This window comes from Corallococcus sp. AB011P (genome assembly GCF_003611605.1).
Taxonomy (GTDB): domain Bacteria; phylum Myxococcota; class Myxococcia; order Myxococcales; family Myxococcaceae; genus Corallococcus; species Corallococcus coralloides.
On sequence record NZ_RAVX01000002.1, the window covers coordinates 286,415 to 399,493 of the forward strand.

99 protein-coding genes (1 of these 99 running past the window's edge) are annotated in these 113,079 nt (G+C 70.0%); 53 read left to right on the forward strand and 46 right to left on the reverse strand.

Translation table 11 applies throughout. The annotated features are described in order from the left end of the window. Window positions 1-285 (reverse strand): hypothetical protein, encoded by a 285-nt coding sequence (locus tag D7X30_RS06440; RefSeq protein ID WP_120562576.1) that lies wholly within the window; start codon window positions 283-285, stop codon window positions 1-3. Between the two features lie 150 nt (window positions 286-435). Between D7X30_RS06440 and D7X30_RS06445 the strand changes: the two genes are divergently transcribed. The 3 genes from D7X30_RS06445 to D7X30_RS06455 are packed head-to-tail and all read left to right on the forward strand — an operon-like array spanning window position 436 to window position 5,304. After that, window positions 436-1,809 carry a hypothetical protein gene (locus D7X30_RS06445; protein WP_120561968.1) on the forward strand — a complete coding sequence of 458 codons (1,374 nt, stop codon included), beginning with the start codon at window positions 436-438 and terminating at the stop codon, window positions 1,807-1,809. Beyond that, the gene (locus tag D7X30_RS06450; protein ID WP_120561969.1) at window positions 1,799-3,976 is read left to right on the forward strand and encodes a hypothetical protein; all 2,178 of its coding nucleotides are present in this window, start codon (window positions 1,799-1,801) and stop codon (window positions 3,974-3,976) included. Before D7X30_RS06445 ends, D7X30_RS06450 begins: the two co-directional genes overlap by 11 nt. Continuing rightward, on the forward strand, window positions 3,973-5,304 hold the full coding sequence (locus tag D7X30_RS06455) for a hypothetical protein (protein WP_120561970.1): 1,332 nt from the start codon (window positions 3,973-3,975) through the stop codon (window positions 5,302-5,304). The genes D7X30_RS06450 and D7X30_RS06455 overlap by 4 nt, the downstream gene beginning before the upstream one ends. 54 nt (window positions 5,305-5,358) lie before the next feature. Here D7X30_RS06455 and D7X30_RS06460 read toward each other — a convergent pair whose 3' ends face one another. Next, complete coding sequence (locus tag D7X30_RS06460; RefSeq protein WP_120561971.1) at window positions 5,359-5,826, reverse strand: hypothetical protein; 468 nt, start codon at window positions 5,824-5,826, stop codon at window positions 5,359-5,361. 63 nt (window positions 5,827-5,889) lie between these two features. Then, window positions 5,890-6,996 carry a site-2 protease family protein gene (locus D7X30_RS42665; protein ID WP_304984684.1) on the reverse strand — a complete coding sequence of 369 codons (1,107 nt, stop codon included), beginning with the start codon at window positions 6,994-6,996 and terminating at the stop codon, window positions 5,890-5,892. Window positions 6,997-7,206: 210 nt separating this feature from the next. Between D7X30_RS42665 and D7X30_RS06470 the strand changes: the two genes are divergently transcribed. From D7X30_RS06470 to D7X30_RS06485, 4 genes are all read left to right on the forward strand, one after another. Beyond that, the gene (locus D7X30_RS06470; protein WP_120561973.1) at window positions 7,207-8,769 is read left to right on the forward strand and encodes an acyl-CoA carboxylase subunit beta; all 1,563 of its coding nucleotides are present in this window, start codon (window positions 7,207-7,209) and stop codon (window positions 8,767-8,769) included. A gap of 131 nt (window positions 8,770-8,900) precedes the next feature. Next, a complete protein-coding gene (locus D7X30_RS06475; protein ID WP_120561974.1) occupies window positions 8,901-9,515 on the forward strand; it encodes a hypothetical protein in 615 nt (204 codons plus the stop codon). Window positions 9,516-9,555: 40 nt separating this feature from the next. Then, a complete protein-coding gene (locus D7X30_RS06480) occupies window positions 9,556-11,073 on the forward strand; it encodes an acetyl/propionyl/methylcrotonyl-CoA carboxylase subunit alpha (protein WP_120561975.1) in 1,518 nt (505 codons plus the stop codon). Between the two features lie 41 nt (window positions 11,074-11,114). Beyond that, window positions 11,115-11,354: a hypothetical protein gene (locus tag D7X30_RS06485; RefSeq protein WP_120561976.1), complete on the forward strand. Its 240-nt coding sequence runs from the start codon at window positions 11,115-11,117 to the stop codon at window positions 11,352-11,354. A gap of 21 nt (window positions 11,355-11,375) precedes the next feature. Here D7X30_RS06485 and D7X30_RS06490 read toward each other — a convergent pair whose 3' ends face one another. After that, window positions 11,376-12,155 (reverse strand): TSUP family transporter, encoded by a 780-nt coding sequence (locus D7X30_RS06490; protein WP_199724193.1) that lies wholly within the window; start codon window positions 12,153-12,155, stop codon window positions 11,376-11,378. A 68-nt stretch (window positions 12,156-12,223) separates the two neighbouring features. On the opposite strand from D7X30_RS06490, the gene D7X30_RS06495 reads away from it, so the two are divergent. The 7 genes from D7X30_RS06495 (at window position 12,224) to D7X30_RS06530 (ending at window position 19,608) form a co-directional block, all read left to right on the forward strand. Continuing rightward, entirely contained in the window at window positions 12,224-13,036 is an 813-nt protein-coding gene (locus D7X30_RS06495) for a hypothetical protein (RefSeq protein WP_120562577.1), read from the forward strand. 106 nt (window positions 13,037-13,142) lie between these two features. Continuing rightward, window positions 13,143-15,698, forward strand: coding sequence for a DnaJ domain-containing protein (locus D7X30_RS06500; protein ID WP_120561978.1), 2,556 nt, complete (start codon window positions 13,143-13,145; stop codon window positions 15,696-15,698). A gap of 30 nt (window positions 15,699-15,728) precedes the next feature. Then, on the forward strand, window positions 15,729-16,085 hold the full coding sequence (gene yhbY / locus D7X30_RS06505; RefSeq protein ID WP_120561979.1) for a ribosome assembly RNA-binding protein YhbY: 357 nt from the start codon (window positions 15,729-15,731) through the stop codon (window positions 16,083-16,085). Window positions 16,086-16,218: 133 nt separating this feature from the next. After that, window positions 16,219-16,491 (forward strand): hypothetical protein, encoded by a 273-nt coding sequence (locus D7X30_RS06510; protein ID WP_233591425.1) that lies wholly within the window; start codon window positions 16,219-16,221, stop codon window positions 16,489-16,491. Further along, complete coding sequence (locus D7X30_RS43550; protein WP_120561981.1) at window positions 16,488-17,378, forward strand: hypothetical protein; 891 nt, start codon at window positions 16,488-16,490, stop codon at window positions 17,376-17,378. Before D7X30_RS06510 ends, D7X30_RS43550 begins: the two co-directional genes overlap by 4 nt. A gap of 139 nt (window positions 17,379-17,517) precedes the next feature. Beyond that, window positions 17,518-18,375: a hypothetical protein gene (locus D7X30_RS06520; protein WP_120561982.1), complete on the forward strand. Its 858-nt coding sequence runs from the start codon at window positions 17,518-17,520 to the stop codon at window positions 18,373-18,375. 114 nt (window positions 18,376-18,489) lie between these two features. Next, window positions 18,490-19,608, forward strand: a complete 1,119-nt coding sequence (locus tag D7X30_RS06530; protein WP_233591426.1) for an alpha/beta fold hydrolase — start codon at window positions 18,490-18,492, stop codon at window positions 19,606-19,608. Here D7X30_RS06530 and D7X30_RS06535 read toward each other — a convergent pair. Then, entirely contained in the window at window positions 19,586-20,764 is a 1,179-nt protein-coding gene (locus tag D7X30_RS06535; RefSeq protein ID WP_120561983.1) for a metallophosphoesterase, read from the reverse strand. The two genes, D7X30_RS06530 and D7X30_RS06535, sit on opposite strands and share 23 nt — an antisense overlap. Before the next feature lie 96 nt (window positions 20,765-20,860). Beyond that, window positions 20,861-21,421, reverse strand: coding sequence for a Uma2 family endonuclease (locus D7X30_RS06540; RefSeq protein ID WP_120562579.1), 561 nt, complete (start codon window positions 21,419-21,421; stop codon window positions 20,861-20,863). A 196-nt stretch (window positions 21,422-21,617) separates the two neighbouring features. On the opposite strand from D7X30_RS06540, the gene D7X30_RS06545 reads away from it, so the two are divergent. Then, window positions 21,618-22,640 carry an NADP-dependent oxidoreductase gene (locus tag D7X30_RS06545; RefSeq protein WP_120561984.1) on the forward strand — a complete coding sequence of 341 codons (1,023 nt, stop codon included), beginning with the start codon at window positions 21,618-21,620 and terminating at the stop codon, window positions 22,638-22,640. A gap of 140 nt (window positions 22,641-22,780) precedes the next feature. Next, window positions 22,781-24,895, forward strand: a complete 2,115-nt coding sequence (locus tag D7X30_RS06550) for a catalase (protein WP_120561985.1) — start codon at window positions 22,781-22,783, stop codon at window positions 24,893-24,895. A gap of 21 nt (window positions 24,896-24,916) precedes the next feature. Here D7X30_RS06550 and D7X30_RS06555 read toward each other — a convergent pair whose 3' ends face one another. Both D7X30_RS06555 and D7X30_RS06560 read right to left on the reverse strand, forming a co-directional pair. Beyond that, window positions 24,917-25,630: a S8/S53 family peptidase gene (locus D7X30_RS06555; RefSeq protein ID WP_120562580.1), complete on the reverse strand. Its 714-nt coding sequence runs from the start codon at window positions 25,628-25,630 to the stop codon at window positions 24,917-24,919. Window positions 25,631-25,654: 24 nt separating this feature from the next. Beyond that, on the reverse strand, window positions 25,655-25,849 hold the full coding sequence (locus D7X30_RS06560; protein ID WP_120561986.1) for a hypothetical protein: 195 nt from the start codon (window positions 25,847-25,849) through the stop codon (window positions 25,655-25,657). Between the two features lie 162 nt (window positions 25,850-26,011). Here D7X30_RS06560 and D7X30_RS06565 point away from each other — a divergent pair, with 162 nt between their 5' ends. Further along, complete coding sequence (locus D7X30_RS06565) at window positions 26,012-27,298, forward strand: dicarboxylate/amino acid:cation symporter (RefSeq protein ID WP_120561987.1); 1,287 nt, start codon at window positions 26,012-26,014, stop codon at window positions 27,296-27,298. 3 nt (window positions 27,299-27,301) lie between these two features. Here the strand turns inward: D7X30_RS06565 and D7X30_RS06570 are convergent, their stop codons facing one another. Then, the gene (locus D7X30_RS06570; protein ID WP_233591427.1) at window positions 27,302-28,513 is read right to left on the reverse strand and encodes an SO2930 family diheme c-type cytochrome; all 1,212 of its coding nucleotides are present in this window, start codon (window positions 28,511-28,513) and stop codon (window positions 27,302-27,304) included. A 39-nt stretch (window positions 28,514-28,552) separates the two neighbouring features. Continuing rightward, on the reverse strand, window positions 28,553-30,079 hold the full coding sequence (locus D7X30_RS06575) for a parallel beta-helix domain-containing protein (RefSeq protein WP_120561989.1): 1,527 nt from the start codon (window positions 30,077-30,079) through the stop codon (window positions 28,553-28,555). A gap of 352 nt (window positions 30,080-30,431) precedes the next feature. On the opposite strand from D7X30_RS06575, the gene D7X30_RS06580 reads away from it, so the two are divergent. Then, window positions 30,432-30,869, forward strand: a complete 438-nt coding sequence (locus D7X30_RS06580; protein ID WP_120561990.1) for a hypothetical protein — start codon at window positions 30,432-30,434, stop codon at window positions 30,867-30,869. A gap of 9 nt (window positions 30,870-30,878) precedes the next feature. Here D7X30_RS06580 and D7X30_RS06585 read toward each other — a convergent pair whose 3' ends face one another. Together D7X30_RS06585 and D7X30_RS06590 are read right to left on the reverse strand one after the other, a co-directional pair. Then, window positions 30,879-31,736 carry a neutral zinc metallopeptidase gene (locus tag D7X30_RS06585; protein WP_120561991.1) on the reverse strand — a complete coding sequence of 286 codons (858 nt, stop codon included), beginning with the start codon at window positions 31,734-31,736 and terminating at the stop codon, window positions 30,879-30,881. A gap of 137 nt (window positions 31,737-31,873) precedes the next feature. Beyond that, on the reverse strand, window positions 31,874-33,190 hold the full coding sequence (locus tag D7X30_RS06590; protein ID WP_120561992.1) for a neutral/alkaline non-lysosomal ceramidase N-terminal domain-containing protein: 1,317 nt from the start codon (window positions 33,188-33,190) through the stop codon (window positions 31,874-31,876). Window positions 33,191-33,357: 167 nt separating this feature from the next. Between D7X30_RS06590 and purF the strand changes: the two genes are divergently transcribed. From purF to D7X30_RS06625, 7 genes are all read left to right on the forward strand, one after another. Continuing rightward, on the forward strand, window positions 33,358-34,740 hold the full coding sequence (purF, locus tag D7X30_RS06595; protein ID WP_233591428.1) for an amidophosphoribosyltransferase: 1,383 nt from the start codon (window positions 33,358-33,360) through the stop codon (window positions 34,738-34,740). Between the two features lies 1 nt (window position 34,741). Continuing rightward, window positions 34,742-36,376: a sensor histidine kinase gene (locus D7X30_RS06600; protein WP_233591429.1), complete on the forward strand. Its 1,635-nt coding sequence runs from the start codon at window positions 34,742-34,744 to the stop codon at window positions 36,374-36,376. Continuing rightward, window positions 36,373-37,740, forward strand: a complete 1,368-nt coding sequence (locus D7X30_RS06605; protein ID WP_120561995.1) for a sigma-54 dependent transcriptional regulator — start codon at window positions 36,373-36,375, stop codon at window positions 37,738-37,740. The genes D7X30_RS06600 and D7X30_RS06605 overlap by 4 nt, the downstream gene beginning before the upstream one ends. A 157-nt stretch (window positions 37,741-37,897) precedes the next feature. Further along, window positions 37,898-39,223 carry a TolC family protein gene (locus D7X30_RS06610; RefSeq protein WP_120561996.1) on the forward strand — a complete coding sequence of 442 codons (1,326 nt, stop codon included), beginning with the start codon at window positions 37,898-37,900 and terminating at the stop codon, window positions 39,221-39,223. Between the two features lie 25 nt (window positions 39,224-39,248). Next, window positions 39,249-40,442: an efflux RND transporter periplasmic adaptor subunit gene (locus tag D7X30_RS06615; protein WP_120561997.1), complete on the forward strand. Its 1,194-nt coding sequence runs from the start codon at window positions 39,249-39,251 to the stop codon at window positions 40,440-40,442. A 28-nt stretch (window positions 40,443-40,470) separates the two neighbouring features. Beyond that, the gene (locus tag D7X30_RS06620) at window positions 40,471-43,605 is read left to right on the forward strand and encodes an efflux RND transporter permease subunit (protein WP_120561998.1); all 3,135 of its coding nucleotides are present in this window, start codon (window positions 40,471-40,473) and stop codon (window positions 43,603-43,605) included. 19 nt (window positions 43,606-43,624) lie between these two features. Further along, window positions 43,625-44,419 carry an alpha/beta fold hydrolase gene (locus tag D7X30_RS06625; protein WP_120561999.1) on the forward strand — a complete coding sequence of 265 codons (795 nt, stop codon included), beginning with the start codon at window positions 43,625-43,627 and terminating at the stop codon, window positions 44,417-44,419. Between the two features lie 2 nt (window positions 44,420-44,421). On the opposite strand, the gene D7X30_RS06630 is transcribed toward D7X30_RS06625, so the two are convergent. From D7X30_RS06630 to wecB, 3 genes are all read right to left on the reverse strand, one after another. After that, entirely contained in the window at window positions 44,422-45,000 is a 579-nt protein-coding gene (locus D7X30_RS06630) for a dihydrofolate reductase family protein (RefSeq protein ID WP_199724225.1), read from the reverse strand. A gap of 6 nt (window positions 45,001-45,006) precedes the next feature. After that, window positions 45,007-45,981 carry an RluA family pseudouridine synthase gene (locus D7X30_RS06635; protein ID WP_120562000.1) on the reverse strand — a complete coding sequence of 325 codons (975 nt, stop codon included), beginning with the start codon at window positions 45,979-45,981 and terminating at the stop codon, window positions 45,007-45,009. A gap of 105 nt (window positions 45,982-46,086) precedes the next feature. After that, window positions 46,087-47,208 (reverse strand): non-hydrolyzing UDP-N-acetylglucosamine 2-epimerase, encoded by a 1,122-nt coding sequence (gene wecB / locus D7X30_RS06640; protein ID WP_120562001.1) that lies wholly within the window; start codon window positions 47,206-47,208, stop codon window positions 46,087-46,089. Window positions 47,209-47,313: 105 nt separating this feature from the next. On the opposite strand from wecB, the gene kdsB reads away from it, so the two are divergent. Further along, a complete protein-coding gene (kdsB, locus tag D7X30_RS06645; protein ID WP_120562002.1) occupies window positions 47,314-48,051 on the forward strand; it encodes a 3-deoxy-manno-octulosonate cytidylyltransferase in 738 nt (245 codons plus the stop codon). Between the two features lie 21 nt (window positions 48,052-48,072). On the opposite strand, the gene D7X30_RS06650 is transcribed toward kdsB, so the two are convergent. Continuing rightward, window positions 48,073-48,921 (reverse strand): aldo/keto reductase, encoded by an 849-nt coding sequence (locus D7X30_RS06650; RefSeq protein WP_120562003.1) that lies wholly within the window; start codon window positions 48,919-48,921, stop codon window positions 48,073-48,075. Window positions 48,922-49,038: 117 nt separating this feature from the next. Between D7X30_RS06650 and D7X30_RS06655 the strand changes: the two genes are divergently transcribed. From D7X30_RS06655 to D7X30_RS06680, 6 genes are all read left to right on the forward strand, one after another. Further along, window positions 49,039-50,808 carry an ABC transporter ATP-binding protein gene (locus D7X30_RS06655; RefSeq protein ID WP_120562004.1) on the forward strand — a complete coding sequence of 590 codons (1,770 nt, stop codon included), beginning with the start codon at window positions 49,039-49,041 and terminating at the stop codon, window positions 50,806-50,808. A 329-nt stretch (window positions 50,809-51,137) separates the two neighbouring features. Then, entirely contained in the window at window positions 51,138-51,371 is a 234-nt protein-coding gene (locus D7X30_RS06660; protein WP_120562005.1) for a hypothetical protein, read from the forward strand. Window positions 51,372-51,458: 87 nt separating this feature from the next. Beyond that, window positions 51,459-53,111, forward strand: a complete 1,653-nt coding sequence (locus D7X30_RS06665; protein WP_120562006.1) for a CTP synthase — start codon at window positions 51,459-51,461, stop codon at window positions 53,109-53,111. Continuing rightward, window positions 53,108-53,944 (forward strand): 3-deoxy-8-phosphooctulonate synthase, encoded by an 837-nt coding sequence (kdsA, locus tag D7X30_RS06670; protein ID WP_120562007.1) that lies wholly within the window; start codon window positions 53,108-53,110, stop codon window positions 53,942-53,944. The genes D7X30_RS06665 and kdsA overlap by 4 nt, the downstream gene beginning before the upstream one ends. 23 nt (window positions 53,945-53,967) lie before the next feature. Beyond that, window positions 53,968-54,543: an HAD family hydrolase gene (locus D7X30_RS06675; RefSeq protein ID WP_120562582.1), complete on the forward strand. Its 576-nt coding sequence runs from the start codon at window positions 53,968-53,970 to the stop codon at window positions 54,541-54,543. Between the two features lie 44 nt (window positions 54,544-54,587). After that, entirely contained in the window at window positions 54,588-55,217 is a 630-nt protein-coding gene (locus tag D7X30_RS06680) for a response regulator (RefSeq protein WP_120562008.1), read from the forward strand. Between the two features lie 123 nt (window positions 55,218-55,340). On the opposite strand, the gene D7X30_RS06685 is transcribed toward D7X30_RS06680, so the two are convergent. Beyond that, window positions 55,341-55,790, reverse strand: a complete 450-nt coding sequence (locus D7X30_RS06685) for an Hsp20/alpha crystallin family protein (RefSeq protein ID WP_233591430.1) — start codon at window positions 55,788-55,790, stop codon at window positions 55,341-55,343. Window positions 55,791-56,026: 236 nt separating this feature from the next. After that, window positions 56,027-56,221, reverse strand: coding sequence for a CPXCG motif-containing cysteine-rich protein (locus D7X30_RS06690; RefSeq protein WP_120562009.1), 195 nt, complete (start codon window positions 56,219-56,221; stop codon window positions 56,027-56,029). A gap of 82 nt (window positions 56,222-56,303) precedes the next feature. On the opposite strand from D7X30_RS06690, the gene D7X30_RS06695 reads away from it, so the two are divergent. Continuing rightward, entirely contained in the window at window positions 56,304-57,170 is an 867-nt protein-coding gene (locus D7X30_RS06695) for a general secretion pathway protein GspE (protein WP_120562010.1), read from the forward strand. A 17-nt stretch (window positions 57,171-57,187) separates the two neighbouring features. Here D7X30_RS06695 and serB read toward each other — a convergent pair whose 3' ends face one another. From serB to D7X30_RS06710, 3 genes are all read right to left on the reverse strand, one after another. Then, window positions 57,188-58,384 (reverse strand): phosphoserine phosphatase SerB, encoded by a 1,197-nt coding sequence (gene serB / locus D7X30_RS06700; RefSeq protein ID WP_120562011.1) that lies wholly within the window; start codon window positions 58,382-58,384, stop codon window positions 57,188-57,190. A 75-nt stretch (window positions 58,385-58,459) separates the two neighbouring features. Continuing rightward, on the reverse strand, window positions 58,460-60,118 hold the full coding sequence (locus D7X30_RS06705) for a serine/threonine-protein kinase (protein WP_120562012.1): 1,659 nt from the start codon (window positions 60,116-60,118) through the stop codon (window positions 58,460-58,462). Between the two features lie 82 nt (window positions 60,119-60,200). Beyond that, window positions 60,201-60,953 carry a TIGR02266 family protein gene (locus D7X30_RS06710; RefSeq protein ID WP_120562013.1) on the reverse strand — a complete coding sequence of 251 codons (753 nt, stop codon included), beginning with the start codon at window positions 60,951-60,953 and terminating at the stop codon, window positions 60,201-60,203. Between the two features lie 105 nt (window positions 60,954-61,058). Between D7X30_RS06710 and nuoE the strand changes: the two genes are divergently transcribed. Genes nuoE through D7X30_RS06745 form a run of 7 tightly spaced genes read left to right on the forward strand, consistent with a single transcriptional unit; the run spans window position 61,059 to window position 69,273 of the window. Next, window positions 61,059-61,547: an NAD(P)H-dependent oxidoreductase subunit E gene (gene nuoE / locus D7X30_RS06715; RefSeq protein ID WP_120562014.1), complete on the forward strand. Its 489-nt coding sequence runs from the start codon at window positions 61,059-61,061 to the stop codon at window positions 61,545-61,547. 40 nt (window positions 61,548-61,587) lie between these two features. Further along, window positions 61,588-62,928 carry an NADH-quinone oxidoreductase subunit NuoF gene (nuoF, locus tag D7X30_RS06720; RefSeq protein ID WP_120562015.1) on the forward strand — a complete coding sequence of 447 codons (1,341 nt, stop codon included), beginning with the start codon at window positions 61,588-61,590 and terminating at the stop codon, window positions 62,926-62,928. Beyond that, window positions 62,925-63,431 carry an NADH-quinone oxidoreductase subunit J gene (locus tag D7X30_RS06725; RefSeq protein WP_120562016.1) on the forward strand — a complete coding sequence of 169 codons (507 nt, stop codon included), beginning with the start codon at window positions 62,925-62,927 and terminating at the stop codon, window positions 63,429-63,431. The genes nuoF and D7X30_RS06725 overlap by 4 nt, the downstream gene beginning before the upstream one ends. A 25-nt stretch (window positions 63,432-63,456) precedes the next feature. After that, complete coding sequence (gene nuoK / locus D7X30_RS06730) at window positions 63,457-63,759, forward strand: NADH-quinone oxidoreductase subunit NuoK (protein WP_120527355.1); 303 nt, start codon at window positions 63,457-63,459, stop codon at window positions 63,757-63,759. 25 nt (window positions 63,760-63,784) lie between these two features. Continuing rightward, complete coding sequence (nuoL, locus tag D7X30_RS06735; protein ID WP_120562017.1) at window positions 63,785-66,010, forward strand: NADH-quinone oxidoreductase subunit L; 2,226 nt, start codon at window positions 63,785-63,787, stop codon at window positions 66,008-66,010. Then, entirely contained in the window at window positions 66,007-67,698 is a 1,692-nt protein-coding gene (locus tag D7X30_RS06740; protein WP_120562018.1) for a NuoM family protein, read from the forward strand. Before nuoL ends, D7X30_RS06740 begins: the two co-directional genes overlap by 4 nt. Before the next feature lie 15 nt (window positions 67,699-67,713). Beyond that, window positions 67,714-69,273 (forward strand): NADH-quinone oxidoreductase subunit N, encoded by a 1,560-nt coding sequence (locus tag D7X30_RS06745; protein WP_120562019.1) that lies wholly within the window; start codon window positions 67,714-67,716, stop codon window positions 69,271-69,273. 529 nt (window positions 69,274-69,802) lie between these two features. On the opposite strand, the gene D7X30_RS06750 is transcribed toward D7X30_RS06745, so the two are convergent. The 5 genes from D7X30_RS06750 to D7X30_RS06770 all read right to left on the reverse strand — a co-directional run bounded on the left by D7X30_RS06750 (window position 69,803) and on the right by D7X30_RS06770 (window position 77,486). After that, complete coding sequence (locus D7X30_RS06750) at window positions 69,803-71,257, reverse strand: sigma-54 dependent transcriptional regulator (protein ID WP_120562020.1); 1,455 nt, start codon at window positions 71,255-71,257, stop codon at window positions 69,803-69,805. After that, complete coding sequence (locus D7X30_RS06755) at window positions 71,254-73,764, reverse strand: ATP-binding protein (RefSeq protein WP_120562021.1); 2,511 nt, start codon at window positions 73,762-73,764, stop codon at window positions 71,254-71,256. The genes D7X30_RS06750 and D7X30_RS06755 overlap by 4 nt, the downstream gene beginning before the upstream one ends. Beyond that, window positions 73,761-75,689: a selenocysteine-specific translation elongation factor gene (selB, locus tag D7X30_RS06760; protein ID WP_120562022.1), complete on the reverse strand. Its 1,929-nt coding sequence runs from the start codon at window positions 75,687-75,689 to the stop codon at window positions 73,761-73,763. Before selB ends, D7X30_RS06755 begins: the two co-directional genes overlap by 4 nt. A gap of 28 nt (window positions 75,690-75,717) precedes the next feature. Further along, window positions 75,718-76,413: a phosphoribosyltransferase gene (locus tag D7X30_RS06765; RefSeq protein ID WP_120562023.1), complete on the reverse strand. Its 696-nt coding sequence runs from the start codon at window positions 76,411-76,413 to the stop codon at window positions 75,718-75,720. Window positions 76,414-76,592: 179 nt separating this feature from the next. Next, complete coding sequence (locus D7X30_RS06770) at window positions 76,593-77,486, reverse strand: Hsp33 family molecular chaperone HslO (RefSeq protein ID WP_120562024.1); 894 nt, start codon at window positions 77,484-77,486, stop codon at window positions 76,593-76,595. A gap of 272 nt (window positions 77,487-77,758) precedes the next feature. Between D7X30_RS06770 and D7X30_RS06775 the strand changes: the two genes are divergently transcribed. After that, on the forward strand, window positions 77,759-78,442 hold the full coding sequence (locus D7X30_RS06775; RefSeq protein WP_120562025.1) for a succinate dehydrogenase: 684 nt from the start codon (window positions 77,759-77,761) through the stop codon (window positions 78,440-78,442). 114 nt (window positions 78,443-78,556) lie between these two features. Here the strand turns inward: D7X30_RS06775 and D7X30_RS06780 are convergent, their stop codons facing one another. Then, window positions 78,557-79,060 (reverse strand): single-stranded DNA-binding protein, encoded by a 504-nt coding sequence (locus tag D7X30_RS06780; protein ID WP_120562026.1) that lies wholly within the window; start codon window positions 79,058-79,060, stop codon window positions 78,557-78,559. Window positions 79,061-79,323: 263 nt separating this feature from the next. Beyond that, window positions 79,324-81,561: a D-alanyl-D-alanine carboxypeptidase/D-alanyl-D-alanine-endopeptidase gene (dacB, locus tag D7X30_RS06785; protein ID WP_120562027.1), complete on the reverse strand. Its 2,238-nt coding sequence runs from the start codon at window positions 81,559-81,561 to the stop codon at window positions 79,324-79,326. Between the two features lie 134 nt (window positions 81,562-81,695). Between dacB and D7X30_RS06790 the strand changes: the two genes are divergently transcribed. From D7X30_RS06790 to D7X30_RS41590, 5 genes are read left to right on the forward strand one after another with little or no spacing between them, the layout of a single operon-like run. Next, window positions 81,696-83,312, forward strand: a complete 1,617-nt coding sequence (locus D7X30_RS06790) for an ABC transporter substrate-binding protein (RefSeq protein WP_120562028.1) — start codon at window positions 81,696-81,698, stop codon at window positions 83,310-83,312. Next, window positions 83,309-84,223 carry an ABC transporter permease gene (locus D7X30_RS06795; protein ID WP_199724194.1) on the forward strand — a complete coding sequence of 305 codons (915 nt, stop codon included), beginning with the start codon at window positions 83,309-83,311 and terminating at the stop codon, window positions 84,221-84,223. The genes D7X30_RS06790 and D7X30_RS06795 overlap by 4 nt, the downstream gene beginning before the upstream one ends. After that, window positions 84,220-85,053 carry an ABC transporter permease gene (locus tag D7X30_RS06800; protein WP_120562029.1) on the forward strand — a complete coding sequence of 278 codons (834 nt, stop codon included), beginning with the start codon at window positions 84,220-84,222 and terminating at the stop codon, window positions 85,051-85,053. The genes D7X30_RS06795 and D7X30_RS06800 overlap by 4 nt, the downstream gene beginning before the upstream one ends. Before the next feature lie 53 nt (window positions 85,054-85,106). Continuing rightward, window positions 85,107-85,568: a D-aminoacyl-tRNA deacylase gene (gene dtd, locus D7X30_RS06805; RefSeq protein ID WP_120562030.1), complete on the forward strand. Its 462-nt coding sequence runs from the start codon at window positions 85,107-85,109 to the stop codon at window positions 85,566-85,568. 23 nt (window positions 85,569-85,591) lie between these two features. After that, window positions 85,592-85,942: a hypothetical protein gene (locus D7X30_RS41590; RefSeq protein ID WP_147443130.1), complete on the forward strand. Its 351-nt coding sequence runs from the start codon at window positions 85,592-85,594 to the stop codon at window positions 85,940-85,942. A gap of 19 nt (window positions 85,943-85,961) precedes the next feature. Here D7X30_RS41590 and D7X30_RS06810 read toward each other — a convergent pair whose 3' ends face one another. The 11 genes from D7X30_RS06810 to D7X30_RS06860 form a co-directional block, all read right to left on the reverse strand. Next, the gene (locus D7X30_RS06810) at window positions 85,962-87,062 is read right to left on the reverse strand and encodes an alpha/beta fold hydrolase (protein ID WP_233591431.1); all 1,101 of its coding nucleotides are present in this window, start codon (window positions 87,060-87,062) and stop codon (window positions 85,962-85,964) included. Window positions 87,063-87,153: 91 nt separating this feature from the next. Further along, entirely contained in the window at window positions 87,154-87,999 is an 846-nt protein-coding gene (locus D7X30_RS06815; protein WP_120562032.1) for a hypothetical protein, read from the reverse strand. A 23-nt stretch (window positions 88,000-88,022) separates the two neighbouring features. Further along, window positions 88,023-88,484, reverse strand: coding sequence for a PTS sugar transporter subunit IIA (locus D7X30_RS06820; RefSeq protein ID WP_120562033.1), 462 nt, complete (start codon window positions 88,482-88,484; stop codon window positions 88,023-88,025). A 199-nt stretch (window positions 88,485-88,683) separates the two neighbouring features. After that, a complete protein-coding gene (hpf, locus tag D7X30_RS06825) occupies window positions 88,684-89,331 on the reverse strand; it encodes a ribosome hibernation-promoting factor, HPF/YfiA family (protein ID WP_120562034.1) in 648 nt (215 codons plus the stop codon). Between the two features lie 271 nt (window positions 89,332-89,602). Further along, the gene (locus D7X30_RS06830) at window positions 89,603-90,388 is read right to left on the reverse strand and encodes a hypothetical protein (RefSeq protein WP_120562035.1); all 786 of its coding nucleotides are present in this window, start codon (window positions 90,386-90,388) and stop codon (window positions 89,603-89,605) included. A 16-nt stretch (window positions 90,389-90,404) separates the two neighbouring features. Continuing rightward, window positions 90,405-91,043 (reverse strand): GNAT family N-acetyltransferase, encoded by a 639-nt coding sequence (locus D7X30_RS06835; RefSeq protein ID WP_120562036.1) that lies wholly within the window; start codon window positions 91,041-91,043, stop codon window positions 90,405-90,407. A gap of 72 nt (window positions 91,044-91,115) precedes the next feature. Further along, entirely contained in the window at window positions 91,116-92,636 is a 1,521-nt protein-coding gene (gene rpoN / locus D7X30_RS06840) for an RNA polymerase factor sigma-54 (protein ID WP_120562037.1), read from the reverse strand. Window positions 92,637-92,888: 252 nt separating this feature from the next. After that, on the reverse strand, window positions 92,889-93,629 hold the full coding sequence (gene lptB, locus D7X30_RS06845) for an LPS export ABC transporter ATP-binding protein (RefSeq protein ID WP_120562038.1): 741 nt from the start codon (window positions 93,627-93,629) through the stop codon (window positions 92,889-92,891). Further along, window positions 93,626-94,279, reverse strand: a complete 654-nt coding sequence (locus D7X30_RS06850) for an LptA/OstA family protein (RefSeq protein ID WP_120562039.1) — start codon at window positions 94,277-94,279, stop codon at window positions 93,626-93,628. The genes lptB and D7X30_RS06850 overlap by 4 nt, the downstream gene beginning before the upstream one ends. Then, window positions 94,276-94,818, reverse strand: coding sequence for an LPS export ABC transporter periplasmic protein LptC (lptC, locus tag D7X30_RS06855; protein WP_120562040.1), 543 nt, complete (start codon window positions 94,816-94,818; stop codon window positions 94,276-94,278). Before lptC ends, D7X30_RS06850 begins: the two co-directional genes overlap by 4 nt. 13 nt (window positions 94,819-94,831) lie before the next feature. Beyond that, on the reverse strand, window positions 94,832-95,785 hold the full coding sequence (locus tag D7X30_RS06860; RefSeq protein ID WP_120562041.1) for a lysophospholipid acyltransferase family protein: 954 nt from the start codon (window positions 95,783-95,785) through the stop codon (window positions 94,832-94,834). Between the two features lie 18 nt (window positions 95,786-95,803). Here D7X30_RS06860 and astB point away from each other — a divergent pair, with 18 nt between their 5' ends. Next, complete coding sequence (astB, locus tag D7X30_RS06865; RefSeq protein ID WP_120562042.1) at window positions 95,804-97,126, forward strand: N-succinylarginine dihydrolase; 1,323 nt, start codon at window positions 95,804-95,806, stop codon at window positions 97,124-97,126. A gap of 132 nt (window positions 97,127-97,258) precedes the next feature. Beyond that, entirely contained in the window at window positions 97,259-97,792 is a 534-nt protein-coding gene (locus tag D7X30_RS06870; RefSeq protein ID WP_120562585.1) for an aminoacyl-tRNA deacylase, read from the forward strand. A gap of 5 nt (window positions 97,793-97,797) precedes the next feature. Here D7X30_RS06870 and D7X30_RS06875 read toward each other — a convergent pair whose 3' ends face one another. Beyond that, the gene (locus D7X30_RS06875; RefSeq protein WP_120562043.1) at window positions 97,798-100,422 is read right to left on the reverse strand and encodes an O-antigen ligase family protein; all 2,625 of its coding nucleotides are present in this window, start codon (window positions 100,420-100,422) and stop codon (window positions 97,798-97,800) included. 187 nt (window positions 100,423-100,609) lie between these two features. Here D7X30_RS06875 and D7X30_RS06880 point away from each other — a divergent pair, with 187 nt between their 5' ends. Beyond that, window positions 100,610-100,885 carry a hypothetical protein gene (locus D7X30_RS06880; protein WP_120562044.1) on the forward strand — a complete coding sequence of 92 codons (276 nt, stop codon included), beginning with the start codon at window positions 100,610-100,612 and terminating at the stop codon, window positions 100,883-100,885. A 103-nt stretch (window positions 100,886-100,988) separates the two neighbouring features. Here the strand turns inward: D7X30_RS06880 and D7X30_RS06885 are convergent, their stop codons facing one another. From D7X30_RS06885 to D7X30_RS06910, 6 genes are all read right to left on the reverse strand, one after another. Continuing rightward, a complete protein-coding gene (locus tag D7X30_RS06885) occupies window positions 100,989-102,182 on the reverse strand; it encodes an acyltransferase (protein WP_120562045.1) in 1,194 nt (397 codons plus the stop codon). Beyond that, window positions 102,183-103,481: a UDP-glucose/GDP-mannose dehydrogenase family protein gene (locus D7X30_RS06890; protein WP_120562046.1), complete on the reverse strand. Its 1,299-nt coding sequence runs from the start codon at window positions 103,479-103,481 to the stop codon at window positions 102,183-102,185. A gap of 105 nt (window positions 103,482-103,586) precedes the next feature. Next, window positions 103,587-104,558 carry a nucleotidyltransferase family protein gene (locus D7X30_RS06895; protein ID WP_120562047.1) on the reverse strand — a complete coding sequence of 324 codons (972 nt, stop codon included), beginning with the start codon at window positions 104,556-104,558 and terminating at the stop codon, window positions 103,587-103,589. 39 nt (window positions 104,559-104,597) lie between these two features. Beyond that, window positions 104,598-105,674, reverse strand: coding sequence for a nucleotidyltransferase family protein (locus tag D7X30_RS06900; protein ID WP_199724195.1), 1,077 nt, complete (start codon window positions 105,672-105,674; stop codon window positions 104,598-104,600). 4 nt (window positions 105,675-105,678) lie between these two features. Further along, a complete protein-coding gene (locus D7X30_RS06905; RefSeq protein ID WP_120562048.1) occupies window positions 105,679-107,166 on the reverse strand; it encodes an MraY family glycosyltransferase in 1,488 nt (495 codons plus the stop codon). 137 nt (window positions 107,167-107,303) lie between these two features. Continuing rightward, window positions 107,304-108,332 (reverse strand): ROK family protein, encoded by a 1,029-nt coding sequence (locus D7X30_RS06910; protein WP_120562049.1) that lies wholly within the window; start codon window positions 108,330-108,332, stop codon window positions 107,304-107,306. A 224-nt stretch (window positions 108,333-108,556) separates the two neighbouring features. On the opposite strand from D7X30_RS06910, the gene D7X30_RS06915 reads away from it, so the two are divergent. The 4 genes in view from D7X30_RS06915 to D7X30_RS06930 are tightly spaced (at most 23 nt apart) and all read left to right on the forward strand, a layout consistent with a single transcriptional unit that may run on beyond the window. Continuing rightward, window positions 108,557-110,077, forward strand: coding sequence for an oligosaccharide flippase family protein (locus D7X30_RS06915; protein ID WP_120562050.1), 1,521 nt, complete (start codon window positions 108,557-108,559; stop codon window positions 110,075-110,077). Further along, complete coding sequence (locus D7X30_RS06920) at window positions 110,074-111,210, forward strand: glycosyltransferase family 1 protein (protein WP_120562051.1); 1,137 nt, start codon at window positions 110,074-110,076, stop codon at window positions 111,208-111,210. Before D7X30_RS06915 ends, D7X30_RS06920 begins: the two co-directional genes overlap by 4 nt. 23 nt (window positions 111,211-111,233) lie before the next feature. Further along, window positions 111,234-112,358 (forward strand): glycosyltransferase family 1 protein, encoded by a 1,125-nt coding sequence (locus tag D7X30_RS06925; protein ID WP_120562052.1) that lies wholly within the window; start codon window positions 111,234-111,236, stop codon window positions 112,356-112,358. A gap of 15 nt (window positions 112,359-112,373) precedes the next feature. Next, on the forward strand, window positions 112,374-113,079 hold the 5' portion of the coding sequence (locus D7X30_RS06930; protein ID WP_120562053.1) for a glycosyltransferase family 4 protein. 530 nt of this gene lie beyond the right edge of the window; 706 of the gene's 1,236 nt are visible here — the first part of the coding sequence; it begins with the start codon at window positions 112,374-112,376; its stop codon lies off the right edge, out of view.

Here is a 113,079-nt window from a genome sequence, read left to right on the forward strand (position 1 = left end):
CTACTTGCGCACCAGCTCCACCTGCATGCCCAACAGCTTGCGGCTCTCGCCCGTGGTGCCGCACATCGCGCCGTCCATGAGCGGCCCCATGGGGCGCGCCATGCCCTCCACCTTGCACCAGTAGCGCACGGTGTACAGATGCGCCCCTTCCCCGCGCAGCCGGATGCCGAAGGACTCCAGGCGTCGTGACTCGCCCTGCGTTCCGCACGGCGCGCCCTCGGGCAGCCACCCCGAATCACCGATGTCCTGGAGGTGGCACTGATACTCCAACTGCACGGCCTTCATGGGGCTTCCTTGTGGGAGACACCCGACCAGACGCCAGGCTAGCGGCGGCGCTCGACTCAATGCATTCACCCGTGGGCCGGCGTCCTGTCAGACCGGGCAGCGACTCTCTGTATTTTTCGCCCCTGGCGGGGCCTCTCACAGAAGGCGTCGATGTTCATGCGTTGGAGCCTTGTCGCCATGCTGCTGGGGCTGTTGTCCGGGGCAGGCTGGGCGCAGGAGGTGGTCATCCCGCAGGACTCCGAAGAGGCGGAGGCTCCTTCTTCACCTGCGGACCCTGTCTCGAACTCGCAGTGGGTGAGCCTGCTGCGCATGGAAGCCACGTCTCTGACGCTCCTGCCCAACAACGGCGTGGGTGGAGACGAAGGCTTCGTGCAACTGGAGCCCAAGGTGGTGGTGGCCAGACGGGGGACCTTCCACCTCAACCTGGGAGCTCCGGTGCGGCTGCGGTTGTGGGGTGGCGGAGCCGGAGGCGGCTTCGTGAGAAAGGAGGACTGGGACACGCTGTCCGACTGGGGGCAGGTGGTGCGCATTCTCACGGTGGGAGGTGACGCACCGAACTCGTTGTGGATGGGCACCCTGGAGTCCTACACCCTGCTGTCCGGACATCTGGTGCGCCGCTACAACAACCGAGGCAACCCTGACTACCACCCAGCCGGAGCGGTGGTGACGGGTACGCTGGGCCCGGTGTACGCGGAGGCCTTCGCCTCGGACGTGTTGGGCGCACGTCTGGCCGGAGCGGAAGTCGAGCTGGACCTGCAGTACGTCCTCTCCGGCCGGCCTCTACACTCCTCGCGTTACATGGTGTCCCTGTCCGCGGTGCATGACTGGGGGAAGGCCGGCGGCGCTTCTGAGCCGATGACGTTGGCGCACCTGGATGGCACGGCCATCGTGTTGAAGAGCGGGAGCCAGGACGGTGGCTTCGAATTGCACCTGCTGGGTGGTTGGGGTGGACGTCCAGGAGAGGGAGGCACATGGGGCGCGGTCGCCGGCCTGGGCGTGGAGTCGGTGTCGCCAACAATGGACCTGCGGGCGCGCCTGGAGGGGCGCATGCAGCGCGGAGGCTTTCGGCAGGGGGCCTTTGGCCCTGACTACGAACTGGCGCGCTTCCAGGTCGCGGGCCCGTCCGCCCTGCCGTTGGCACACGCGTCCTTTCCGGACGGGTACTCGGCCTACGGCGAGGTGATTCTGAGCTGGGACAAGGAGCGACTGGGCGTCCTGGCAAAGCGACATTTTCGCCTCACCCTGGGCGCGGAGGCCTTCACCTGGGGCCGTGTGGACATGGACGGGCGCCTGGAGGTGCAGCTCTTCCACAGGGACTTCACGGTGGCTGTGGCAGGGCTCGCGGTGGGGATGGGCGAGTTGGGTGCGCGCTACCTCGTCGCGGGAGAGGCCCGGTGGCGCTTCCTCGGGGGGAAACTGTACGCGGTGGGACAGGGAGGCACCGTGCTCTACCCGGAGGCGGAGGGGACGCTGCGGCCGGGTGCCTTCGCTGCCGTGGGTGTGGGGGTGGACAATGTGCGCTGAGCGTCTGCTACGCAAAGGCGTAGGCCTGCTGTTGGCGACGGCGATGCTCACTGCCGGCTGCGCCTCGCTGCCAACCCGGCCCGATCATGGTGCCACCTTGGCCTCCAGGCCCTTCTCCGTTTCAGCCCAGGCGCTGCGGAGTACGGCGGGCGGTGCGTCACAGGGGGAGGAGTCAGCCTCAGCCGTGGAGAGCACGGATGCGCTCCTACTCCGTCGACGCGAGCCCCTGCTGGGGGAAGGCGAGGGTGCGGGTGCACCGGACCCGAAGGCGATGGCCGGCGGCCGGGTTATCGCCTGTGGTGGCACGGCAGTGCCCTCGGGCTGGCCCCACCTGGACTCCAGCCAGGAGGTGCTCGAACCCTTCCTGGCATGTGCCTCGCCCGCGGAATTCGTGACCATGCAGCGTGGGGTGGAGATGGCCTCGCTGGTGGAGTCGCTGGAGGACTGGGATGCAGTGCGGCTGGGTGCCCTGGGGCCGCTCGACGCGCAGGCGTCGGAAGTCCTCGGCCGCAAGCGCGCGGCCTTTCTCGTCACGGCCACCGAGCAGTACGGCAGCCCCCATGCCGAGGTGTTCGCCCTCTTCGTCCTCCACTCCTCCTTCGACGACGAGCTGCGAGGAGTGGTGCAACTCCTGGCGCGCGACAAGCAACTGGGGGAGGCACTGGGGAGCATGGCCACCGTCCGCGAGGAGTTGAAGCGGCGTGGCCTGACACTGGAGGACTTCCCAGAGCGCAGAGAGCAGGCCAATGACGTGCTGCGCGGCCTGGGGCGTGCTGGCCGGGACATGCTTTCCAGTACCGCCATGAGTGGTGAGGCCCGGTACGCGGACCTCATGATGGCGAAGCGCAGCCAGCTTCCACCGCCCTATCAGGCGGCCCTCGACGAAGTGCAGAAGGCGTTGATGGAGCGGCACTACTCGCCGGGAAGCGTTTCGGCCGGGGCCTTTGATCAGCTGACCTTCGGTGTGCCGCTGGGCTTCTACCATCTGGTGGCGGGGACGGGGCACGGGGCGTACTCACTGGCGCAGGGTAAGTACGAGCAGGCAAGCCGTGAGCTGGCGCCAGCCGCGCTGGCCGTGGCGCTGTACGCCGGAGGCAAGGGCGCACGGGCCCTGGTGGAGGCGCGAGGAGGGCTGCGACGGCTCCAGATGCCGGCGTTGGACCTGGACGGTGTGAAGGCGCTGATGGGGCGCCTGGAAGAGCAACTGGGCGTCACCGCCGCTCGCGACCTGCTCCGCTATCTCCAGGCGAGCCGCGAGGGTGCCCTGGTGGCCGCCGAGTGGGGCGAGGCGGGGCTGCTGGCGCTGTCCGAGGCACGCGGCAACCCAGCGAAGGCGCAGGCGATGCTGGCGGAGGCCCGTCGCGAGTCCGCTGGGTCCGCCGCAACGCGGGGCGTTGCTGGGAAGAGGGGTGGCGGTTCATCCCTCCTGGCGCGGGACGCCAGCGTGTCCGCTGCGGAGGCCAAGCTGCTCCAGGCGGAGTTGGAAGCCTTGGGCCCGCGCCTGCCCAAGGACGTGAAGGTACTGAAGCAGCTGTCCCCCAAGCTGGATGCTCCGCCTCCTGGGGTCGAGGAGGGTGCAGGGCTCTGGCGCGACTACGTCGCTTATCGAGGGCGGCGGCTCAAGGAGCTCCTGAACGGTGAGACCGCCGAGGGTCCCCTGAAGTGGGCGGGCTACCAGGAGATGCGCACCTGTTATGCCCGCGGACTGGCCTTCGAGCAGACCATGGCCTCCATCTTGGAGGCGGATGCGGCCCTCCCGCGGGCGCAGCGACGGTGGCTCAAGGACTTCACCCAACCCCGAATCGAGACGCATGTGGGAGTGGCGAAGGCGGACCTGCGCTTCGCGGACGTGCTCGTCATCGAGGAGCGCCCACCTGCCGGCCAGCCGCCTCGTGTGGAGACGTTCAGCTTCAAGAGCAGGGACCTTTCATCGCTGAAGGAGCGGCCTCTCCAAGCTCAGTTGATCGCGGATGCGAGCGAGGCACTTCGGTATTACGGGGAGACGTTGGCCATCCGTCGGCCTGGGCTCGTGCAGGATGCGCACGTTCAGAGAGTTCGAGTCATCTATGAGGGAGGGAAGTTCAAGCCCCAAGATCTTGATGCGCTTGATCGCGCTGTGAGGAATGCTGAGAGCGACGTCACGGGTGTGGAGGTGCAGTTCCAATGAAGATCCTGGAGTTCCATGAGCTGCGCGCGGAGGATCGCCTGCGATTGTCCGTCGAAGGCTCATTCGACGAGCGAGTCGCTCTCGAACCACAATTGGAGCCCTTCCTACAAGCGCTTGAGACGTATGCGGGCGAATGGATGCCGGATGTTGTCGAGGGAAAGCGGCGGCGGAAATACTCCCGCGCAGCGATTTCAAAAGCACTCGCGGAAGAGGACAAGGCCAGGAGTGTATCCCTCGGGCTGTACCGTACGAGCCATCCCGCGTTGGATATGACGCTCAACCTCGGCGGCGCTCATCCTTCCGAATTGGGTATCTCGGTTGTCATCCAACCACTGTCTTTCTTTGCGCGGACGGAGCGTTGCCAAGAGTTTGTTGAGATGGTCAGAGCGTGGGCTCTGCACTTCCCGGTCACCTATGCCATGGCTCACGGCATGGCGGATCGGCAACTTTCTGGAGCGCCGTACTTCCGCCGCGATGAGAGAATCTCTCGTAGAGACGGATTCGATAAAGTCTATGAACTGTTCTGGCTCAATGTCTTCGGTCCGAAGTTGGTGGAGACCGTAGGCCGCGAGCGAATGCTTTCGACTCCAGCTCATCGTGTGGAAGAGCTCCCCAACGGCTCCGTCCTCCTGGTGATGTGGCCCACCGCCGCCGACTTCGCCAGTGAGGAAGCACGCGTGGCACAGGCCCGTGCCCATGTTCACCTGAGGCCGGACCTCGACTTCGGCACGGTGCTGCGCACCTTGCGAGAGCGCAGCGCCGCGCTTGCTCCGGTGGAACCTCGATTCCACCCGGACCTGGCGCCGCTTCTTTCGCGGCTGCCGGACGCGTTCCCCATCAGCGAGCGGCAGCAGAAGATCGCTGAGCTCAATGCCTTCCAGCCACCCGAGCCGGAGGAGTGGCTACCGGCCGCCCTGCCAGCGGACGTGGAGAACCCGGAGCGCGTCCACGGATCCTACGGCGACCTGTCGGAAAGCCTCGTGGCGGCGCTGCATCCCCAGGTGGCCTCCCTCATGGATGAGATGCCCGAGTCCCTCACGGACCTCGACTTCTACTTCTGGAGAGAGAACTTCCCGGAGCGGTACAAGCGCGACCTCATCGACGCGCACACCGCACCGGCCGTGGGGGCCTATCTCGGCGGCATGCTGGTGCGGCGGCTGGGCGGGACGTGGGTGCCGCGCAAGAAGCTCGAGGAGTCCCAGGTGCAAGTCGGCAAGCGCGTCTGGCTGCCCTTCCTCCGTGCCCGCCGATACATGCAGTCCCGCCAGGCGCTGCTGGACTACTCGCTCACCCGGTTCTTCCGGGAGGCAGAGCGGTACCGCCCCTGACTTGGACATGAGCGCTTCCCGGCCATCGGCTGGCGAGCAACGACCTGAGCGCGGCTACTTGCGCACCAGCTCCACCTGCATGCCCAACAGCTTGCGGCTCTCGCCCGTGGTGCCGCACATCGCGCCGTCCATGAGCGGCCCCATGGGGCGCGCCATGCCCTCCACCTTGCACCAGTAGCGCACGGTGTACAGATGCGCCCCCTCGCCGCGCAGCCGGATGCCGAAGGCCTCCAGGCGCCGTGACTCGCCTTGTGTTCCGCAGGGCGTGCCCTCGGGCAGCCACCCCGAATCACCGATGTCCTGGAGGTGGCACTGGTACTCCAGCTGCACGGCCTTCATGGGGCGCTTCAGGTGGAACTCGAACTGCTCGATGCGCTTGGGCTGCGTGGGCAGCCACGTGGCTCGGCTGGAGCTCTGGTTGCCGATGTCCTCACTGTGCACCGTGCCCACCAGCTCCACCGTCTTCGAGGGACCGGCACCCAGCGTCGACGCCAACATCATTCCAACCAGCAGGCTCTTCATGGGGCTTCCTTGTGGGAGACACCCATCCCGACGTGGCCGGAGGGAACCTATTCACCTGGAGTCCTACGCCGTCCGCTCGCGAGGCCACCCCGTCCGCGACCGCTGGCGCTCCGCCTCCTCCGCGCGCGCCAGCCCCCGTTGGATGTCATTCCAGTCCAGCGTCCCCGCAAGCAGCCCGTCCTCATCCACCACCGCGGCCATGGGCACGCGCGCCTCCGCCATCCTCCGGAGCGCCGCCCATCCATCCTCGCGCAGGTCCGCCACCACTCCGTCCTCCATCGCGTCACGCACCACGTAGCTTCCGCGCTGCGCCTCCGGCACCGCCTGCACCGCCACCCACGTCACCCGCCCCACCGGCCGCCCCGTGCTCGTCACCGGCAACATGTTCACGTGCTCGTGCCGCAGCGCCCAGTGCGCGTCCTGCATGGACAGGTCCAGGTCCACGCCCACCATCCGCGGCGTCATCAGCGCCTCCACCTGCACGCGCTCCAGTAGCGCCTTCATCCGCACCTGCCGCGACTCCCCTTCCGCGCCCATCAGCACGAAGAACGCCACCACCAGCGTGAACGGATTCAGCGTCACCAGCCCCCACACGCCGAACATCACCGCGAACACCCGCCCCAGCCCCGCCGCCACCCGCGTGGCCCGCACCACTCCCAGCCGGGGCGTCAGCGCCGCGCGCACGATGCGGCCCCCGTCCATGGGGAACGCCGGCAACAGGTTGAAGCCCCCCAGCACCGCGTTGAGCATCGCCAGCGTGAAGAACGCGAACTGCACCTGAAACATCCCCAGGCCGTGCACCACCCACGTCAGCGCGCCCAGGAACGCCGCCAGCCCCAGGCTCGTCAGCGGCCCCACCAGCGCCATCAACGCCTCGTCCCGGGGACGCTTGGGCACCTCCGCCAGCTCCGACACGCCTCCGATGATCATCAGCGTGATGCCGTGCACCTGGCCGCCATGCCGCAGCGCATAGAAGGTGTGCGCCATCTCGTGCAGCAGCACCGACACGAACAGCCCCACCGCCACCGCCAGCCCCCACGCCCACGGGTGCCCGCCCAGCGCGCCCGGCGGCACGTCCGCTGTCTCCGCCGCCCGCTGGAGCGCCCCGCCGAACGACAGCGCCAGGAGCGGCAACGCCACCAGCAGGGACACGTGGACCCGGATGGGCACCCCCCGGAATGAGCCCACCTGCAGTGCTCCCGGCCTCGCACGCATCGCCAGCCTCCCTACCCGCCGCCTCCGCGGGAAGACGCGGTGTCGGAAATCCTGAACTTCCGTCCCGTTCCCGTCCCATGCACATGGGGCCAGGCCGTTCGCCCACCCCTCCAGGAGCAAGGGAAGCGCTGCCAGCGACTTCCAATCGTGTTAGAGCGGCCCCCCATGGCCACGACCCCCGAGAACGATCCCTTGCGCGCACGGCTCCAGCAGATGGAGCAGCAGGCCGAGCAGGGCGGCGGCGCCGACCGCATCGCCAAGCAGCACGAGGCCGGCAAGCTCACGGCCCGCGAGCGCATCGACCTGCTGCTCGACCCCGGCTCCTTCAGCGAGCTGGACAAGTTCGTCACCCACCGCAGCCATGACTTCGGCATGGGCGACAAGAAGATCCTCGGCGACGGCGTCGTCACCGGCTACGGCACCGTGGAAGGCCGCCAGGTGTTCGTCTTCGCCCAGGACTTCACCGTCTTCGGCGGCTCGCTGTCCGGCGCCTACGCCCAGAAGATCTGCAAGATCATGGACCTGGCCACCCGCGTGGGCGCGCCCGTCATCGGGCTCAACGACTCCGGCGGCGCGCGCATCCAGGAAGGCGTGGAGAGCCTGGCCGGCTACGCGGACATCTTCCTGCGCAACACGCTGGCGTCCGGCGTCGTCCCCCAGATTTCGCTCATCCTGGGGCCGTGCGCGGGCGGCGCGGTGTACTCGCCCGCCATCACGGACTTCATCATGATGGTGAAGGACACGTCGTACATGTTCATCACCGGCCCGGACGTCATCAAGACGGTGACGCACGAAGAGGTCTCCAAGGAGTCCCTGGGCGGCGCGCTCACGCACAACCAGAAGTCCGGCGTGGCCCACTTCGCCGCGGAGAACGAACAGGCCGCCATCGCCATGACGCGCGAGCTGCTCTCGTTCCTGCCCTCCAACAACCAGGAGGACCCGCCCGCGCAGCCGTGTGAGGACGACCCGTTCCGCGCCGAGGAGTCGCTCAAGTCCATTGTCCCGGCGAACCCGAACAAGCCCTACGACATCAAGGAGATCATCCGCGCCATCGTGGACTCCAAGCACTTCTTCGAGGTGCAGGAGCACTTCGCGAAGAACATCGTCGTCGGCTTCGCGCGCATGAACGGCAAGAGCGTGGGCATCGTCGCCAACCAGCCCGCGGTGCTCGCCGGCTGCCTGGACATCGACGCCAGCGTGAAGGCCGCGCGCTTCGTGCGCTTCTGCGACTGCTTCAACATCCCCCTGCTCACCCTGGTGGACGTGCCCGGCTTCCTCCCCGGCACCGACCAGGAGTGGGGCGGCATCATCACCCACGGCGCCAAGCTGCTCTACGCGTACGCGGAAGCCACCGTCCCGAAGATCACCCTCATCACCCGCAAGGCCTACGGCGGCGCGTACGACGTCATGGCGTCCAAGCACATCCGCGCGGACATCAACTACGCCTACCCCACCGCGGAAATCGCCGTGATGGGCCCCGAAGGCGCGGTGAACATCATCTTCCGCAACGAGCTGCTCAAGGCCCAGGACGCCAACGCCGAGCGCAAGAAGCTCACGGACGACTACCGCGAGAAGTTCGCCAACCCGTTCAAGGCGGCGGAGCTGGGCTACATCGACGAGGTCATCCGTCCGGAAGAGACCCGCGCCAAGGTCATCCGCGCGCTGGAGATGCTCAAGGACAAGCGGCAGGAGAACCCGCCCCGCAAGCACGGCAACATCCCGCTGTAGAAGTAGTCCCCAAGAAGTTCTGGAGCCGCCCGCAGGTCCCCCGTCGCCTGGGGGGCAGGCGGGCTTGGCGACTTCCGGAAATTCTCAGGTAACGCCGGGGCTTTCACGGGGCCACTCAAGGAGCCCCCCACGTGTCCCAGCAGCGCCGACTCGTTCTCTTCCTCTCCGACGTCGAAGGAAACCTCACCGCTCTGCGTCAGACGCTCAAGGGCGTGTGCGAGGGACTCGACCTCCCGTGTCCCGAAGTGAAGTGGGTGGAGCCCCGTCCAGAGTCGCTGGCCGACAGTGGCTGGCACGTGGCGGAGATTCCCCTCGTCTCCGGCAAGACGTCCGGCAAGGTGTCCTCCCCCGAGGAGCACGTGGACGCCATGACGCAGGCGCTCTCCCGGGACTTCCGCGACCGCTCCATGGGCATGTACGTGGACCGGGAGCACAGCTACGCACGCGTCTGCATGGCCGCCCCCAGCCGCCCGCCCCGCGCCATGGAGGGCGAGTACCTGGACGTCCTGCGCCAGGCCGCGCGCTGGCTGGACGTGGAGACGACGGCGCTGGCCCGCCTCTTCAGCGGGAATGCCGCGCGCAACCTGCTGGCGGCCGCGGTGGACTTCGGGCCGGATGGCAAGGCCGTGGAGGCCCCCTCGCACCCCGCTCCTCCCCCGGAGCCGGACGAGGACGACCGCTTCGTGGAGGCGAAGCTCGCCCAGGCGAAGCAGCTGATGGATGAGTACCTGAACCTGCGCAAGTAGAGGCGGGCAATCCCGGGCGCCCCATGCTAGACGGGCGCCCATGCCCAAGATCCGCAAAGTGCTCGTCGCCAACCGCGGCGAGATCGCCATCCGGGTGATGCGCACCTGCAAGGACCTCGGCATCGCCACGGTGGCGGTGTACTCCGAAGCAGACCGCTCCGCGCTGCACGTGCGCACCGCCGACCAGGCCTACTTCGTCGGACCCCCGCCCTCGCGCGAGAGCTACCTCGTGCAGGAGCGCATCCTGGAGGTCGCGAAGGAGTCCGGCGCGGACGCCATCCACCCCGGCTACGGCTTCCTCTCCGAGAACGCGTCCTTCGTGCGCGCCTGCGAGAAGGCCGGCATCACCTTCATCGGCCCGCCGGCCGCCGCCATGGACGCCATGGGCGAGAAGACCCGCGCCCGCGCCAACATGATCAAGGCGGGCGTGCCCGTCGTGCCCGGCACCACCGAGCCCATCGGCACCATCGAGGAAGCGCGCGAGTACGCGCAGCAGATTGGCTTCCCCATCATGCTCAAGGCCGCTGGCGGTGGTGGCGGCAAGGGCATGCGCCGCGTGGAGGGCCTGGGCGACTTCGACTCCGCGTGGCGCTCCGCCAAGAGCGAGGCGCTCAACGCCTTCGGCAACGACGCGGTCTACATCGAGAAGTACCTGGAGAAGCCTCACCACGTGGAGATCCAGGTGTTCGCCGACCAGTACGGCAACACCATCCACCTGAACGAGCGCGAGTGCTCCGCGCAGCGCCGTCACCAGAAGGTGGTGGAGGAGACGCCCAGCCCCATCCTCACGCCGGAGCTGCGCGCGAAGATGGGCGAGGTCGCGGTGAAGGCGGCCAAGGCCGTCAACTACGTGGGCGCCGGGACGGTGGAGTTCCTGGTGGACGTGCACCGCAACTTCTACTTCCTGGAGATGAACACCCGCCTCCAGGTGGAGCACCCGGTGACGGAGTGGGTCACCGGCCTGGACCTGGTGGCCATGCAGATCAGGGCCGCGGAGGGTGAGAAGCTCCCCCTCTTCGAGGCTCCCACGCCGCGCGGTCACGCCATCGAAGTGCGCGTGTACGCGGAGGACCCGGCGCGCAACTTCATGCCCAGCCCCGGGAAGATTCACGCGCTGCGCGTGCCGAGCGGCCCGAACGTGCGCGACGACTCGGGCGTGTTCGCGGGCTTCACGGTGCCCAACTACTACGACCCCATGATCTCCAAGCTGTCCGTATGGGGCGCCACGCGCGAGGAGGCCATCGCGCGGGCCAAGCGCGCGCTGTCCGAGTACGTGGTGAAGGGCATCACCACCAACATCCGCTACCTGCACGGCATCCTGTCCCACCCGGAGTTCGTGGGCGGGGACTACGACACCAGCTTCCTCACCCGCCATCACACGGCGCTCTTGGGCGAGGAGGACTCCAAGCTCAGCGAGGTGGCGCTGCTCGCGAGCACGCTGCACGCCTTCCAGCGCGACCAGAAGCGCGCGAAGACGCTGCCGTCGCGCAGTGGTGGCGGTGACGCCAATGGCCGCATCAGCCCGTGGCGTCTGGCGTTGAAGAGCCGCCGCCGCTGACCTTCTTCCTCCCGCAAGCCTTTCGGAAGGGACCTTTCCGCATGCGTTACTTCACGAAGCAGCAGGGCCAGAAGGAAGCGGTGCCGGTGGACCTGGAGTCGCTGGGCCAGGACCGCTACCGGCTCACGGTGAACGGCAAGACGTTCCAGGTGGACGCGCTGTCCGTGGACCAGGGCACGCTGTCGCTCCTGGTGGACGGCCAGTCCTACTTCGTGGAGCTCCAGAAGTTCACCGCCGCCGTGGCGAAGCGCGGCCTGTGCCTGCTCGTGCACATCGGCTGAAGACGGGCCGGCGCGCGCCTCTCAGGCCGCCCAGCCCTGCCACACGTCGTGTCCCAGCTTGAGCACCAGCGCGGCCACCACGCAGAGCACCACGACGCGCACCACCCGGTCGCCGCCCTTCACCGCCACGTGCGCGCCCAGCCACGCGCCGGTGAACTGCGCGGCGGCCATGGGCAGCGCCACCTTCCACAGCACCACGCCCCGGAGCGTGAAGAGCGTCACCGACGCCAGGTTGGAGGCGAAGTTCACCACCTTCGCGTCCGCGGACGCGCGCGCCAGGCCGTGGCCCAAGAGCGACGAGAACGCCACGATGAGAAAGGTGCCCGTGCCCGGACCGAAGAAGCCGTCATAGGTGCCGATGCAGAGCGCGATGAGCGCGCCGATGGCCTGCGCGCGCGGCCGGGGTGAGGGCTCCACACCGTCGCGCTTCGGCGGCGCGCGGCGGAAGGCGAGGAACACCGCCACCGCGATGAGCAGCACCAGCACCAGCGGCTTGAGCACCTCCGGCTTGAGCAGCAGCACCAGCGCCGCGCCGCCGAACGCGCCCATCAGTCCGAAGGGGAACGTCGCGCGGGCCAGCTTCCAATCCACCAACCCCGCGCGCGCGAAGCGCACCATCGCCGCGCCCGAGCCGAACACGGACTGGCCCTTGTTGGTGCCCAGCGCCACGTGCGCGGGCAGGCCCGCCGCCAGGAGCGCGGGCAGGCTGATGAGCCCGCCGCCCCCCGCGATGGCGTCCACGAAGCCCGCGCTCAGCGCGGCGACACACAACAGCACCAGCTGCACTGCGCTGACGTCCATGTCCACGATGGCGCCCCGCTTATCACCCTTACTTGCGCGAGGTCGAAGCTTGGGGGTCAATGGGGTCCATGCTCGCGACCCTGATGACCGTGCTGGCGCTGACGCTCGCCGCGCCGCCCTCGCAGCCTGACGCGACCACCGCCACGTGCCGCTCCATCGACGGACACGTGTCCTGTGGCTACGCGTGCAAGTCGGATGGACAGCGCGTGCGGTGCGCCCAGTCGCTCCAGGGCCGCTGTACCGTCATCGACGGGCAGGCCACCTGTTTCGACCCGCCGGCGTACGTGGTGAAGGCATACGGCGCCGCGCTGCCGGACTCGGAGTGCAAGACCATCGACGGGGTGGTGGGCTGCGGGTACGGCTGCGTCACGGACTTCGGCAAGGTGCAGTGCGCGAAGACGCCCGCGGGTGTTTGCCGCAGCCAGGGCGGCAACGTGACGTGCTTCGACCCGCCCGCCGCGGTGTTCGCGGTGTTCGGCCGGCAGGTGCCGCGCGCGCAGTGCGTCAGCAACGGCGTGCAGATGGCGTGCGGATTCAACTGCGTGAACGCCTCCGAAGGGGTGCGCTGCGCGAAGACGCCCCTGGGTGTGTGCAAGGCGCAGAACGGCCACATCACCTGCTTCGACCCGTCGCCCGCGGCGGTCTGCGCGTGGGGCAAGGGCCTGCCGGCGCCCCAGTGCAAGCTGAGCGAGACGGGCCCGGTGTGCGGCTACAACTGCACCACGGCGTACGGCAAGGTGGCGTGCGCGGGGACCCCGGCGGGCATCTGCAAGGTCTTCGACAGCGAGGTGTACTGCTTCGACCCGCCCGCCGAGCAGCAGGCGGACGCGGCGTGTCTGGCCAGCGTGGGGCTGGCGGCGATGGAGGGCGCCACGCCCTGAAACGCCCGCCCGGCCGCTCGTGTGCGGTCGTCTGCTTGGACGCGGGCACGGGCGGCGATAAAATTCCATCCTCCCGGTGGTCGAGGGAGTGGGAGCAGGACGGCACATGGCGGAGGGCGAGGTCCGGCAGTACTGGGTGCGGAACGATCGGGGCACCACCTGGGGGCCCCTGACGGGCGCGACCATCGAGCTGCTCATCGACAGCGGCTCCATCCAGGGCAAGCTCCAGGTCTCCAGCGATGGCCTGCAGTTCGCCTTCCCGTGGCGCTTCCCGGAGGTGCGGGACGCGTTCCCTCGTGAGCTGTGGGGAGACGGCGCGCCCGCGTCGCTGCTGCAATCCACGCCCGCCGCCATCGCTCCGCCTCCGCCCGGCCCTGCCGCCGCGCCCGTCTCGGGTCCGGCCGCCGTGCCCATGGCCGGCCCTGGAGCGGCCCCCACCGCGGGTCCTGGTGCCATGCCCATGGCGGGCCCTGGCGCGATGCGGCCCGGGCCTGGAGCCGTGCGTCCGCCCGTCGATGCGGCGGGACGTCCTGTCGCGGCCGCGCGGCCTCCGGGTCCTCCGGTCGCGGCGGCCCGTCCGGCGGGAGCGGCTCCGGCCGCGGCGGCTCCGCAGGCACCGCAGGCACCGGCGGATGACGGGACCAACACGGTGCCGCCGCAGGGGCAGCTCCAGCAGTGCTCGCCCCTGCAGCTCTATGGGCGCATCGCCGCGGGCGAGCAGACGGGACTGCTGACGCTGGGGCTTTCGGACCGCACGCTGTCGATCCACTTCCGCAAGGGCAGTCCGGAGCACGTGGACTCGTCGCACGCGGAGGACGCGCTGGGCGTGTCGCTGATGGGCGCGCGGCTCCTGACGGCGGAGCAGCTCCAGCAGGCGGAGGGTTCCAAGGAGCGCTTCGGAGGCGACCTGCTCGCGGCGCTGTTCGGGTTGGGGCTGCTCCAGCCGGCGACGGCGTTCACGCAGCTGTCGCAGCGGGCGCTGGGCATCCTGGGCAAGGCGCTGCGGGCGGAGTCCGGGACGTTCACCTTCGAGGCGCGGGACCTGCCCGCGCAGAAGGCGATGCCGCTGGGCAATCGCTGGGCGCTGCTCAGCGACCAGGTGCGGCGCATGCCGACGGCGGACCTCAAGCGGCGGCTGGCCTTCGTGCTGCCCATGCCCATCATGAAGTCCGGGGGCCGGGTGGCCTCCAGCGAGCTGCGCCTGACGCCGCACGAGGTCCGCGCGCTCTCCTTCATCGACGGGGTGCGCTCGCTGGGGCAGCTGCTCCAGGACGTGCCGCAGGACGCGGAGCACCTGCTGCGCGTGGCGTTCCTGTTGAAGGAGCTGAACGGCGTCTCCTTCGCGGCGGCCTCGCGCGCGCAGACAGCGCCGCCGCCTCCGGCCTCCGGCCCTGCCGCCGCCGCGCCAGGAGCAGCGCCCCGAGCCCCCGGAGCCGCGCCCACGGCGGGCCCGGGCAACCCGACCCGTCCGTCCGGCACCGTGCCCACCGTGGGACCTGGGGCGCCAACCCGTCCGTCCGGCACCGTGCCCACCGTGGGACCTGGAGCCACGGGTCCGGGTGCGCCCGTCGCGGGTCCGGGCGCCGCGCCCGGCGCGCCTGCCGCCGCGAGCGCCGGAGCCAGACCCGGTGCGCCCGTCGCGGGTCCGGGTGCCGCTCCCGGTGCGCCTGTCGCCGCGAGCGCCGGAGCCAGACCCGGTGCGCCCGTCGCGGGTCCGGGTGCCGCGCCCGGTGCGCCCGTCGCCGGTCCGGGTGCCGCGCCCCGCCCCGCCGGTGCCGCCCCCGTGGCGGGGCCCGGTGCCGCGCGTCCGGGTGCGCGTCCCCCGGGAGCCCCCGCCGGAGCCGCTCCCACCGCGGGCCCCGGTGCGCGTCCCCCAGGTGCTCCCGCCGGTGCCGCTCCCGTAGCGGGTCCCGGTGCCGCCCGACCCGCTCCGCCCGTCGTCGCCGCTCCGGCGGCCCCGGCCGCTTCGGGTCCCGCCCCCGGTTCGGACGAACTGCCCGCGCTGCGCCAGCTCGCCGCGACCATGAAGGGCCAGAACCACTTCCAGCGGCTGGGCCTCACCGAACAGACCGAAGGCAGCGCGGTGAAGATCGCCTACTTCCGCCTGGCCAAGCTCTACCACCCGGACACCCTGCCCCAGGGCGCCCCGCCGGAGCTGGAGAAGCTCAAGGCGGAGGTGTTCGCGTACATCGGTGACGCCTACCGAGCCCTCTCCGACGACAAGAGCCGCGCGGCCTACATCGAGGAGCTCAAGAGCGGCGGCGGCGACGGCGTGGACATCCAGGCCATCCTCCAGGCGGAGGAGCTCTTCCAGAAGTCCTGCATCCTGGTGAAGGCGCGCAAGTACCCGGAAGCCGTGAAGATGCTCACCGACGCCATCGCCCTCAACGCCGAGGAACCCGAGTTCTTCGCCTGGCGGGGCTACGCGCGCTTCCTCGCCTCTCCAGACAAGAAGGCCGCCCAGCCGGAGGCCTTCCGCGAAATCCAGGGCGCCATCAAGCGCAACGAACGGTGCGCCCCCGCCCACTACTTCCTGGGCGTCATCGCCAAGCTGTGCGGCGACGCGACCGGAGCCCTCAAGCACTTCAAGCGGACGGTCGAGCTGCAACCGGACCACATCGATGCGATGCGAGAGGTCCGCATGGCGTCGCAAAAGAAGTAGGGTGCGCGCCTTTTCAAGGAGACACCCCCCATGCCCCTCACCGGGAAAGAACGCCGCCACCTGCGGGCCCTCGGCCACCACCTGGAGCCGGTGGTCATCGTCGGCTCGTCCGGCGTCACCGAGGGCGTCATCGCCGCCATCGAGCAGGCGCTGAACGACCACGAGCTCATCAAGGTGAAGATCAACGAAGGCCCGGAAGGCCGCCACGAAGGCGCCGACAGCATCGCCGAGGCCACCGGCTCGGAGCTCGCGCAGCTCCTGGGCCGCACCGCCCTCTTCTTCAAGCGCCGCAAGCAGAAGTCCCGCTTCGAGGACATCCTCAAGGGCCCGCATGAGCCCCGCCCGGCCCCCAAGCCGGACGAAGAGAAGAAGCCGCGCCGCCGTTAGCCGCAGCGTTTTCCCGGGGTCACGGGGAATTCAGGCCCACCCGCGCACTTTCTGCGGGTTCGGGAGCAGTCGAACCCTCGTACCGGGTTCGAAATGTCCCTACGCTGGGGGTCTTCCCCCCCGCGGAGGTGACGTGCAGACTTCCCCGTCCTCCCCGTCAGCCTCCCCCGGCTGGCACGACGTGCTGATGCATCACCTGGAGCCGCTCCTGGGTGACTTCACCGCGAAGATGGCCATCCACACCGCCGCGTTGCGGGTCCTGAAGCGTCCACCGGAACAGGTGAGCCTGCAGGACGTGCCGCTGGTGCTGGAGGGCCTCAAGCCCATGCTCAACGTCTTCATCGGCGCGGTGCGCACGACGAACACCCTCACGGAGCTTTCGAAGGCCATGGAGAAGCTGCGATGAACGCCCCCCGTTCTTCCTCGGGTCGCGCCTTCAAGCGGATGGCGCCGTGGCTGGGCGCCGTCGCGATGCTCCAGGGGGTGCACCTGGCCGCGGTGGCCACGTCGCTCCAGGACGCGCCCCGGCTGGCGCTGGCGGGTGACGTGGCGGGCTGGACGGTGGGCCTGCTCGCGGTGGCGGGCACGGCGGCGGCGGCGCTGTCCTTCGGCGCGGGGGACTACCTGCGCCGCGTGTGGGGCCTGCTGACGGCGGGCGCGGCGCTGTCGCTCATCAGCACGGCCCTGCGCAGCTACTGGATGCACGCGGTGCCGGACGTGCCGTTCACGGAGTCGCCGCTGTTGCCCGTGCGCATGGGCGTGGTGGTGCTGGCGAACGTGTGCACCCCGTTCGCGCTGGTGCTGCTGGCGCGCACCTACAAGCAGTCCGGTCTCCAGCCGCCGCCCAGTCCGCGCGCGTCGCTCCTGTGGGCGGTGGCGGCGGTGGCGGCGCTGGCGGTGGGTGGGCCGGCGCTCGTCGCGGCGGTGGGGAACCTGGGCCAGGGCTTCGCGGCCACGTGCACGGCGGTCATCGCGCTGGCGTCCACGCTGGCGGACATGACGACCATCCTGCTCGTCGCGCCCATCCTCCGCGTCGCGTACATGCTGCGCGGTGGGCGGCTCGCCTGGGTGTGGTGGACCATGGGCATGTCCGGCGCGGTGTGGCTCTTCTACGACGCGCGCGAGTGGCTGGCGCCGCTGCTGCCCGGCAGTCCCACGGAAGCGGTGGAGCTGTTGCGCACGCTGCGCACCTCGGGGCTCGCGATGCTGGGGCTCGCCGGGTGGTTGCAGCGCTCGGCGCTCGTGTCGTCCCAGCGCCAGTCGAGCCCGGGCGTCGTCATCCCCACCGCCTGACACGGCCCGTCGCGTCGAGCTGACGCACGAAGCCACCACCGGCCCGCTCCGTCTTCCGGGGCGGGCCGTCGTGTTTCCAGGGGCGCGGGGCTGGAGGAGACTGGGGCTTCCCGTTCTCCTCCCAGGAGGCTCCACGCCCATGCGCCTTTCCCCCACGTCCCTGCTGTTGGCCACCTGTCTCCTGGCGGGGTGCCGGACCGCGCGAGAAGCACCGGCGGCACCCGCGAAGGCGGACTGCGGTCCGGTGATTCCCGGCATGGAGGCGGTGCTCAAGCCCGCGGCCTTCGTCGTGCTGGGAGAGATTCACGGCACGCAGGAGGCTCCGGCCTTCGCGGCGCGGCTGGCGTGTCACGCGGCGGCGGCGGGACAGCCGGTGCGGCTGGCGTTGGAGCTCCCGGTGGAGGAGCAGGCGCGCCTGGACGCGTTCATCGCGGGCGATGCAGAGGGACCTCCCGACAGTGCCTTCTGGCGTCGCGAGGTGCAGGACGGCCGCAGCAGCGGAGCCATGCGACAGCTGCTGGAGCGCGCGAGGGAGTTGAGGCACTCGGGGCTGCCGCTGCGGGTGGTGGCCTTCGACGCGGGTGGCAAGGACCGCGACGACACGATGGCGGCGCAGCTCCGTCAGGCGCGGAGCGAAGCGCGCGGGGACACCTTCATCGTGCTCGTGGGCAACCTGCACGCGCGCCGCGACGTGGGCGCGCCCTGGGACGAGAAGCTCCAGTTCATGACGCACCGGTTGCTCGAAGCGGAGCCCGGGCTGGTGTCGCTCGACCTGGCGAACGCCGGGGGCTCCGCGTGGATCTGCCGGGGCATGACGGCGGACACCTGTGGCCAGCAGCCCCTGCGAAGCCGGGGCGAAGCGCAGGCCGCGGGCATCACGCTCCAGAAGAAGGCGGAGGACCCGGACGGCTACGACGGCACCTACGCGGTAGGACCGCTGAACGCCTCACCGCCCGCGTTCGGCGCCACGAGCACCGCGACGCCCGCGCCGCGCTGAATCCCCCGAGCCAGGTGTCGTCCCGCCCACGCCCGGGCCAGCGAGAGGTGGCCGTCCTCCCACCGGGCGCGCTACATGCGCGGCTCCATCCTTTTCCGGCACGAGGAACCTGGAATGCTCGCACGCACCTGGCGCGGAGTGACGAAGGCGGAGGACGCCGACGCCTACCTCGCCTATCTCCACCAGACGGGCCTCACGCACTACCGGCGCACGCCGGGCAACCTGGCCGCGTACTGTCTGCGCAAGGTGGCGGACGGGCGCGCGGAGTTCCTCCTCGTCACCCTCTGGGAGTCCATGGACGCGGTGAAGCGCTTCGCGGGGGACTCGCCGGAGCGCGCCATCTTCTTCCCGGAGGACGACCGCTACCTCATCGACCGGGACCTGCACGTCACCCACTACGAGGTCCCCTTCGCGGAAGGACAGGCCTTCGAATCCCAGCGGATCCGCTTCGACGACTTCCGGGTGGCGGGGCCCGCGGGCGACCTGCGGCTGGTGGACACCGGCGGTGGCGGGAAGGCATTGCCCGTCGTCTTCGTGCATGGGCTCGCGGGCAACGCGTCCCACTGGCAGGCGCAGCTGGAGCACCTGGCCCGCCAGGGCCGCCGAGGCATCGCGCTGGAGCTGCGCGGCCACGGGGGCTCCACCGTTCCGGAGCCGGAGGACTACACGCTGGAGTCGCTCGCCGGGGACATCTCCGCGGTCGTGCGAGCGCTGGGGCTGCGCCGCTTCGTGCTGGTGGGGCACAGCATCAGCGGGGGCGTGACGCTGGCGTACGCGGGGGAGAATCCCCGGCAGGTGGCGGGCCTGTTCCTGGTGGATCCGATGACGGACGCGCGCAGTCATCCCGAGGAGCAGGTGGCCGCGTACCTCGCCTCGCTGGACGCGCCGGACGTGGCGCAGGCGGTGCGGCAGGACTGGGCGCAGATGGCGGGGCCGCGCGCGGACGTGCGCGAGCGGCTGCTGGCGGACCTGGACGCCACACCGCTGTCCGCCGTGACGGCCGTGCAGCGCTCCAGCCTGCGCTTCGACCTGACGGCGGCGCTCGCGCGCTACCCGGGGCCGAAGTTCTCACTCGTCGCGCCGGACAACGACACGCCGCACAGCCTCCACCGGTTGGGGGAAGGCGTGGCGCACCAGGTGGTGGAGGGCGCCGGACATTGGATCCAACTGGACCATCCGGACGCGGTGAACGCCGCGCTGGACGCGTTCCTCACGAAGTCAGCACCAGCTTGACCAGCTCCGGGGGGCTGCCCAGCCGCATGGGGGGCCCCCAGAAGCCGCAGCCCCGGCTGACGTAGATGTGTGAATCGCCGTGCCGGTAGTGACCGGCGGAGTGCTCCCAGTTCAGCCCGATGAGCGCGGTCATGGGGAAGAGCTGGCCGCCATGGGTGTGACCGGAGATTTGAAGGTCCACGCCACGCTCCGCGGCCACCTTGAAGTTGGCGGGCTGGTGCGCAAGCAGCACCGCGGCGCGCTCGGGGTCCCGGCCCGCGAGCGCCAGGTCCAGGTCATAGCCCTTCTGTCTCAGGCGCCGGCCGCCGTGCCAGTCATCCACGCCCACCAGGTCGAACGCGCCGCCCGCGTCGCCAATGCGCACGTGCCGGTTGCGCAGTGAAGGAATGCCCAGCGAGCCCAGGTGCGCCACCCAGTCCTCCGCGCCGGACGAATAGTCATGGTTGCCGGTGACGAAGAAGCTCCCGTAGCGAGCATGGAGGTTGCCGAGCGCCGCGACGAAGCCGCCCAGGCGGGGCACGGTGCCATCCACCATGTCACCGGTGATGGCGACCAGGTCCGGCTTGAGCGCATTGGCCCGCCGCACGAGCTCGTCCATGAAGCGCCGCTGGATGAAGGGGCCCACGTGCAGGTCGGTGAGCTGCACGATGCTGAAGCCGTCCAGCGAGCGGGGCAGCTTCGGAATGCGAACCACCACCTCCGTGACCTCCGGGACGGTGAACGCGCGCCAGCTCCCATACCCCGCCAGTCCCCCACCCAAGGCAAGAGCCCCACCCGCGGTCGCCTGCGACAGGAAGCGCCGCCGTTCGGCATCCACGGAGGGCGCGGAGGGAGCGGTGACGGTGGGACGAAGCCGGCGTCCCAAAGCGAGCACCGCGCGTCCCAGGTCGACTCCCGCGAGCGCGAGCACCAGGCACAGCGCCACCCCCATCCACGAATAGGACACCAGCTCCACGACGTCGCCAGGAGCCTCGGGAAGCGTGCGCTGGAGATACCGCCGCGCAATCAGCACCAGCGTCATGAAGCCCAGCACGAGCGCGGCGACAATCCGGGGCCCACGGCGGGACGTGAGATTCCACACAAGCCGCCGGAACAGGTACAGGTGCCCGAGCACGGCACCCAGCGCGATGAGGAGCGAGAACGGAGACAGCGGCATGGGAGCAAGCCTCCCGCGCATTGAGCCCAAGCGCACCTGAATCCGTGCTCGGCCGGCCGCCCCGGGAGCATCAGCGCCAGGAAGCGAACGACTGCGTCAGCTCATCGTGCGGCCCCAGATGAACGCGAGGTCCAGCTCCACCGCATCGAAGGGCTCCGCCCGCACGGGAGCAACGCCGGTGTGCGTGAGCAGGGCTTCGTACCTTCCATCCTTCAGCCTGAACACCTCCAGCGTGCGTGTCTGCGGATCCATCAACCAGACATGCCGCACGCCCTCGCGCGCGTAGACGGGCAGTTTCGCCTCGCGATCCAGCTTCCGGGTGGATGGAGACAGCACCTCGCAGACCCAGTCCGGAGCGAGAGACGTCGCTGCTGTTTCGAGAACATCGGGCATCCGTTCCAACCTCCAGCCCGCGAGGTCTGGAACCAGGACATCTTGATGGAGGTGCAGTTCCTGCTCGCCCAGGAACACCCATCCACCGGGCCCACCACGTCCCCGCTGGAAGGCCCCTACAAGTTCGCTGCTGAGTCGAATGGCCGCGGATGCATGCCTCGCTGTCGGCCGTGGGCTTGCATACAGCTCCCCTGCGACGAGCTCCCCCACGACATGCTCGGGAAGCGCCTCCAGGTCCGCGTAGGTCGCTGGCTTCTTTCCCATCACGTCTCCCCATTCCTCGCCGCCCATCACTCTATCCATGACGCCGGGAGGTAGCACGCCTGTCCGACATGACAGGACACACGTCCAACGTCCTACCCTACACATCTTCCTCGGATTCCCCGTCCAATTCCCTGCTGCGCATCCACGCGGCGGTTAAGAGGCCCGCGCATCCATCCCCTTCACGAAAGGCCCCCTCATGGCCACGCCGCTCCAGGGACGTGAAATCCGCCTGAAGTCCCGCCCGCACGGTGAACCCACGCCGGACAACTTCGAGTTCGCCACGGTCTCCGTCCCGGAACCCGCCGAAGGCCAGCTCCTCGTGCGCAACCACTTCATGTCCGTGGATCCGTACATGCGCGGCCGCATGAACGACGCGAAGTCCTACGTCCCGCCCTTCAAGCTGGGCGAGGTCATGGACGGCGGCAGTGTGGGCCAGGTGATCCGCTCGCGCTCGCCGGACTTCAAGGAAGGGGACTTCGTCGTCGCCGGCACCGGCGGCTGGCGCGAATACGCCGTCGCCCCCGCGAAGCACTACCAGAAGGCCGACCCGTCCGTGGGCCCGCTCTCCGCGTACCTCGGAGTGCTCGGCATGCCGGGCATGACGGCGTACGTGGGCCTGCTCGACATCGGCAAGCCGAAGGCTGGCGACACCGTCTTCGTGTCCGCCGCCGCGGGCGCCGTGGGCGGCGTCGTGGGCCAGATTGCGCGCATCCAGGGCTGCCGCGTGGTGGGCAGCGCCGGCTCGGACGCGAAGGTGAAGCACCTCCGCGACGACCTGAAGTTCGACGCCGCCATCAACTACAAGACCGCGCCCATCGCCGAGTCCCTGGCGAAGGCCTGCCCGGACGGCATCGACGTCTACTTCGACAACGTGGGCGGCGACCACCTGGAGGCCGCCATCGGCCTGATGAAGAACCACGGCCGCCTCGTCCTGTGTGGCGCCATCTCCGGGTACAACGCCACCGCCCCCTCGCCCGGCCCCCGCAACCTGATGCTCGCCGTGGGCAAGCGCCTCACGCTCCAGGGCTACATCGTCTCCGACCACGCGGACCGCCGGGCGGACTTCCTGCGCGACGTGGGCCAGTGGCTGCGCGAGGGCAAGGTCCAGGACGTCTCCACCATCGTGGACGGCCTGGACAAGGCCCCCGACGCCTTCATCGGCCTGCTGCGCGGGGACAACACCGGCAAGATGCTGGTGCGCCTGGCGAAGGACGCCTGACGCTCGCTGGCCAACGCCGCGAACGACCGCCACCGGACACCGCCGCCGCCTTGCGTCCTGCACCTCCCAGACGCGGGACACAAGACGTGCGGCGTCCACCGCGTCCGGCACCCTGCACGCCCCTTGAAGGAGGCGGTGCGGTGACCTCACAGAAACAGCCGGACGCGGTACGCGTGGATGAGAAGAGCAAGGACCAGCAGCTCGCGCGGGACCGTTCGGAGCCCACGGGCAACTTCCTCACCACGGACCAGGGCATCCGCGTCGAGCACACCGACGATTCGCTCAGGATTGGCGCCCGCGGCCCCACGCTCCTGGAGGACTTCCACCTCCGCGAGAAGCTCACCCGCTTCGACCATGAGCGCATCCCCGAGCGCGTCGTCCACGCGCGCGGCGCGGGCGCCCACGGCTACTTCCAGGTGTACGAATCCCAAGCGAAGTACACCCGCGCGAAGTTCCTCCAGGACCCGTCCAAGAAGACGCCCGTGTTCGTGCGCTTCTCCACCGTCGCGGGCTCGCGCGGCTCCGCGGACACCGTGCGCGACGTGCGCGGCTTCGCGGTGAAGTTCTACACGGAGGAAGGCAACTTCGACCTGGTGGGCAACAACATCCCCGTCTTCTTCATCCAGGACGGCATCAAGTTCCCGGACATCATCCACGCCGCCAAGCCGGGGCCCCACCACGAGATTCCCCAGGCGCAGACGGCGCATGACTCCTTCTGGGACTTCGTGTCGCTCGTCCCGGAAACCATGCACATGGTCATGTGGACCATGTCCGACCGCGCCATCCCGCGCAGCTTCCGGATGATGCAGGGCTTCGGCGTCCACACCTTCCGCTTCGTGGACGAGAAGAACACCGCGCGCTTCGTGAAGTTCCACTGGAAGCCGCTCCTGGGCACGCACTCGCTCGTCTGGGATGAAGCGCAGAAGCTGGCCGGCAAGGACCCGGACTTCCACCGCCGCGACCTCTTCGAGGCCATCGAGCAGGGCGACTTCCCCGAGTACGAGCTGGGCGTTCAAATCCTGGAGGAGAAGGACGCGCAGGCCCTGGGCGTGGACCTGCTGGACGCGACCAAGCTCATCCCGGAGGAGCTTGTCCCGGTGCAGCCGGTGGGCAAGCTCACGCTCAACCGCAACCCGACCAACTTCTTCGCGGAGACGGAGCAGGTCGCCTTCTGCGTGTCCAACATCGTGCCGGGCATCGACTTCACGGATGATCCGCTGATGCAGGCGCGGCTCTTCTCGTACCTGGACACGCAGCTGACGCGCCTGGGCGGGCCGAACTTCGCGGAGATCCCCATCAACCGCCCGGTGGCGCCGGTGCACAACCACCAGCAGGACGGCTTCGGCCGGCACACGAGCAACGTGGGCCGCGCCAACTACTTCCCCAACTCGCTGGGCGGTGGCTGCCCGTTCCTCGCCTCCCAGCAGCAGGGCGGTTACGTGCACCACCCGGAGCAGGTGAGCGGGAAGAAGGTGCGCGAGCGCTCCGCCTCCTTCAACGACCACTACAGCCAGGCGGGCCTCTTCTTCCGCAGCCTGTCCGAACCGGAGCAGCAGCACCTCATCGACGCGTGCCGCTTCGAGCTGGGCAAGGTGGAGACGAAGGCCATCCAGGAGCGCGTGCTGGAGCACTTCGCGAAGATCGACGCCCTGCTGGTGTCCGCCGTGGCGGAGGGGCTGGGCCTGCCCGCCCCCAAGGCCACGCCCGTCACGCCCAAGGGTCCTCCCGCGTCCAAGGCCCTGAGCATGGAGGCGATGAAGCTGGCCATGCCGCCGTCCATCAAGACGCGGAAGATTGGCGTGCTCGTCGCGGATGGCGTGGACGCGGACGAGCTGATGGCGCTGCGCAAGGAGCTGGAGGCAGGGGGCGCGCAGCTGAAGGTCATCGCCAAGCGCCTGGGCACGGTGAAGGCCTCCAACGGCAAGGACGTGCCGGTGGACAAGAGCGCCATGACCACGGCCTCCGTGGAGTACGACGGCGTCTTCATCCCCGGCGGCGCCACGAGCGTGGCCACGCTGAAGAAGGACGGCGAGTCGCGCCACTTCGTGCAGGAGGCCTACCGACACTGCAAGACGGTGGGCGCGTCCAAGGACGCGGAGGAGCTGCTCAAGGCCTGTGAAATCGACCCGGCCTCGCCCGGCGTCGTCGCGGGCTCCAAGGCCGGAGCCGGCGCGGCGCTGGCCACCGCGTTCGCGAAGGCGCTCGCGAAGCACCGGCACTGGGACCGCAAGGACAACGACCGCGTCCCGGCCTGAGGTCCTACGCGAAGAGGGCCGTCACCGCGTCCGCTGTGACGCGGTGACGCGCCGCCACCCGGGAGGACAGCCCTCGCGCAGCACCCGCGCCGCCGCGAGGGCACAGGCGTAGCTGCTCGTGATGGGGCGCTCGCACCAGACGCCGTCCGCGTACAGCCGCACCGTGGCCGCGTCCTCGACGTGGTCCACGATGTCTCCCTTCCTCAGCGCGTGGGCCATGGCCGCGTCCGCCACCGTCACCACCGACGGCAGCCCGGATGGCAGGCCCGACACGGGACCCGCGGCGCAGAGCACCACGCTGCCCTGCTCCACCGCCCGGTCCAGCAGCGCGGTGAGGGGCGCCTCGAACGCGCGGCCCACGGTGCCCAGGCTCAGGTTGATGAGGTCCGGCCGCACGTCCTGCGTCAGCCACTCCAGCGCCTCCAGCAGGCACAGCGAATCGCCGCGCATCCGGCCATCCAGCACGCGCGCGACGTACCACTCGACATCGGTACGGGGACGGCCCTGCTCCATCAGGATGCTCAGCACCGCGGTGCCGTGGCCGTGCGAGTCCTCCAGGTCCTCCAACACGGAGTCGCCGCCGCGCCAGGCCGCCAGCTCCTCACGCGAGTGGACTCGGGACTCCAGGCGCCGCGCCTCCCGGTCCACCGTGAAGCTCGCGGCCCCGGCGAGCGACAGCCCCGCCCCGCGAAGGAAGCCCACCGACACACCGCTGTCCACGATGGCGACCTTCATGGGAGCAGGACCCTGGAACATCGCCTAGCAGGAGCCGGACGAGTCCTCACCCACCGGCATCTTGAGCGTCGTGGGGTAGTAGGTGCCCACCCACTGGGTGCCGTTCCAGGTCCACTGGTAGCCGTTCATGTACGACGTGGCACAGGCGTACCCGATGAGGTCCTCGGACCCGCTCACGTCCTCCAGCAGCTTCGACACGTCCTTGCTCGTGAATTTCAAGGGAGCACTCCCGGCGTTGAATTGGAGGGAAAAGCAGTCCGGAGCCTAGGGGGCCGGGGAGCGGGTCGCAATGATGTGGGGCGTCCCGCGGAGGGGAACGCGGCGCTGGACCCGCGAGGGGGTTAGGGTCTGCCGGTCCGCCGGTGTGAGAGGTGTCTCGCGATGAAGCTCTGGGCCCGCTGGTTCCGCATCCCCTTCTGGCAGCGCGTGCTGGGCGCCTTCGTGCTGGGCGCGCTCGCTGGATGGGCGATGGGCGACCGCGCCGGCACGTGGCTCCAGCCGCTGGGCACACTCTACGTCCAGCTGATCCGGATGATCGCCACACCGCTGGTGTTCTTCGCCGTCATCCACGCGGTGTCCGCGCTGCGCGGCCAGAAGAGCGTGGCGGCGCTGGGCGGCCGCACCTTCCTCTGGTTCGCCGTCACCGCCGCGCTGGCCGTGGGCGTGGGCCTGGGCACCGCCGCCCTCACGAAGCCCGGCCTGGGCGTGGGCACGCTCCAGGCGGCCAGCGACTTCAAGCCCCGCCAGGTGCCCGGCCCCGTGCAGGTGCTGCTGGACGTGGTGCCCACCAACCCCTTCGCCGCGCTGGCGGAGGGCAAGATGCTCCAGGTCATCTTCTTCGCGGGCCTGCTGGGCTTCGCGCTGGTGAAGCTGGGGGACCGCACCGCGCGTCTGCGACAGCTCGTGGGCGAGGCCAGCGAGGCGATGATTCAAGTCACCCGCTTCGTGCTGGAGCTGACGCCGCTGGGCACCTTCGGCCTCATCGCCGCGCTGGTGGGCACGTACGGCTTCGAGCGCCTGCTGCCCCTGGGCACCTTCGTCCTCACGCTGTACCTCGCGTGCGCGGTGCACGTCGTCTTTGTGTACGGCGGGCTGCTCGCGGCGCACGGGCTCAACCCGCTGCGCTTCTTCCGGGGCGCCGCGCCGGGCATGCAGGTGGCGTTCGTCAGCTCCTCCAGCTTCGCGTCCATGCCGGTGGCCCTGCGCAGCATCACCCACAACCTGGGCGTGGACCGGGACTACGCGGCGTTCGCGGTGCCGCTGGGCGCCAGCATCAAGATGGACGGCTGCGGCGCCATCTACCCGGCGATGACGTCGCTCTTCATCGCGCAATACTTCGGCCTGACGCTGTCCGCGCCCCAGCTCTTCATCATCCTGCTGGCGTCCGTGCTGGGCAGCTTCGGCACCGCGGGCGTGCCCGGTACGGCGGTGGTGATGACCACCGTCGTCCTCAGCGCCGCGGGGCTGCCCCTGGAGGGGCTGGGCTACCTGCTGGCCATCGACCGGGTGCTGGACATGATGCGCACCCTCACCAACGTCACCGGCCAGATGCTGGTGCCCGTCCTGGTGGCCCGCGAGGAGGGCCTGCTGGACCTGGCCGTCTACAACCGCGCGTCCAGCAACGTGGGGCTGGAGGAAGAGCCCCAGCCCCCGTCGCCGGCCGCCTGAGCGCTACTTGCAGGTCTTGGCGGGCATCGAGTCGATCCAATCCGCGATGAGCTGCGAGCCCTCCGCGTGGTGAATCGTGCGGCCAATCTGCGGCATCATCTTGCCGGACTCCTCCGTGTGCAGCCGGTACCAGAGGATGGACTCGTCGTGCTTGCCGGGGACGATGTCGAACTCGCCGCCCACGCCCGCGCCCGCGGAGCCCGGGCGCTTGCACTCGCCCAGGCTGAACAGGCTGGTGTTGTCGAAGTTGAGGAACAGCTGGCTGGTGATGCCCGCCGTGCCCTTCGGGTTGTGGCAATGCGCGCAGTTGATGTCCAGGTACGTGCGCGCCCGCGTGTCCAGGCTCGCCACCTGCGGGTCGAACGCGTCCGGCGCCTTCGGCAGCTCCGCCTGGGCGGGCAGCCCGTCCAGCTTGCCCAGCGACGCCAGGTACTCCAGCTGGTCGCGCTCCACGCCGCCGTAGGTGTTCGTGCGGTGCAGGTAGCGCGCCTTCACGCCAATGGGGTGCATCACCTGCGTCCCCTGCGCGTCCACCAGGTGGTGGCACTGCTGGCACTGGTTCTTGGAGGGCACCGCGTACCGGAACGACCGGGTCTCCCCCTCCAGGTCGATGAACGTCACGTCCCGCACACGGCCGCCGGTGGCCAGCGTGGCCTCCGTCTGCTCGGTGTTCCAGACGTACGGCCACGCCTCCCAGCCGGAAGGCTGGTGCACCAGGACGCGCGTCTCGATGACCCGCACGTCCTGGTCCGGATTCCGCATGTCCGCCGGGAAGGCGAACGTCTTCGTGATGAGCGTCCCCACCGGCAGGTCCAGCGCGTCCACGGGCTGGTAGTGCGCCGTCTTGCCGGGGGGGATGTAGAGGGTGCGTGACTTGACCGAGTAGTCGGAGAACAGCGGCGTGGACAGGGTGTAGGGCAGGTTGCCCTCCACCGGGATGAGCCCTCCGTCCGCCGGGCTTCCGGTGAACAACCCGAAGCCCGACAGCGCGTTGGGGATCACCATCGGAGCCCCGGCGTCCACGGGCCCCGCGTCCGGAGCGCCCGCATCCAGCGTTCCGGCATCCGTGCCCGCGTCCGGTTCACCCGCGTCCCCCGTTCCGGCATCCGGCACGGAGGTCCCCGAGTCGGGTGTGGGCCCGGGGCCTTCCGGGTCGGAGGAACCGCAGGCCGCCAGCGTCAACGCCAACAGCACCACGGAGAGACGGGGGCTCACGAACGACGTCCACATGGGTGTCACGCTCCCTGACCTCGGTTACTGGATGAAGTCGCCAATCGTCAGCGCGGGGCTGAAGCCCGAGCAGGCGAACTCCGCCTTCGTGGCCGGGTAGTGCCGCGTGAGGGCCCACCCGCCCGCGAAGTTGCCCGTGGCCGCGGCCGCGCCCGCCGACACCAGGTCCAGGTCCGCGATGGCGTTGACGGTGCCCGAGGGCAGCGTGTTGTCGGTGAAGCAGATGTTGATGGGGTTCACCAGCGTGCGGGGATGGCCGTAGGGGTCCACGCCGTCCCACACCAGGTGCTCCACGCCCTTCGCGCCCTGCATCTCGCCGTAGGTGTAGAGCGCCGCCAGGGCCGCGCCCAGGGGCCGCAGCTGCGGGCTCAGGTTGCCGTTGTCCACGTTGTCGCCGCTGCCACCCTGGAAGGTGTTGCCGTGGATGTAGATGTCCGAGCTCTCGAAGTTGAAGCCACCCGCCGCCCACAGCGCGGTGTCATCCTCGATGGTGAGGCCGCTCAGCACCGCCACGTCCACCGTGTTGTTGTTGCCCCAGATGTTGCCCGTCAGCTCCACGCGGCGCGACGCCAGCATGAACGTGCCGGTGCCCGCCGGCACCTGAGACACCGTGCTGCTGCTGGCCGCGACGGAGGCGAAGTTGTGCCGGTTGTTGCCGGTGATGGTGTTGTTCTTCACGCGGATGTCGGTGCCCATGATGGGGTTGCCCGGCAGGTCGAACACCACCAGGCCCGTGGTGTTGTCCTGAGCCGTGTTGCCCAGCACGTAGGCGTACTTCGTGTTCTCGATCTCGATGCCCGCCACGTTCTGCTTCGCCACGCTGTTGCGCACGACGGCGTACTCCGTCTGGCCCACGTAGATGCCCGCGTCCGCGGCGTTGTACGCCTCGCAGTCCTCGATGAGGACGTACTTGGACTTCACCGGGTACAGGCCGTACTTGCCGTTGTCCTCCTTGTCGGCCTCCGCCCACTCCGTGCGCACGCGGCGCATGACGACGTCGGTGGAGGACTCCACGCGGATGGCGTCCTTCTTCGCGTTCCACACCGCCAGGTCGCTCACCGTGAAGCGGTTGCCCACCACGTCCAGGCCGTTGGAGTTCGACGCGGCGTGGGTGAACACCAGCACCGTGCTCTGCGCTCCGCCCGTGCCCTCGCCCTTCGTGCCCTTGCCCGCGCCCACCAGCGTGATGCCGTTCTGGCGGATGGTGATGGCGTTGTCGAAGGTGTACGTGCCCGCCGCCAACTGGACGGTGGTGCACTCGGCCAGCGTGTTCACCTGGTCCTGGAGCGCCTCCTCCTGGCCCGGCGCGAAGTTCAGCGTCGTCTGGGTCTTGCCCTCGCAGGAGAAGTCGCCCGCGCTGCCGCCGTCCCAGGGGATGCCCGTGTCCACGCTTCCCGCGTCGCTGCCCGCGTCCGTGTTCGTACCCGCGTCCACCTTCACGCCCGAGTCCGGCGTGGTGTCTTCCTCTTCCGGGCAGCCGGTCAGCGAGAGGGCCCCCACCAGGGCCAGAACGGTCGCGCGCGTAGCGCGAATCCACTGCAAACGGGGCATGTCGTTCCTCCGCGAGGCCGCTCCGCATGGGCCACGGGGAAGCGCCCGCGGCCCGCGAAGCAGCGGGAAGGCGGCATGCTCGGAGCAAAGACACACTGACGACAAGCACAAGTTTCACGCTTGTGCTTTGACGCAGCGTCCCTTCAGTCACGCTCAAAAAAGCACGCGCACGCGGTAAGCCTATCGTTCGCAATGTGTCCGGAATGCGAATGACGCACGGCCCCATGACAGGCGCCCGGACAGGCTCGCGGGCATGAGCGCCGTGCTCCCCGGAGCCGACCCGCGCGGTCATCTTGAGAAGGAGGTCGCGGCGCGGCTCCCCTCTCCCGCGACGGAAAGAACGAGGACGCCCATGCGCACTGGCCCCCTGGTGACCCTGGTGGTGGCGCTCGCGTCAGGTCCGGCCATGCCGGTCCTGGCGCAGCAGGACGAAGCGATGACTGCCCCGGAAGGCAATGATTCGCAGAACCTGGACGGCCAACAATCACTGACAAGTGATTCCGGCACCAACGCCTTCTGGGACAATTACTGGTATCAGCCGCCCGCCGACGCGTACCAATTCCAGCAGCCCCTCGCCGGCTCGTACCAGCTCGAACAGCCGATGGCCGGTTCGTACCAGCTCGAGCAGCCGCTCGTCGGCAGCTACCAGATCCAGCAACCGCTCATCGGCAGCTACCAGCTCCAACAGCCGCTCATCGGCAGCTACCAGCTCCAGCAGCCGCTGAATGGGACGTACCAGCTCCAGCAGCCGCTCATGGGGACGCAGCAGCAGCCGCTGCGCCACCGTTGAACGCGTTGGCTACCGCCGGGCGTTGAAGGTGTCGCACGCCTCCAGCGTCCCCTGCTCCAGACCGCGCTTGAACCAGGTCATGCGCTGCGCGGCGGAGCCATGGGTGAAGGACTCGGGGACGACATGGCCCCGGGCGCGCTTTTGGAGGGTGTCGTCGCCCACGGCGCTGGCGGCGCCCAGGCCCTCCTCCACGTCACCCTGCTCCAGGATGTTCCGCGCCTTCTGCGCGTGGTGGGCCCAGATGCCGGCGAAGCAGTCCGCCTGGAGCTCCGTCAGCACGGAGAGCTGGTTGGCCTGCTCCTCGCTCACGCGGTTGCGCAGGGACTGCACCTTGCGGGAGACGCCCAGCAGGTTCTGCACGTGGTGCCCCACCTCATGCGCGATGACGTACGCGCGGCCGAAGTCACCCGGCGCGCCGAAGCGGCTCTCCAGCTCGTCGAAGAAGCTCAGGTCCAGGTACACCTTCTGGTCGCCCGGACAATAGAAGGGCCCCACCGCGCTCTCCTGCATGCCGCACGCGGACTGCACCGCGTCCGAGAAGAGCACCATGTGCGGCTGCACGTAGCGCACGCCCTGGGGCTCCAGCAGGCCGGGCCAGGTGTCCTCGGTGTCCGCGAGCACGACGGAGGCGAAGTCCTTCAGCTCCTCCTGCCGCGGATCCACGTTCCCGGAGCCGCCCGTGCCCGGCTGCGAATAGGGAGAGGTGCGCGTGCCGATCTGCACGTCGGACGGGTCGCCGCCCAGCAGCATCACCAGCAGGGCCACCACCAGTGACGCGGCGCCACCGCCCACCGCGAGCGGGCGTCCGAAGCCACCACCCCGCCGGTCCTCGACGTTCGAGCTGCGACGTCCGCCTTCCCACCTCATCCCGTGCCCCCTGTTTCGCGAAGACGATCCGAGGACCAAGGTAGGCAGCGGGCCCTCCGTCAGCGACGGTGCGGCCCCAGGGCTGCCGGATGTCAGAAGGTCCGCAGGGCAGGCAGGCGGACGGGCCTTCGCCGCGCCTACTTGTTGGGAGAGAAGCCCACCGCGCCGGAGGCCACACGCGCGGCCGTGCCCAGGCGCTCCAGCAGCGCGGGACCGAAGTACTGGCGCCGGGACTCGCCCTGCCCCTCGCGCACCCGCTCCGGCGTGTCCAGGTAGCCCACGTAGCCGTTGGCGAGCCCCAGCACGTGCGTGGCCCCGGTGAGGTCCGCCAGCGCCCGGCCCGCGCCCACGGTGGGTTCACCCGGAATGGACAAGAGCTCCAGGGGCCCCAGCGCCAGCGCGTCCACCTCCGCCTCGCGCGGTGACGAACCGCACAGGAAGTTGTCCCCCGCCGCACGGGTGAAGGCGGGCACCAGCCGCGACGAGTCCGGCCGGGGCAGCGCCGTCTGGACACGCGCGAACGCCAGCCGCACCGGCGTCTCCACGGACGCCGGGGCCGCCCCGTCCGCCAGCGCCGACAGCTTGCGCGCGAAGCCCAGGGCGCGCTCGGGGCCCTGCCCTTCGTTGAAGGACACGGTCGCATTGCCCTCGCTACCCTGCACGAGCAGCGTGACGCCACTGCCAGCCTCCTCGCGCAGCGCGCTCAGCCGGCCCGGGAAGTCCGGATCCAACAGCTCCCGCTGCCGGGGAATGAGCGTGGCGTGCCCGGCGAACACCAGCACCTCCGCCACGGGCCCCTCCGCTCCGCGCAACACCGCCCGCGTGAGCTGGCCGTCCGGGGCATCCCCACCGGAGCGGGAATGGACGAGCCCCGCGTCCGCGGCGCCGCCCACCTCCAGTGTCACGTCCTTCATGGAGGCCGCGGCCTTCTCCAGCGCCTCGCTCGCGCCCTCCACCACCGCGTTCACGGACGCCTCCCGGTAGCGCCCCGTGCCGGAGAGCTGGGCCGCCCACCGCGCGTCGTAGCCTCCAAAGGAGGAGTGCGTGTGCGTGGCCACCACCAGCACCTCCTTCACCCCGGCCTTCGCGGCGCGCTCGCGCACCCGCGCCGTGATTTCCGGCGTCACCAGGAGCAGCTCCAGCGACACCACGCCCACACGCGCGCCACCGGCCTCCAGGACCAGGGCCCTCGCATGGAGGGGGAGCTCGGCCTGGCTCGCCTCGGGCCGGGGTGGGACGTAGCCCGCCACCACCACCGGATAGGGAGGGGAGAGGGCCACCTTCGCCGCGCCCGCGCGCAGGGGGCCTTCGCCACGCACCTGTGACAGCACCTCGGGCGTGCGCTCCTCCCACTTCCCGCACCAGTTCCAGGAGGCGAGCGCGTAGGCGGCCCCGGCCGTTAGCAAGGCGAAGGGCAGCAAGGGACGGAGGAAGGAGCGCCGGGAAGAGGACATGCCGGAGGGCAGCGTAACCCCTCGGCGCTTCCAGGCGGCTCCTACCTTTCAGGCCACGGCACCTTGCCTGGCCTACAAGGGCCGACGTCGGCTGATGGTGGAATACCCACCTTCAAGGCGTGCGTTCCTGTTCCGCTTCGAGGTCGAAAGGGGTAAGGCAGCGCGCCATGTGCGGCATCTTCGGAATCGTGGGTCACGGAGAGGCGTCCAACCTGACGTACCTGGGGTTGCACGCCCTGCAGCACCGCGGACAGGAGTCCGCCGGAATCGTCGCGTCCGACGGGAACACCCTGCGCGCGCACCGGCAGATGGGCCTGGTCGCGGACATCTTCACCGCGCCGGTGATTGAAGGGCTCCCCGGCAAGGCGGCCATCGGCCACGTGCGCTACAGCACGGCGGGTGGCAGCGGCATCAAGAACGCCCAACCGCTGTTCGTGAACTACGCGGGCGGCCAGTTCTCCATCGCGCACAACGGCAACCTGGTGAACGCGGTGGAGCTCAAGGCGGAGCTGGAGTCGGAGGGCGCGCTGTTCCAGTCGGACGCGGACACGGAGGTGGTGATGCACCTCCTCGCCCGCTCCAAGCAGCCCACCTTCGAGGCGCGCCTCGTGGAGGCGCTGCGCCGGGTGGAGGGCGCGTACAGCATCCTGCTCCTCACCGAGGACAAGCTCATCGCGGTGCGCGACCCCAACGGCTTCCGGCCGCTGGTGCTGGGCAAGATGAAGGAAGGCGCGTACGTGCTCGCCAGCGAGACGACGGCGCTGGACCTCATCGAAGCGGAAATCGTGCGCGAGCTGGAGCCGGGCGAGCTGGTCGTCATCGAGAACGGCGTGCTGCGCTCCAGCATGCCCTTCAAGCCCGCGCCCCGGCTGGGCCGCTGCATCTTCGAGCACGTCTACTTCGCCAAGCCGGACTCGGTGCTCTTCGGCAGCAGCGTGTACGAGGTGCGCAAGCGCCTGGGCATGCAGCTGGCGCGCGAGCAGCCCGCGGAGGCCGACCTGGTCATCGCGGTGCCGGACTCGGGCGTGCCCGCGGCCATCGGCTTCTCGCAGGCGAGCGGCATCCCCTACGACGTGGGCCTCATCCGCAGCCACTACGTGGGCCGCACCTTCATCGAGCCGCAGCAGTCCATCCGCCACTTCGGCGTGAAGCTGAAGCTGTCCGCCGTGCGCCAGGTGCTCAAGGGCAAGCGCGTGGTGGTGGTGGACGACTCCATCGTGCGCGGCACCACCAGCCGCAAGATCGTGAAGATGCTCAAGGCCGCGGGCGCCGTGGAGGTGCACCTGCGCATCTCGTCGCCGCCCACGCAGTGGCCCTGCTACTACGGCATCGACACGCCCAGCCGCACGGAGCTCATCGCGGCCAGCCACACCACGGAGGAGATCGCGAAGTACGTGACGGCGGACTCCCTGGGCTACCTGTCGCTGGAGGGCCTGGGCACGGCGGTGGAGGACCCGAAGCGGAGCACCTACTGCACCGCGTGCTTCTCCGGGCAGTACCTCACCGAAAAGCTGTCCCAGAGCGCGGGTGCCACCAAGCTCAGCGCCTGAGGTGTCAGCCGCGCCTTCGGGCCGGCCCGGGCTCGCCCAGGCGGAGCGGCAGTTCGTCCGCTCCGTCGTCGCGGGCCTCGTGTTGTTGGGCGCGGTCGCCGTCGCGGGGCCGCTGCTCTCCTACCGAAGTGACGTCGCCGGAGCCCGTGCGGAGTTCCAGTCCCGCATGACGCGCGAGGCCCGCGTCTACGCGGAGGCGCTGGGCCTGCACCTGAAGCTGCTCCAGACGGAGCTGTTGCGCGTGTCCGAAGGCGTGGGCCCGGACGTGAAGCGCGAACTGCCCACCGAGGACCTCCAGGACCTCACCACGCCCCGCGCCGGCCTCTTCCACGCGGGCGTGATGGTGCTGGACGCGCAGGGCAAGCTGCGATGGAGCGACCCGCCGCTCGACGAGGCGCAAGCCCAGGACGGCTTCGCCACGCGCCCCTGGTTCCAGCAGGTGCTCGCGCGCCAGACGTCGGTGGTGGACGCCATCGCGCCGGGCGCGTCCCTCTTCGTCGTCGCGGTGCCGGTGGTGCGCGCGGGCGAAACGACCGCGGTGCTCGCGGGCCTGCTGGACACGGGGACGGCGCTGCCGGGCGGACGGCCCCTGAGCAACGACCTGGAGCTGCTCGTCCTCAACGCCTCGGGAGACCTCTTCCTGCCGAGCGCGCCGCCCTCGTGGGCCAACGTGTCGCGAGCGTCCGGGGAGCTGCGCGACTTCATCCGCGAGGGCGTCCGGCCCCCGTCCCTGGACGCGATGCCGGAGACCTTCCTCACCGCCACGCCCGTGCCCGGCACGGGGCTGCACCTGGTGCTCGCCGCGGATGAGACAGCTCTGCTGTCCGGGCTGCGCGACCGCTTCCTCGTGCAGCTGCTGGTGCTGGCGCTGCTCCAGGTGGGCACGCTGGTGCTCTTCACCGTCCACTGGCGCCGCGTCTACGGCCTGTTCCGCGAGGTCGAATCGCGCTCCGCTCGGCAGGAGAAGATGGCCGCGCTGGGCAGCGCCGCCAGCCTCATCGCGCATGAGGTGAAGAACTCCCTCAACGGCCTCAAGGCCGCCACTGGCCTCGTCTCTCCTGAAGGCGAGGGTGGGCTCGTGGTGCGCACGCTGCACGGGCAGATTGACCGGCTGGCGCACCTGGCCACGTCGCTGCTCAACTTCGGCAAGCCGCCCGTCGTTCGCCGCGTGGACGTGAACCTGTCGCAGCTGGTGCGTGACGTGGTGGAAGGCCTGCGCTCGCTGCCGGAGGCGGGCGAGGTGCGCGTGGACGTGGACGTGCCCCCGGACGCGGCGCCCCTGTCCTGCGACCCGCTGCTCCTCACCACCGCGCTGGACAACCTGGTGCGCAACGCGATGGAGGCCACGGTGGCGGCCAAGGACCTGGGCAAGGTGACCGAGCCCCAGGTGCGCGTGCGAGCCCGCCTGGACGCGGACGCCGCGGTGGTGACGGTGGAGGACAACGGGGGCGGGCCGCCGCCGGACGTGGAGGGGCACCTCTTCGAGCCCTTCCACACCTCCAAGCCCAAGGGCATCGGCCTGGGGCTGGCAATGACACGCCAGGCGCTGGAGCATCAGGGCGGACAGCTCACCTTCGAGCGCCTCCCCGACGGCAGCCGCTTCCTCCTCCACCTTCCCCGAGTGCCCCGGCCATGAGCCTCCCCGTCCTCTTGGTGGATGATGACCGCGCCTTCTCGACCGTCGCGGCGGTGGCGCTGCAACGCGAGGGCTTCAGCCTCACGGTGGCGCACTCGCTGCACGAGGCCCGCGCGTCGCTCGCGAAGGCCACGCCCGTGCTGTTGGTGCTGGACCGCCGCCTGCCGGATGGAGACGGGCTCTCGTTCCTGCCCGAGCTGAAGGCGCACGCGCCCGGCGTGGCGGTGGTGATGGTGACGGCGCACGGGGACATCGCCAGCGCGGTGGACGCGGTGCGAGCGGGCGCGGCGGACTACCTGGCCAAGCCCGTGGAGCTGGCGGACCTGGTGCTGCGCGCGCGCCGGGCCGTGGACGCGAGCCGTTTGAGGGACCGCCTGGAGACGGCGGAGGCGGAGCTGTCCGGCCGCCGCCGGCTGGTGCCCCCCACGTCCGCCGCGATGCAGCGGGTGTTCGCGATGCTGGAGCGCATCGCCGCGTCGCCGCGAAGCCCGGTGCTGCTCTTGGGCGAGACGGGCGTGGGCAAGGAGCAGCTCGCGCGGCACCTGCATGCGCTCGCGTCGAAGGACGGGGGCGCGCCCTTCGTGCACATCAACTGCGCGGCGCTGCCCGAGCAGACGGTGGAGAGCGAGCTGTTCGGCCACGAGAAGGGCGCCTTCACCGATGCGCGCTCCGCGAGGCGCGGGCTGGTGGAGGTGGCCCACGGCGGCGTGCTCTTCCTGGATGAAGTGGGCGAGCTGCCGCTCCCGCTCCAGGCGAAGCTGCTGACGTTCCTGGACTCAGGGCGCTTCCGCCGGCTGGGCGGCACCACGGAGCAGACGAGCACCGCGCGCATCGTGGCCGCCACCAACCGGGACCTGCCGAAGCAGATGTCGGGCGGCAACTTCCGCGAGGACCTCTGGTTCCGCCTGGGTGTGTTCCGCATCGACATCCCCCCGCTGCGAAAGCGGCGCGAGGACATCCTCCCGCTGGCGGAAGGGATGCTCGCGGACCTGGGCCGCGAGCTGGGCCGGCGCGACGTCAGTCTGGGAGCGAAGGCCCGCGCGAGGCTCGCGGCCTATGCGTTCCCGGGCAACGTGCGCGAGCTGCGCAACATCCTGGAGCGGGCGCTGGTGCTGGAGCCTGGACCGGAGCTGGAGCTGGAGGTGCTTGGCGGCACGCCCTCCGTGAGCGGCGCGGTGAAGGTGGAGGCACCGGCCGCGGTGGCGCCGGGAGCCTTCAGCGTGACGGAGCCCGTGCCCATGGAGGACCTGGAGCAGGCCTACGTGCGCTGGGTCCTGGAGCGGCTGGGTGGCCGGCGCATGGAGGCGGCGAAGGCGCTCGGGTTGTCCTATCCGACCTTCCTCAAGCGCCTGGGCGACACCTGAAGCGATTTGCAGTGCCCGCGATGAAAGGATTTTGAAGTCGCGGGCAATGAAAGGATTTTGAAGCCACGCGGCGCCGCATCCGCGCGGATTTGCTGGGGTCAGGCCGGGCACACGGCTTGCGAAGGGGCTCCTCCGGATTCTCACCGGAGCCTGCCGCTTGCGCCGTTCCCTCCCCGCACTCATCGCCCTGGGCACCCTGGTCGGCCTCACCGCCGGTGCCGAGCAGCACCCCACGTCCCCCGCCACGCTGCTGCTCTCCACCCTGCCGGACGACGACGGTCTGGCGGAGCTGCTCTGGGAGCACTCCGCGGACTTCGCGGACGACCGTGCCCGCCTCGCGGCGTCGCGAGCGGATCACCAGCGCACGCACCTGCTGCCCAATCCGGAGCTGGACGTGTCGATGAACACCATCCCCATCGGCGCCACGAACCCGCCGGGCCTGCGCCGCCTGGACGACGTGCCCAACTATGTCGTGGGCGTGTCGGAGCTGGTGGAGCTGGGCAAGCGGGGCCCGCGTCAGGACGCGGCGAAGGCGGCGCTGTCCGCCACCACGCTGGACGTGCACGCCGCGCTGAGGGCCCGCACGTACGACGTGCTGGAGCGGGCGGCGGAAGTGGCCACCACGGAGGTGCGCATCGCGGAGCTGACGAAGCTCACCGACGACGCGCTGAAGCTCACGGACCTGCAACGCGCCAGACAGCAGCACGGCGACGCCGCGGGCCTGGACGTGGACCGCTCCACGTTGGAGGCGCAGTCGCTGGAGACGTCGCTGGGAGAGGAGCGCGTGAAGCTCACGGATGCGCTGCTCGCCTGCGCGCAGCTCGCGGGCATCCCGTGTGAGCCGTTCGGAAGCCACGAGCGGGCAATGGCCTTCCTCCAGGCGAGGCTCGACCGAGGGCCCGCGCCCGCCGCCATCGAAGCCCGGCCGGACCTGCGGGCCCTGAGCGCGCAGGAGGACTCCGCGCGGTCCTCGCTGACGTTGGCGCAGCGCCGCTGGATTCCGGATCCGACGGTGCGAGCTGGCTACACGCGAGACCAGTTCATGATCTCCGGCAACCAGAAGAACTCCCTCTTCGTGGGCCTGTCGATTCCGCTCCCCCTCTTCGACCACGGTCAGGCGGACGCGCACGCCGCCAGCGCGAGCGCCCAGTCCGCGAGGGCCGCGCGGGAGCTGCTCACGGCCCAGGCCTCGCGCGAAACGGACACGCTGAACCAGCAGCTGCGATCCGTGCAGGAGCGCCGGCAGAAGCTCCACACGCAGACGCTGCCGCTGGCCGAAGGCGTGGTGCAGCGCCTGGACGCGGCGGTGAAGGCCGGAGGCGCGGCGTTGCAGGACCTGCTCCTCGCGCGCCGGACCTACGGAGAGCTGGTGTTGCACGCGGCCGACCTGGACCAGACCGCCTACCGCCTCACCATCGCCATCGCCCGTGCCAGCGCCGCCGGTCCGCGCGCACCGGAAACGCTGAACAACCCCCGTTCCTGATCTCCCCCCTTACAGAAAGCCCCCCATGAACACCCCCGACACCGCCGCCGCTCCGACGTCCAGCACCACTCCATCCCGCCGAGCCCCGGTCTGGATTGCCTTCGCGGGAGCAGGCCTGCTGGGCACCGGAGTGCTGCTCTACGCACTGGCCCCCACGGACTCCGTCGCGGAGAGCGAGACGGCCATCAGCGGCCCCACCGTGAAGGGTGAGACGGTGCACCTTCCGGACGACGCGCCGCAGTGGCACTACGTGCAGCTCGCCGTGGCCACCGAGGGCAGCGCCCTCACGCCGCTCCCCTCCCCTGCGCGAGTGCAGTTCGACGAGGCACGCACCGCATCCGTGGGGGCCCCGCTCGCGGGCCGAGTGGAAGAAGTCCGCGTGCGGCCCGGCGACCGCGTGAAGCAGGGTGACGACCTCTTCAGCGTGCGCTCCGGCGCCTACGCGGAGCTCGTGCGCGAACAGCGCGGCGCTGAAGCCGAGCTCGCGGAGAAGCGCCGCAACGCGGACCGCCTCAAGGAGCTGGTGGCCCTGCGAGCCGTCCCGGAGAAGGAGTTCCTCGCCGCGCAGACGGAGCTGCGTCAGGCCGAACTCTCCCTGGAAGCCGCCAAGGCAAAGCAAGGCAGCCTCCGAGTGTCCTCCCGAGGCGAGAACCTCTTCTGGGTGACGGCGCCGCGCTCCGGCACGGTGGTGGACCTGGACCTGGTGGCCAGCCAGGAGGTGACGCCGGACCGCGACAAGCCGCTCGTGCGTCTGTCGGACCTGGATCAGGTGATGGTGGTCGCGGACCTCCAGGAGGCGGACGCGCTGGACATGTCCCCCGGCCAGGACGTCACGGTCACCACGCGAGACGGCATCGTCCGCGCAGGCAAGGTGGACCGCGTCTCCGAAGTGGTGGATCCGCTGCGTCGCACCGTGGAGGTGCGCGTGCGAGTCCCCAACAACGACCGCCGCTTCCGTCCCAACGCCTTCGTGGAGGTGACGCCCACGGCGCCCGAGGGCGTCAAGCGCGTGCGGGTGCCTGACAGCGCGGTGGTGACGGACGGAGCGCGCTCGGTGGTCTTCGTCGCCCGGGACTCGAACCGCCTGGAGCGGGTCGCCGTGACGCCGGGCCGCCGCCGCGACGGCGAGGTGGAGCTGCGTGGAGGCCTCGCCTCTGGAGACCGGTTCGTCGCCCGGGGCGCGCTGCTCCTGGAGAACCAGATCGAACTGGCGGACTGAAGTCCCCGCGACGGAACGAAAGACGCCCATGTTCGAAAAGCTCGTCGACTTCAGTCTGAAGAACCGCGCGGCGGTGGTGTTCCTCACGCTGCTCATCGCCATCTGGGGGTACTTCTGCTTCCGCGACCTCACCGTGGAAGCCTTCCCGGATCCCACCGACACGCAGGTCAACGTCATCACCCTCTACCCGGGCCAGCCGTCCGAAGAGGTGGAGCGCCAGATTGGCCTCCCGCTGGAGCGCGCCCTCAACGGCATCCCGGGCCTGACACGCCTGCGCAACCTCTCCATGTTCGGCCTGTCGTTCGTGACGCTGAGCTTCAACGACAACACCGACGTGCTCTTCGCCCGAGCCCAGGTGCTGGAGCGCCTGCGCGACGCGGAGTTGCCGGAGGGCCTCACGCCCTCCCTGGGCCCGCTGGCGACGCCCATCGGAGAGATCTACCGCTACACGCTGAAGGGCGCGAAGGGCGACCCGATGAAGCTGCGCACCCTCCAGGACTGGGTGGTGCGGCCGGGCCTCTTGCGAGTGGACGGCGTGGCGGACGTCGTCAGCTACGGAGGCCTCCTCAAGGAGATCCACATCCAGCCGGATCCCGCGAGGCTCGCGGCGTTCGGCCTCACGCTGGACGACGTGGAGGACGCGCTGAAGGACGGCTCGGAGAACGCGAGCGGCGGCGTGCTGGAGCGAGGCTCCGAACAGTTCGTCATCCGCAGCGAGGGCCTCTTCCGCTCGCTGGAAGACATCCGCGATGTGCGGGTGGCCACGCACGAAGGCACGCCCGTGTTCCTCAAGGACGTGGCGGACGTGAACGAAGGCTGGTCCCCCCGCCAGGGCGTGGTCAGCCGGGACGGCGACGGTGACGTGGTGCAGGGCATCGTGCTGATGCGCCGGGGAGAGAACCCCTCCGTGGTGCTCTCCCGCGTGCGTGACGCGGTGGCCGCGGTGAACGGCCGCCTCCAGGGGGACGACGCTCAGATTGATCCGTTCTACGACCGCACGGACCTGGTGAACACGACGTTGCGCACGGTGGGCCACAACCTGCTGGAGGGCGCGCTGCTCGTCACGCTGGTCCTCTTCATCTTCCTCTTGGATCTGCGGGCCGCCATCGTCGTGGGCGTCCTGATTCCCCTCTCACTGCTGGCGTCGTTCATCTACCTGAAGATGCGAGGCATGTCGGCGAACCTGCTGTCCATGGGCGCGGTGGACTTCGGCGTCATCGTGGACGGAGGCGTGGTCATCATCGAGAGCATCCTGGCGCGAATGTCCGGCCACCAGTACGAGGGAGAAACCCCGCTCGAACGCATCCAGCGCGCGACGAAGGCGGTGGTGCGCCCCACGGTGTTCTCGCTGCTCATCATCATCGCGGCGTACCTGCCCATCTTCATGTTGCAGCGGGTGGAGGGCCGCATCTTCGCGCCCATGGCGAACACGGTGGTGGCGGCGCTCTTGGGCGCGCTCGTCTTCTCCGTCACGCTCATCCCGGTGCTGGCGTCGTTCGTCTACCGCAAGCCGGTGAAGCACAGGGAATCACCGGTGCTGCGAGCGGCGGACAAGGCCTACGGGCCCGTGCTGACCTGGAGCCTCAAGCATCCGGGCACCGTGGTCGCGGTGTGCACGGCGGGCCTGCTCTTCGCGGGGGCGCTCGTCCCGCGCATGGGCAGCGAGTTCCTCCCAGCGCTCAACGAAGGCAGCCTCTACCTGACCTTCACCATGCCCTCGAACATCTCCCTGTCGGAGGGCCGCAAGCTGGTGCCGCGAATCGAAGGCCTGCTGCGCCAGGCGCCGCAGGTGGACGGAGTGCTCAGCCAGTTGGGCCGCCCGGAGGACGGCACCGACGCGAAGCTCACCAACAACCTGGAGTTCTTCGTGAAGCTCAAGCCACCCGCCGAGTGGCCCAAGAGCACGCCGAAGCTGGACGACGTGCTGGAGGTCCTCCAGCGCTCCGTGTCGGAGGTGCCGGGCATGGAGGTGAGCTTCAGCCAGCCCATCGGCGACAACGTGAATGAGAGCATCAGCGGCCAGCAGGGCCAGCTCGCGGTGAAGCTCTTCGGTGACGACCTCCAGGTGCTCCAGGAGTATTCGCAGAAGGTGAAGCGCACGCTGTCGCGGGTGGACGGCGTCGCGGACCTGGGCATCGTGAAGAGCGGTGAGGTGCCCAGCATCCAGGTGACCCCGGACCGCGTGGCGCTGGCCCGCCACGGCATGTCGCTGGGCGACTTCCAGCACGTCTTCCAGACTGCCGTGGGCGGCCGGCCGCTCAGCGAGTTCTGGGAGGGCGAGCGCCGCTTCGACGTGGTGATGCGCCTGCCCATGTCCAGCCGCGACGACGTGGAGAAGATCTCCCGCCTGCGCGTGCCCGTGGAGGGAGGCGTGCTGGTGCCGCTGAGCGAACTGGCCAAGGTGAAGACAGGCTTCGGCCGGGCATCCATCAACCGCGAGAACGGTAGGCGTTACATCGGCGTGCGCATGAACGTGCGAGGCCGGGACCTGGGCTCCTTCGTGAAGGACGCGCAGTCGCTGGTGGAGAAGGAAGCCGCGCCCCCCGCGGGAATCAGCGTCGAATGGGGCGGCGAGTTCGAGAGCAAGGAGCGCGCGATGGACCGGCTCCTCACCGTGCTGCCGGTGGCGCTGGTGCTCACGCTGCTGCTGCTCTTCAAGGCGTTCAACTCCTTCGGCCGAGCGGTGGTGACGCTGCTCAACGTGCCCTTCGCACTGATGGGAGGTGTGTTCGGCCTCTACTGGGCGGGCATGCCGCTGAGCGTGGCGGCGGCGGTGGGCTTCATCGCGCTCATCGGACAGGCGGCGCTCAACGGCGTGCTGGTGATGAGCGCCATCGCGGAGCGGAGGGAAGCCGGAGAGTCGCTGGACGACGCCATCATCCACGGCAGCCGCGAACGCCTGCGCCCGGTGCTGATGACCGCCGCGCTGGCGGCACTGGGCCTGGTGCCGGCCTGCCTGAGCAACGGCATCGGCTCGGAGATGCAGAAGCCCCTGGCCATCGTCATCGTGTCCGGAACCATCTCCGCGTGCGCGCTGACGCTGGTGCTCCTGCCGGTGCTCTTCCGTATCTTCGCCCGCTTCACGGAGCAGGTCGTGGACCGGATGCCCGAACAACTGTTGCGCGTGGTGCCCGGAGCGAAGAACCTCCGCAAGGCAGGCTGATTGAAGTTCACGGAGCCCCATGACGACCTGGATGCGTGGAGTCTGCGAAACCAACGGCATCAACCTCCACTACCTCCGGACCGGAGGCGCCAACCCTCCCGTCGTCCTGCTCCATGGATTGATCGGGAGCGGCGCCTGCTGGACTCCCGTGGCGCGCGTGCTCGAAGGTGAATTCGACGTCGTCATGCCCGACGCCCGAGGGCATGGCGATTCGAGCACGCCGAACCACGGCTACCGGTACGACGATCACGCGAACGACGTCGTGGGCCTCATCCGCGGCCTGGAACTCTCGCGTCCGGTCGTGATGGGGCACTCGATGGGCGGAATGACCGCCGCCGTGGTGGCGAGTCGAGGGACGGACCTCCGCGGCCTCATCCTCGTCGACCCGACGTTCTTGAGCCCCGAGCGCCAACGCGAGGTGCACGCCAGCGACGTGGCCGAGCAACACCGCCAGGCGCTCGGCCTGAGCAGGTCCGAGCTCGTGGCACAGGCCATCGTCCGGCAGCCGCACCGCTCGCCCGAGCTCATCGAGCTTCTCGCCGAGGCGAGACTGAAGACCCACCTGGAGGCCTTCGACGTCCTCACGCCGCCCAACCCCGACTATCGCGACGTGGTGAGCGCGACGGACGTCCCCATCCTCCTCGTCATCGGGGACCGCGGCCCCGTCGTCACGTTCGAGATGGCAACGGAGCTGCGAAGCCTCAACCCACGCGTGCGAATCGAAGAGATTCAAGACGCCGGCCACGGCCTCCCGTATGACCAACCCGAGCGCCTGGCGGAGGTGGTCGCGTCGTTCATGCGTGAGCTGGCCTGACGCTACCTTCTCGGCTCATACCGCATGACCATCGCCCCCGCGGCGAGCTCCTGTCGGCCCACGAGCTTCAAGTCGACATACTTCGAGAGCCCCGCGAACAACGTCGGCCCGTGGCCCGCCAGCCGGGGATGCACCACGAACTCGTACTCATCGATCAATCCGAGCTCCGCCAACGCCAGCGGGAGCTTCACGCCTCCCACGTACAGTCCCTTCCCCGGCTGATTCTTGAGCTGTTGAACAGCCTTCCCCAGATCCCCACGCACGAGCTCCGCGTTCCAATCGACCCGGTCCAGGGTGCTGGACACGACATACTTCTTCGCCGCGTTGATCGTCTGGACGAAGGGGTCCATCAAATCAGGCCCCTCTTTCGCCCCTGCCTGCGGCCGGAACGCTGCCTCCATCATTTCGTAAGTGACCCGGCCAAAGAGGAGGGCATCGGCACGCCCGAGGGTCTCGGCCGTGTGACGATGCAAGTCCTCGTTCGCGGGACTCGCACGATGATCACAGCACCCGTCCAACGTGATGTTGATGGAATACCGGAGAGGTCGCATTCCATGAGCGTACCGCCGGCCCAAGGCCATCGTCACTCACCCGGCGATGAAGTCCTTCAAGTCATCGGGAAGCGGTGACGCAAAGGTGACGGTCTCCCCGGTGCCCGGGTGTGGGAACGAGATGCGCTCCGCATGAAGCGCATGGCGCGGCAACCGCAGCCGGGCCCACGCCTCCGGCTCCAGCGAGTGCTTGCTGAACCGGTCGAAGTAGCCCGGGTCCGGCCCGTACATCTTGTCGCCCACCAGAGGAAAGCCCGCCTCGCGCAGGTGGATGCGGATCTGATGCTGCCGTCCCGTCTCCGGAAAGCAGCGCAGCAGCGCGAACGGCGCACCGTCGTGCACGAAGCGCTGAAGCACCTGGAACCGCGTCCGGCTGGGCTTGCCCACCACCGGGTCGATGCGCACGGCGATGCGGATCAGGTCCGTGCCCTCCGCGATGGGCGCGTCCACGACGAAGGTGTCCTCGGCGGGCTGGCCCTCGCACAGCGCCAGGTACTCCTTGTGCACATCGCGCGACAGGAACAGTCCGCCCAGCACGCGGCAGGACTCGGTGGTGCGGCCGCACACCACCAGCCCGCTCGTCTCGCGGTCCAGCCGGTGCGCGGGCTCCGCGAAGCGCTCACCGAAGCGCTCGCGCAGGAGCGTCACCAGCGTGCCCTTGTGGTAGCGCGCGGTGGGGTGGATGGGCAGCCCCGCCGGCTTGTCCAACACCAGCAGCCAGTCATCGGAGAAGACGACAGGCAGCTCCGTGGGCGTCACGGGCTCCTGGCTCGCGGGGCGGCGGATGCGGAAGGTGAGCCCCGGGTACACGGGCGTGGAGGGCTTGAGCCGGTACTCGTCGCACAGGACGCCGCGCAGGATGATGCCCCGCACGCGCTCCAGGTTCATGCGGCGGATCTTCTCGCAGAGGTACCGGTCCAACCGCCACCCCGCGTAGTTCGGCTCCACGACGAACGGGATGTCGACGTAGCCGTCGGGCACGGCCGGAGCGCTCTCGGAGTCTTCACGCATGGCGGACCCGACGCTCTACCACGCTTTGAAACACGAAGGCCGCCCGGCCCCCGCGCACGAAGACGCGAGCACCCGGCGGCCTGATTGCTTCACGAACGCGTCACCTCACCCGAAGGCGCGCTTCGTCTCCACGCTCAGGAAGCGCGCGTACAGGTCCGCGATGCGCTCGCCCGTGCGGCCGTCCCACAGCTCCGGCACACGGCCCTTCTTGAAGTCGCCGGACAGCACGCGGTTCGCGGCCTCGCGGATGCGCGCGGGGTCGGTGCCCACCACCTCGTTGGAGCCCACCTCCACGGTGATGGGGCGCTCGGTCTGCTCGCGCATGGTGAGGCACGGCACGTTCAGCGCGGTGGTCTCCTCTTGCAGACCGCCAGAGTCCGTCATCACCAGCTTCGCCTGCGACGTGATGGACAGGAACTCCAGGTAGCCCATGGGGTCCACCAGCTTGAGCCCCGGCGTCTGCTCCAGCTTGGAAGCCAGCCCCTGCTCGGAAATCATCTTGCGCGTGCGAGGGTGCACCGGGAACACGACGGGCAATTCCTTCGCCACGTCCATCAGCACGCCCAAGAGGCCCGCCAGCAGCTTCGGGTTGTCCACGTTGGACGGCCGGTGCAGCGTCGCCACCACGTAGCCCTTGGGCGTCAGGCCCAGGTTCTTCAGCGTGGGCAGCTGGTCGGCCTTCTCCTTGGACGACAGGAGCGAGTCGATCATCACGTTGCCCACCAGGTGGATGTGCTTCGGGTCGATGCCCTCCTTCAAGAGGTTCGCGTCCGCGTCGCGCGACGGCGTGAGCAGCAGGTCGGAGAGCCGGTCGGTGACGACGCGGTTGATCTCCTCCGGCTGGTGCCGCTCGAAGCTGCGCAGGCCCGCTTCCACGTGGGACAGCGGAATGGCCAGCTTGGACGTGACGAGCGCCGCGGCGATGGTGCTGTTCACGTCGCCCACCACGGAGACCAGGTCCGGCTTCTCCTGGAGGAAGACCTTCTCCATCTCCACCATCATCTTCGCCGTCTGCTCGGCATGACTGCCGGAGCCGATGCCCAGGTGGATTTCAGGCGGAGGTAGGCCCAGGTCCGCGAAGAAGACATCACTCATCTTCGCGTCGTAGTGCTGGCCGGTGTGGATGACGAGCTGCCGCAGGGACGTACGCGCGGAGATGGCCCGGTGAATGGGTGCCACCTTCATGAAATTGGGACGCGCGCCAACGATGTGGATGACCTTCTTCATGTCGCCCCGGAAGCTAGGCATGGCGCCAGTTCTGGCCAGTGGTGGGCGCCAGTCAGCCCCTCCCCAAGCGCGGCGAGACGTCCTGAATCTGATAGATGCCGCCCCATGCCCGCCTCCCGCACCGTGGCCGTCATCCCCGCCCGCCATGCCAGCACCCGCTTCCCTGGCAAGCCGCTCGCCCTCATCGCCGGCCGTCCGATGATCGAACACGTCTGGCGCCGCTGTCAGGAAGCCCGCGCCTTCGACGAGGTGTGGGTGGCCACCGACGACACGCGGATCCGCGACGTCGTGGAGGGCTTCGGCGGCAAGGCGGTGATGACCAGCCCCGCCTGCCCCACCGGCACGGACCGCATCGCGGAGGTGGCCCGCGCCCGTCCGGACGTGGAGGTGTGGGTGAACGTGCAGGGAGATGAGCCGCTCGTGGACCCCGCCGCCCTCAAGGTGCTCGCGGAGCTCTTCCAGGACGAAGCCGTGAACATGGCCACCCTGGTGCGCCCCCTGGAAACGGAGGAGGTGGACAACTCCAACGTGGTGAAGGCCGTGCTCGCCCTCAACGGCGACGCGCTCTACTTCAGCCGCTCCGCGGTGCCGCACGCCCGTGACCCAGGCACACCCGTGCGCCGCTGGGCCCACCTGGGCCTCTATGGCTACCGGCGGGACACGCTGCTCCAGCTCGCCTCCTTCAGCCCCACCCCGCTGGAGGAGACGGAGAAGCTGGAGCAGCTGCGCGCCCTGGAGAACGGCCTGCGCATCCGCTGCGCCAGCGTGTCCTGGCGCACCGTGGCGGTGGACGTGCCGGAGGACGTGGCCCGCGTGGAGGCCGTGATGCGCGAGCGCGGTTGATACACACCCGCGTGCACGCGCTCAGATGACCGGCAGCTCGTCCGGCTCGTCGCCCTTCGGGAACGCCGCGTCGATGCGCTGGATCTCCTCCTTCGTGAGCTTCAGCGAGGCCGCGCTCGCGTTGTCTCGCACGTGCGCCGCGTTGCTCGCCTTGGGGATGGCGAACACCGACGGCCGGCGCACCAGGAACTGGAGCGCCACCTGGAAGGGCGTCACGCCGTGCGCCTTCGCGATGGACGCCAGCACCTTGCCGCCCGCGCTGGAGGGTGACGGGAACTGCCCGTTGCCGAAGGGGCTGTAGGCCACCACCGCCACGCCCTGCGCCTCGCACCACGGGATGACCGCGTGCTCGATGGCGCGCTCCTCCAGGTGGTACAGCACCTGGTTGCACGCGATGCGCCCCTTGCCCGCGAGGGCCAGCACCTCCTCCAGGTCCTCCACCCCGAAGTTGCTCACACCCCAGGAGCGGATCTTCCCGGCCGCTACGAGTTCCTCGAAGGCCTCCACCGTGCCCTCCAGCGGGTGCGAACCGGGCCAGTGCAGCAGGTAGCAGTCCAGGTGGTCCGTACGGAGCCGCTTCAGGCTGCGCTCGCAGGCGGCCACCGCGCCCCTCCGCGTCGCGTTGGACGGCATCACCTTGGAGACGAGGTACACCTCCTCGCGCCGGCCTTCGATGGCCTTCGCCACCAGCGTCTCCTCCACCCGCCCCTGCCCGTAGAGCTCCGCGGTGTCCAGGTGTGTGAGCCCCAGGTCCAACCCGGCGCGCAGGGCTCGGACGGCTGCGTCCGCGTCGTCATCCTCCATCTGCCAGGTGCCCTGTCCGATGACGGGCACCGCCACTCCGGTGTTGCCAAAGACGCGCTTCTCCATTGGCCCCTCCTCGCGTGGAACGTGCCTTGGAATACCACCCAGGCCTCCCGCCTGCATCCCGGCCCTGCGGACACCGTCCAGGCTGCACGGCCCGCGACAGTCCGGTAGGCTCCGCCGGTGCCTCCCTCCGTCACCGCTCCGACACCGCACCTCTCCTCCGGGGTCACCGGGCGCCGCCTGCTGGCGCTCGCCCGCCCCGAACTGGGCACGCTGCTCGTCGCCACCCTCTTCCTGTTCATCAGCAGCGGCGCCAGCCTGGTCTACCCCCAGGGCGTCCGCATCCTCATCGACGAGGCCCTCAACGCGAAGAACCGCGGCCTCATCGACAAGGCCGCGCTCGTCATGCTGGCCGTCTTCCTGGTCCAGGGCGTGGCCACCGCCGTGCGCTTCTACCTCTTCACCAACGCCGGCGAGCGCGTGGTCATGCGCCTGCGCCATGACTTCTTCCGGCGCCTCATGGACCAGGAGGTGGCCTTCTTCGACACGCGCCGCACCGGAGAGCTCACCAGCCGGCTCGCCTCCGACACCACCGTGCTCCAGAACACCGTGAGCGCGAACATCTCCCAGGGGCTGCGCAACGCCGTGCAGGCCCTGGGCGGCATCGTGCTGCTCTTCTACACCTCGCCCTCGCTCACCTTCCTCATGCTCGCCATCGTGCCGCTCGTCGCCGTGGGCGGCATGGTCTACGGCCGGCGCGTGCGCGGGCTGTCGCGCAACGTGCAGGACGCGCTCGCCAAGGCCAGCGAGGTCGCCGAGGAGAGCCTGTCCGGCATGCGCACCGTGCGCTCCTTCGCGGCGGAACCGTCGGAGGTGGCGCGCTACGGCAACGCCGTTCGCAACGCCTACGAGGTCGCCCGCAACCGCGCGCGTCAGTCCGCCGCCTTCATGGGTGGCGCCTCCAGCGCGGGCTACATCGCCGCGGTGGTGGTGTTCTGGTACGGCGGCCGGCTGGTGGTGGACGGCGAGCTCTCCGTGGGTGCCCTCACCTCGTTCCTCATCTACACGATGCTCGTGGCCGTCTCCCTGGGCTCCCTGGCGGACCTCTGGGCGGACTTCATGCGTGCCTCTGGCGCCGCCGAGCGCGTCTTCGAACTGATGGACCGCGCGCCCGCCATCCCCGCCAACGAAGGCGAGCGCCCCGACACCGTCGAGGGCCGCGTGGAGCTGCGCGACGTGCACTTCGCCTACCCCACGCGCCCGGACGTGCCGGTGCTCCAGGGCATCGACCTCACCGTCAACGCCGGCGAGGTCGTCGCCGTGGTGGGCTCCTCCGGCGCCGGCAAGTCCACCCTCGCCGCCCTCCTGTCGCGCTTCTATGATCCGCTCCAGGGCGAGCTGCGCCTGGACGGCCGCCCCCTGAAGTCCCTGGACCCCAGCTGGCTGCGGAGCCACGTGGGCATGGTCGCCCAGGAGCCCCTGCTCTTCTCCTGCTCCATCGCGGACAACATCCGCTACGGCCGCCCGGACGCCACCGACGCGCAAGTTGAAGCCGCCGCGAAGGCCGCGAACGCGCACGACTTCATCCAGCGCTTCCCGGACGGCTACCGCACGGAGGTGGGCGAGCGCGGCGTGCAGCTGTCCGGCGGCCAGAAGCAGCGCGTGGCCATCGCGCGGGCCGTGCTCAAGGACCCGCGCATCCTCATCCTGGACGAAGCCACGTCCGCCCTGGATTCGGAGAGCGAGCACCTGGTGAAGGACGCCCTGGACCGGCTGATGCAGGGCCGCACCACGCTCATCATCGCCCACCGCCTGTCCACCGTGGCCAACGCCCAGCGCGTGCTGGTGATGGAGCACGGCCGCGTGGTGCAGAGCGGCACCCACTCCACCCTCATGACGCAGGACGGCTTGTACCGCCGGCTCGTGGAGCGCCAGGTCGTCGCAGCCTGAACGCTCGTTCCCCGGACGACCCCCGCCCACCTCGCGCTCTTCATGGCGAGAAATCGGGGCGCGCATTATCTCTGCTGCCGCAAGAAAGGAGGTGATGCCTTGAACGACAGCAAGATCAAGGCGTCCACCTCCGTCGCGGTGGCCTGCTAACGCGGGTTGTCCCCGGCGGAAGTGACGCCTGCGGTAACGAGTCGCCCCCGCCTTTGCCGGCGGGGGCGACTTTTTTCGTCCCCCCTCCCTACCGGGAATGTCCTGTCCACCCACCGGTTCGTGGCCGCCGGGGGGAAGTGCCATCCACGACCGTCGGGGTCGCCTGCCGGAGAACTTCCGTGTCCATCACGCCGTGTCCCATCCCGCTGCCCTCCGCCCTCCGTGACGAGGAGACGGTCGATGACCAGCGCAATCTTTTTTGTCCCAACTACGACGCCTGCCTGCACCAGGTCGTGAAGAAAGGCTGGGACGGCTGGAGTTGCCGGGGGTGCGACCTGCGCCACTTCCGCGTCGGCCAGCCCACCGCCCAGCAGTTCGCCGTGGCCCGGCCAGGCGGTTGGGACGCGCAGTGAAGGGCTGACCTCGCGGGTTGAGGCCAGCCGGCCGTCCGTGCGTCAGAGAATATTTGACGCACCCTGGCCCTCTTGGCAGGAAGGGACATGCGCTCCAAGAAAACCAAGTTCATCTTCGTGACGGGCGGCGTGGTCAGCTCGCTGGGGAAGGGACTGGCCTCCGCATCCATTGGCGCCCTCCTCGAGAACCGCGGGCTGGACATCACCCTCATCAAGCTGGATCCCTACATCAACGTGGATCCGGGCACGATGAGCCCCTTCCAGCACGGCGAGGTCTTCGTCACCGAGGACGGTGGCGAGACCGACATGGACCTGGGCCACTACGAGCGGTTCACCCACGCCCGGATGAGCCGCCTCAACAACTTCACCTCCGGCCGCATCTACAACGCGGTCATCACCAAGGAGCGCCGGGGCGAGTACCTGGGCAAGACGGTCCAGGTGATTCCGCACATCACGGATGAGATCAAGGCCAGCATCCGCCAGGCCGCCCAGGACGTGGACGTCGTCATCGTGGAGGTCGGCGGAACGGTGGGCGACATCGAGTCCCTGCCCTTCCTCGAGGCCATCCGCCAGATGCGCTACGACGTGGGCAGCCAGAACGCCGTCTACATCCACCTGACGCTGCTGCCGTACATCGGCGCCGCGGGTGAGGTGAAGACCAAGCCCACGCAGCACTCGGTGATGAAGCTGCGCGAGATCGGCATCCAGCCGGACTTCCTCCTGTGCCGCACGGACCGGGAGATTTCGCGCGAGCTGAAGGACAAGATCGCCATGTTCTGCAACGTGGACAACGGCAACGTGTTCACGTCCCCGGACGTGCGCAGCATCTACGAACTGCCCCTGGAGCTGCACCGCCAGGGCCTGGATGAGCGGCTGGCGGAGGTGCTCAACATCTGGAGCCGCGCGCCCCACCTGGAGAAGTGGGAGACCATCGTCCGGAAGATCTACGAGCCCGCGCGCGGTGAGGTCACCGTCGCCATCGTGGGCAAGTACGTGAACCTCACGGAGAGCTACAAGAGCCTCAACGAGTCCCTGCTCCACGGCGGCATCGCCAACGACGTGCGCGTGAAGCTGCGCTTCGTGGACAGCCAGGACGTGGAGGCGCAAGGCCCGGACAAGACGCTCGCGGGCGTGGACGCGGTGCTCGTGCCCGGCGGCTTCGGCGTGCGCGGCACGGAAGGGAAGATCGCCGCGGTCCGCTACGCGCGTGAGAACAAGCTTCCGTTCTTCGGCATCTGCCTGGGCCTCCAGATGGCCGTGGTGGAGTTCAGCCGCACCGTGCTGGGCTTGAAGGGCGCCAACAGCCTGGAGTTCGACGAGCACACCGCGCACCCCGTGGTGACGCTCATGGAGAGCCAGGTGAAGGTGCAGGACAAGGGCGGCACCATGCGCCTGGGCAGCTACGCGTGCGCGCTCAAGCCCGGCAGCGTCGCGCACAAGCTCTACGGCCAGGAGTCCATCCAGGAGCGCCACCGCCACCGCTACGAGGTCAACAACTCCTACCGCGGCCGGCTCCAGGAGGCCGGGCTCGTCATCTCCGGCCACAACCCGGAGCTGAACCTGGTGGAGATGATTGAGCTCGCGGACCACCCGTACTTCGTGGGCTGCCAGTTCCACCCCGAGTTCAAGAGCAAGCCCTTCGCCCCCCACCCCCTGTTCTCCGGCTTCATCGGCGCGGCGCTCGCCCAGCGCGACGCCCACCGGACCCAGGCCCCCGCCGCCGCCCCGGTGCGCTCATGAGCAACACCCCCTCCATCGAGCTGTGCGGCCACAAGGTCGGCCCCGGCCAGCGCCTCTTCGTCATCGCCGGCCCGGACAGCATCGAGTCCGAGGAGATGGCCCTGCGCCACGCCCACCTGCTCAAGGGCATCACCTCCCGGCTGGGCGTTCCGTATGCCTTCAAATGTTCCTATGACAAAGCCAACCGGACCAGCGGCAAGTCGTTCCGCGGTCCGGGTTTGAAGGAAGGTCTGAGAATCCTGGACCGTATCCGTCGGGAGGTGGGGGTGCCCGTTCTCACGGACGTCCATGAAACCAGCCACGTCGGGCCTGCCGCTGAAGTCGTGGATATCATCCAGATACCGGCCTTCCTGTGCCGGCAGACGGACCTCGTGGAGGCGGTGGCCCGCTCGGGCAAGGGGGTGAACTTGAAGAAGGGACAGTTCGTCGCCCCCAAGGACATCGTCCACTCGGCGCGCAAGGCCGTGGAGGCGGGCAACCCCAACGTGCTCGTCACCGAGCGGGGCTCCTCCTTCGGATACAACAACCTCGTCGTGGACATGCGCGGCTTCGCCCAGATGCGCGAGGCCGGCCTCGTGGTCTGCATGGACGCGACCCACGCCGTCCAGCTCCCCAGCTCCAGTGACGGAAAGACAGGCGGTGAGCGAAGATTCGTCTCACTGCTTGCTCGCAGCGCCGCCGCCGCCGGGATTGACGCTTTATTCACAGAAGTCCACGAAGACCCCGACCGTGCCCTGTGTGACGGTCCGTGCTCGCTCAATCCACAGATGTTCGAGGACGTGGTACGAGATGTGCTCAGCATCCGCCGCGCGCTGGGTCACGAAGCCAGTTGATGCATGCGAAAGGTGAGGAGGCCATGCCGACGGAAGCGCCTTCCAAGCCGGGCAAGGAAGAGCTGACGTCCCGTGCGTCGCGCGTGCGACTGCTCGTGTTCGACGTGGATGGCGTCCTCACCGACGGCGCGCTGTATTACGGCGACAACGGCGAGGTGATGAAGCGCTTCAACGTGAAGGACGGCCATGCGCTCGTCATGGCCCGGCTGGTGGGCCTGCCCGCCGCCATCCTCACCGCGCGCTCGTCCCGCATCGTCGAAGCGCGAGGCCGAGAATTGGGCCTCGCCGCCATCTTCCAGGGCCGCAAGGAGAAGGGTCCCGCCCTCCTTGAATTGCTCGCCCAACTCCAAATACCCGCGAACCAGTGCGCGTACATGGGAGACGACCTGAACGACCTGGACCCCATGTCACTCTCAGGGCTTTCCGCCTGTCCGGCGGATGCTGTTCCAGAGGTGCGCCAGGAAGCAGACTTCGTTACGACGAACGTGGGCGGTCACGGAGCCGCCCGTGAGCTTGTGGAGCTGTGCCTCCGTGCCAGTGGCCGTTGGGACGACGCCGTGGGTCTGATGAGAAGCACAGATAAACGCAGCACGTCGTAGGGTGGGTTGATCAAACCCCGCATTCAAGGTAGGTGTTTATTTCCATGGCTAGTGGAACGATGCAGTCCGAGGGGAGTACGGCGATGACGGACCAGCTCTACACGACGCACGACATCAGTCGGTTGCTTCAAGTGGACCCGTCGACGGTGAGCAAGTGGATTGACCGCGGCATCCTGATGGCCTTCCGGACTCCGGGTGGCCACCGCCGGGTGCGTTCGACGGACCTGCGCACCTTCCTGGTCACCCACCAGATGCCCGTGCCCGAGGAGCTGGGCAGCAGCACGGTGCGCCTGCTGGTCGTGGACGACGAGCGCCCGGTGCTGGACGCCATCAAGCGCGCGTTCAAGCCGCACGCGAACCAGGTGGAGCTCCAGACCACCACGAGCGGCGTGGAGGCCCTGCTGCTGGTGTCGGAGCAGAAGCCGCACGGGATGATCATCGACCTCAACATGCCGGACATCGACGGCATCGAGGTCTGCAAGCGCATCCGCGCGCGCAAGCAGATGGAGGGAGTGCGCCTCATCACCATGACGAGCATGCACACGCCCGACGTCGTGGAGCAGTCCAAGCAGGCCGGCGCGGTGGCGTGCCTGGCCAAGCCGCTGGACGTGACTCAGGTGATGGAGCTGTTCCGGGTACCGCTGGCGCTCAACACCAGCGCTGCTCGCAAGTGATGGGACGGGGGCTTCCGCCGGCCACCGCGGAAGCCCTCGGGTCGCAAGGATGCTTGCGGGAGTCGCCGCGCCTCGCCGCAGCGAGGGCAGCGGCCTCCCTGATGGGGTGTTGATGCACGTGCATCAACCCTGGACCTTCACCTCGACGACGCGGGGCTTCGTCTCCTCGCGGCGCGGCAGGGTGAGGGTGAGCACGCCATTGTCGTAGCGGGCCTCCACGCGGGTCGCGTCCACCGTCTCCGGCAGCCGGAACTGGCGCGCGTACACGCCCGAGGCGCGCTCCTGGCGCCGCAGGGTGCTGCCCTCCGGAACGGTCTCGGCCTTGCGCTCGGAGCGCACGGTCAGCACACCGTCCTCCACCTTCACCTGGATGGCCTTGGCGTCATGGCCCGGCAGGTCCACGCGCAGCGTGATGCCGGACTCGGCCTCCAGGATGTCCGCCGCGGGCGTGACGGTGCGCTCGGCGTCGTTGCGGACGCCCGGCGAGGCCAGCTCGCGGAAGAGGAAGTCGAAGTCGCGCAGCAGCGGGTGGGTGACCGCGGCGTTGTTGAAGGGATAGCGAGCGTTCAGCATGGTCGTCTCCTGTTCGTGACGTCCCTTGGGACGCACGTCGTGCGGGTTCACGGTCGTTGTTGAAGTGGGTGGCCGGGTTCCTGTTTCCAGGAGCGCCCGGCAGCGCCTCACAAGACTCAAGAGAACCATGCTTCGGGACGTGTCAAGCAACGGCCCCGCACGTCCTGGAGCCCCCGCCCAAGGCCCCGTGCCCGCCTGCCTGCCTGCCCTCCTGGCGGGAGGCCGCGAACTTCGCGTCAGTCGTCGTCGCGGCCCAGCGTGACGGCGGCGCCTTCCTCGTCCCGGGTGACGCGCACCTGCCAGGGGCGGCAGCAGACGGGGCAGTCCTCCACGTAGGACTCGGAGGAGGCCCCCAGCGAGTCCACGTCGACTTCGACCTCTTCACCGCAGTACGGGCACATCTGGGTGGCGGCGTCCGCGAATGGCTGCATGGTCCAAGCCTCCTTGCCCTCAAGGCATGTTCGGTGACGTGGACTGAGCGTCCGCGCCATCAGACGCTAGAATCCCCACCCCATGGCTCCCCCTTCCCGGAATCGCATCGCGGACATCCTCATCAAGGCGCGCGTCATCGACGAGCTGCAGCTGCGCAGCGCGCTCGCGTCACTGGACCAGTGGGGCGGACGCGTGTCGCGCGTCGTCTCGGACCTGGGGCTGGCGTCCGAGGAGACCATCACCCAGGCCATCTGCCAGGGGCTGGGAATGCCGCGCGTGCAGCTGGGCAACCTGACGAAGGACGCGGCGGCGCTCGCGCGCGTGGACGTGGGGCTCGCCGAGCAGAAGGGCATCTTCCCCGTGCAGCTCAAGGACAACGGGAAGACGCTGGTGCTGGCGATGTCCGACCCCACGGACCTGGCCACGTTGGACCAGGTCGCGGCGCGCAGCCGCGCCCGCGTGGTCCCCATGGTGGCGGGCGACCGTGAAATCGAGCACGCCATCCTGCGCCACTACCGCGGCCAGGAGCCGGTGGAGAAGAAGCGCTTCAAGCCCGACACGAACAAGCAGCAGGACGCGGGCGAGTTCCCGGAGGAGGAGGAGTTCAAGGTCGTGGACATGAGCGGCAAGACGGTCGTGAAGCGCATCAGCGACATCGTCGACCCGAACGCCGCGCCACCGCCGCCCCCTGCCGCCCCTGCTCCCGCCGCGCGCGCGGCCCCCGCGCCCGCCCCGGCGAGCGCGGGCTCCAGCGCCTCGGACATCCTGGATGAAATCCTCGCGGGCGGCTCGCCCACCAACGAGTGGACCGAGGAGGACCTGGCCCGCCTGCAGACGGTGCAGCAGAACCAGGAGAAGAGCTCCAAGATTCTGCGCGCCCTGCTGGAGCTCGTCTTCGAGAAGGGCGCCGTGCAGCAGCGCGAGCTGGCCGCGCGCATGCGCGTCTGACCCTGTCTTGTTTTGTTTCAGCCCACCTCGCGCAGCTCGCGCGCGGTGAGCCCCAGCAGCGTGAGGATGGTGTCCAGCCCGCCGGCGGAGATGGACGTGTCGGCGGCCTCGCGCAGCTTCGGCCTGGCGCGGAAGGCGATGCCCAGCCCCGCCTTCTCCAGCATCAGCAGGTCATTGGCCCCGTCACCCACGGCGATGACCTGCTCCAGCAGGATGCCCTCCGCTTTCGCCAGCGTCTCCAGCAGCTCCGCCTTGCGGCGCGCGTTGACGATGGTGCCCACGGTGCGGCCGGTGAGCTTCCCGTCCTGGACCTCCAGCGTGTTGGAGTACGCGAAGTCGATGCCCAGCCGCTTCTGCAGCGCTTCCGCCGCCACGGAGAAGCCGCCGCTGATGACCGCGGTGCGGTAGCCCAGGCGCCGGAGCACGCGGATGAGCGTCTCCGCGCCTTCCGTGAGCGGCAGGTTCGCGGCCAGCTCGTGCAGCACGCGCGCGTCCAGCCCGGCGAGCAGCGCCACGCGCTGGCGCAGGGACTCGTCGTAGTCCATCTCCCCGTGCATCGCGCGCCCTGTGATGGCGGCCACCTTCGCGTGGACGCCGTACGCGCGCGCCAGCTCGTCGATGACCTCGATGCGGATGAGCGTGGAGTCCATGTCCATCACCACCATCCGCTTGCCGCGCCGGTAGAGGCTCTCGCGCTGGAGGGCGACGTCGAACGTGGGGCTCGCCATGGACAGCGCCAGCAGCGCGCGCTTGAGCGCCGCCGTGTCGGCATCCGGCGGCAGCGTGACGTGCAGCTCCACCGCCGCGAGCGGCGTCTCGCTCAGCCGGGTGATGCGCTCCACACGCGCGTTGCCCGCCACCAGCTGTTGCGTCAGCGCATGCACGTCGTGCACGCCCAGCGCCTTGCCCACCGCGGTGACGACGTAGCGCAGCGGCTCCGGCCCCGGCGCTGGAGACGTGATGGCCGGAGGCACCGCGCGCACGTCCACCGTGACGCCCAGCTCCCGGGCCAGCTCGGGGAGCGCCTGGAGGGACTCGCCGCCGGGCAGGCGCACCCAGAGGGCCAGGGTGAGCAGGCCCTGCACCACCACCTGCTCCACGTCGAGCAGCTCCGCGCCTGCTTTCGCGAGCAGGCCGGTGAGGCGGGCGGTGGTGTCGGGGCCGTCCCTGCCGGTGACGGTGAGGAGGACGCTGTCAGAGGGGCGCGTGGACATGGGCGCGCCGCAGTCTGACAGGTCTCCGCGGGCACGGGCGAGCCTCGCGAGGAGGCCCGCCTGCCCGGCCTGCGACTACTCCTGCGGATCCGACGACAGGATGAGCGCGCCGCGGTCCAGGTACTCGCGCTCCGGGAAGGCCTTGTAGAAGTCCGCCAGCATCGCGTCCACGTCCGGGTAGCGCTGCTCGCGCCGGTCCTGCGTGGCCTTGTCGAAGAGCTGATCCAACCCGCTGGGCGCCTCCGGGTTCACCTCCGACGGCAGCGGCGAGCGGCGGCCCGGAATCTGACCGGTGAACATCTCGTAGAGAAGGATGCCCAGGGCGTACACGTCCGCGGCGGGACCCGCCTCCTGGACGCCCTTGTTCATCAGCTCCGGCGCCATGTAGACCATGCCGCCCGTGCCCACGAACACCTGGGGCATGCCCTTCGTCGCGTCCACCTCCACCACGCGGCTCATGCCGAAGTCCGCGAGCTTCGCGTTGCCGTACGCGTCGAAGAGGACGTTCTCCGGCTTGATGTTGTGGTGGGTGAGCCCCGCGGCGTGCGCGGCCTTCAGTCCGTACGCCAGCTGCAGGAAGGTGCGCAGCGCGTGCTGCACATCAATGCCCTTGCCGCCGGCCGCCTCCAGCCGCTCCTTCAGGCTGCCGCGCATCAGCTCCACCACGAAGTAGGGCCGCGCCGAGTCCACGTTCTGGTCGAGGATCTGCACCACGGCCGGGTGGCGCACCTGCGCCTGCGCGCACAGCTCCTTCTTCAGGCGCTTGAGCACCTCACCGCGCTGCAGGAAGGAGAAGTAGGCGAAGATGTCCTTCAGCTCCTTGATGCAGATGTCCAGCCCCAGGGCGTTGTAGCGGCCCTTGAAGACCGTCCCCAGCGGCCCCGTGCCAATGGGGTCGAACTTCTGGTAGCGCAGGTCCAGGTCGCTGGAGCCCTTCGCGGCGGCGGCAGCGGCGGCATGGGGAACCGGGGCTGCGGGAGCGGGGGTCGTGGCGGGAGAGGGCATCGGAGCGGGCGCGGCGGCGAGCGGAGGGGTGATGATGAGCGGTTGGGACGCGCTGGGAACCGGCGCGGTCACGACCACGGGCTGGGTCGCGGGCGCCGGCGGCAGCCCGATGAAGGTCTCCCGGCGTCCTTCCGCCGGGCCATCCTGGCGGAACGCCGGCTGGGGCTGCGGCGTCGCGATGGGCGGCGGCGCGGCGGGCTGCATCTGGGTCGCGACCTGCCCCAGGTCCAGCGCCGGCATCGCCACGCGGTGCGTGCGCGACGGCGGCACCGGCGGCGGCCCCACCTGGGACTGGGCGGAGGCCCCGGCCGAGGAGGACGGATCCACCTCCGCCTCGTCCAGGAGCAGCTCCGGCGGCGGCGGCGGGACGCTCATCGGTTCGTCCTCGTCCAGCGGACGGCCGATGTGCGTGGCGTCCTCCGCCGGCAGGAGCTGATCCGCGAAGAAGTCGTCGACCTCCGACGCGAACCGGTCCTGCAGGTCCCCCTCCACCACCCGCTCACCCGTTTCGGTGAGCTTCAGCTGGGCCTCGCGGTCCATGGCGATGTAGTGGAACTTGCGCAGGAAGAAGAAGTAGCTGTCGAACTCCAGCGAGACGGACGGCTCGAGGGCGGCCTTTACGTCGGCCAGCTTGTTCGAGCGTCCCAGGCGGCCGTTCTCCCGCAGATTCTGCAGGATGAGCAGCGCCTCGCCACTGACGGTGTCACGATGGATTGCGGGCTTCGTCATGGGTGCGCGGACTCTACGCGGCACCCGCCCGGCGCTTCAACGTCTGGTGCGACGAAGAAGCGCCTGGGGACTCTCCCGGGCCCTACCGGATGCGCAGGAGCTGCTTCACCGTCTCCAGCACTTCCACGAACCGCACGGGCTTGCGCAGGTAGATATCCACCCCCAGCTGCATCGCCCGGTCCTGGGCCTCCTTGCCACCCGCGGAGATCGCGATGACCGGGATGCCCTTGAGCTCCTCCTCCTCCCGGATGCGCTCCACCAGGGCGAAGCCGTCCATCACCGGCATGTAGAGGTCCAGCATCACCAGGCTGAAGCGGTCCTCGCGCAGCCGCAGCAGGGCATGGTGCCCGTCCGGGGCGAAGTGGACCTCCAGCGGCACCTTCCCGTGCAGGTCGTTGCTCGCGAGCTTCTTCAGCACGTAGCTGTACATCTCGATGATGTGCGGGTTGTCCTCGACGATGAGCACACGGAACCCGTCCTGCTCCGAAGGGGTCACCGCGCTGTCGTTGGGTCCCGCCGCACTCAAGATGTCACCCAGTCGCCGCCGGTCCTGCTCGCTCTCCACACGGATGCCCACGCCGCCCGGCTGATCGGGCGCGGCCAGGCGCACCCACGCCACCGTCCCGGCGACTTCTACCGGATCCAGCAGTCCCGGGAAAGAAAGAGCAAGTCGCAGCTCGTCCCCCACCGCGAAGAGCTGCTCGGTCTGGACGAAGAACCCTCCGGCGGAGAGGTTTTCCGTCACGTCCCGGAGCGGCCGGCCATGGGCGTAGTCCACCCGGAGGATGGTGGGGATGCGAGGGTGCTGCCGCTGGTCCGCAGGGTCCAGGCTCATAACAAGGGGTTGAAATCGCTCGGTAATTTGCTGAGGGCGGCCCAGTCTACCGCCGAGGGTTTATGTTGACAACGAAGCCATTGGAGCAATACGTACCGGCCCGCCATGGCGGAGCCCCTGTTCACTCCTGAAGAGCAGAAGAAGTTCGACGCGGGGATCGCGGAAATCCTCTCGCACTACCCCTCTGATCGCAAAAGCGCCGGCATGCTTCCCGCGCTGCGCCTGCTGCAGGACCTCAAGGGGTGGTTGCCTCCTGAAGGTCTTCGGCTGGTGGCGAAGAACCTGGAGGTCACGCCGGAGCGCGCCTACGAGGTCGCCAGCTTCTACGTGATGTACCACCTCAAGAAGCCGGGCAAGTACGTCATCGACGTCTGCACGAACCTCTCCTGCTCCCTCTGGGGCGCGGAGAAGATGCTCGCGTACCTGGAGCAGAAGCTGGGCCTGACCGCCGGGGAGACGAACGACAAGTTCACCCTGCGCGAGACGGAGTGCCTGGCGTCCTGCGGGACGGCGCCCTGCCTGCAGATCAACGAGGATCACCACGAGAGCCTGACCCAGGCGAAGCTGGACGCCATCCTGGCCCGGCTGTCGTGAGTCGCCCCTCCTCCCCCTCGCTTTCCTAGGACGTTCATCCATGGCCTCTACGGCAAAGGCGGTCGAACCCGTCATCTCGGCGGCCTGGGGCAAGCCCCAGTCCTGGACCCTGGACAGCTACCGCTCGCGCGGCGGCTATGACGGGCTCAAGCGCGCGCTCACGATGGAGCCCGCCGCCATCATCGACGAGGTGAAGAAGTCCAACCTCCGCGGCCGCGGCGGCGCGGGCTTCCCCACGGGCATGAAGTGGAGCTTCGTCCCCAAGGACAGCCCCAAGCCCAAGTACCTGGCCGTCAACGGCGACGAGTCCGAGCCGGGCACCTTCAAGGACCGCTACATCCTGGAGAACGACCCGCACATGATGCTGGAGGGCATCGCCATCGCGTCGTACGCGCTGGGCGTGCACACCTGCTACGTGTACCTGCGCGGCGAGTTCAAGTTCCAGGCGGAGCGCACCCAGGCCGCCATCGACGAAGCCTACAAGGCCGGCATCTTCGGCAAGACGATGATGGGCAAGGACTTCGCGCTCGACTGCTTCGTCGTGCGTGGCGCGGGCGCGTACATCTGCGGCGAGGAGACGGCGCTGCTGGAGTCCCTGGAGGGCAAGAAGGGCTGGCCCCGCCTGAAGCCCCCCTTCCCCGCGGTGGTGGGCCTCTTCGGCAGCCCCACGGTGGTGAACAACGTGGAGACGCTCGCCAGCGTGCCCCCCATCCTCGCCAAGGGCGCGGAGTGGTACGCGAAGCTGGGCACGGAGAAGTCCGGCGGCACGCACCTGGTCTGCCTGTCCGGCTCCGTGAACCGCCCCGGCGTCTACGAGGTGGGGATGCACACCACCATCCTGGAGCTGATCCACGACGACCAGTATGGCCAGGGCATGCCCAAGGGCCGCAAGGTCAAGGCGGTCATCCCGGGCGGCTCCTCGGCGCCGGTGCTGGGCGCGGACGAGCTGGACGTGGCGCTGGAGTTCGAGGCGCTGAAGATGAAGCAGACGATGGCCGGCTCCGGCGGCGTCATCGTGATGGACGACGCCACCTGCATGGTGCGCAGCCTCTGGCGCGTGGCCCGCTTCTACGCGGAAGAGTCCTGCGGCCAGTGCACCCCGTGCCGCGAGGGCACGCCGTGGCAGACGCGCCTCTTGCGCAAGATCGAGGAAGGCCGCGCGGAGCTGAGCGACATCGACATGCTGTCGAACGTCGCCTCCTCCATCGCGCCCTACCCCCCCATCGGCCTGGGCAACACCATCTGCGCGCTGGGTGACGCGGCGGCGCTGCCCACGCACTCCTTCCTCATGCGGTTCCGGGACGAGTTCGAGGCTCACGTACGGGAGCACCGCTGCCCGTACGGTGACCACCCCTGGGGTTCCTTCGGAGACTGGTCTTGAACATCGAATTGGTCCTCTTCGGCGTCTTCGCCGTCATGACGCTGCTGTCGGCGGGGCTGGTCATCACCGCGCGGAGCCCCATCAACTCCGCCATGGCCCTGGTGTCGACGTTCTTCTTCCTGGCCGGCATCTACGTGCTGCTCTGGGCCCACACGGTCGCCGCCGTGCAGGTGCTCGTGTACGCGGGCGCCATCATGGTGCTCTTCCTGTTCGTCATCATGCTGCTCAACCTGGGTGACGCCCCGCACCGCGGAAAGCCCACGGCGACGCGGCTCCTGGGCGGCGCCTCCGCGGTGGGCCTCCTGGCCGTGCTGGCCGTGACGCTGGGCCGGATCAAAGCGCCGCCCGCGCAGCTGGACGCGCAGGGCCAGGCGGCCTTCGGCACCATGGCGGCCATCGGCGAGACCATCTTCACCACCTGGCTGCTGCCCTTCGAAGCGGTCAGCCTGCTCCTGCTGGTGGCCATGGTGGGCGCGGTGGTGGTGGCCAAGTCCCGCATCTGACCCTCGCGACCTTCCGGACAACCCAATGGTCCCCATCACCTATTACCTCCTGCTGGCCGCGGCCCTCTTCTGCATGGGCATGTTCGGCGTGCTGGTGCGCACCAACGCGCTGGTCGTCTTCATGTGCGTGGAGCTGATGCTCAACGCGGTCAACCTCACGTTCCTGGCCTTCGCGCGCATGCACGGCGAAGGCACCGGTCACGTGTCCGCCTTCTTCGTCATCGCCGTGGCGGCCGCGGAAGCGGCCATCGGTCTGGCCATCGTCATCGCGGTCTTCCGCAGTCGCGGATCCGTGAACGTCGACGACATCCGGACGATGAAGCACTAACGCCCCGTCACCCCTGAGCCCATCCATGGACGGAATCGTCGAGTTCTTCAGAACCGCACCCATCCCCCCCGAGGTGTTTTCGCCCTCGCTGGGGTTGATCATCCTGCTGCCGCTTCTGGGCGCGTTCGTGTGCGGCGTGTTCGGCAAGTGGCTGGGCCGGGCCAACGTGCACCTGGTGGCGTGCTCCGCCATCGCCGGCGCCTTCGTGCTGAGCCTCCTGGCCTTCTGGGCCACCAGCGACGCCGCCGGCGGCCGCGTGGTGAGCATGGCCAACCCGTTCGGCATCGAGCGGGACACCATCCGCTACGCCATCGCGCACGACTACGGGACGTGGTTCGCCGCCGGTGACTTCCGGGTGAACTTCGGCCTGCTGGTGGACCACCTGTCGGGCATCCTGCTGCTCATCATCACGGGCGTGGGCTTCCTCATCCACCTGTACTCCACCAGCTACATGGAGCACGACGATGGGTACTGGCGCTTCTTCGCGTACCTGAACCTCTTCGTCGCCGCGATGCTCACGCTGGTGATGGCCGACAACCTGGTCCTGCTCTTCGTGGGCTGGGAGGGCGTCGGCATGGCCAGCTACCTGCTCATCGGCTTCTGGTACACGGACAGCGCGAAGGCGTGGGCGGGCCGCAAGGCGTTCGTCACCAACCGCATCGGTGACTTCGCGTTCCTCATCGCCACGTTCCTGCTCATCCTCACGGTGGGTGCCTTCAACCGCCAGGCGGACCCGCGGGACTACAACGCGGCGTCCACGTCGCGCGCCCGCTACGAGCAGGGCATCTCCCAGAAGGGCCCCGTCACCTTCAAGGGCCTGGAGAAGCTGGCCCTGGCCCTGCCGGAAGGCACGGGCGGCGCGGTGTCCCTGGCCACGCCCATCGAGTCCGGGCCGCTGGCGGGCTACACCTTTGGCGGTGTGATGACGTCCATCATGCTGCTGTTCCTCCTGGGCGCCGCGGGCAAGAGCGCGCAGCTGCCGCTCTACGTCTGGCTGCCGGACGCGATGGCCGGCCCGACGCCGGTTTCCGCGCTCATCCACGCCGCCACGATGGTGACCGCGGGCGTGTACCTGTTCTGCCGCATGAGCGCGCTGCTCGTGCTGTCCCCCACCGCCATGGCGACCATCGCCATCGTGGGCGCGCTCACGTCACTGCTGGCGGCGCTCATCGCCTTCGCGCAGGACGACATCAAGAAGGTGCTCGCCTACTCCACGGTGTCCCAGCTGGGCATCATGTTCATGGGCGTGGGCATGGGCGTCTTCTGGGCCGCCGCGATGCACCTGATGACGCACGCGTTCTTCAAGGCCTGCCTGTTCCTGGGCGCCGGCAGCGTGATGCACGGCAACGGGGACGAGACGGACATCAAGAAGCTGGGCGGCCTGTGGAAGGAGATGAAGTGGACGCACGCCACGTTCCTCATCTCCACGCTGGCCATCACGGGCATCTTCCCCATCATGTCCGGCTTCTTCTCCAAGGACGCCATCTTCCACGGCGTGCACCACAACCACCTGCACGGCCTGGAGTGGGTCTCCGGCTTCGTCTACGTGCTGGGCCTGCTCATCACCGCGTCTACGGCGTTCTACATGTCGCGCGTCTACCTGCTGACCTTCACGGGCAAGCGGTCCCCGGAGGCGAAGCTGGCGCACGCGCATGAGAGCGCGTGGCACATGACGCTGCCGCTGGTCATCCTGGCGTTCCTCGCCTTCGTGACGTTCGTCTATGCCCTGCCCCTGATGCCCCGCACGGGCGGCGGGACGCAGCCGGTGTTCGAGAACTTCCTCTCCCCCGTGCTGCGCCCGGCGGAGACGGTGGCCCGCGTGGCCAAGACGGTGCAGCTGGACACCAGCTCGCCTTCCGTCGGGGACTACGCCTTCGCGTGGATGTGGGCGCTCGCGGGCGGCGCGGCCGCGGCGTTCGCCTACCTGAAGTTCTTCCCCTCGCGAGTGGGCCAGCCCGTGCCGGCGTTCGCCCGCGCGGTGCGCCGCACGGCGCTCAACAAGTTCTACGTGGATGAGCTCTACGAGTTCATCCTCATCCGGCCGGTGAAGTTCGTGGCCTTCATCCTCTTCCGCGTGGTGGACGCGCTCGTCATCGACACGGTGCTGGTGCGTGGCACCGCGTACGTCACGGAGAAGGTGGGCCTCGGGCTGCGCCGGCTCCAGACGGGTGACGCGCAGGCCTACGCCGCCATCATGGCGCTCGCCATCCTGGGCGGCGCGGTCTACGCCCTCGTGCAGGTGCTTTCATGAGCTTCTTCGACACCCACCTGTTGAACGTCGTCATCTACCTGCCGCTCGTGTTCGCGGCGCTGGTGCTCGCGCTGCCCGCCAGTGAGCACGGGCAGGTCCGCGCCATCACCTTCGTGGGCATGCTGCTGGACCTGGTGTTCGGCGTCTGGGCGTACTTCCGCTTCGAGCCCTCCGGCGCGGAGTTCCAGATGGAGTACCGCGTCCCGTGGTTCGAGCAGTTCGGGATGAGCTACCACCTGGGCGTGGACGGCCTGGCCGTGAGCCTGCTGCTGCTGACGGTGTTCCTGGGCCCGCTGGTGGTGCTCGCCTCCACCACGTACATCCAGCACCGCATCAAGGAGTTCCACCTGGCGCTGCTGGTGCTCCAGACGACGATGCTGGGCGCGCTGGCGTCGATGGACGTCCTGCTCTTCTACATCTTCTTCGAGGCCATGCTCATCCCCATGTACCTGATGGTGGGTGTGTGGGGCGCCGAGGACCGGCGCATGGCGGCGGTGAAGTTCTTCCTCTACACGCTGGTGGGCTCGCTGCTGATGCTGGTGGCCATCGTGGCCGTGTACTTCATCAGCGGCGGACCGGGTGTGCGCTCGTTCGACTACGGCACGCTCTACAACAACCTGCTCGCCGCCAATCAGCAGCTGGCCGCGTGCGCCAACGGGCCGGAGGGCGCGTGCGCGTCCCTCACGGGTCTGGCCGCCACGCTGCACACCTACGGGCCGTGGATGTTCGCCGCGTTCGCGCTGGCGTTCGCCATCAAGGTCCCCATGTGGCCGGTGCACACCTGGTTGCCGGACGCGCACGTGCAGGCGCCGGTGGCGGGCTCCATGATCCTGGCCGGCGTGATGCTGAAGATGGGCACCTACGGCTTCTGGCGCTTCGCGATTCCGCTCTTCCCCGTGGCGGCGCACGCGGCCCGTCCGTTCCTCGCGGTGCTGGCCGTGATTGGCATCGTGTACGGCGCGCTGATGTGCCTGGCGCAGCGGGACATCAAGAAGCTCATCGCGTACTCGTCCGTCAGCCACCTGGGCTACTGCATGCTGGGCCTGCTCGCCGTCACCGGTGAGGGCGCCACGGGCAGCGCGTATCAGATGCTCAACCACGGCATCTCCACGGGCGCGCTGTTCCTCCTGTTCGGCTTCCTCTACGAGCGCCGCCACACGCGCCTGATGTCGGACTACGGCGGCATCGCCAAGGTGATGCCGGTGTTCACCGCGGCGTTCGTCATCATCACCTTCTCGTCGGTGGCGGTGCCGGGCACCAACGGCTTCATCGGCGAGTTCCTGGTGCTGATGGGCACGTTCAAGAGCACCCTGCCCCTGGGCTTCGGCGCGTTCGCCACGCTGGGCGTCATCCTGGGCGCGGCGTACATGCTGTGGATGGTGCAGAAGGTGTTCTTCGGCAGCATCACGCACCGGGAGAACCAGCACCTGCGCGACATGAACCTGCGCGAGATGCTCACCACGGCCCCCTTCATCGTGCTGGTGGCGGTGATGGGCCTGATGCCGCAGCCCTTCCTGGACCGCATCGCTCCGTCCACGGACCGCTACGTGGCGCGCGCCAGCGTGGGCGCTCCGGGCGCCACCCAGGCGAAGGACGACCAACTGCGCGTGGAGGTGATGTCGCTGCCCTCCACCGCCGCCGCGGCCCGCCCCTCCGTTCCCGCCGCGCCGCTCGCCGTTCGCGAGTAGGCCCCGAAAGACTCCATGAACCTGCCAAATCTCACCCTGGCGGATTTCCTCCCCCTGCTGCCCGCCATCATCATGGTGGTGGCAGCCTGCGTCCTGCTGTTGTCGGAGGTGTTCCTCTCCGCGACGGCGTCCCGTGGCTACCAGGCGGTGCTCACCGTCGTGGCGGCGGTGGCCAGCGGCGCCGTGGCCGTGGGCCTGATGTTCGAGCCGCCGCAGGAGGTGTTCCTCGGCTTCGGCGTGCTGGACCCCTTCTCCAGCTTCCTCACCCTGGTGGTGAGCGTGGGCCTGGGGCTGGCGGCGCTGAGCGCGGTGGGCTTCCTGCGCAAGCGTGGCGCTGAGCGCGGTGAGTTCTACGCGCTGATGCTCTTCGCCTCCGCGGGCATGAGCCTGCTGGCGATGTCGTCGGAGTTCATCACCATCTTCGTCAACATCGAGGTGCTCTCCATCGCGACGTACGCGCTGACGGCGTACCTGCGCCGCGGCACGCGCCCCAGCGAGGCGGGCTTCAAGTACTTCATCCTGGGCGCCTTCTCCTCCGCCATCCTGCTGTACGGCACGGCGCTGCTGTACGGCGCCACGGGCACGACGAAGCTCAACGACATGGCGGGCCCGCTGCAGCAGGCGCTCTCCACGACGCCGGCGCTCGTCTACGTGGGCGCGGTGCTCATCGCCGCGGGCTTCGCGTTCAAGGTGGCGGCCGTGCCGTTCCACATGTGGACGCCGGACGTGTACGAGGGCGCCCCCACCCCGGTGACGGCGCTCATGAGCGCGGGCGTGAAGGCGGCGGCGTTCGCGTCGCTGGTGCGCGTGTTCGTCACGGTGGGCAAGGACATGAACTCCCAGCTGCCGCTGATGCTCTTCGCCACGCTGGCGCTGCTCACGATGATCGCCGGCAACCTGATGGCGATTCCGCAGCGCAACGTGAAGCGCATGCTGGCGTACTCCTCCATCGCGCACGCGGGCTACCTGCTGCTGGGCGTGGCGGCGCTGTTCGTCGTGGCCCCGGGCGAGAGCTTCCGCCTGCTGTCCGCGTCGTCCCTGTCCGGTGGCACGCCGCTGGACGTGGCGCGCTCGGACGCGCTGCGCGGCATCCTGTACTACCTGCTGGCGTACACCTTCAGCGCGACGGGCGCCTTCGCCATGGTCTCCGCGCTGGAGCGCCGCGAGGACGAGGAGAAGGGAACCGCGTGGGACCTGGAGCGCTTCGCGGGCCTCGCGCAGCGCCGTCCGGGCTGGGCGTTCGCCATGGCGGCCTTCATGCTGTCCCTGGGCGGCATCCCCCCCACCGTGGGCTTCATGAGCAAGCTGCTCATCTTCCAGGCCGCCATCGACGTGGGCCTGGTGGGCCTCACCGTGGTGGCGGTGCTCAGCAGCGCGGCGGGCGCGTATTACTACCTGCGCGTCGTGGTCTACATGTTCATGCACCCCGTGCCCGAAGGCGCGCAGCCGCTGGAGCGCCACTGGGGTACGGAGGCCGCGCTGGTCATCTCCACCGTCGCCGTCGTGCTGCTGGGCATCCTCCCCGGCCACGTCACCGACTGGCTGGCCCAGGCCGGCACGCTGTTCGGCCGGTAGGCTTTCGCCGGCAGCTCGCGGCACCCGACGCCCGCCTCGGCCCCTGGCCCTGGCGGGCGTTGTCGTTGCGGGGCATGGCTCACGGCGTCATGGCCGCCGTGCATTGCAGAAGTGAAATGGATCCGCGCCGCGTCATGCGGGCGGCGGCAACGCGGCGATGATGCAGGGAGCGGAAAAGAAGGCGGCCCGGCACCCGTGAGGGTGTCGGGCCGCGGGTCTTCTCAAGGTAACGCACCGGAAGTGCTGAAAGGGTGGGGGGGAACCACTTTCAACCTCGCTTCGATGCGTCCCGGGCTAACCTTTAGCAGGTGCCATGCCAGCGCCCGTTCGGGACGAAACTCTAGAGTTCTCAGGCACTTGGACGACCGGGCAACACTCCCACCCCCGCCCTTCCCCATTGCAGCCCTGAAATCGCGTTTCAGGGATGAAAACAATCAACGAATTCAGGAGGTTGGTTTTTTCATCCCTGAACGGCGGTGATTTCGGATCTGAACTCGCACCGGGAGGCGGGTGGGAGTTCGCTGTCAGGCTATTCGCGGGCACCGGCGGGGGGCCGCAGGTTGAGCCGCTTCATCTTCCGCCACAGCGTGGTGGAGGAGACGCCCAGCTCGTCCGCCACGCGGGCCAGGTCCACGCCGTGGCGCTCCAGGGCCTGGACGATGGCGCGGCGCTCCGCGTCCTCCACCACCTCCGCCAGCGTGGGGCCCGTGGCTTCCGCGCCGCCAGGCCGCGCGGCGTCGGTGGGGGGCAGGCCCATGGCTTCAGGCGGAGACGAGGCCGCGGAGAGCACGCGGCCCTGGGGGCGCAGCGGGAAGTCCTCGGGGAGCAGTTCGTCCCCTTCGGCGAGCGCGGCGGCCTGCTCCACCAGGTTCTCCAGCTCGCGCACGTTGCCGGGGAAGCTGTACGTCATCAGGTGCTCCACGGCGGTGGCGGTCAGACGCCGGGTCCGGGGGCTGCGGGCGTTGGCGCGGTCCAGGAAGTGCTGCGCGAGCGCGGGCACGTCCTCCAGGCGCTCGCGCAGCGGGGGCACGCGCAGGAGCACCACGTTGAGGCGGTAGTAGAGGTCCTGGCGGAAGCGCTTCTCCTTCACCTCCAGCTCGATGTCGCGGTTGGTGGCCGCGGCGATTCGCACGTCCACACGCAGCGCGGTGGACTCGCCCACGCGGCGCACCTCGCCGTCCTGGAGCGTGCGCAGGAGCTTGGACTGGAAGGTGGGGCTCGTCTCCGTCACCTCGTCGATGAAGAGCGTGCCGTTGTCCGCCTCCTCGAAGAGGCCGCGGCGCGTCTTCACCGCGCCGGTGAAGGCGCCCTTGGCGTGGCCGAAGAGCTCGCTCTCCAGCAGCGTCTCGCTGATGGCCGCGCAGTTGACGGGCACGAAGGGCTGCTTGCTGCGGCGGCTGTGCGCGTGGAGGGCGCGGGCCACCAGCTCCTTGCCCGTGCCGCTCTCTCCCTGGATGAGGACGGTGGCGTCGCTCTGGGCCACGCGCAACAGGCGCGTGGTGAGCTCCCGCATGGCCTGGCTGCGGCCCACCAGCGCGGACAGGCCGTGGCGTTCGTTGAACTCCGTGGCCAGGTTGTCCACCGCCGCCTGGAGCCTGGCGCGCTCCAGGGCGCGCTCCACGCGGTAGCGCAGCTCGCCTTCCTTGAAGGGCTTGGTGACGTAGTCGTAGGCCCCCAGGCGCATGGCCTCCACCGCGCTGTCGATGGAGCCGAAGGCCGTCATCATGATGACCTGGAGGCGCGGGGCCACCTCCAGCGCGCGCCTGAGCAGCGTGAGCCCGTCCATGGGCTCCATCTTCAGGTCCGTGAGGAGCAGGTCCACGCGCTCCTGCGCGAGCAGGCCCAGGGCCTCCTCGCCGGTGGCGGCTTCGTTGACGGTGTAGCCCTCCGCGCGCAGGAGCAGGGCGGTGGTGGCGCGCATGTTGCGCTGGTCGTCCACCACGAGGATGCGGCCTCGGGGAACCGGAGTGGTCGCGTCGGTCATGAGAGGGACTGGGGCTGCGTGAGCGGCAGCCAGAAGGTGAAGGTGGTTCCGCGTCCGGGGGCGCTCTCCACGGCGATTTCGCCGCGGTGCTCCTCCAGGATGCGCTTCACCACCGCCAGCCCCAGGCCAGTGCCCTGGGCCTTGGTGGTGAAGAAGGGTTCGAAGACGCGGTGGAGCAGCTCCGCCGGGATGCCCGGCCCCTGGTCCATCACGTCGATGCGCAGCTGCTCCCGGCCTCCATGCGTGTCCCGGCGCCCGCGCACCCGGACCTCGCCGCCCTGGGGCATGGACTGGATGGCGTTGACGGCCACGTTGAACAGGGCCTGGCGGATCTGCCGCCGGTCCATGGGCACCGCGGAGAGGCCGGGCTCCACCTCCACGGAGATGTACACCGGACGCTCCGTGAGGGCCTGCGCCCGCGCGGCCTCGAAGGCGTCCTGGAGCACGCGCAAAAGGTCCTCCGGCTGGAGCACCGGGTTGCGCGGGCGGGTGAAGTCCAGCAGGTCCGCCACCATGCGGTTGAGGCGGTCGCTCTCCTCCGCGACGATGTCCAGCAGCATGGCCGTGTCCCCCCCGGGGTTCATGATGCGCCGGAGCGTGGCCACCGCGTTGAAGATGACGCCCAGGGGGTTGCGCACCTCGTGGGCGACGATGGCGGACAGCTCGCCCAGCGCGGCGAAGCGCTCGCGCTTCACCATCTCCGCGCGGGTGGCGGCCAGCTCCGCGTAGCTGGCCCACAGCGATTCGTAGAGGCGCGCGTTGGCGATGGACAGCGCCAGCTGGCCGCACGTCGCCTCCGCCAGCTCAATCAGCTCCGGGCCAAAGGGGCGAGGGCCGCGCACGTCGTCCACCAGCACCACGCCGATGAGCTCCTCGCGCGACGTCAACGGCAGGCCCAGGAGGGCTTTCTCCCCCAGCCGGTCGATGAGCACCGCGCTCACGGAGGTGCTCGCGGACGCCAGGTCCTCCACCGCGATGGGCTTGCGCTCCAGCGCCACGCGCGCGGCCAGGTCGTCGCTGTCGAGCGGAACCACCACCGTGCGGAACAGGTCGCGGTGGGTCGCCGACGCCGCCGCGCCGCGCAGCACCTTGGCCTGTTCGTCGTAGAGCAGGATGAAGCAGTTGGACACGTCCAACAGGTGCACCAGGAAGTCGGACGCGACGTCCAGGATGCTCGCCGTCTCCAGCACGCCGGACGTGGTGCGCGCCAGGTCCAGCAGCAGGCGCGTCTCCGTGAGCTGGCGCGCGGACTCCGCGCGGAGGCGGCGCTGCTCCAGGAGCGTCACCAGCAGCTCCGCGAGCGTGGACAAGAGCCGCGCGTCGCGCTCGTCGAAGGGGCGCTCCTTCGCGCGCAGCGCCTGCACCACGCCCACGCTCTCCCCTCCGCGGGTGAGCCGCGCCGCCGTCCCGCTGCCCAGGCGGCCCTGGGACAGCGTCTCCAGCGCGCGCCCCTGCGACTCCGAGGACAGCACGCCCCCGTCCTCCCGCAGCGACGCGGCCAGCAGCACGCCGGTGGCCCGCACGGCATCCGCGTCACTCCCCTCCTCCAGCCCCACATGGGCGGAGAGCCGGGGGGCCTGCCCCGGTTCGGAGACGACGTGCAGCGCCACCGCGCGGGCCTGGAGCAGCTCCGCCACGCGCGCGAGGAACGTCTCCGGCGGCGGGGGCACGGGCTGCGCCACGAAGCGCGCCATCTCCGCCACGGACTCCACCTCCCAGCGGCTGCGCGCGCCGTCCGCCTGGAGGTGGGCATCCGCGAGCGCCGCGCCCACCACCTTCGCGAACAGCGTCAGCACCGAGCCGTGCCGGGGCGCCACCCACGGGCCCGCCACCCAGAGCACCTCCGACTGCGGCCCGCCCACCGGCAGGTACGCGTGCGTGGGCTGCGCCTGGTCCGCGCCGCCGAACACCGGCCGCCCGTCCGACAGCGCCTCCAGCGCCAGGTGCGTGTCCGCCGGCAGGGACACGCCGTCACGCACCAGCCACCGTGTGCCGTCCCAGCGCAACAACCGCGCCCGGAAGCCCGCGGCCTCCAGGCCCGCCAGCGCCACGCGCCGCACGCCCTCCTCCGAGCGCGCGGACACCAGGCCCGCGGTCGTGTCCACCAGCCGCTCCGCCACCGCCAGCTCCCGGGGGCGCTCCGCGACCACCATGCAGCTGAGCAGCAGCGCGAAGCGCCCATCCTCCATCCGCAGGGGGTTGGCCTGCGCGAAGAGCTCTCCCGACACGCCGTGGACGCTGAGCACCTTGTAGAGGTGCGGACGTCCGTCCAGCGGCGCGCCGGTGGCCAGCCGCTGGAAGCGGTCCCCCATCCGGCTGCGGTCCTCCGGCTGGATGAAGTCCAGGAAGGAGCGGCCCTCCACCTGCTCCACGGGCAGCCCCAAAAGCCGCGCGTAGGCGGCATTGGCCACCCAGACGCGCCCCTCCCCCTCCAGCACCAGCATGGGCTGGGCGAAGGGCTCCACCAGGGCGCGCAACTCCTGCTCGTTGTAGGCCTTGGCACTCATCCGCGACGCAGCACCCGTTTGTCCCCCACCCGTAGCGTCACCTTCTCCCTGTCGAAGTACTCCGACAGGGGGATGGTGAACTTGCGGCTCTGGCCCACCAGCTCCTTGAAGCCCTGCGTGGAAATCTCCTTCTGCTCCTTCAGGTACGTCACCAGCCGTCCTCGAAGGTCCTCCAGCGCGCCCGCGTCGAAGCACAGCTCCTCGCTCACCCGCACGCCGGTGCCCGACGACACCAGCACCTTCAACAGCTCCTGCAGCTTCGCGGGCGGAAGCCCCAGCTTCCGCGACAGCTCCGTGACGGTGGGCGGCGCGAGCCCCGCCGCGGACAGCTCCGCGGACAGGCGCGTGCGCGCGGCCTCGTCGCCCAGCGTGAGCGTACGGCCCCGGCCCTTGAGGCGCACCAGGTCCTTCTCCGCCTCCACGCCACTGGAGTCCACCAGCGCCTGCACCACGCGCTGGAACAGGCGCACGTCCAGTTGGGCGGAGAGCCGCTGACGGAGCTCCTCGCGGGACAGGCCCTCGCGCATGGGCTCGCGTTCGTGGAACGCGGCGAGCAGCGCGAGCGAGCGCTGGCGCAGTCCTTCGAACACGTCCTGCGCCACGTAGAGCCGCCGGTCCCGGTCCACCAGCAGCACCTGCCCCTTCGCACCCAGGAGCTCCAGCGTGCGCGTGAGCACCTTGGGCGAAAGCCCCGAGCGGCCGAACAGCTCCGTCTGCGTGAGCCCCGCGTAGCCCGCCTGCCTGAGGAGCCACCCCACCTGCCCGGCCGCGTCCGCTTCCAGGAGCGGACGCACCACCGAGGACGCACCCTTGCGCCGGCGCGGCGGCGTGATGGAGAGCACGCGCCCCCCGGCCACCGTGGCGCCCCGTCCCGGCAGCGCGCGCGAGCCGCGCAGGATGAAGCGCTGGCCCACGAGCGCGCCCACCGGCGACTCCAGCCGCAGCTGCGCGAGCCCCGTCTCTCCTGGCGCGAGCGACTCCAGGTCCAGCAGCGCCACCGTGGCCTCCACCTGCGCGGTGCCCAGGTGCAGCAGCAGCTTGCGGCGCTTGGGCAGCGGCACTTCCGCGGCGGGCAGCAGCGTCAGCTCCACGTCCAGCATGGACGTCTCCGGCAGCTCGCCCGCGCGCGTGAGCACCATGCCCCGGTGCACGTCCTCCGTCTGCACGTCCACCACGTTCACCGCAGCGCGCTGCCCCGCCTCCACGCGCGCCACCGCCTGGCCGTGCACCTGCACGCCGCGGACGCGGAAGGGGCCCGGACGCGCGCCAGCCCCCAAGGGGAGCAGCGACACCGCGTCGTCCACCGCCAGCGCTCCAGACAACAGCGTGCCCGTCACCACCGTGCCGAAGCCCTTGATGGTGAAGGCCCGGTCCACCGGGAGGAACACAGGGCCCTCCGCGGGACGCCGTGGCAGTGCAGCGCCCGCGCTCGCGAGCGCCGCCTTCAGCTCCGGCAGGCCCGCCCCCGTGCGCGCGGACACCGGCACCACGGGCGCGGTCTCCAGGAAGGTGCCGGCGGTGAGCGCGGCGAGGTCCGCCTCCACCAGCGCGCGCCAGTCGTCGCCCAGGCCCTCCAGCAGGTCCGCCTTGGTGAGCGCGACGACGCCCGCCTTCACGCCGAGCAGGCGGCAGATGTCCAGGTGCTCGCGCGTCTGGGGCATGACGCCTTCGTCCGCCGCGACCACCAGCACGGCCAGGTCCACGCCGCCCGCGCCCGCGGCCATGGCCTTCACGAAGCGCTCGTGGCCGGGCACGTCCACCACGCCCGCCACCTGCCCGTCCGGCAGCGGCAGGTGGGCGAAGCCCAGCTCCAGGGTGATGCCCCGCCGCTTCTCCTCCGGGAGCCGGTCGGTGTCGGTGCCCGTCAGCGCCTTCACGAGGGACGTCTTGCCGTGGTCGATGTGCCCCGCCGTCCCGATGATCATCGCCGCGTCAACGCCCTTCGGCTGGACTTCAGGCCCCGGCCTTGTCCGGGTCGTCGTCGAAGTGCGCGTCGCCCATCACCGGCTGGTAGTCCCACGGGAAGACGAAGAGCGAGTCCGTGGACAGCCCGGCGAAGTCCGGCGTGAAGCCCTCCGGCCGCGCGATGAGGCACGCGGTGCGGAGCTCCTTCGCGCCCACCTTCTTCGCGAGCGCCGTGGCCAACTCCAGCGTGTCTCCGCTGGATGCGATGTCGTCCACGATGAGCACGCGGCAGCCCTTGATGGCCGGGGGCATCTCCCCGCTCACCTGTGGCTGGCCGCGCTCCTGGGTGCGCTCGGCCTTGTCGCGGCTGCGGCGGCTGATGCGCACGGGGTAGAACGGGCAGCCGAGCGCGCCCGCGAGCGCCCCACCCACGTACACGCCGCCGTGGGCCACGCCCACCACCGCCTGCGGCTCCCACGCCTGACGGATGGTGCGCGCCAGTTGCTGCACCTTGCGGTCGAACTCCGCCCACGACAGCTCCACCACGCCCGTGGACTTGTGCCGGGACTGGTCGCGGCCGGTGGGTTGGCGCGGGGCCTCCACTTGAGGCGCCAGCACCATGTCATTGGGAATGGAGACGAGCTTCTCCGCCCCGTCCTTCTGGGCGGCGGAGGGCACGGCAGACTTCTGGGAAGGGTTGCGCTGGTCCTGGGACTTCGGCGGCGCTGCCCGCTTGATGGCCACGGCGAAAGCTCCGGGTGAGGTGCGGCCCTGTCATATCCCGAGCACCGCGACCTCGCCACAACCGCCGCGCCTGCTTCCACGGACGGTGTGAAGCGCTGAATCATCCCCGCCGCGGAGGCGGATGTCTGTCTTCAAGACAGCGGGGCCACGGGTCCGGTGCCGGGGTGCCCCCCCTCACGTCAGGCGCTGCCCTCGGTGAGCATCTGCTGGATCTCCGCGCCGGGGATGACATAGCGCGTCGTGCAGAACTGGCAGGTGGCCTCCGCCTGGCCCTCCTTCTCCAGCAGGTCCTTCAGCTCCTCGCGGCCCATGGCGAGCAGCGCGAGCTTCACGCGGTCGCGGCTGCACGAACAGGTGAAACGCAGCGGATAGCGGGACATGATCTCCAGGTCCGCCTCCGGCACGAGCGAGCGCAGGAGTGTCAGCGCCCCATCCTGCGCGTGCGCCTGCACGGCCGTCTGGAACTGCGCCTTGAGCCGGGTACCCAGCGCCTTGAAGGCGTCCCTGTCACCGTCGGGCAGGGGCTGCACGAGCAGGCCCACCACGGTGGCGAGCGGATCCTCCTGGCCGTCCACCAGGCCGGGCAGCTGCGCCAGCATCAGGTGCGAGGGCACCTGATCCGACTGGTGGAAGTAGCGCTCCAGGTCCGCCACCAGGTCGAAGTGCTCCAGCTCCACGGACGAGCGGTAGTACTCGCCGCCGCCCTGGTCGCGCAGCACGGACAGGAAGCCCTGGTTCCCCAGCACCGGGCGCCAGTGATAGCGCCCCTCCGAGCCGGTGTACTCCACCAGGGTGTTCTTCACGTAGCCGCGCACGACGCCGTTCGCGTCGCCGTCCACGAAGAGGCCTCGCAGGGGGCCGTCGCACTCCAGTTGCACATTGATCCGGGAGTCCGTGCCCTTGCGGAGCGACCCCATGAGGGCGGCGGCCGTGAGGCCCTGGGACAGGAGCGCGGCGGAGGCCGGCATGCTCTGGTGCGTGGCGCGGGCCTGGCGGGACAGGTCTCCGGTGGTGGCCAGCACCAGGCGCAGGTCCGACGCCTTCAACAATCCACTGACAAGCTCATCAGGCATAGGGCTGGTTAGCGTGCCCCACCCGTTCGCGCCCGCCAACGGAAGAGGGGCTGGAACGGGACGCCCGCCTGGCGGCCAGCAGTCAGGGCGGGGGGCTGGCATCGCCAGGGCTTATGAGTCGGTGTTCCCCGGCTGGCACGGGCGGGTGCGGAAGAAATCCAGCCCACGTGACGGAACGGCTATAAACCGCTGGAAGGCCGTATCACCCAGGCCCTGACTTGGGCTCGCGGGGGTCCTCACCCCACCCGTCCGCGCGCCCCGCTGGAGACTCGATGAGCACCCAAGCCACCGCCGAAGCCATCACCGACCGGAACCCCCTCTTGAAGTCGCGGCTGGGGTCGTTCCTCGCAGTGGTGCCCCTGAGCATCTGGGTCATCAACCATCTGTGGGACAACCTGTCCGCCTTCTACGGCGCGACGGCCTGGGAAAAGTCGGTGACGGAGTACGCGAACCCGTTCGCCCAGGCGTTCACGTTCATCATCGTCATGCTGCCGCTACTCATCCACACGGCGTGGGGGCTGGTGCGCATCTTCACCATGAAGCCCAACAACCTCGCCTACAACAACTACGGCAACCTCAAGTACATCGTGCAGCGCGTGGCCGGCCTGGGCGTGCTCGCGTTCCTGGGCGCCCACATCTGGCTGGCCTTCCTGCAGCCGCGCCTGATGGAGGGCCACGCGGAGCCCTTCATGGATATCGCGCGGGAGATGCACTACCACGGCCCCACGCTGATGGTTTACCTGCTGGGCACGCTGGGCACCGCGTACCACCTGGCCAACGGCCTTCAGACCTTCGGCATGGGCTGGGGCATCCTCGCGAGCGACCGCTCCATGCGCCGCTTCGAGCCCATCTCCATCCTCATCTTCCTCATCCTGCTGGCCATGTCCTGGGGCGCCATCTACGCGCTCTACACGGCGGGCGCGGCGTACGGCCCGGCGGGCCTGGACGTCGGCTGAAGCAGGTCTGAAGAAGCGCCGGGGTCGTGAAGTCCCGGCGCCTTAGAACACGACCGGCCGCCCCTGACGTCCAGGAGCGGCCGGTTCGCTTTTCAGGGGGATGGCCCCAGGGCGTTAGAACGGGATGTCGTCGTCCGCGCCGCCGTGGTTGCCGCCCATGCCACCACCGTCATCCATGGGAGGCGGCGGCTGGCCGAAGTCGTCACGGCCCTGTGAGTAGCCGCCGTTGCCCTGCTGCTGCCGGCGCCCACCGCCACTGCCGCCGCTGTAGCCCTCACCGGCGTCACGGCCGCCGAGGAAGGTGACAGAGGTGGCGACGACCTCGGTGGTGTAGTTCTTCTTGTTCTCCTTATCCATCCACTCGCGCGTCTGCAGACGGCCTTCGACGAAGCACTGCCGTCCCTTCTTGAGGTACTCGCCGCACAGCTCCGCGAGCTTTCCCCAGACGACGATGCGGTGCCACTCGGTGCGCTCCTGCTTCTGGCCGTTCTTGTCGTTCCAGCTCTCGCTCGTCGCGATGCGGAAGTTCGCCACGGCCTGACCGCCCGGGGTGAAGCGCACTTCGGGGTCCGCCCCGAGGTTGCCGATGAGAATGACCTTGTTCACGCCTCCAGCCATGTTTCCTCCCGATACCTGACCCCTCTAGGGCCAGGAACAAACCTGCGAGGCCACACGCCCCGACAGGTCCTTCAGCCCATAGCATCCACCACTGACATTCCCCGGGCCACTAAACGGCCAGGGGTGCCGGGGACGCACGTCCGCCTGCTCCCCGGACAGGAAGCCTCAAGGATTCCGGGGTGTTGGCGCGGGCTGGGATGGACCGGGAGGAAAGGCCGCCCGGACGCCTGCGGTCCGGGCGGAGAGGCGCGGCGGAAGAAGCCCTACCCGCCCGGGCGGAGGACGCCGGAGGCAGGGACCACGTTGGGCGTGGCGGACGCGGGGGCGACCACCTGGACGGGCTGGGCGCGCTGGGAGGTCCGGGCCTCGGCCGTCTTGGTGCTGAGGGTGGAGTCCAGCCCCTTGGCGAAGGCGACGAGCTGGGGGTCCGTCCCGCCGGAGCCCAGCTTGCGCAGGGACTTCCAGAAGGGGTGGGTGGTGTCCCCGGTCTTCACCAGGCCCTGGGCCAGGAGCGGCACGGTCGCGTCGCGTTCCACGGTGCTGGCGGTGCGCAGGGCAACGATCAGCTCCTCGGGGGCCGTGCGGGCCACCTCGCCCAGGCCGTCCGCGAGCTCGTCCTGCGCCTCGATGTCACGAGCGGCGCCGGCCGCGCGGCACAGCTCCAGCACGCGGGCCAGGGCCTCCGTGTTTCCGCCGGAGGCCAGCTCCACCATGCTGCTCACGCCGGGCACGCCCACGGACAGGGCGTGGGCCACCTGGCGCAGGCGGCCGTAGACGTCGTCCGTGGCGGAGTAGCTGTCCAGCAGCGTGCGGGTGCCCAGGTAGTCGTGCGGGTTGGACTGGTAGAGGCTCTCCGCCAGCACGGCGCGCACGGCGGGGTCGCGCTCGCTGCGCCACGCGGTGCGCAGGAAGCCGATGTTGCGTTGATCGCGCTGCTTGCCCAGCTCCAGGTAGGTCTTCACGCGGTTGGCGATGTCCGGCAGGCCGCCCTGGGGCTTCTGGCCTTCATTGAGGGAGGCCAGCGCGTTGTCCGGGCCCAGCGTGGAGCCGGTGGCGGCCACGGCGGCGCCCAGCGCGTCCATGCCCGCGACGACGGGGCCGGCGCGGCCCGCGTAGTCGTTGACCATGATGGAGAAGGAGAACTTCTCTCCGCCCGCGGACTGCACGTAGCCGCTGAGCGCGGAGACGCCCTCCAGGGTGCCCGTCTTGGCGCGCAGCCGGCCCACGGCGTCCGTGCCGTCGAAGCGGTACTTGAGCGTGCCGTCCTTGCCGGCGATGCCCAGCGAGGACAGGTACTCCGGGGCCAGCGGGAAGCGCTCGAACATGTGGCGCAGGAGCCGGTCCACCTGGGCGGTGGAGAAGCGGTTGGCGTCGTTGAGACCGCTGCCGTTCTTCATCACGTAGGTGCCGCGCGGGATGCCCACGTCGCGGGCCAGGAACTCCTCCACCACGTCGATGCCCTTGGCGAACGAGCCCGGTGAGCCGCGCAGCTCCGCGCCCATCGTCTTGAGGAGCGTCTCCGCGACGAAGTTGCTGGACAGCTTGTTGAGGCGCTTGAGGACGATGTCGAACGTGTCCGACTGGGCGACGTGCACGACCTTCGCGCGGGACGGCGTCAGGCCCAGCTTCACCTTGCCCTTCACCTTCACGCCGCGCGACACGAGCAACTGCTTGAGCGACCCGCCGAAGTACAGGGGCGGGTTGTCGATCTTCTTCCAGACGCTGACAGCGCCGCGCTCGTCGGGGACCTGGCCCTTGACGACGATCTTCTGCTTGTCGCCGTACGCGTCGGACTTCACGGACACGCGCCGCGCGCGGCCGGGGCCGCTGGTGACGGTGTTCTCCACGACGAAGAAGTCGCTGGGCGGCTCCATGTCCACCACGGCCTTGCCGCCGGGAGCGGCGCGCACGTAGACGGCGACCGCGTTCCAGTTGAGGCTCACCGCGCCGGTGGGCGCCATGTACGCGCGGTCGGAGTCCTCCTGGTCGTAGCCGGGCGGGGTGCGCTCGGCGTCGAACCAGGAGTCGTCCACGACGATGTCCTGCACCTCCTTGAGGCCCGCGTGGAGCAGCTCGGAGGTCATGCCGTAGAGGCGCTCGGTGGTGACGGTGGGGTCGCCCTTGCCGCGCACGTAGAGCGTCTTGACCTTGCCGTCGGCGGGCATCTCCGCCTCGACGAGGAACTCCGTCTCGTAGCGGAACTCCGGCCCCAGGGCCACGAGCGCCGCGGAGGACGTGATGAGCTTCACGTTGGAGGCGGGGTTGAGCAGTTCGTCCGCGTTGTGGCTGAACACCACGGTGCCGTCGTCCAGGCTCTGCATGTGGACGCCGACGCGGCTGCTCTTGAGCGCGGTGCGCTGCATCACCTGCACGAGCGCGTTCTTCAGCGCCTCGCGTTCAGCCTTTTTCTCGGCGGACGGCGACGCGGCCAGGGTGGCGGAAGGGAGCCACAAGGCAATGGCGGTCGCGGCCAAGAAGGGTCTGGTTCGAAAAACCTGCACGCACGCTCCAGGGAAGTCGCGATCCATTATGAAGAAGGGACGAAAGGGGCGGCAAGGGTGGGGGGTGGATCCACGGCCGCCGTTACCCTGCACGCCTGCCTGCTTCCTGGAAACAAGAAGAAGGCTGTCGCAGCATGGACGTCCCGCCTGACATCCACCTCGTGACAGACGCCATGCCTCCCCTGCCCTCCCGCGCCGCCCGGGTGTTCTTCATCGCGCTGGCGCTGGCGCTTGACTCCGGCTGCCGCGACCCGGCGCCCCCCGCGGGCATCACGGTGTTGTTGGAGGCCCCACCGGACAGCCTGGACGATCGCTTCGCCCTCACGGCCCATGGACAGCGGCTGGCGCAGCTCGTCAGCCCGGGGCTCCTCACCTTCGATGACGCGAGCCGGCCCGTGCCCCAGCTGGCGGAGTCCTTCCGGGAGGTCTCGCCCACGGTGGTGGAGTTCGTGCTCCGCCCGGGGCTGACCTTCCACGACGGCAGCGCCCTCACCTCAGAGGACGTGAAGGCCACCTTCGATGCCCTGAGGGATCCGAAGCTGGGCAGCCCCAAGCGCGAGCGGTACGAGCCGGTGGAGCGGGTGGAGGTGGTGGACGCCCGCACGGTGCGCTTCCACCTGAAGCGGCCCTATGCGCCGCTGCTCGCGGAGCTGTCCGCGGCCATCCTGCCCGCGGAGCGCGTGGGGCCCGGAGGCATCGAGGCGCAGGGAACGCACCCGGTGGGCGCGGGCCCGTTCCGGTTCGAGTCATGGCCGGACGAGGAGCACCTGACGCTGGTCCCCTTCGAGGGCTGGCATGGAGGCAGGCCCGCCGTGTCGAGGCTGACGTTCCGGGTGGTGCGGGACGAGACAACGCGGGTGCTGGAGCTGCTCAAGGGCCGTGCGGACCTGGTGATGAACAACGTGTCCCCGGCGGTGCTGCCCGCGCTGCGCAAGTCGCCCCACCTGCGCGTGGTGACGAAGCCGGGCACGGGCTTCACGTACCTGGGCCTCAACCTGCGCGAGGGACCGCTCGCGGACGTGCGCGTGCGCCAGGCGCTGTGCCACCTCATCGACGTGCGCCCGTTGGTGGAGCACAAGCTGCACGGGCTGGCGGAGCCCGCGTCCAGCATGCTGCCTCGCGAGCACTGGGCCTTCACGGAGACACCGGGATGCGGCTACGCGCCTGAGGAGGCGGCCCGGCTGCTGGACGCGGCGGGGTATCCGGATCCGGACGGGCCCGGGGGCCAGCCGCGCTTGTCCTTCACCTTCAAGACGAGCACGGACCGCTTCCGGCGCGCGGTGGCGCTGGTGCTCAAGGAGCAGTTGGCGAAGGGCGGGATCGCGGTGGAGGTGCGGGCGCTGGAGTTCGGGACGTTCTTCGAGGACGTGCGTCGGGGGCGCTTCGAGCTGTTCACGTTGAAGTGGGCCGCCGTGATGGAGCCGGACCTGCTCCGGGGCGCGTTCCATTCCGCGAACATCCCCGGCCCCGAGAATCACTGGGGCGGGTTCAACCGTGGAGCACTGAAGGACCCGAAGCTGGACCGCGTGCTGGACGCGGCGACGCAGGCGTCTCGCGAGGAGCGGAAGACATTGTACGCGGAGGCGCAGCGGGAGCTGGACACGGACATGCCCGTCATCCCGCTGTGGCATGAGACCAGCGTCGCGGTGGTGTCCTCGCGGCTCGCGGACTTCGAGCCCAGCGCGCATGGCTTGTTGCTGCCGCTGGCGAAGGCGCGGGAAGTGACGCCCGAGCGTGGGGGCACGCCGTGACCCGGAGGCTCGTGTCCGCGGTCATCGCGATGGTCGGGGCGCTGCTGCTGGTGTCGCTGTTCCTGCACCTCGTGCCTGGGGACCCCGTGGACGTGATGCTGGGGGAGCAGGCGACGCAGGTGGACCGCGCGGCGCTGCGGCAGGCCGTGGGGTTGGACCTGCCTTGGTACGCGCAGCTCTGGACGTTCGCTCGCGACCTGACCACGGGAGAGCTGCGCACGTCGCTGCCTCCGTTCCAGCGCAAGGTGCTACCAGCCTTGGGCGCGGCGCTGCCGTACACGCTGCTGCTCACGGTGTCGGCCATGGCCGTGTCCCTGATGCTGGCGCTGCCCCTGGGCGTGATGGCGGCGGCGCGGCGAGGGACGCCCGTGGACGCCGCGGCGATGGGCGTGTCCGTGGCGGGTGTCGCCCTGCCCCGCTTCTGGTTGGGCCCGGTGCTCATCATCCTCTTCGCGCTGAAGCTGGACTGGCTGCCCGTGTCGGGCGCGGAGTCGTGGCGGCACCTGGTGCTGCCCGCGTTCACGCTGGGCACCGCGCTGGCCGCGTTCCTCGCCCGGATGACGCGCGCGACGATGCTCGAAGCGCTGCGCGAGGACTACGTCACGGTGGCCCGGGCCAAGGGCCTGTCGCCCCGCGTGGTGCTGTGGAAGCACGCGTTCCGCAACGCGCTGCTGCCGCTGGTGACCGTGCTGGGCCTGGAGTTCGGCGCGCTGCTGGGCGGCGCCATCGTGACGGAGAAGGTGTTCGCGTGGCCGGGCATGGGCACGCTGCTGCTCACCGCCATCGAGAAGCGCGACTACAACACCGTGCGCGCCACGGTGCTCCTCTTCACCTTCTGCTACGTCGTGGTCAACACGTTCACCGACCTCGCGTATGCGTGGGTCGACCCGCGCGTGCGGAGGCGGTCATGAGCGCGGCCCATCGCTTCCGGCTGCACTCGTGGGGCGCCCGGTTCGGGCTCGCCGTCGCGTGCGTCTGGGTGTTCACCGCATTGTTCGCGCCGTGGCTCAGCCCCCACGCGCCGGACGCCATCGACCTCACGCGCGAGCTGTCGCCCCCGACATCCCAACATCTGCTGGGCACGGGGGAGAACGGCATCGACGTGCTCACGCACGTGCTGTACGGCGCGCGTGTGTCGCTGGAGGTGTCCTTCTTCGCCGTGGTGCTGTCGGCCGCGGTGGGCATCACCCTGGGCGGCATCGCGGGCTACGCGGGCGGGCTCGTGGACGAAGCGCTGATGCGGCTGGTGGACGTGCTGCTCGCGTTCCCCGGCATCCTGCTGGCGCTGTTCATCACCGCGGTGCTGGGCCCCAGCCTCGCCAACGTGGTGTTCGCTTTGTCCTTCACCGGATGGACGGGCTACGCGCGGCTGACGCGTGGACAGGTGCTCACCCTTCGCGAGCGCGACTACGTGCAGGCCGCTCGGGCGCTGGGCAGTGGACCGGGCCGCATCCTCGTGCGGCACATCCTGCCCAACGCGGCGGGGCCATTGCTCGTGCTGGCGACGTTCGCGCTGCCGGGTGCCATCGTCGCGGAGGCGTCCTTGAGCTTCCTGGGACTGGGCGTCCCGCCGGGCACGCCGTCATGGGGCGCGCTGGTGGACCAGGGGACGCAGTACCTGCTGGTGGCGCCGCACGTGGCCCTCTTCCCCGGCATCGCGCTGGCGGTCACCGTGCTGGGCTTCAACCTGCTGGGCGACGCGCTTCGCGACGCGATGGATCCACGTCACGAAGGCCGGTGACTTGAAGGCCCCGGGCGTCCCTGGCAGGAAGCAGGGACGGAGGTGACGAGCACATGAAAGCCGTGGTGCAGCGGGTTCTAGAAGCGTCGGTGACGGTGGACGGACAGCGCGTGAGCGAGATGGGCCCGGGCCTGCTCGTGCTGCTGGGCGTGGGCAAGGGCGACACCGACGCGGACATGACGTGGATGGTGGAGAAGCTGGCCACGCTGCGCATCTTCGAGGACGCCGACGGCAAGATGAACCTGTCGCTGGAAGACACGACCAAGCACCTCATCGTGGTCAGCCAGTTCACGCTGTACGGGGACGCGCGCAAGGGCCGACGGCCCAGCTTCATCGACGCGATGGAACCCGTCGCGGCCAAGGCCCTCTATGAGCGCACCTGCGAAGCGCTGCGCCAGCGCGGCCTCACCGTGGGCACCGGCATCTTCGCCGCGGACATGAAGGTCGCACTCGTGAACGACGGGCCGGTCACCATCCTGCTGGAGAGCCCGCCGAAGGCCGCGGCTCCTGCCTGAGCCTCTTTGAAAGGTGATGCATCATGGAATCCTTCGAGTGGCTTGCAAACGTGCTCGCGCGAATCGACGCCTACCCAGTTCGGGGTCATGCGCTCTATGTCCGAGACAATCATCCGCTCGGATTGCAGACACCCATGCTGGTTCTGCAACGGGACGTCTACTCGGATGAACTGCCAGAGCCAGCATGCAAACACGGCTTGCACAAGGCGCTCTCGGTTGCTGACACACGGTCGATTGTCGCGAATGCGAGGCTCCAGAAAGAGGATGCCTCCCCAGCGGAGCTTGTTGAGGCATTCAACTTCTATTGGAAGCACGATGCGTTCATCGACTTGAGTCCTGGTGCCGAAAGGCCTCCAAGCCGGAGAACGGATTGACGAGCCTCTGGCGACCTATTCAGCGCACGTCCAGCGTGCGGCGGAAGAACGCCACGCCCTCCGCGTTCGTGCGCGCGTGCGAGGCCGGGCGCGTCCCCGCCACCGGGTCGCGGCACAGCATCGCGATGACGTCGAAGCCCTTCGGGTAGCACTCGGGCAGGAAGCTGAAGTGTCCCGCGTCGTCCAGGACCACCGTCGTCGTGGTCGCGGTTGGCAGCAGCCCCGCCAGGTGCATGCCGTGCCCTTCGTGCGGCATCAGCTCATCGCCCTTCGCGAGCACCAGCTCCACGGGCTTCTGGACGTCGGCGGTGTCACGCGCCTCGAAGGAGGCCGCCATGCCCGGCGCCATCGCGAACGCGGCCTTCACTCGCGGATCCAGATACGACGCTCGCGCGTGCTTCATGTCGATGCGGCGGTAGTCCACGTCGCGCAGGCCCTCGCAGCCAATCTCCTCCTTGGTGCCCGGCGTCTTGCAGCGCTTTTCAATCCACTCGAGGTTCAGGTTCAGCCCCACCAGCGCGAGCGCCGTGTAGCCGCCCATCGAGTGCCCCGCCGCGCCGATGCGCTCCGGATCCACGCGCGAGCCCCACTTCGGATCCTTCAGCAGGTGGTCCAGGATGACCGTGAAATCTTGCGGACGCTCGTAGGCGCGCGCGAAGCCCTCCGGGCTCGTGTCCCCGAAGGTGTTGCCCGGGTGGTTCAGCCCCACCACGACGAAGCCATGCGCCGCCAGGTTCGCGCCGAACCAGGCCAGGTCCATCACCGAGCCGCCGCTCCCGTGCGACAGCAGCACCACCGGCCAGCGCTCCCGCGCGTCCGATAGCGGTGCGTCCTTCGCGCCATGGAAGGGCTTGAACAGGTCCGACGGCGCGCGGTTGTCCATCGGAGTGCCGGGCGCCACCGGGTACCAGACCAGCGGCTTCAGCGTGCGACGGCGGACCGCGTCCTCGTACGTCAGCGACTGCGTGACGCCCACCGCGTAGGCCGCGTCCGCTCCGTAGAGCGACGTGTGGTCCGTGCGCGGAGCCTCCGCCGCCTTCCTCGAGCAAGAACAGCCGCCCGTCAGCACCGCGGCGGCGACGAGGAACATGGAACCCACGGGGAACAGGAAGCGGCGCATGGCCCGGAGCATGACCGGGAACGACAGGGCAAGGAAACGAGGGAAGCGCCGCCCGCCTCAGCCGGGCAGCACCAGGGACCTGGCCCTCAGGTCACAGCCGCACGGTGGTCCCGCGCGTCACCAGCGCGGCCAGCCCCTGCTTCGTCTGCGCGGCGCTGCGCAGGTGCAGCGTGAGCGCGCCCAATTCGCGGATCCACGTGGCCGCGTTCGGGCCCAGGCCGGAGAACAGCACGGACAGGGGCGGCGGCTGGGGCAGCTTCCCCGTCCAGTAGCCCAGCACCTCGTCGCGCTCCGGCAGCACCGGCAGCTTCAGGCGCTCCTGCTCCCGCGTCAGCAGCCGCTCCAGCTTGCGCGGCAGGTTCACCTGCCAGTGCAACACCGTCTTCGCCGGCCGCCAGGCCCAGTCCGCGAAGGCGAACCGCTCACGGACCGCGTACTCCCCACGGCCCTGCGTGACGAAGACGCGGTCCGGCGGGAACTCCGGGAAGGGGTCCCACTGCCCGGCCAGGAGCGACGCCAGCCCCTGCTCGCCCGGGGGGCGCCGGCGGAAGTTGTCCCGCACCACGCGCGCCGCCTTCGTGTCCCAATAGGGATAGGCCGGGTCCTCCACCATCAGCGCCAGGTTCAGCGCCTCGTCCCACTCGTCCGCGTAGCCGCCGGGGGACCCGCCCACCTCCCAGCCGCCGGGCGCCTCGCGCCAGGGCTGGAACACCAGCCGGTCCACCAGGTCCATCCACCCGTCCGAGTCCACCGACCCCACGCCCCCCGGCAATGCCGACGAGGCCAGCCGCTGGCAGAGCGTGAACGCCTGCGCGTCCCCCAGGTGGTTGGACAGGGCCTCCAGCGCGCCGGAGGCATCCCCCATGGCGCGCGTGAAGAAGGGCAGCACCTGCTCGTGGAAGAAGCGGTCGTTGATGGGACGCAGGACGACGTCCATGCGGGGCGTCTCCTGTCAGGCCCTCAGGGCCGAGCGTCTTCCTGGACGATGAGGGCGTGGATGTCCGCGGCCGAGGGCGCCTCGAGGATGGCCGCCCGGAAGCGCGGGTTCTTGAACAGCCGCGAGATGCGCGCCAGCGCCTTCAGGTGCACCCCCGCGCTGTTCTCCGGCGCCACCAGCGCGAAGAACAGGTGCGTGGGCTTGCCGTCGATGGACTCGAAGTCCACCCCCGCGCGCGACACGCAGAAGGCCGCCTGAAGGCTGTCCATGCCCGCCAGCTTGCCGTGGGGGATGGCCACGCCTTCACCAATGCCCGTGCTGCCCAGCTTCTCGCGTTCCTGGAGCACCGCCACCAGCCGGTCCTCGCGCAGCGTCGGGTGCGCCCTGACCAACGTGGCACTCAGCTCGCGCAGCACCTCCGCTTTCGTCCGGGCTTGCATGTCCGCGACGACCGCCTGGGGGCTGAGGAAATCGGCGATTCTCAATGGCGCTCCCGCACTGGCGCTCCGGGCCGGCAATGATTCCTCGGCCGGCAATTACTCCTCACACTGGATTCGCGCAAGGGTCGCCTGGGCGGTGGCAGGCGCTTCGCTCACTGCGCGTCAGCCCGGGCCGTTCCCCCCCACCCGGCCCCGGGCCCGGGGATGGCCCCGGACCCGGTTCCCCGGCACGGACGACTGCCTGTCAGGTGCCGGTGGCGGCCACCGGCGCGTCGGGCAGGTGCGGCTCGATGAGGCCGAACCCGCCCTCCTTGCGGCGGTAGACGATGGACAGCGCCTGGGACTGCTGGTTCTGGAACACGTAGAAGTCGTTGTTCATCAGGTTCATCTGCATCACGGCGTCGTCCACGGACAACGACTGGATGGCCAGATGCGTGGTGCGCACCAGGCGGGCGACACCCGACTCGGCCACCGGCGCCTGCTCGGCGGGCGCGGCCTGGGCGGCGGGCGTGGAAGCCTCCGCGGTCGCCTCCGGCTCGTGGACCTCGAAGACGTCGTGGCGGACCCGCACCAGGTCCTGGCGGTGGTGGACCTTCTCCTTGCCGTGGTGCGACTTGAGCTTGTCGCGGTAGCGGCGCAGCTGCCGTTCGATCTTGTCCATCGCCAGGTCGATGGACGCGTACATGTCATCGCTCTTCTCACGCCCTCGGAGGACCCAGGCGCCGGAGTGGATGGTGATGTCCGCATGATGCAGGTGCCGCTCCAACGACAGCACCACGTGGGCTTCACCAGCCCGGTCCAGCAGTCGGTTCACCCGATCGACCTTTTCACGGGCGTACTCCTTCAGGGAATCCGACGCTCCGAACTGACGGAAGGTGATGTTGAGCTGCATGCGTGGCCGCCTCCTAGGGAGAGAGGTAAGCTCCGTGACAGATCAGAAACGGAGCCCACGCCGAAAGCAACCCGGCCCCCCAGGTTGGAACTTCCCGTTCACGGCTCGCGCTCGCGAAAGCGACCGCAATAGGACACGTCTGGTGTCCGCTGCATGGCACGGTGAGGGGATTCCGACCCGGGCCTCATTTTCCGGTCAGCAGTCCCCCACACCGCGTGCGTGGCGCTCAGGCCAGCAACATGCCTGCGGATCGTCCCGCGGCCCGGCGGATTCAGGGCACCACGGAGAGCACGAAGTCCTGCGCGTGGTAGACGGCGCCCGAGCACGACGCCACACCCGTGCACTCGCTCACGACGCCTTCCAGGGCCGCGCTCAGCGTCAGGGTGTGGTTCGCCTGCGGGGTGCCCGCGGGGATGGCGACGGTGACCTTGTTGCCGTCCTGCGTGACGGCGAGCACGCCGGGCGCGCGGCCCTCTTCACGCAGGAGCAGCGCCTCCACCGGCCCGGGCACCTCCGCGGACGGCTCCCAGAGGAAGTCATAGGACTGGCCCACGCGCAGCTTGTCCGGGGTGCCCTCGCCCTGGAACGTGAACTTGCGCTTGGCCTTGGCCTTCTTCGCCACCAGACGCACCGTGCTGGTGGCGTCCTGCAGCTGCACGACGATGTCCTCCAACGGCTCGCGGCCCCAGGCGGCCGGGTCGAAGTTGAAGTAGACGCGGCTGTTCTCGCACGCCTCCGAGCGCCCACCCACGTCCGACGCGCCGCCCGGCACCAGCGTCATGGGCTGGCCGTTGAGGGTGGCCGTCACGTCGTCGGCGAAGCGCGAGCACGGGCCATCCGCCACCGAGTAGCTGACGGTGAAGCGGTGCGCGCCCTGCGCGTCCGGCGTCTCTGCGTCATCCACGTCCGCCAGCGCGAAGGTGAGCGAGCGGTCCGACAGCTCCGCCAGCGTCATCACCTTCGTCTCGCCGCCGCTACAGCCGGTGAGCGCCACGAGCGCCCCCAGGACGGTGAGGCGGGACACGGTTCGACGCGGGCTCGGAGCAGGGAAGGTCATGGCGGCCGGCACCCTATCACTCCCGCGCCAGCAGTCCTTCGAGCCGCGCCTTCACGCCAGGCCACTCGGTATCGATGAACCCGTAGTACGCGCTGTCCCGCACCACGCCGCCGCGCACCAGCATGTGGTTGCGCAGGATGCCCTCGAAGGAAGCACCCAGGCGCTCGATGGCCGCCCTGGAGCGCGCGTTGCGGCTGTCCGTCTTGAGCTGCACGCGCATCACGCCCAGCGACTCGAAGGCGTGCGTGAGGAGCAGGTACTTGCACCCGGTATTCACCCGCGAGCGCCACGCCCGCCGCGCCAGCCACGTGGAGCCGATTTCGAGCGTGCGGTACTCGCGGGAGATGTCCAGGTAGCGCGTGGTGCCCACCACGGCGCCGCTTGCCTGCTCGCGGATGGCGAAGGGCCGCTCGGTGCCCGCGGCGGCCGCCTTCAGCGCGCTGGCGACGTAGTCCGCGACGTCCGCTTCCGTGCGCAGCACGCGCGAGAAGTGGGCGAAGATTTCCGGCTCGCACACCGCCGCGAGCGCGGGCACGTGCTCCAGCGTCAGCGGCTCCAGCCGCACCGCCCTCCCCTCCAGGGTGACAGGCGGGACGACGAGCGGCACGGGGTCACGGCGGGGAACGCCGACATCGGCGGGGAGCACGGGGTCCATGGACCGCTTCATGCCCCAAACCGGCCCTGCTGTGCAGGGCCGGTGACCGCAGGGTCGGTGATGTCGGACGGCTCAGAAGTACTTCTTGCGCTTGCTGCTGGGGAGGATGCCCAGCACCTCGCGGTACTTGGCCACCGTGCGGCGGGCGATTTCAGTGCCCTGCGAGCGCAGCAGCTCCACGATCTTCTGGTCCGAGTACGGGTTGCGCGAGTCTTCCTGCGACACCAGCTGCTTGATGTGGTGCTTCACGGCCTCGCTGGCCGTGTCCTCGCCGGACACGCGCGCGATGGACGAGTTGAAGAAGTACTTCAGCTCGAAGATGCCCTGCGGCGTGTGCACGTACTTGCTGGTGGTGACGCGGCTGACGGTGGACTCGTGCATGCCGATGTCCTCCGCCACGTCGCGCAGGATGAGCGGCTTGAGGTGCGCGATGCCCTTGTCCAGGAAGTCCCGCTGGAACTTCACGATGCTCTCGGTGACCTTGTAGATGGTCCGCTGCCGCTGGTGGATGGAGCGGATGAGCCACATCGCGCTGCGCAGCTTGTCCTGGATGAACTCCTTCGTCTGCCCGGGGCTCACCGCGCCGTTCTTGAGCGCGTTCCGGTACATGCCGGAGATGCGCAGCTTGGACAGGCCGTCGTCGTTGAGGACCACCGTGTAGTCGTCGTCCCCCAGCTTGTAGACGAAGACATCCGGGGTGATGTACTGCGCGTCATCCCCGCTGAAGTTGCGGCCCGGCCGCGGGTCCAGCTTCGGGAGCAGCTTCGCCGCCGCGACCACCTCGTCCAAGGTGACCTTGAGGTCCTTGGCGATGGCCGGCAGGTTCTTGCTCTCCAGGTACTTCATGTGCCGCTTGATGATGAGGCCCAGCAGCGCCGCGTTCGGGTTCTTCATCGCCTGCAGCTGGATGAGCAGGCACTCCTGCAGGTCGCGCGCGCCGCAGCCGCGGGGCTCCAGGTTCTGGATGCGGCGCAGTGTGCGCTCGGCCACGTGCATGGGCACGTCCGCCTCGTTGGCCAGGCGGATGAGCGGGTCGCCTTCAATTTCGGGCAGCTTGAGGTAGCCGTCGTCGTCCAGGTTCCCCAGGATGAGCACCGCCACGCGGCGCTCGGCCTCGTTGAGCCGCAGCGTGCCCAGTTGCTCCTGGAGGTGGTCGACCAGGTCCTCCTTCTTCACCATGTTGGCTTCGAACGACGGCAGGTCGTCCGTGGCCACGTTGCCCTTGTTGGAGGCGGTGGTGGGCTCGTTGAACTGGTAGCTGTTGAGGTAGGACTCCCAGTCAATCTCCGGGGGGCCCTCGCCGTCCGCCTTGAACTCCTGGGCGTTCTCCGGCGTCGCCGACGGCAGATCCACGTCGCGCGCGACTTCCGCGTTGTCCGCTTCGAGCGAGGCCTCGCCAGGCTCCTTCTCGCTCACCTCCCCGGGCATGCCCTCCTCGGGCTGCTCCAAGAGGGGGTTCTGCTCCATCTCCTCGCGGACCTGGTCCAGGAGCTCCATTCGCGAGAGCTGGAGGAGCTTGATGGCCTGCTGCAGCTGGGGCGTCATCACCAGCTGCTGGGCGAGCTTCAGGCTCTGTTTGAGTTCCATCGCCATGTGGGGGCGTCTCCGGAAGGCTTGCGTGCCACTTGATTGGAGGTTCCAATCAAGGACCGTGCCAACCTAACAAGGACCCCCGGCCACGTCCAGTGCCCCAGCACATGGTTTCTGATTTGCAGCGTCAAAAATCCGCTGGAAATCCGACAGGTTGTCGCAACCCCTGCTCGCCTGGCAGATGTTCAGACGTCGACGCAAAAGCGGGGCCAACTTCACTGCGAGCATCTGGAGACATACGGGGAGAGCGGCTTTTCACGGAGCCTGGAGACGGAACCGGTCTCCCAGGTAGACGGCCCTCGCGCGGGCCGAGCCGGCGATCTGCGCGGGGGTGCCCTCTTCCAGAATCTGCCCCTGTGCGATGATGTAGGCCCGGTCACAGATGCCCAGGGTGTCCTGGACGTTGTGGTCGGTGATGAGGATGCCCAGGCCCCGCTCCCGCAGCAGGTGGATCTGCCGCTGGAGGTCGCCCACGTTGATGGGGTCCACGCCGGCGAAGGGCTCGTCGAAGAGGATGAAGCGGGGGGCGGGGATGAGGCTGCGGGCGATTTCGGCGCGCCGCCGCTCGCCGCCGGAGAGCGTCTCGCCCCAGGACTCGGCGACGTGGGAGAGGCCGAACTCCTCCAGGAGGGTGTCCGCGCGCTGCTTGCGGTCCTGGGCGGTGAGCCCCTTCTGGAGCTCCAGCACGGCCAGGAAGTTCTCGCGCACCGTGAGCTTGCGGAAGACGGAGGCCTCCTGAGGCAGGTAGCCCACGCCGCGGCGCGCGCGGCGGTGCATGGGCAGGTGGGTGAGGTCCTCGTCGCCCACGCGCACCCGGCCCGCGTCCGGCGTCACCAGGCCCACCACCATGTTGAAGCTCGTCGTCTTGCCGGCGCCGTTGGGGCCCAGCAGGCCCACGACTTCACCCGGGGCGACGTTGAAGGACACGTCGCGCACCACCTGGCGCTTGCGGAAGGACTTCTGGAGCCCTTCGGCGAAGAGCTTCGCGTCGCTCATGGCTTCGTGCCCGGGGGCTTGGGCGCGGGGGCCTTCTTGCGGGTGCCGGGGACGGCGGTGGTGGACGGGGAGTCCACGAGGATGCGGGCGTTCTCCACCTCCAGGCGCTCGCTGCCCAGGACGAGGCGCACCTTGGTGCCGGTGAGGTAGGTGTTGCCCTGGCGGGCCTCCGGGGAGCCCGTCACCACCAGCACGCCCGAGGGCACGTCGTAGTCGGCGCGCTCGCCCCGGGCCTGCCGGTCACCGTCCACTGCGCGCACGTTGCCGGCGCACACCACGCGCGTCACCTGGCGGGTGGCGTTGTAGTAGCCGGTCATCTTGTCGCAGCGGATGTCCATGGTCTGGTGCTTCACCACCACGTTGCCGGTGAGCACCGCCTGGTTGCGGTCGCCGGTGACGTGGTCCGCGGCCAGGTCCACCGGGTTGCGCAGGCCGGTGGGCGCCAGCGACGTGCCCGGCGCGGGCGGCGGCGCGGCCGGAGTGCCCGCGTCGGGAGGCTTCGCGGCGGGCGCGGTGGGGGCACCCGGCTTCGGGGCCGAGGCTGCCGGAGTGGCCTGCGCGACGACCGGGGCGCCAGGAGCGGCGGGCGCGGCGGCCTGGGAGGACGCGGGCTGGGCCAGGAACAGCGCCATCACGAGGAACTCAATCACTCCGTCGCTCCACCCAGCACGGCTTGGACCGTGCCCTCGAAGGTGAACGTCTGGTCCGCGGAGGACAGCGTGAAGCGGTCCGCCCGCATCTGGTAGTCCGGGCCCCTCATCGTCACGCCCTCGTCGCCGTGGGCCCGCCGCGCGTCCGAGTCGTAGGTCAGCCGGGGGGTATTGGCCACCAGGCCCTCCGCCGTCTGCACGACGACACCACCCGACCCCACCCACCTCTTGGACGCGAGGCTGCCATCCATATTCGGCGCGGTGATGGTGGTGCCCTCTTGCTGGGAGGCGGGCGAGCCCTTGCCAGGGGGCAGGCGCACGACGACCTCGGTGGCCTGCACCTCGCCCCCCGCGCGCCGGTAGTTGACGCGCGAGGCGGTGCCGGAGACCTGGAGCGTGTCGCCTTCGTAGGAGCGCAGGTGCGCGCCCTCCAGCACCACGTCCGGGCGCGGCTCGTTCGCGGCGCCCGGGGCCGGACGGCGCGGCGCGCAGGCGGTGGCGAGGAGTCCCAGGAAGCTCAAGGCAAGCAGGCGCGGCACGAGGCCCTCCTTATCACCGCGCCGGGGCGGACGGTGCGGCGGCGAGGGCCGGGGGAGCGTCCTCGGGAGGACGCGTCTTCCAGCGCTGATGCATCCACACCCACTGTTCGGGGGCGCGGCGGATGGCCGCCTCGATGCGCTGCGACAGGGCGGCGGTGAGGGCCTGCACGGCCGCTTCACGCTCCGTCGCGTCCGGGTGCGGCACCTCTTCCATGGTGAGCCGGTAGCCCTGGCCGTCGCGCTGGCAGAAGCCCACCACCACCGCCGCGCCGGTGCGCAGCGCCAGGTCCGCCGCCGCGCGCGGGGTGGCCGCCAGCTCACCGAAGAAGGGCACGAAGACGGACTGCACCTTGGTGTCCTGGTCGATGAGGATGCCCAGGATTTCGCCGCTCCGCAGCGCGCGGAGCATGGCCCGGGCCGCGCCCTCCTGGCCGCGCCAGATGCTCCGCACGCCGCCCTTCGCCCGGAAGTCCTCCACCAGCGCGGTGAGGCGCGGGTCACTGGTCTCCTTCGCGATGCTCTGGCTGGGGTAGCCCGCCTTCGCCACGCGCCGGGCGAGCAGCTCCCAGTTACCCACGTGGCCGGACACGAAGACGACGCCCTTCCCCTTCGCCAGCGCGGCCTCCAGCACCTGGCGGTCCGCGTCCGGCCAGGACACCAGGGATTCCAGCCCGGCCTCCAGCGCCCGCGCGGAGGCGACCTCCAGGGCCGCGGCGGCCAGGTGGCGGAAGGCGTCACGGGCGAGCGCGTCACGTTCCGCCCCGGTCCTCTCCGGGAAGGCGCGGGCCAGCGACTTGAGCGCCTTCCTCCGCTCCCCACCCGCGAGCGCATAGGCCCAGCCGCCCAGGGTCATGCCCAGGGTGCGGGCCGTGTCCAGCGGCAGGAACTGGAGCAGGCGCAACATCCCGGCGATGAGCAGGTAGCGCAGGTAACGCTTGAGGCGCTTTGTTAAAGGGGGACGCTCCACGACGCGTCTCCATATCCCATGCGCGAATACAACTTCGACGGCCTCATTGGTCCGACCCACAATTACGCTGGCCTCTCGCCGGGCAACCTGGCGTCACAGCACCACGGCGGCCAGCCCAGCCACCCCCGGGAGGCGGCGCTCCAGGGGCTGGAGAAGATGCGCTTCGTGTCGGAGCTGGGCGTGGGCCAGGCGGTGCTGCCGCCCCAGCCGCGCCCCTCGCTGCGCACCCTGCGGGCCCTGGGCTTCACGGGCTCCGACGAGGAGGTCATCACCCGCGCCGCGCGCGACGGGGAGCACCTCTTGCGCCTCACCTCCAGCGCCTCCGCCATGTGGACGGCGAACGCGGCCACCGTGGCGCCTTCGGCGGACACCGCGGATGGCCGGGTGCACCTGACACCCGCGAACCTCACGCAGATGTTCCACCGCGCCATCGAGGCGGACACCACGCACGCGGTGCTGCGCGCCATCTTCGCGGACACGAAGCACTTCCAGGTGCACGCGCCGCTGCCGGGCGCTTCGCACTTCGCGGACGAGGGCGCGGCCAACCACACGCGCCTCTTCACGCCGGGGCACAAGGCTGTGCACGTGCTCGCCTGGGGGCGCAGCGCGTGGCAGGACGTGAAGGGGCCGCAGCGATTCCCCGCGCGCCAGACGCTGGAGTCCAGCCAGGCCCTGGCGCGGCTGCACCAGCTGGCGCCGGAGCAGGTGGTGTTGCCGCAGCAGCACCCGGACGGCATCGACGCGGGCGCGTTCCACACGGACGTGCTCGCGGTGGGTAACGAGCGCTTCCTCATGCTGCACGCGCTGGCCTTCGTGGAGCACCCGAAGCTCCTCCAGACGCTGCGCGAAAAGCTGGGCGACGCCTTCCGCTTCGAGGTCGCGACGGACGCCGAGCTGCCGGTGAAGGACGCGGTGCGCGCCTATCCGTTCAACTCGCAGGTGCTGTCGCTGCCGGACGGCAGCATGGCCATCATCGCGCCCATCGAGAGCCGCGAGACGCCCACCGCCCACGCCTTCCTGGAGCGCGTCGTCGCCGGGGACAACCCGGTGAAGGCGGTGCACTACCTGGACGTCCGGCAGTCCATGAACAACGGCGGCGGCCCGGCGTGCCTGCGTCAGCGCATCTCGCTCACGGACACGGAGCGCGCCGCCATCACCGCGGACGTCTTCTACTCGCCGGCCCTGCATGAAGGGCTCGCTGCGTGGGTGCGCAAGCACTACCGCGACGTGCTCAAGCCGGAGGACGTGCGCGACCCGCAGCTCGCGCGCGAGACGATGACCGCGCTCGACGAGCTGACGCGCCTGCTCAAGCTGGGCAGCGTTTACGACTTCCAGCAGTGACGTGAGGTGGCCCGCCCGCCTGCCCTCCGGCGTACCCGACGAGGGCAGGCCGCCATGGCCGCCCCGTTCGGGTGGCAATGGCCGCCCGCGTCGTCCGGACACACCTTGTACGTGAAGGAGGTGATGTCCCCCATGATTCCGAGTGCCATTCAAAGCTATCTGCGGCGCCATCGCGTCCCCTTCGAGCGGTACGCCCACGCCCGGGCCGTGACCGCGATGGAGCTCGTGGACGCCCTCAACGTGCCCGGCTGGCGCGTGGCCAAGTCCGTCATCGTGCTGGCCGACCGGCAGCCCTGGATTGTCGTCGTGCCCGCGATGGCGACCGTGGACCTGCGGCAGGTCCGTCACACGCTGGGCGTCCGCACCGCGCGGCTCGCCGCCGAGTCCGAGTTCGCCGACCACTTCCCCGACTGCGAGACGGGCGCCGAGCCTCCCTTTGGCGAGCTGTACGGCCTGCCCGTCGCGATGGACGAGTCCCTGAGCGTCAACGAGCGGCTGCTGTTCCGCGCCGGTTCGCACGAGGAGGCCCTGGAGATGCGCTTCCAGGACTTCGCGCGCCTGGAGTGGCCGTTGGTCGCGTCCTTCATCCAGCCGCTCTCGCGTGAGGACGAAGAGAAGGCGCCGTCATACGGAGCGCCCGCGGAGGACTCAGGCGCGTCGGCCTGAGGTCCTCAGGGAGGGGGAGCGTCGCTGACCGCCGGTGAACCCGGCGGTTCCAGTTCCTGCCCCTTCGCGTCCTCCAGCAGCGCCTTCTTGTGTGCGTCTTGGAGCGCACGCTCGCGTTCCTCCAGCCGCGCCGCCCAGGCCTCACCCTCCGCGCGCCGCGCATCGGCGAGCGGCATGAGCCGCAGGCCCTCGTGCACCGAGCGCGCCGCCGCGTCGTAGCGCGACAGCAACTCCTGCAACCGGGCCACCGCGAAGTGGCTCTCCGGACCGGGCAGCAGCCCCACGACCGAGCGGCGCTGCTCCAGTGCCCGGGCCAGCAGGCCCTCCTTTTCGAAGCTGTCCGCCTCCAGCGACAGCAGGCGTGCGCGCTGCCGCAGGTCGGTCAGGTACGGCGCCATGGCGGCCAGCGTGTCCCGGGACCTGCGCGTGAGCCCGACCTCCTGCTGCCGCGTGGCCAGCGTGAAGGCCAGCTCCACGTCATGGGGGAAGCGCTTCACGAGCGCCTCCAGGGACTCAAGTGCCTCCGCGCGCTTTCCCTGTGCACGCCACACGTCCGCGCGCAGCAGGTGCGTGGCCAGTGTGTCTGGGGCGCGCCGCTCCACCTCCGCGCAGGCCGCCTCCGCCGCGAGGAGTTCTCCCTGGGCCAGCCGGCCGCGTGCTTCCTGCATCCACAGCGCGATGGCTTCGGGCCGGCCCTCGAAGTGTTCACGCGCCCAGGTGAGCCATTCGAGTCCCAGCACTCGGCGCGAGGGCCCGGCGAGCAGCGCCTCCGCCAGCTCCACCACCTGCCCGGGCGCTTCGGACGTGAGGGTCTTCAGCTCCTCGACCGTGCGGGCACGGGGCATCGCCTCGCTGATCAGCACGCGCGTGTCCCCGGCCTCGTGCGCGAGCCGGTACTCCAGGAAGGCCTGCTCGCGCCGGCCCAGGTGCAGCAGTGCCCGTGCGGCCACGCGGTGCGCGGGCGCATCCAGGGGCCGTAGGTACAGCGTGTGATTGACGAAGCTCAGCGCGTCCTTCGCGCCTTCGGCGCCATTCGACACGGAGGCCATCGCCATCAGCCGGTACAGCAGGTAGTCCGCCGGGTGCACGTCGATGAGCTGGAGCCCCAGCGCCCGCACCTCCGCGCCCGGCGCCCGCGCCGCCACGCGCTCCGCCAGCAGTGCTTCCGCGTCCGCCATCCTCCGTTGTCCCGGCACGAGCGCGACGAGCATCACGACCGTGAGTCCCGCCGCCAGCGCCAGCGCGGGACCGGCGGGCAGTGTGCCCATCTTCGTGCGGCGCGCGGCCATGCGCTCCGCTTCACGGGGCCGGGCCACCGCGCCCAGCACCACCGCGACCGCCACCGCGCACGCGGGCAGCTCCAGGCTGAAGTCGAAGAGGTTGTGCAGCGCCAGCGCGGCCACACCGGACAGCGCCGCCAGCTCCACGGGCCCGTGGTCCTCGCGCCGAACGCGCTTCAAGCAGGCCCAGACACCCAGCCCGAGCAGCAGCAGTCCCGGCACGCCCCACTCCGCCGCCGCCTGCAACACCGCGTTCTCCGGGTGCGTGAAGGTGTTGGGGTTGGGCTCGGTCTGGTAGCGCGGGAAGGCGGCCTCGAACGCGCCGCGCCCCATGCCCAGCACCGGGAAGGCGCGGGCCGCGCGGGCCATCATCGGCCAGGGCTCCATCTTGCCGCGGCGCAGGGACTCCACGCCGTCCACGGTGCGCGCCTCCGCCCACAGCTGATCCGCCGCCAGGTACGCGCCCACGGACAGCGTCGCCAGCAGTCCCAGCAGCACCGCCGCGCCCCGTCCCCACGCGGGCCGGGCGGCAGTGCGCGCCTCGCGACGCTGCTTCATCAACCACGCGGCGAGCAGCACCTGACCAAAGACGAAGAACACGATGCCCGCGCGAGACAGAGACAGCAGCACGCCCGCGCCGGAGACGAGCGCCGCCATCGCGAAGGGCCACGCGCGCGAACGCGGCTGCTTCGACAGCGCGAGCCCTACCGCCACCGTCGCGCACAGCCCCAGGAAGCCCGCGAGGTGGTTGGGATTTCCGAACGGCGTCACCAGCGGCGGCCGCGCATGCACGTACGCCCGCAGCCCGAACAGCGTCTCCACGCCGAACAGCGCGTGGCCCAAGCCCACCGTCGCCACCGCCGCGCCCGTGAACGCCAGGACCGCGAGCAGCCGCTGCCTCGACGCGCGAGCGCGGCACACCTGCACCGCCGCGACGAACGTGAGGAGATAGGCCATGTGCTTCGCCAGCTCACGCCAGGTGGCGGAAGGCTCCAGCGACACCGGCCGCCAGCCCGTGAGGCCCAGCGGAACGAGCACGTCCTCGCGCAGCGCCGCGGCCTCCGGACTCACCCATGCGAGCAGCCCGGGTGGCAGTGGCACGAGTTGCAACGCGCACAGCACCCCGGCGCCCACCAGCGGCGCGGCGAGGAGCGGCACGCGCGGGGTCTCTCCCTGCCTACGGGCCCCCACGAAGGCCAGCACCGCCGCGGCCCCGGACAGCACGCCCAGCGGCCAGGACACCCAGTGCGCCGCGCCGCCAAGCGCCACCGGGCCCAGCACCACCAACGCCGCGAGCGCCACTTCCGCGTAGACGGTGTACCGGGAGACGCGGTGGGAGCCAGGAGCCATGCGCGGCGCGGGAGTATGTCACGCTCTTGGCGAGCCTCCGGAGCTTGTCCCCTCGGCCAGCGGGCGTGACGCCTGGACGCCTCCTCCCCGGGAGCGGCCTTCTTCCAGGGCCAGGGCCCGCGAATGAACGCCCTGCCCGGGACACCGCTTGCATCCGGGGAACCATCTGGCATCTTCCTCCGACCCCATGCGTCGCTTCCTGCTCACCGCCGCCGTCCTCTGCGCTTCCCTCTCCGGACTCACCGCGTGCAAGACCGCATGCCGCGAGTTGTCCGAGAAGCTCTGCGAGTGCGCCCTGAACTCGGTGGAGAAGCAGGCCTGCCAGCAGCGCGCCGCCGACGAGGAAGGCCGCGTGGAGCCCGTCGCCGAGGACGAGGCCGTCTGTGAGGCGAAGCTCGACGGCTGCGACTGCCGCACCATCGAGACCGAAGAGGGCAAGAAGGCCTGCGGCCTCGCTCGCTGAAGTCGCGTTGCCGCGAGGCTCGCACTTCGCGCCCCGGAAGCGCCCACGCATCACCCGCTGAACGCCGGCCGCTGAAGGGACGGCGCCCGGCATCTCCCGCGGACTAAGCGCCCGGGGCCACTCGCGCCGGAGCCGGTCGCGCGGACGCGCCATCCACCCACGGCTGAAGCCCGCGCCGCACCCGCGTGCGCCACGGCGTCTCCACCCACCGGTGCACCGCCACTGACGCGGGCACCAGCAACACCAGCAGCACCGCCAGGAAGCGCGTGGGCGACGACAGGTCCACAAACCACTCCAACGCGTACACCAGCTCGCTGACAGGGTACTGCAACAGGTACAGCGCGTAGCTGGCTCCGCCCAGGTGCACCAGCCACGGCCTTGCCAGCACCTGCCCCAACACACCGCCGCCGCGCGCCAGCCCGTACACCAGCAGCGCCGAAGCGGGCGCCAGCAGCGCGTTGTGCATCAGCGGATACGGAATCCGCGCGCCCTGCGAGAAGCCCGCGACCAGCAGCGCCGCGCCCGCCAGCGCCATCACCGCGCCAGAGCGCCGGGACGCCACCGTCGCCGCCGCGCGCTCCCGCACGAACACGAGCCCCAAGAGCACGCCCAGCAGGAACTCCGGCAGGCGCATCAGCGGGTTGAACTTCACCACCGTCAGCCACATGCCGCCGGACGCCGCGTTCAGCGTGCCCGGCCCATCCGGCCGCAGCACCAGGTAGAGCACCGGTGGCAGCAGCCCCAGCAGCCACACACCCACCAGGGCCGCCGTCATGCGCGCGCCCCGGAAGCGTTCCAGCCGTCCTGCCAGCGCGGGGAACACCGCGTAGAAGAACGCCTCCACCGACACGGACCAGGCCGGCGGGTTCCAGTACAGCGCCAGCTTCGGCACCCACGACTGGAGCAGCATCAGCACGGTGAGCCCCGCCGTGGTCAGCTTCGCCGCCGCCACCGGCACGGAGTTCGCCGCCAGCGAGCCCTGCGCCGTGGGCACCGCCGACAGCAGGAACATCAGGAGGAACACCGGGTAGACGCGCGCCACCCGCGCGCTCCAGAAGGCCCGGGCCGAGGTCTGCATCCCGCCGACCGTGTCCACGTAGTTGTACGCGAGCACGAAGCCGGACAGGAGGAAGAAGACCCCCACGGACGCATAGCCGGAGGCCATCACCTGCACCATCCACTCCGGCGCCACGCCCTTGAGGCACGGGGTGCCGAAGTGGAACAAGACGACGTGCAGGGCCGCCAGGAAGCGCAGCCCTGTCAGTGCATCCAGTGAGCCCCCGGACTGCTGCTTCATCTACTTGCGGCCGATGCCGAAGTAGGTGAAGCCCTGCTCACGCATGCGCGCGGGCTGAAAGATGTTGCGGCCGTCGAAGACGACCGGCGACTTCATCAGCGACTTCATGCGCGCGAAGTCCGGGTGGCGGAACTCGTTCCACTCCGTCACCACGAACAGGCCGTCCACGCCCTCCAGCGCGTCGTACGGCAGCTCCGCGTAGCGGATGCGGTCGCCGAAGACGCGCTTCGCCGCGTGCGAGGCCACCGGGTCATGGGCAATCACCGACGCGCCCTTGCCGATGAGGCCCTCGATGACCTCGATGGAGGGCGCTTCACGCATGTCGTCCGTCTTCGGCTTGAACGCCAGGCCCCAGACGCCGAACTTCTTGCCCTCCAGCGTCCCGTAGTGCTTCACGGCCTTGTTCACGAGCAGCTTCTTCTGCCGCTCGTTGGTGCGCTCCACCGCGCGCAGCAGGTCCAGCTCCAGGCCGTACTCACGCGCCGTCGTGACGAGCGCCTTCACGTCCTTGGGGAAGCAGGAGCCGCCGTAGCCCACGCCCGGGAAGAGGAACGGGTAGCCGATGCGCTTGTCCGCGCCCAGGCCCTTGCGCACGAAGTCCACGTCCGCGCCCACCTTCTCGCAGAGCGCGGCCACGTCATTCATGAACGAGATGCGCGTCGCGAGCATCGCGTTGGCCGCGTACTTCGTCAGCTCCGCGGAGCGCGTGTCCATGAACAGGATGGGGTTCTCCGTGCGCACGAACGGCGCGTACAGCTCCCCCATGAGGGTCCGGGCGCGCTCGGTGTCCGCGCCAATGACGACGCGGTCCGGCTTGAAGAAGTCGTCCAGCGCGGCGCCTTCCTTCAGGAACTCCGGGTTGGAGACAACGTCGAACTCCACGTCCGTCACCTTGGCGATGGCTTCGCGAACCTTGTCCGCGGTGCCCACCGGCACGGTGCTCTTGTCCACCACCACCGTGTACTGCTTCATCGCGCGGCCCACCGCCTGCGCCGCCGCGAGCACGTACTGGAGATCCGCCTCGCCGCTCTCACCTTCAGGGGTGCCCACGGCAATGAACACGGCCTGGGCGTTCGCCACGCCCTCCGTCAGGTTCGTGGTGAACGTGAGGCGCTTCTCCTTCACGTTCTTGCGGATGAGCTCCTCCAGACCCGGCTCATAGATGGGAACCTGTCCATCCTGGAGCATGCGGATCTTCCGCTCGTCGATGTCCACGCACGCGACGTCGTTGCCCGAGTCCGCGAAGCAGGTGCCCGCGACGAGTCCGACGTAACCCGATCCGATAATGGCAATGCGCATTCTTTGAGTGTCCTGGTTTCGACAGGTGGCGTCATGAACTCATACGCCGACCGGAGCACTGAAAGAAAGCCCGGGCACGAAGGACCGCCGAGCGACCAGACAGCCTCATCGCCCCGTGAGGAGACGTCGCAGTCGATCCACACCCCGCAGGGCGGAGGAACGTCCGGGGGTGCTCACCGGACCCACCACGCCCCGGTCCAGAAGCTCACGGGTCGCGCGGCGCAGCGGCGGGAACGCGGCGGTGGCCTGCGCCTCCGCCTCCGGGAACAGACGCGCCACGATGGCCAGCGACGTGTAGAGGGCGCGCTCCAGGCCGAACGCCTCCGCGCGCGACAAGAGCGCCGGGACGTCCATCGGGCGCGAGTACACGCCGCCCATCCAGGTGGCGCCGGTGATGAGCTCGCGCAGGTCCACGAACGACAGCCACGGCACGTCGTACCCGTGGTGGGCCTGGTCCAGCGCCGTGAGCAACAGCGCGTCCTCCAGCTCCGGACGGAAGACGGACTGCCCGTAGACCTTCATGGGTCGGGCGCGCTCGAAGATGCCGGCCAACTGCTCACGTCGGTTCGCGCCCAGCACGTCCGCGTAGAGGTGGATGGGGGTGCGGCCGTCGGACACGACGCGCGCGGCGCCGCTGTTCGTCGTGTCCTCCTCCGGGACGAACTCGTGGTTGGACAGGTAGCCGGCGAAGCCGTCCACGTCCATGCGGCGCACCAGCACCTGGATGTCCAACACGGGCCGGAAGCCCACGTGCGGATAGAGCGCCTCCGCGAAGGCCGCGCCGCCCAGGAGCAAGAGCTTGCGGCCCTCCAGCTGATCCACGATGCGCTTGAAGTGGACCAGCTTCATGACGTTGTCGTTCACGGAGCCGGTGTAGATGGACATCATCCGGTCGCGGGCCCACTCGGGCGCATCGCCGCCGCCCATCCGGTACTCCAGGTTGTACGCCGCGAGCGGCGCCAGTCCCTGCGCGATGGCCCAGTCGACGTACGCCTCCCAGGGCGCGCCCCGGAGCTTTCCGCGCGGGGGCTCGAAGGAGGACAGGACCCGGAAGGTGTCGAGGAGGCTGGGCGCCATGGTGCGGCACCTTTAATGGGCCGGGCCCGCCCGCCGCAATCACCGTCTTCCAGCGGGCGAGCGAACGGGCCGTGGCGCCCCTGGTTCCGCGCCCGTCCCGGGAGGGGTCCGGGCGCCACGCAGCCGCCGCAGCGCGTACCGCACCATGGGCCGGGCCCGGGGCGCCAGGGCCAGCTTCGCGGCGACCCACGCCGGCTTGTTCCGCGCCAGCTCCGCGCCCACCAGCCGGGGGCCGGAGAACAGCCGCGTCGCCAGCGCGCGCTGCCACCGGGGCGGGGCCAGCGCCTTGAGCACCCAGGCGGGCACGGGCGCGTCCAGCAGCCGGTGCGCGGCGTCCCACGCGTACCAGACCAGGTGGGGCAGCTCCGTGCGCCGAGCGCGCGTCACCACCCGGTCCCAGTCGAGCCGGGGGTGCGCCCGCGCCAGCAGCTTCAGGTCGAACAGCCAGGCCAGCCGCTGCAGCAGGTGGTTGCTCGCGTGCAGGGACAGGTACACGGCCTCGTCCTCCGGGCACAGGTAGCGCACGGGGTGGCCGTCCAGCGTCGCGTCCACCGCCCGCGCCACCATGGCGTCGCCCTCCAGCGACAGGCCGTAGCCCGTGAGCGCGCGGTAGTGCAGCTCCACCAGCCCGTCCGGACCGGTGAGCTCCACGTGGTGCGCGTCGTCCCGGTCCACGTCACCGGCCTGGGTGGTGAGCCCCATCCCCTCCAGCGCGTGCACGGCGCACAGCACCCGGGCGCGCGGCACCAGCAGGTCCACGTCGTTCGTCGCGCGCTGGAGCGGCTCCGGGTAGAGCCTGCGCGCCAGCCCGTAGCCCTTGAGCAGCACCGGCGTCACGCCCAGCGCCGTCAGCGCCGTCAGGCTCCGCGACAGGAGCGACCGCACGCGCATGCCCCGCGCCGCGCTCAGCCGGGCCTCGCGGGTGAGCAGCGAGGCGGCGTCCGGGCTCAGCGTCCAGTCCGCCTTCGCGAGCGCGTGCTCGACGAAGCCCGCCAGGCCGTGGCGCACGGCGGCCTTCACCAGCGCGTCACGGTCTCCTTCGTTCGAAGGCCCGGGAGCGTCCGGCACTTCCGGCCACGCATGGAGCAGGGTCAGCAGGGCCGGGGAGGAGGTCATGGGCTCACCGCCGGAGCGCGATGATGCGCTGGGGCTCCGCGGCCTCCAGCGCCACCAGCTGCCCCACGCGCTCCGCCACCACGTCCGCGACCACCTCCAGCGCCAGTGCCTCGTCCTGGTCGATGGCGGCCCGGCCGTCGCGCCAGACCAGGCGCAGCGCGCCGAGCAGGGACTCCTCCTCCTTCACGTCCAGGCGCACCTCCAGCGCGGCCGCGCCGCCGGCGTCCGGGTGCTGGGACTCGAAGACGACGCCCGCGTTCACGTCCTCGTGCGGGCGGCGCAGGCGCAGCTCCAGCGCGGACAGGCTCAGCCCCTCGGACAGCGGACGGACTGCGTTCCACACGTCCTGGAACGAACCGGCCGCGCGCACCGCGGCGGTGACGGAGCGCACCAGCGAGCGCAGCTCCAGGTTGCGCTGGCGCGTCTGATGGACGGCGTCCATGTGGCGCATGTCCAGGTAACCCAGCTTGCGCATGAGCACCATGATGACCACGCCGATGCCGCTGAGCAGCAGCGCGCTCTGCAGGCTGTTGGCGAAGCTGAGCCCCAGCGCGGCGAGCATGAACAGCGTGCACAGCGCGTAGAGCACCAGCACGGTGGTGCGGTGGGACAACAGCAGGCGGCTCATCAGCCGGTGGTGGATGTGCTCCTTGTCCGCGCTGAACATGGGTCTGCCCAGCAGCGAGCGGCGCACCATGGCGAGCAGCGTGTCCATGATGGGCAGGCCCAGCGCCATCACCGGCACGAGCAGCGCCACCGCGGTGCCGCTCTTCGACGACGTCTTGATGGACACCGCCGCGAGCACGAAGCCCAGGAACATGCTGCCCGTGTCCCCCATGAAGATGGAGGCCGGGTTGAAGTTGAACACCAGGAACCCGAGGATGGCGCCCGCGAGCGCCACCATCAGCAGGCACAGCAGCACGTCCCCGCGCATCAGCGCGAGCAGGAAGTGGGTGCCCACGCCGAAGAACGCGACGCCGCCCGCCAGCCCATCCAACCCGTCGATGAGGTTGAGCGCGTTGATGACGCCCACCACCCACAGCACCGTCAGCGGCAGGCTCAGGAGCCCCAGCGTCAGCTCCGCGCCGAAGGGGTTGGCCAGCACCTCGATGCGGAAGCCCAGCGCGTACAGGCCCAGCGCCACCGCGAACTGCACGGAGAACTTCAGCTTCGCGCCCGCGCCCTTGAGGTCGTCGTAGAAGCCCAGCCCCGCGATGATGGCGCCGCCCACGAAGAGGCCGACGATGAGCGACGTCTGCGAGACGAACTGGTCCCCCACGCCCGAGTCCACGAGGAACAGCGCGCACAAGGGCGCGAAGAAGCCCCCCACGATGCCAATGCCGCCCAGCCGCGGGATGGGCCGCACGTGCACCTTGCGGCTGGAGTTCACCTGGTCCAACCAGCCCCACGCCAGCGCACGCTCACGCACGCGCCACGTGAGCACCAGCGCCACGAGGAGCGACACGAGGAAGGCGACGAAGAAGGTGACCATGCGAGAGGAGTGTCCACCCGCATCGTGACGGCCACCGGAGCAGCGCGTCAACGTCCTGGCGTCGCAGATGCGTCACGACCCGCTTGCCTCCTTGCTGGTGCGGGCGGTGATGTCGGGCCAGGTGAGTCCTCCAGGCGTCACATCTGCGGGCCCGCGAGCAACGCCGCGCCAATGGCGCCGGACAGGTCCCCCAGCTCGGCGATGCGCATCGCGGGCTTGCGCTCCGTGATGAACAGGTGCGGGCGCATGGCGTCCTGGATGTGGCCCATGTACACGGGGCCCAGCCGAGAGCCGAGTCCTCCTCCGATGACGACGGCCTCCAGGTCCAGCAGGTTGACGACGGAGGCGAGGGCCACGCCCAGCATGTCGATGGCCCGCTCGATGAGCCGCGTCGCCAGCGGGTCCTTCTGCTTCAGCGCGCTCTCCCAGACGCTGCTGGACAGGCGCGTGCGCTTCTTGTCGCGCATGATGTCGAAGAGGAGGGTCTTCTCCCCCTTCCTCGCCGCCGAGCGCGCCTTGCGCTCCATGCACGCGCGCCCCGCGTAGGCCTCCAGGCAGCCGCGCCGGCCGCAGCCGCAGCGTGCGCCGTTGGGCTTCACCACCATGTGGCCAATCTCGCCGGCGGAGCCCTGCCCGCGCCACGGCACGCCGTTGAGCACCAGGCCTCCGCCCACGCCCGTGCCCCACCACACGCCCAGCACGGAGCGGTGGTCGCGGCCCGCGCCCAGCTTGTACTCGGCCGCGACCGCCACCTGGACGTCGTTGCCCAGCACCACCTTGCCGCCGCCCACGAGGTCGCCCAGGTCCGACGCCAGCGGATAGGGCTCGTCCCAGCCGCCCGCGACGTTGGCCGTGTGTGAGAGCGTGCCGCGGTTCGCGTCCACCGAACCCGGCACGCCCACGCCCACGCCCGCGAGCTTCGCGGGCTCGATGCCCACGGTCCGTGCGGCCTCGCCCAACGTGCCGTAGAGCTCCTTCACCACCTCGCCCGGGCCGCCCGTCGCGGGGGTCATGTGGCGGGCCCGGCCCAGCACGCCGCCGCGCGCGTCCACGATGACGGCCTCGATCTTCGTGCCGCCCAGGTCGATGCCTCCCCAGACGCGGGCCTTGTCGTTGCGCGCCCCGTTCCCCGCGCGGTGCCCGTTCCTCGCTGACGCGTCGGCCATGTCCTGCCTCCGTGGTTCGCTCGCGGCACAATCTGCGCAGCGCGGGCTCGGACCCGGCCGCCGTACCGGGCACGCCCGTGTCCGCCCGCCCGCCCCACGGGGCTGCGGGCGGGCCCTCCTCCCGGGATACGGGGACGGCCTGCCTCCTCGTGCCCCTGTTCGCCGGAGGCGGGGGCGCATATAGGCTCCGTCGGAGTTCCTTTCGTGGAGCACCCCGCTTCCCCATGAGCAGCCGTTCCCCTTCCGCGCCGGACGCCCCTGACGCTCCGCCCCTGGGCATGTCGGACGTGAAGGTCCGCGCGCAGCGCTCCATCATCGCCCTGCTCCTGCGGACGGCCGGCTCGCTGGGGCTGCGCGTGGTGAGCTCGCTCACCCTGTCGCATCTGCTGTTCCCCGGGGACTATGGCGTGTTCGCCATCGTCGCCTTCACCTCCGCGATGGGCGCGTTCCTGGGGGACCTGGGGCTCAGCGCCTCGCTGGTGCGCCAGCAGCACGAACCCACGCAGGACGAGATCACCTCCGCCTTCTGGAGCCACCAGGCGTTCACCGTCTTCATCGTGGGCGTCATCGTGCTGCTCGCGCCGTGGCTGTCGCGCAGCTACGAGCTGGGTCCTTCGGGCGCGGCCATGGTGGGCACGATGGCGATCGGCCTGTTCTTCCACTCGCTGCGCGTCATCCCCGTCATGATGCTGGAGCGGCAGCTGCGCTTCCCGGTGCTCGCGCGCATCGAGCTCATCGAGAGCGTGGCGCAGACGGCGGGCAGCATCCTGCTGGCCTGGTTGCACTTCGGGGCGTGGTCGCTCATCGGCGGAGGGCTGGTGCGGGGCGCGGTGGGCATGGTGCTGTTCTGGGCGGCTGCGGGCTGGCGGCCCCGGGGCACGTTCCGCTGGGACATCGTCAAGCGGCTCTTGTCCTTCGGCATCTGGTTCCAGCTCACGGGCCTCATCCCGGCGGTGCTCGCGGGCTGGGTTCCGCTGGTGGTGGGGCGCATGGAGGGCAAGGACGCGGTGGGCCTGGTGAACTGGGCCTCCGCCCTGGCCTCCGTGCCGCTGGCGGTGAGCAGCGTCCTCACCCGCGTCGCGTATCCGGCGTACAGCCGCATGCAGGAGGACACGGTCGCGCTGGCGGAGTACCTGCGCACGTCCATCCGCCGCGTGAGCGCGCTGTTGTGCCTGGCCATTCCGTTCGGCGTCATCGCGCTGCCGCCCTTCATCCCGGTGGTCTTCGGTGAGCGCTGGAGCCTCGCGTCCGCGCTGGTGCAGTGGTTCACCATCGAGGCGTCCATGCAGGCGGTGCAGGGCCTCTTGCACTCCCAGCAGCACGCCAGCGGCCACGCGAAGGAGCGGATGTACGTGGCCACTGCCGCCAGCGTCCTGCGCTTCGGCCTGGGCACGCTGGCGGTGATGCAGTGGGGCATCGTCGGCGTCGGGGTCGGCATCACGGCCGTCACGCTCACGGAGCTGTGGGTCACCGCGCGGCTGGTGTCCCGCCGCAACCCGCACCTGTCGCGGCTCGAGTTCGAGGTCATGGAGCCGTTCCTCACGGTGGGCGCGCTGCTCGCGCTGGCGCTGGGCTTCTCGCGGCTCGCGACGGGACAGGGCGGGCTGCTGGTGCAGGCGCTGGTGGCGGCGGGGGTGCTAACCGCGCTGGTGCTCGCGAGAGAGGCCACGCGGCGAGGCCTGTCGCTGCTGGGTGAAGTGCGCGCCGTGGTCCAGCACCTGCGTGCGAGGCGGGCACCTCCGTGAGCCGTGCGTGGCACCTGATCTCGGGCGAGTATCCGCCGGCCCCCGGCGGCGTCTCCGACCATTCACGGAGCATCGCCCACGCGCTCTTGAACGCAGGGAAGACGGTGCATGTCTGGACCCCTGGCGCGGAGGGCGTCACGGATGACCAGGGTGTGACCGTGCACCGGGGGCCTGGCCTCTTCACGCCGCCGGGGTTGGTGCGCCTGACTCGCGAACTGGACGCGACGCCAGGGCCCCGGAGGCTGCTGCTCCAGTACGTGCCGCACGCGTTCGGCATGAAGGCGATGAACGTGCCGTTCTGCGCCTGGTTCGCCGCGAGGCGGCACGACGAACGCGAGCTGTTCCTCCATGAAGCGGTGTACCCATGGAGCCCTGGCGCGCCGTGGAAGCATCAGGTGCTCGCGGGGGTCACGCGAGTGATGCTGCGCACGCTGGCGCTCGGCGTGGAGCGCGCCTACGTGTCCATCCCCACCTGGGCGGAGTACCTGCCCGAACCACTGCGAGCCCAGGCCCGGTGGTGTCCCATTCCCAGCCCCCTGCCGCTCGACGTGCAAGAGGAAGCCGTGCGCACGGTGCGGGATGCACTGGGCGGTGGCCCCACGGTGGCGCACTTCGGCACGTATGGCGGCGCCATCGCGGGGCCGCTGGAGGCCGTGCTCGTGCCGCTGTTGCAGCGGGATGAGCGGCGGCAGGCGCTGCTGCTGGGCCGGGGCAGCCAGGGCTGGTGCGAGGCCCTGGGACGAAGGCATCCCGCGCTGGCCCGCAGACTCCATGCGAGGGACGGACTGGCACCGGAGGCCGTGGCCGCGCACCTGCGCGCGGCGGAGCTGCTGTTGCAGCCCTATCCCGATGGCGTCAGCGCCCGGCGAAGCAGCGCGATGGGCGGATTGGGGCTGGGCCTGCCCATCATCACCAACACCGGGCTCCTGAGCGAACCGCTGTGGCGCGAACTGCTGCCGGTGGCGCTCGCGGACGAGGCGTCACCCGCTGCGCTGCTGGCGCTCGCGGAGCACCTGTTGGAGCACGAGGAGGAGCGCCGGACCCTGGGTGAGCGCGCGGCGCGCGTGTACCGCGAGCACTTCGCGCTGGAGCACACGGTGGCGCACCTGCTGCGCCGCGGAGACACCCCGTGAGCCCCTTGCGGTTGAAGGTCCTGATGGATCCGCGCGAGGAGGGCTGGCCCAGCATGGACCTGGTGGGCGAAGCACTCGTGGACGGACTGGCGGCGTTTCCCGCCGAGGTCGACATCACCCGCGTGCGGCCGTCCATTCCCCACGCCGTGCGAGCCCTGCCCCAAGTGGGAAGCCGCAAGGCCGCCTTCAACGCGGACCGGCTCCTCACCCGCTTCGGCCTCTATCCCGCGCGATTGCTGCGTGAGCGCATGGGCCCTGATGCATTCCACGTCGTGGACCACACTTACGCGCAGCTCGTCCACGCGCTGCCCGCGGAGCGCACCGGCGTCTTCTGCCATGACCTGGACGCGTTCCGCTCCGTCCTGGAGCCCCATCGCGAACCGCGCCCCACGTGGTTCCGTCTGATGGCGAGGGCCACGCTCAAAGGCATGGAGCGCGCGGCCATCGTCTTCCACAGCACTCAGCAGGTGCGCGACGAACTGCTCGCTCACGGCGTGGTGCCTCCCGAGCGATTGGTGTGGGCGCCCTACGGAGTCTCGCCGGAGTACCAGCGCGAACCCGTTCCCGGAGACGCCAGCGAAGGGGTGCTCGCCCCGCTGAAGGGCCGGCCGTACCTGCTGCACGTGGGCAGCGCCATCCGCCGCAAACGGCTGGACGTGCTGTTCGATACCTTCGCGGCGCTGAGAGCCCGGCATCCGGACCTCATGCTGGTGCAGCAGGGCGGCGAACTGGACGCGGATCAACAGGCACAGGTGGCGCGGCTCGGCTTGAAGGACGCGCTGCTGCAACCGCCCCGGCAGGAGCGGGCCACGCTGGCGGGACTGTACCGGCGAGCCCGCGCGGTGCTGGTGCCCAGCGACGCGGAGGGCTTCGGCCTGCCCGTCATCGAAGCCTTGGCGTGTGGTGTCCCCGTGGTGGCCAGCGACATACCGGTGCTGCGCGAAGTGGGCGCCGATGCCTGCACGTACTGCCCGGTGGGCGACGTGGCCTCATGGTCGGAGATGGTGGACGCCCTGCTCACGAACCGAGTGCCTGCGCCATCCACTGAGACACGGCGTGCACGGGCCGCGCGCTTCACGTGGAGCGCCCATGCGCGCACCGTGCTGGACGCGTATCTGCATCGCCTTGACCGCCCCGGGCGGGTCTGATTCGGTCGCGTCCGCGTGCGGATCCTGTTCCTCAATCCCGTGGGAATCCTGGGCGGTGCCGAGCGCGCACTCGTGGATCTCCTCGCGTGCCTGCGCACGCAGGACCCTTCCCTGTCGCTGCACCTCATCGCGGGCACGGACGGGCCGCTTGTGGAGACAGCCCGAGGGCTCGGCGTGGAGACCCGGGTGCTCGCCCTGCCCGACCGCTTGTCCGCGCTCGGGGACAGCGGTCTGCGGGAACAGGGCCGCGCGGGTCTCTTTCGCTTCGCGCGTGAGCTTGCCCCGACACCCCTGCTGCTGACCCGCTACGGCCTCGACCTGCGGCGCGCGGTGCGTGACGCGGCGCCGGACCTGCTGCACTCCAATGGCATCAAGACCCACCTGCTGAGCGCGGCCACCACCGGACTGCCGGTTCCGCGCGTGTGGCACGTGCACGACTTCCTCGGAGAGCGACCGCTCGTGCGACGCGCGCTCTCCGGACTGCATCCGCTGGCCTCGGCCGCCATCGCGAACTCGCAGGCCGTGGGGGATGACGCGCGCACGGTGCTCGGGAAGGTGCCCGTGCACGTCGTGCCCAACGGCGTGGACGTGGAGCGGTTCTCTCCGGCCGCCGGTGACGGCGCGCACCTGGATGCACTGGCCGGACTTCCTCCCGCGCCTCCGGGCACGCTGCGCGTGGGGCTCGTGGCCACGTACGCGCGTTGGAAGGGACACGATGTCT

What these genes read in the sequence shown, in the direction of transcription:
- D7X30_RS06565 (WP_120561987.1), top strand. Translation starts at nt 26,012, where the DNA reads ATGAAGCTCTGGGCCCGCTGGTTCCGCATCCCCTTCTGGCAGCGCGTG.
- D7X30_RS06635 (WP_120562000.1), bottom strand. Translation starts at nt 45,981, where the DNA reads ATGCGTGAAGACTCCGAGAGCGCTCCGGCCGTGCCCGACGGCTACGTC.
- D7X30_RS06630 (WP_199724225.1), bottom strand. Translation starts at nt 45,000, where the DNA reads ATGGCCTTGGGCCGGCGGTACGCTCATGGAATGCGACCTCTCCGGTAT.
- selB (WP_120562022.1), bottom strand. Translation starts at nt 75,689, where the DNA reads ATGATCATCGGGACGGCGGGGCACATCGACCACGGCAAGACGTCCCTC.
- rpoN (WP_120562037.1), bottom strand. Translation starts at nt 92,636, where the DNA reads ATGGCGATGGAACTCAAACAGAGCCTGAAGCTCGCCCAGCAGCTGGTG.
- D7X30_RS06545 (WP_120561984.1), top strand. Translation starts at nt 21,618, where the DNA reads ATGGCCACGCCGCTCCAGGGACGTGAAATCCGCCTGAAGTCCCGCCCG.
- D7X30_RS06520 (WP_120561982.1), top strand. Translation starts at nt 17,518, where the DNA reads ATGCGCCTTTCCCCCACGTCCCTGCTGTTGGCCACCTGTCTCCTGGCG.
- D7X30_RS06500 (WP_120561978.1), top strand. Translation starts at nt 13,143, where the DNA reads ATGGCGGAGGGCGAGGTCCGGCAGTACTGGGTGCGGAACGATCGGGGC.
- nuoE (WP_120562014.1), top strand. Translation starts at nt 61,059, where the DNA reads ATGGCGGAGCCCCTGTTCACTCCTGAAGAGCAGAAGAAGTTCGACGCG.
- D7X30_RS06790 (WP_120562028.1), top strand. Translation starts at nt 81,696, where the DNA reads ATGGACGTCCCGCCTGACATCCACCTCGTGACAGACGCCATGCCTCCC.
- D7X30_RS06800 (WP_120562029.1), top strand. Translation starts at nt 84,220, where the DNA reads ATGAGCGCGGCCCATCGCTTCCGGCTGCACTCGTGGGGCGCCCGGTTC.
- D7X30_RS06575 (WP_120561989.1), bottom strand. Translation starts at nt 30,079, where the DNA reads ATGCCCCGTTTGCAGTGGATTCGCGCTACGCGCGCGACCGTTCTGGCC.
- D7X30_RS06665 (WP_120562006.1), top strand. Translation starts at nt 51,459, where the DNA reads ATGCGCTCCAAGAAAACCAAGTTCATCTTCGTGACGGGCGGCGTGGTC.
- D7X30_RS06905 (WP_120562048.1), bottom strand. Translation starts at nt 107,166, where the DNA reads ATGGTCACCTTCTTCGTCGCCTTCCTCGTGTCGCTCCTCGTGGCGCTG.
- D7X30_RS06875 (WP_120562043.1), bottom strand. Translation starts at nt 100,422, where the DNA reads ATGGCTCCTGGCTCCCACCGCGTCTCCCGGTACACCGTCTACGCGGAA.
- purF (WP_233591428.1), top strand. Translation starts at nt 33,358, where the DNA reads ATGTGCGGCATCTTCGGAATCGTGGGTCACGGAGAGGCGTCCAACCTG.
- D7X30_RS06470 (WP_120561973.1), top strand. Translation starts at nt 7,207, where the DNA reads ATGGCCACGACCCCCGAGAACGATCCCTTGCGCGCACGGCTCCAGCAG.
- hpf (WP_120562034.1), bottom strand. Translation starts at nt 89,331, where the DNA reads ATGCAGCTCAACATCACCTTCCGTCAGTTCGGAGCGTCGGATTCCCTG.
- lptB (WP_120562038.1), bottom strand. Translation starts at nt 93,629, where the DNA reads ATGAGCGACGCGAAGCTCTTCGCCGAAGGGCTCCAGAAGTCCTTCCGC.
- D7X30_RS06910 (WP_120562049.1), bottom strand. Translation starts at nt 108,332, where the DNA reads ATGGCCGACGCGTCAGCGAGGAACGGGCACCGCGCGGGGAACGGGGCG.
- D7X30_RS06440 (WP_120562576.1), bottom strand. Translation starts at nt 285, where the DNA reads ATGAAGGCCGTGCAGTTGGAGTATCAGTGCCACCTCCAGGACATCGGT.
- D7X30_RS06675 (WP_120562582.1), top strand. Translation starts at nt 53,968, where the DNA reads ATGCCGACGGAAGCGCCTTCCAAGCCGGGCAAGGAAGAGCTGACGTCC.
- D7X30_RS06495 (WP_120562577.1), top strand. Translation starts at nt 12,224, where the DNA reads ATGCTCGCGACCCTGATGACCGTGCTGGCGCTGACGCTCGCCGCGCCG.
- yhbY (WP_120561979.1), top strand. Translation starts at nt 15,729, where the DNA reads ATGCCCCTCACCGGGAAAGAACGCCGCCACCTGCGGGCCCTCGGCCAC.
- D7X30_RS06555 (WP_120562580.1), bottom strand. Translation starts at nt 25,630, where the DNA reads ATGAAGGTCGCCATCGTGGACAGCGGTGTGTCGGTGGGCTTCCTTCGC.
- D7X30_RS06775 (WP_120562025.1), top strand. Translation starts at nt 77,759, where the DNA reads ATGAGCACCCAAGCCACCGCCGAAGCCATCACCGACCGGAACCCCCTC.
- D7X30_RS06810 (WP_233591431.1), bottom strand. Translation starts at nt 87,062, where the DNA reads ATGCGCCGCTTCCTGTTCCCCGTGGGTTCCATGTTCCTCGTCGCCGCC.
- serB (WP_120562011.1), bottom strand. Translation starts at nt 58,384, where the DNA reads ATGTCCACGCGCCCCTCTGACAGCGTCCTCCTCACCGTCACCGGCAGG.
- D7X30_RS06490 (WP_199724193.1), bottom strand. Translation starts at nt 12,155, where the DNA reads ATGGACGTCAGCGCAGTGCAGCTGGTGCTGTTGTGTGTCGCCGCGCTG.
- D7X30_RS06625 (WP_120561999.1), top strand. Translation starts at nt 43,625, where the DNA reads ATGACGACCTGGATGCGTGGAGTCTGCGAAACCAACGGCATCAACCTC.
- D7X30_RS06890 (WP_120562046.1), bottom strand. Translation starts at nt 103,481, where the DNA reads ATGCGCATTGCCATTATCGGATCGGGTTACGTCGGACTCGTCGCGGGC.
- D7X30_RS06680 (WP_120562008.1), top strand. Translation starts at nt 54,588, where the DNA reads ATGGCTAGTGGAACGATGCAGTCCGAGGGGAGTACGGCGATGACGGAC.
- D7X30_RS06780 (WP_120562026.1), bottom strand. Translation starts at nt 79,060, where the DNA reads ATGGCTGGAGGCGTGAACAAGGTCATTCTCATCGGCAACCTCGGGGCG.
- D7X30_RS06530 (WP_233591426.1), top strand. Translation starts at nt 18,490, where the DNA reads ATGCTCGCACGCACCTGGCGCGGAGTGACGAAGGCGGAGGACGCCGAC.
- nuoL (WP_120562017.1), top strand. Translation starts at nt 63,785, where the DNA reads ATGGACGGAATCGTCGAGTTCTTCAGAACCGCACCCATCCCCCCCGAG.
- D7X30_RS06740 (WP_120562018.1), top strand. Translation starts at nt 66,007, where the DNA reads ATGAGCTTCTTCGACACCCACCTGTTGAACGTCGTCATCTACCTGCCG.
- dtd (WP_120562030.1), top strand. Translation starts at nt 85,107, where the DNA reads ATGAAAGCCGTGGTGCAGCGGGTTCTAGAAGCGTCGGTGACGGTGGAC.
- D7X30_RS06915 (WP_120562050.1), top strand. Translation starts at nt 108,557, where the DNA reads ATGAGCAGCCGTTCCCCTTCCGCGCCGGACGCCCCTGACGCTCCGCCC.
- wecB (WP_120562001.1), bottom strand. Translation starts at nt 47,208, where the DNA reads ATGAAGAAGGTCATCCACATCGTTGGCGCGCGTCCCAATTTCATGAAG.
- D7X30_RS06585 (WP_120561991.1), bottom strand. Translation starts at nt 31,736, where the DNA reads ATGAGGTGGGAAGGCGGACGTCGCAGCTCGAACGTCGAGGACCGGCGG.
- D7X30_RS06650 (WP_120562003.1), bottom strand. Translation starts at nt 48,921, where the DNA reads ATGGAGAAGCGCGTCTTTGGCAACACCGGAGTGGCGGTGCCCGTCATC.
- D7X30_RS06770 (WP_120562024.1), bottom strand. Translation starts at nt 77,486, where the DNA reads ATGCCTGATGAGCTTGTCAGTGGATTGTTGAAGGCGTCGGACCTGCGC.
- D7X30_RS06895 (WP_120562047.1), bottom strand. Translation starts at nt 104,558, where the DNA reads ATGGCGCCCAGCCTCCTCGACACCTTCCGGGTCCTGTCCTCCTTCGAG.
- D7X30_RS06900 (WP_199724195.1), bottom strand. Translation starts at nt 105,674, where the DNA reads ATGACCTCCTCCCCGGCCCTGCTGACCCTGCTCCATGCGTGGCCGGAA.
- D7X30_RS06885 (WP_120562045.1), bottom strand. Translation starts at nt 102,182, where the DNA reads ATGAAGCAGCAGTCCGGGGGCTCACTGGATGCACTGACAGGGCTGCGC.
- D7X30_RS06690 (WP_120562009.1), bottom strand. Translation starts at nt 56,221, where the DNA reads ATGCAGCCATTCGCGGACGCCGCCACCCAGATGTGCCCGTACTGCGGT.
- D7X30_RS06755 (WP_120562021.1), bottom strand. Translation starts at nt 73,764, where the DNA reads ATGAGTGCCAAGGCCTACAACGAGCAGGAGTTGCGCGCCCTGGTGGAG.
- astB (WP_120562042.1), top strand. Translation starts at nt 95,804, where the DNA reads ATGCGCGAATACAACTTCGACGGCCTCATTGGTCCGACCCACAATTAC.
- D7X30_RS06485 (WP_120561976.1), top strand. Translation starts at nt 11,115, where the DNA reads ATGCGTTACTTCACGAAGCAGCAGGGCCAGAAGGAAGCGGTGCCGGTG.
- D7X30_RS41590 (WP_147443130.1), top strand. Translation starts at nt 85,592, where the DNA reads ATGGAATCCTTCGAGTGGCTTGCAAACGTGCTCGCGCGAATCGACGCC.
- kdsB (WP_120562002.1), top strand. Translation starts at nt 47,314, where the DNA reads ATGCCCGCCTCCCGCACCGTGGCCGTCATCCCCGCCCGCCATGCCAGC.
- D7X30_RS06705 (WP_120562012.1), bottom strand. Translation starts at nt 60,118, where the DNA reads ATGACGAAGCCCGCAATCCATCGTGACACCGTCAGTGGCGAGGCGCTG.
- D7X30_RS06480 (WP_120561975.1), top strand. Translation starts at nt 9,556, where the DNA reads ATGCCCAAGATCCGCAAAGTGCTCGTCGCCAACCGCGGCGAGATCGCC.
- D7X30_RS06695 (WP_120562010.1), top strand. Translation starts at nt 56,304, where the DNA reads ATGGCTCCCCCTTCCCGGAATCGCATCGCGGACATCCTCATCAAGGCG.
- D7X30_RS06450 (WP_120561969.1), top strand. Translation starts at nt 1,799, where the DNA reads ATGTGCGCTGAGCGTCTGCTACGCAAAGGCGTAGGCCTGCTGTTGGCG.
- D7X30_RS06880 (WP_120562044.1), top strand. Translation starts at nt 100,610, where the DNA reads ATGCGTCGCTTCCTGCTCACCGCCGCCGTCCTCTGCGCTTCCCTCTCC.
- D7X30_RS06590 (WP_120561992.1), bottom strand. Translation starts at nt 33,190, where the DNA reads ATGTCCTCTTCCCGGCGCTCCTTCCTCCGTCCCTTGCTGCCCTTCGCC.
- nuoK (WP_120527355.1), top strand. Translation starts at nt 63,457, where the DNA reads ATGGTCCCCATCACCTATTACCTCCTGCTGGCCGCGGCCCTCTTCTGC.
- D7X30_RS06830 (WP_120562035.1), bottom strand. Translation starts at nt 90,388, where the DNA reads ATGACCTTCCCTGCTCCGAGCCCGCGTCGAACCGTGTCCCGCCTCACC.
- D7X30_RS06815 (WP_120562032.1), bottom strand. Translation starts at nt 87,999, where the DNA reads ATGGACGTCGTCCTGCGTCCCATCAACGACCGCTTCTTCCACGAGCAG.
- D7X30_RS06620 (WP_120561998.1), top strand. Translation starts at nt 40,471, where the DNA reads ATGTTCGAAAAGCTCGTCGACTTCAGTCTGAAGAACCGCGCGGCGGTG.
- D7X30_RS06750 (WP_120562020.1), bottom strand. Translation starts at nt 71,257, where the DNA reads ATGACCGACGCGACCACTCCGGTTCCCCGAGGCCGCATCCTCGTGGTG.
- D7X30_RS06615 (WP_120561997.1), top strand. Translation starts at nt 39,249, where the DNA reads ATGAACACCCCCGACACCGCCGCCGCTCCGACGTCCAGCACCACTCCA.
- D7X30_RS06460 (WP_120561971.1), bottom strand. Translation starts at nt 5,826, where the DNA reads ATGAAGAGCCTGCTGGTTGGAATGATGTTGGCGTCGACGCTGGGTGCC.
- kdsA (WP_120562007.1), top strand. Translation starts at nt 53,108, where the DNA reads ATGAGCAACACCCCCTCCATCGAGCTGTGCGGCCACAAGGTCGGCCCC.
- D7X30_RS06540 (WP_120562579.1), bottom strand. Translation starts at nt 21,421, where the DNA reads ATGGGAAAGAAGCCAGCGACCTACGCGGACCTGGAGGCGCTTCCCGAG.
- D7X30_RS06455 (WP_120561970.1), top strand. Translation starts at nt 3,973, where the DNA reads ATGAAGATCCTGGAGTTCCATGAGCTGCGCGCGGAGGATCGCCTGCGA.
- D7X30_RS06710 (WP_120562013.1), bottom strand. Translation starts at nt 60,953, where the DNA reads ATGAGCCTGGACCCTGCGGACCAGCGGCAGCACCCTCGCATCCCCACC.
- D7X30_RS06685 (WP_233591430.1), bottom strand. Translation starts at nt 55,790, where the DNA reads ATGCTGAACGCTCGCTATCCCTTCAACAACGCCGCGGTCACCCACCCG.
- D7X30_RS43550 (WP_120561981.1), top strand. Translation starts at nt 16,488, where the DNA reads ATGAACGCCCCCCGTTCTTCCTCGGGTCGCGCCTTCAAGCGGATGGCG.
- D7X30_RS06535 (WP_120561983.1), bottom strand. Translation starts at nt 20,764, where the DNA reads ATGCCGCTGTCTCCGTTCTCGCTCCTCATCGCGCTGGGTGCCGTGCTC.
- D7X30_RS06870 (WP_120562585.1), top strand. Translation starts at nt 97,259, where the DNA reads ATGATTCCGAGTGCCATTCAAAGCTATCTGCGGCGCCATCGCGTCCCC.
- D7X30_RS06925 (WP_120562052.1), top strand. Translation starts at nt 111,234, where the DNA reads ATGGATCCGCGCGAGGAGGGCTGGCCCAGCATGGACCTGGTGGGCGAA.
- nuoF (WP_120562015.1), top strand. Translation starts at nt 61,588, where the DNA reads ATGGCCTCTACGGCAAAGGCGGTCGAACCCGTCATCTCGGCGGCCTGG.
- D7X30_RS06745 (WP_120562019.1), top strand. Translation starts at nt 67,714, where the DNA reads ATGAACCTGCCAAATCTCACCCTGGCGGATTTCCTCCCCCTGCTGCCC.
- D7X30_RS06835 (WP_120562036.1), bottom strand. Translation starts at nt 91,043, where the DNA reads ATGGACCCCGTGCTCCCCGCCGATGTCGGCGTTCCCCGCCGTGACCCC.
- D7X30_RS06445 (WP_120561968.1), top strand. Translation starts at nt 436, where the DNA reads ATGTTCATGCGTTGGAGCCTTGTCGCCATGCTGCTGGGGCTGTTGTCC.
- D7X30_RS06605 (WP_120561995.1), top strand. Translation starts at nt 36,373, where the DNA reads ATGAGCCTCCCCGTCCTCTTGGTGGATGATGACCGCGCCTTCTCGACC.
- D7X30_RS06580 (WP_120561990.1), top strand. Translation starts at nt 30,432, where the DNA reads ATGCGCACTGGCCCCCTGGTGACCCTGGTGGTGGCGCTCGCGTCAGGT.